This window comes from Jingyaoa shaoxingensis (assembly GCF_014385005.1).
Taxonomy (GTDB): Bacteria; Bacillota; Clostridia; order Lachnospirales; family Lachnospiraceae; genus Marvinbryantia; species Marvinbryantia shaoxingensis.
Map to the genome: position 1 here is coordinate 692060 of NZ_JACRSZ010000001.1, position 115343 is coordinate 807402.

Here is a 115343-nt window from a genome sequence, read left to right on the forward strand (position 1 = left end):
TGGAATACTGGGGATTGGATTGAAACGATTTTTAAAAGAACATTATCAGGAAACCATTATGAAAGCAGCCGGCTTTGCTGTTCTGTTTCTTGGAGCTGCCGGTGCCTTATCGAAAATGCTGGTGGTATCAGATACCGGTACAACGCTTACTACAACTGGTACCATGTTGATGATTCTTTCTCTGGCTGTGGGGGCATTGATTGGTGAAATCATTGATATTGATGGATTATTCGAACGTTTTGGGGAATGGCTGAAGCATCGGACCGGAAGTGATGGAGACAGTCAGTTTACCAACGGATTTGTGTCTGCCTCATTGACCGTCAGCATTGGTGCCATGGCTATTATCGGATCCATACAGGATGGTATTTATGGAGATTATTCCACGCTTCTTGCAAAAGCAGTGCTGGACTTTATTATTGTCATGATTATGGCATCGTCTATGGGAAAAGGATGTGTGTTTTCCTTTATTCCGGTGGCAGTTCTCCAGGGAAGCATGACGGTACTGGCAGTGGCACTGTCTGGGTTCATGACCACCGCTGTGTTAGACAATCTGTCTTTAGTAGGAAATATTCTGATCTTCTGTGTTGGCGTGAATCTGATCTGGACAAAGACTATAAAAGTAGCAAATCTCCTGCCGTCCCTTGTGATTGCCATCCTGTTTACTTATATTGGAATTTAAAAAAGTTAGTGCTATGTACGGCGGTCTTTGAACCGCCGTATTCTTTTATACCTGATAAATACTGTTCAGCAATTCTGTTCCTGTCCTAGTCTTAAAAAATGTCTCTCTGGCATGCCGGATGGCAGCTTCTGACATCTGACTTTCGTCTGCATTGACCAGAAAGTCTGCCTCCAGCAGGATCTGATAATCCAGTCCATTCACATCGGTATAAGTATGGTGATGGCAGACCAGATAGCTGATTCTTTCTTTCATGGCTTCGTCTACTCCGGTTCCTTCCAAAAACGCTTCTACCAGTGGCGCACTTTCCTGCTCTTGATGTTTTCCACTGGCGTTGCCATATTTTTCACGACACAGTGGGCAGGCAATATCATGGATTACCGCTGTGATCTCCAGCGTCTCCTGGGTTCTGGCATCCAGCAGCTCTTTTTCTCCAATCAGTCTGGCATAGGTATATACCTTCAGGAAATGTGCGATATCATGTTTATTTCCATTAGACTGTGCAATCATTTTGCAAATCATGTCATTTACGTTCATCTTTCTATTCCTCTGCTTTTTGCTGTCTTCGATCATTTATAAGCTCCGCTCTCTATTATTTCTTCAAAAGATCATATACTTCATGAAGATCCGCAATTTCATAATCCACATGTACACCTTCTATCGGCACTTCATGTCCCGGATTATACCAGCAGGTACGGATACCTGCATTGTTGCCGCCCCGGATATCACTAGTCAGGGAATCTCCGACGATCAGCATCGCATCTCGGTCTATATCTCCGATTTCTTCAAATATCTTATCAAAAAAGGCTTTGTTAGGCTTCTCTACGCCCAGTTCTTCCGACAGAAATATTCCATCCATCAGTGCTCCCAGACCTGATAGTCGCAGCTTCTTCTCCTGCGCAACGATCGTTCCGTTGGATACCACATACTGCTTCACCTTTCCCCTCAGGGAATCAATGATCTGATAGCTGTCATCACAATATACAATCGTATCCCCCAGTGCCTGCTGATAAGCCTCGTTAAACGCCGGTGCTGCGGATACATCCAGTCCTTCTTTTTCAAAGAACTCCTGAAAACGTCCAACCAGTACCTGATCTCTGGTCAGTTCTCCCTTCTCTAGCCGCTCCCAGTAGCCACGGTTAATTTTTGCATATTCTTGCAGCATCGCATCACTGCATTCACCCAGATGAAACTGCCGGAATAATTTCAAAATAGCGGTTCTTTCTGCGGCATGAAAGTCCAGAAGCGTTGCATCCACATCCCATAAAATTGCCTGTATCATAATTCTTTGTTCCTCATCTCTTTTTCTGATATTATTATATTTTACAAATACTGTATTACCATTGTCATCTTTGCAGATGATGCTTCTTCATTTTTGTAACGGTGGGGCTGTGATGCATCAAAATACAACGCATCATCTTTTTCCAGAATATAATCCTTTTCATTCAGAGAAATCGTTATTTTACCATCTGTCAAGACAAGATATTCAAAACTGTTGGCGCAATGTCCTACTGAAGTATGGTCACAGCCTGCATCCATCTCAATCTGGTATACTTCGAAATTTCGTTCTGCATTTTTCGGATAATAGTTATATATATGGTATTTTCCTTCCGATATCTCTGACCGTTCCTTTTTCTTCACATAAACTGCCCGGGGTTCTTCCATCTCCAGCAGACTGGTATAAGGAAGACTAAGTGCACTGGTTAGTTTCCAGATCGTATTTATCGTTGGATTTGAATCTCCTTTTTCAATTTGGGAAATAATTACCTTGCTGACGCCTGCACGTTCTGCCAGCTGTCCCTGACTCAGATTTTGCTCCTCACGTAATTTTTTCAAATTATATGCAATAATTTCTCCGATTTCCATATATACTCCAAAATTTTATTTTCTATATTGTAAAATATATTTCACGGTGTTATAATATTCCTCAGTTAATTATATTTTACATTATGTTTATTTTGTTTTCAAGGAGATTTTTATGAGAATTAAAGCACTGAAAGTCGCCTTTCCACAGACGATTCCGATCTTTACCGGATTCTGGTTCCTGGGAATGGCGTATGGCATCTACATGAATGCATCGGGTTTTTCTTTTGTCTACCCTTTATGCATGAGTCTCCTGATCTATGGTGGTTCGTTAGAGTTCGTTGCTGTGGAAATGCTGCTGTCCCCCTTTGCACCACTACAAACATTTATCATGGCGTTACTGATCCAGGCACGGCACCTGTTCTACGGTCTGTCTATGCTGGACAAGTTCAAAGGTCTCGGCTGGAAAAAATATTATCTGATCTTCGGCATGTGTGATGAGACATTTTCTATTAATTGTTCTGCTGATATTCCAGAAGATGTAGACCGGGGATGGTTCTATTTCTGGGTTACCCTGCTGAATCAGTTCTACTGGTCCGCAGCTGCCACCACAGGCGGTATCGTAGGCTCTCTTTTAAAGATCGATACCTCTGGCATCAGTTTTGTCATGACCGCCATGTTCGTGGTCATCTTTCTGGAGCAGTGGCTGAAGGAAAAGGAGCACAGTGCTTCCCTGATCGGGCTGACTGTTTCTGTCCTGTGCCTGATAGTCTTCGGACCGGATTCCTTTATGGTTCCGACTATGGCATTGATTGTCGGACTGCTTACACTGCTTCGCAAACCACTGGAGAAAAAGGAGGTTTTACAGAAATGACACTTGCGCAGCAGATTATCACGATTGGTCTGTGTGTCCTTGGCACTATGACTACACGCTTTCTCCCATTTATGATCTTCAATGAACATCGCAAGACACCGGAATTTATACAGTATCTTGGGAAGTATCTGCCATCTGCAGTCTTTGGCATGCTGGTCATCTACTGTCTGAAAAATGTCAGTGTATTCCATGGCAGCCATGGCATTCCGGAACTGATCTCTATTCTTGTCACCGGCGGGCTGCATATCTGGAAACGCCAGATGCTCATCTCCATTGCGGGTGGGACTATTTGTTATATGCTGCTGATGCAGTTTGTGTTTTAACGTATTCAGGGCGGTGAAGAGTTTCTTCACCGCCCTGTTTTCGTCTTCTTAGAAAAAGTCTTCCCAGCCGCCATTCTCGCTGTTATTCTGTCTCAGACTGAGTCTCGCTTTCTGTTTCTTCGGCTGCACTCTCTGTCTCTGATGCTGCTTCGCTATCTGTTTCAGACTCGATATCAGTATCGGCAGCGTCATCCGTTCCTTCTTCTGTTTCAGCTTCTGTTGACTTTAATGTAATGATATCATCAAAAGTAACAGTATCCCATACCTTTTCATCAATATCAAAGGAATCTGTTGCCCAGCCTTCCAGAACACTGTTCAGTAATTCCTGTTTTCTGTCGTTTATAATCTCTTCCTTCTTCTGATCCGTAGCTTCGCGGTCAAATGTACTTACCATCTGTACTACATAGAATCCGTTTTCACCTTCCACCGGTTCTGCTGCAATCTCACCATCTGACAGGGTATCTGCCACATTTTTCAGATTCTCATTCAGTGTCTCTTCATCTGCTCCGTAAGAATAATCGGTAACACTCTTATTCTCATCTACTGCTTTTACAGCATCTTCCAGTGTTTCTCCGCCAAGTACTGCATCGATGACACTCTGGGCAGTCTCTCTTGTCTCTTTCTTTTCCGCGCTTTCTTCTGTCTCAGCTTCTGTTGCTTCCTCGGTATCATTCTCAGAAACTGCTTCGCTGGCGTCCTCTGTACCATTTTCGGAAACTGCTTCACTTGTTTCTTCTGCTGCGGTCTCTGTCTCAGATACGGTTTCACTTTCGGTTTCTGCTACAATTTCACCAGACTCTTCGGCTGCATCTGTGACAGCTTCGGTAGTATCTTCTTCACTTCCGCTCTCTGCTTCTGTGGTATCTTCTGCCTCGCTTTCCGTCTCCGGAATGGTGAAATATACATACTGGATACTTTTCTGTGCCGCTTCATCGTCAGATACTTCGGTATCTACATCCGCTTCAATGGCGGTCTGCATCTTGCTCTGAATAGTATATAATGTAAGTACTCTGGTTACTGTCTCTTCCGTCGCTGCCAGTGCCTTTAACACATCTTTGCTGTTCTCGGCAAGGAATTCTTTGGCAGTTTCTTCGATCGCTGCTTTTTCTTCATCTGTCAGTTCTACGTTATAATCACTCATATGCTGTTCCATGAGTATCATATCCTTCAGATCATTCATGACACTTTCTTTCATGGTAACACCATATGCCTGTCCGCTTCCGGTCAGATCCTGCTGAAAAACATTAGAGCCTTCTCCAAATAATGCTCCCAGATATCCCTGGGTCTTCGCCTGATTATAACGAAGCATAAATTCTGCTTCTCCCAGCGTAATCTCCGCATCTCCCATCTTGGCAACTGTCTTACCTGTTGAAGAAGAACATCCTGTCAGCAGCCCCATCGTCATCGTTGCACACACGCCTGCAGCCAGAATTCTTTTTCCATATCTACTCATTATGATTCTCCTTTATATCTCATATTAATGGGGAAACCCCCCGGGAAATCGCATTTCGTGATTATCTTCTTTAGTATAGCTCTTTTTTCGCTGTACCGCAATGACTTTATTCCTTACTCATTACAGGTATTTCCTAATTTTAGTATACAGAATGAGTGTCTCACGAAAATACAACATGATCATTCGTACGTAAAAATCAGGAAATCCCCCCAATATCTTCGATCATCTCCCTTGTCAGCTCCAGCACATCCCTGTTATCTTTCGCAGACTTCCTTGGCTTGGTATACAGGAAGTACGGATTTGCCTCTATGACAAACTTCATCTTCCCCTGATACTTCTGAATCATCTGCTCGATTCGCTTTGGATCTGCCTGAGTCTTCTCATACATTACAAGCTTGATAAAATCTCCTTTCTGAGTCACTTCTGTGATAAATGCCCGGTGTGCTTCTGCCTTTAATTCTGCGATGGACAACAGATTCTGCACGGCTCTTGGCGGTTCTCCAAAACGATCCAGCAGTTCTTCCAACATATCGTCGTATTCTTCCCTGGATTCAATCATGGCTATCCTCTTGTAAATATCCAGTTTCTGATATTCATTGCGGATATATTTATCCGGAATATACGCATCGATATCCAGATCCATTACTGTCTCATATTTTTCCTGAATCTGCTGTTCGCCTTTCAGTTCCCGTACAGATTCATTGAGCATCTTGCAGTACAGATCATATCCTACTGCTTCCATATGTCCATGCTGAGCCTCTCCCAGCAGATTGCCAGCACCTCGGATCTCCAGATCCCGCATGGCTATCTTGAAACCGCTTCCCAGCTCAGTAAATTCACGGATCGCAGACAACCGTTTTTCCGCCACTTCTTTCAGCATCTTATTCCGCCGGTACATCAGAAATGCATAGGCGGTCCGGTTGGAACGTCCCACGCGTCCCCTGAGCTGATAGAGCTGGGACAGTCCCATATTGTCTGCATCATGAATGATCATGGTATTTACATTGGAAATATCCAGTCCAGTCTCAATAATCGTTGTAGATACCAGAACGTCAATATCTCCATTAATAAAGTCATACATGATCCGCTCCAGTTCCCTTTCCTTCATCTGCCCGTGAGCGAATGCCACATTTGCTTCCGGCACCAACTTCGCAATGGTATTACTCATCTCCACAATGGTATTGACCCGGTTGTATACATAATAAACCTGTCCGCCCCGGTTCAGTTCTCTGCTGATTGCCTCCCGGATCATTTCTTCATTATATTCCATCACATAAGTCTGGATCTCCTGCCGTTCATTCGGTGCCTCCTCCAGCACACTCATATCCCGGATACCGATCAGGCTCATATGCAGAGTACGCGGAATCGGCGTAGCTGTCAGCGTCAGCACGTCGATATTGTTTTTCATCTGCTTGATCTTCTCTTTGTGAGTTACTCCAAAACGCTGTTCCTCATCCACAATCAGCAGTCCCAGATCCTTGAATACCACATCCTTGGATAACACACGATGTGTACCGATCAGTATATCCACAGTTCCTTTTTTCAGATCCCCCAGTGTTTTCTTTTGCTCAGCTGCTGTACGGAAACGACAGAGAAGATCCACCCGCACCGGAAAATCCTTCATCCGCTGCACAAAGGTATTATAATGCTGCTGCGCCAGAATTGTGGTCGGCACCAGATATACCACCTGCTTATCTTCCTGCACTGCCTTAAATGCAGCACGAATGGCAACCTCCGTTTTGCCAAATCCCACGTCTCCACAGATCAGCCGGTCCATAATCTTCGTACTTTCCATATCCTTTTTCGTATCGGCAATTGCCTGAAGCTGATCGTCTGTCTCTTCAAAACGAAACATCTCTTCAAATTCTCTCTGCCATACCGTATCCGGTCCGTACACAAATCCCTGCTTCTCCTGTCTTGCAGCATAGAGCTTCACCAAATCCTGTGCCACAATCTGCACTGCCTTGTGCACTCTTGTCTTAGTCTTATTCCATTCCTGTCCACCAAGCTTATTCAGCTTTGGCGGCTTCGCATCAGCCCCTGCATACTTCTGAATCACATCCGACTGAGTTGCCAGCACATACAGATTGCTTCCTCCGCTGTATTCAATCTTCATGTAATCTTTGGTAACTTTGTCCACTTCAATCTTCTCTATACCACGATAGATCCCGAGCCCATGACTTTCGTGAACGACAAAATCTCCCACTTTCAGATCTGTAAAGCTCTGTATTTTCTGTCCTTCATAAGTATGATGCTTCTTCCGCTTTTTCTTCTCCCTGCCGAACATATCACTCTCTGTCAGCACCGCAAATCGAATCAGCGGATATTCATACCCATGGTGAAGATTTCCTTCTGTCACCAGAATCTCTCCCGGCAGAATCTCACGGTCTCTGTCTGCCGTATAGAAGCTGTTCAGTTCATACTCCTGAAGATCCTGTGCCAGGCGCATGGCTCTCGTTCTGGATGGGGATAACAATGCAACCCGGTACCCGGACTTTTTCCACTTCTGCAGATCCTTTACCAGCTGTTCAAAACTGTTATGATAAGAATTCACCGACCGGACAGTCATGCTGTACGTCCCCGATATGCTCCATTCATCCCTTGGCGCATCCATGATACAAAGCCCCAGACAGTTCCTGCGGTTCAGACTTCCTATCGTCTCCATACAGCCATATAAAAGCCGTGTCTGCCCCGGCAGCACATATCCTTTATTTAACCGATTCTCCATACTCTGGGAAAACTCATTTTCCACTGAAGTCCCTTCCTGACTGATCCGGTTTGGCTCATCCAGACAGATCAGTGCATCCCCGCTCATATAATCGATAAAAGACACTGTATTTTTATAAAAATACGGAACCAGATTGTCCAGTCCTGTGCGTTCCTTTCTGTCAATCAGCTTCTCCCGGATTTCTCCTGTCAGAGTCTTCACCTGAAATGCTTCTTCTGTATGCATCGCATCTCTGAAAAATACTTCCTGTTTTTTTCCTTCTGCCTCTATTATCTTCATGGCCGATGCTGCCTGCGCTTCACTGACCAGAACCTCATTGGCCGGATAAATGCGGATATACTCCAGATTCTCAATAGATCTCTGGCTTAAGATATCAAAACTGCGAATGGAATCAATCTCATCCCCCCATAACTCAATACGCACCGGATTCTCTTCTGTCAGTGGATACAGATCCACGATTCCACCACGGATTGCAAACTGTCCCACACTTTCCACCTGCGGCATTTTTTCATATCCCATTTCCACAAGCTGTGCCGACAGCTCCGCAAAGTCAATACTGCTGTCATTCCGAAACTCCAGTACACGTTCTCTGATATAATCCAGGGGAAGAATCTTTTCCATACACGCCGGAAGTGTCGTCACCACTGTCACATTCTCTTCTTCCATCAGTGCCCGCAGTACTGCCATTCTCTGCATTCCGATCTGATGACTCTGTATATCTGCACTGTAAAACATCAGATCCCTTGCCGGATACAACAGTACTTTTCGGTCAAAAAAACGGTAATTTTCATAGATCTCTCTGGCTCTGAGATCACTGTAAGTAATAATCAGCCTCTGATGATACTTCTCACCAAGACAGTACATAAAATGCGACTTCTGGGATTCAATGCACCCGGACACCTGTAAAACACCTTGATTCTTTTTTAACCGTTCCCGTATCTGTTCATATTCTTCCAGATTCTCCAGCGGGGCTGTGAAAGCTCTCATATCTTATACCTTCCTGTTATATTCATTCATTGCCTTTTCAATTTCTCCGCCAACCATCATGGCAGCCGCCTTCGCCGCCCGGTCTTTGGCATCTTCTATCTCAAGTTTGTCATCCCCGGTAAAATGTCCCAGCACATAGTCTGCCAGATCGTATCCCACCGGCTTTTCGCCTACACCTACCTTGATGCGCAGAAATTCCTGGCCGCCAAGATGCTGTATGATGCTCTTAATACCATTATGACCGCCTGCGCTTCCCTTTAATCGTATGCGCAGCTGTCCGGGATTCAGACTAATGTCGTCATAAATAATAATCAGTTCACTGGTTTCATCGATTTTATAAAAATCCACCAGTTCCCGGATACTTTCCCCGCTGAGATTCATATACGTCTGTGGTTTTGCCAGAATTACCTTCTGTCCTTCTATGATCCCCTTTCCGATTAATGCCTTGTGTTTTTTCGTATCTACATCAATCCGGTACATATCTGCCAGCACATCAATGGTATCAAATCCCACATTGTGTCTGGTATGGGCATATTCCCTGCCCGGATTTCCCAGTCCTGCTATGATAAACATATCTCATTCTCCTCTTCATTAGCCATTTGGAATACAGTATATCATATTTTTCAAAAATATTTCAAAAAAAGAATCCTGCCACTTTCGTGACAGGATCTGCTACTGTTCACCACGTTCGCAAAACATACTTGCGTAACAGCTGCTATGAACAGTATCGTAATTTCTCTCTTTCCCTTTCAGATTTTATTCTTCAGCTTCCTCTGTGGTTGCTTCATACTTTTCCAGAATAATGCGCTGAATCTTCTCTCTTGTTGCAGAATTAATCGGATGGGCTATATCCTTATACTCTCCGTCTGATGCCTTTCTGCTTGGCATTGCGATGAACAGCCCTTTCTCTCCTTCGATCACTTTGATATCATGTACTACAAATTCATCATCTATAGTAATAGATACTACCGCTTTCATCTTTCCTTCCTTTGCTACTCTGCGAACTCTTACATCTGTGATAACCATAAATACTTTTCCTCTCATTTTCCTTGCTTTTGTATCTCAAAAAACGACACTACATGATATAACGTTCGTTTTTTTCAACCACAATCTTTATCTTCTCTTTCCCAATAAAAGAAGAATTCGCCCGTATCGTACCTCTGCTTTCCACAATACAGTTTTCAATATGTGTATGATCTCCGATATACACGTCATTGAGAATAATGGAGTTCTTAATGGTGCAGTCATTTCCCACAAACACTTTCTTGAACAGCACACTGTTCTCCACGACTCCGTTAATAATACAGCCGGATGATATCAGACTGTTTTTCACTTCTGTTCCAGGATTATATTTTGCCGGCGGAAGATCCTCAATTCTGGAATATACATTGGGATACTGCCGGAAAAAATACTCACGGATCTCTGGCTTCAGAAAGTCCATATTCGTCTGATAATAGGCTTCCACTGTAGAAATATTTCTCCAGTAAGACTGTAACGGATAAGCATACATTCGCTTCAGTCCACGGTATTTTACAAGAATATCTTTTACAAAATCATACTGATTCTGTTCCTGAGCCTTTTCCACCAATTCAATCAGAAGTCTCCGGCGTACTACATAAATTCCGGTAGAAATCATGCTTCCATGGGCATTCTCCGGCTTTTCTTCAAATTCTGTGATCTTTCCATCTGAATTCATCTTTACCACGCCAAAACGGGTAATGTCGTCTCCCTGAGGGAGTTCACTGCATACCACGGTAATATCCGCTTTTTTCTCAATATGGTATTCCAGCACCTTTCCGTAATCCAGCTTATATACACCGTCACCGGATGCAATCACTACATACGGCTCATGACAGTTCTTCAGAAAATCCAGATTCTGGGCTATGGCATCTGCCGTCCCTCTGTACCAGGAATTATTCTCTACGGTAATGGTTGGCGTAAATACATACAACCCTCCCTGCTTCCGTCCAAAATCCCACCACTTGGATGAACTGAGATGTTCATTCAGGGATCTGGAATTGTACTGGGTCAGAACTGCCACCTTCTGTACCCCGGAATTGGTCATATTACTCAGTGAAAAATCAATGCTCCGGTAACTTCCTGCCACAGGCATGGCCGCAATTGCTCTTTTATGTGATAACTCATGCATCTTTTCATTGTTGCCGCCGGCTAAAATAATTCCTACTGCCCTCATGCTTCGCCACCATCCTTTATAATTGATCCGCCGCTCTCTAATATGCCGTCAGGATAATCCGCAGCTTCTGTTTTTCCGATAATTGCTGTATTCTTTCCGATCTTCACTCCATCCGGAATGATACTGTCCTCTCCGATCGTTACCAGACCTCCCGTATAGACATCTGGCTTGTAATGGTTGATCTTTTCTTCTCCCACACCGAGCACTGCACCGGCACCTATCACAGTATTCTCCGCAATAATTGCTTTCTCGACTACCGCACCTTCTCCAATCACGGTGCCCTTCATAATGATCGAATTCTTTACTACGGCACCTTTTTTTATCGTAACACCTGCACCGATAATGGAATTCTCCACTTCTCCGCAGATCTCTGTACCATCTCCGATGATACATCTCAGGATCTTCGCATCCTCTGAAATATACTGTGGCGGTATAATATCTCCGCTGGTATAGATCTTCCAGAACTCCTCATACAGGTTAAACTCCGGAATGATGTCAATCAGTTCCATATTCGCTTCCCAGTAAGAACTTAAAGTTCCCACATCCTTCCAGTAGCCGTTATACTCATAAGCTACCAGCTTCTCGCCCTTTTGCTGACAGTATGGAATGATATGTTTTCCAAAATCGCAGCCCGGTACATCTTTGTTGGCAAGCAGGGCTTCCTTTAATATACTCCATGTAAATATGTAGATTCCCATAGATGCCAGGTTACTCTTCGGCTCCTTTGGCTTCTCCTGGAATTCGGTAATCTGGCTGGTCTCATCCGTTACTACCACACCGAACCGGCTGGCTTCCTCCCACGGAACCGGCATCACTGCCAGACTGACTGCCGCCTGACTTGCCTTATGAAAGTTCAACATGACTTCATAATCCATCTTATAAATATGATCTCCCCCAAGAATCAGTACATATTCCGGGTGAAACATTTCTATGTAGTTCAGATTCTGATAAATGGCATTGGCCGTTCCTGTATACCATTCTGTGTCTTCCGGCTTCTCATATGGTGGAAGAATGCTGACACCTCCCACATTCCGGTCAAGATCCCACGGAATTCCAATACCGATGTGTGTATTCAGCCGAAGTGGCTGATACTGTGTCAGCACTCCTACTGTGTCCACTCCTGAATTGATGCAATTGCTCAACGGAAAATCAATAATACGGTACTTTCCGCCAAAAGCAACGGCTGGCTTTGCAACTTTTGATGTCAATACTCCGAGACGGCTTCCCTGACCGCCTGCCAGAAGCATGGCAATCATTTCTTTCTTAATCACCCTATCACCTCTTGCTGTTATTTTACGATGTCCCTCACAGGGATAATTTGTATTGTTATTATAACACAGCATTTTCAATTAGTGAACATTTTTTACAATAAATCTATTTTTTTCTATGTTCATTTATATATTTCGTCTTTCTTTTTTTTCGTAATTTTTCGCATCCTGTCGTTTTATACTCATTTTTTGTACTTTCGCGCTAAAATATATTGATTATTTTTGTTGATTTTATACTATTTCCCTGCCTGCACTTTCTTTTTTTATGGAAGTGCGGTATGATAAGGTTAATATTTTTATTTCTAATAAAAGGAGATTTTCTAATGTATAGAATAGATTTTCAGTCACCGGTTCATGTCCATTTTATCGGAATCGGCGGCATTAGTATGAGCGGTCTTGCTGCCATCCTTCTGGATCGCGGATTCTCTGTATCCGGATCTGACCGCAGCGAATCTGACCTGACCAAATGGCTTACTGCATCCGGCGCAAAGATTTTCTACGGACAGTGCGCTTCTAATATAGAAGACAGTGTCGATCTGGTTGTATACACCGCAGCCATTCACCCGGACAATCCAGAATACGCCGAAGCAGTCAGAAGAGGTATTCCTATGCTGACACGTGCAGAGCTTCTTGGGCAGCTTATGACCAATTATCAGCTTCCGATTGCCATATCCGGCACGCACGGAAAAACGACTACAACCTCCATGGTTTCCCACATTCTGCTGGCTGCTGATACCGATCCTACCATTTCCGTGGGTGGTATTCTTCCTGCAATCCACGGTAATATCCGTGTGGGTGCCGACCGCATTTTTGTCACAGAAGCCTGTGAATATACCAACAGTTTCCTAGACTTTTTTCCTAAAATCAGCATTATCCTGAATATTGATGCTGACCATCTGGATTTCTTCAAAGATCTGGATGATATCCGTCATTCTTTCCGCCTGTTTGCGGAAAAACTGCCATCCGACGGCATCCTGATTATCAACAAAGCTATTACAAATGTAGAAGCCATCACTGAGGGACTTCCATGCAAGATTATATACTATGATATGGACAGTACTTCCGGTGCAGATTACTATGCCGCCAATATTTCCTATGACGCGATGGCATGTGGTTCTTTTGATCTGATGCATGGATCTGAAAATATGGGACATTTTGTACTGCATGTTCCGGGAGAACATAATGTGGATAACGCCATTGCTGCACTGGCGCTGGCACACTTGATTGAGGTTCCGGTTACTGCCATGCAGAAGGGTCTGGATCAGTTTGGCGGAACCGAACGACGTTTTCAGCACAAGGGCGAAATCGGCGGAGTTACCATCGTTGACGATTATGCACACCACCCAACAGAGATCCGTGCCACACTTCATGCTGCACAGAACTGTGCCCACAAGACTTTATGGTGTGTATTCCAGCCACATACATATACCAGAACCAAAGCTCTGATGGATGATTTTGCATCCGCACTGGCTCTGGCTGACAAAGTAGTTCTTGCAGATATCTATGCAGCCAGAGAAACCGATACACTGGGCATCAGTTCCCGTACTTTGCAGCAAAAGCTCCTGGATCTGGGATGTGAGGCTTACTACTTCCCGTCCTTTGACGAGATCGAGACCTTCTTATTAGAAAATTGTTCAAACGGTGATTTGTTGATAACTATGGGCGCCGGAGATATTGTAAAAGTGGGAGAAAAGCTGTTAGGTCAATAATTATCCACATTATCCACATGTTTATACACAGTTTTGTGTATGTGAACATGTGGATTTTTTTTCTTCTTTCTACCTTTCGACAAATTTCAACACACCTCGACTTTTCCTTTTAAATACAATGTTTTTTCGACTTTCAGAATTTTTTATACAATTCAGACAGCTTTTTATATCCACATTATCCACATTATCCACACGCATTGTTCACAACTCCCGGTTGCAAAACTCTTTATTTTCTTTTCAAAAAAGCTGTGCTATACTATGTGAACCGGGAGTCCGGCATCTGCGCTAATGCGTTACGTGTTGCCTGTACCTCCCTGCAATCAACAATTCTCAACGATAATTTTCTGGCAGGTGAAAAAAGTGATTCTACATAAATATGCTGTAAACGACTACACACTGGTTCAAAACCAGTTTATTGACAATTACATGATTTCCGCGAATGGAGAATTCGTCAAAGTATACCTTTATCTGCTTCGCTGTTCTACCAGTGATATGGAGCTGACGATTTCTTCTATTGCAGATGCGCTGAATCATACTGAGAATGATGTGAAGCGTGCCCTTTCCTACTGGGAACGCCTTCATATTCTGCAGCTTACTTACGATCCTGCCGGTACTCTGACCGATATTACTTTTGTGGAAAGTCAGAATATGGAATCCATCCACCAGAGCAGGCTGAATCAGTATGCTTCTTCGCTTGCTGATCTGCAGAATTCCCCTGCCAAGCTGACAGTCTCTGCTGACCGCAAGAAGGAACTGGCATCCCAGGAGGAAGTGAAACAGTTACTGTACATTGCAGAACAGTACCTTGCCAAGCAGCTCAGCAGCACAGAAGTGAACCACATTCTCTATTTTTATGATGAGCTTCACTTCTCTTCTGATTTGATCGAATACCTGATTGAGTACTGTGTTTCCAAAGGCAAACGCAGTATCAACTATATCCGGAAGGTGGCTCTGGAATGGGCCGCCCGTGGAGTTACCACGGTAAAAGAAGCAAAAGAAGACAGCAATTTCTATCACAGAGACTATTATACGATCCTGAATGCTTTCGGCATCCGTGGACGGGGACCCGGAAAGACAGAGGCTGATTTTATGGCATCCTGGTTCCAGGAGTATGGCTTTACCACTGATATTATTCTGGAGGCGGTGAACCGTACCATTAACCGTATCCATACACCGAGTTTTGAATATGCAGACCGTATTCTGCAGGACTGGAAGTCCAGGGGCGTGCGCCATGTTTCTGATATCCAGCAGCTTCCAAAGCCTGCTTCCCAGCCCAAACGCTCTTCCGTTTCTTCCGGCAAGAACGCAGGGAATTTCGGTTTCCCACAGAGAAATTATGATTTTGACAAGCTGGAACAGCAGCTTCTGGACTGTTAAGGAGGACTTATGGCACTGAATAATTCACAATATGATGCTATCATGCGTGATTACCAGAGACTTCAGTCTCAGCACCGTCACGAACAGGATGACCGCATTCAGGAAGCGTATGGGCGTTTCCCACGTTTATCAGAGATCCATGCTCTGATTGCCTCTGAGAGCGTTGCCTGTGGGAAAGCTCTTCTGAACGGGGACAATCAGGCCCTTGACCGCCTGAAGTTACACATTCAGAAGCTGGGAACGGAGCGTGCCTCCATTCTTCAGAAGGGAGGATATCCTGCTGATTATCTGGAGCTTACGTATACCTGTCCATATTGCCATGATACCGGGTATATTGATAACCAGAAGTGTCAGTGCTTTAAGAAGGCAGAAATTGATCTGCTGTATACCCAGTCGAATCTCCAGGGTATTCTGGAAGAAGAGAATTTTTCCACTTTTTCTTATGACTATTATTCTGATGATATCCGGGATGCTTCCGGTAAGTCATCTCTGGAACGTATTCATCGTGTAACAGAGATCTGCCACCGGTTTATCCGTGAGTTTGACCAGACTTTTTCCAATCTGTTCTTCTATGGCGATACCGGTGTGGGCAAGACGTTTCTCTCTCACTGTATTGCCAAAGAACTGTTGGATACTACCCATTCCGTGATATATTTTTCCGCACAGGAACTTTTTCAGAATTTTGCTGACAAACGTTTTAACCGAAATGGAGAGACTACAGATTCCACAGAGCATATCTACGACTGTGATCTCCTGATTATTGACGATCTGGGAACCGAACTGACTAACGCCTTTGTGAACTCGGAACTTTTTTCCTGTATTAACGAACGTCTGATTAATCAGAAATCCACGATCATATCCACGAATCTTCCGCTGGAGTCTTTCGCTTCGGTTTACTCCGAGCGTATCTTTTCCCGCATCTCCAACGGCTATACTATGCTGAAGCTTTTCGGAAAGGATATCCGCGTACAGAAAAAAGTCCAAAGGCTTTCTGCCAAAAGGTCTTGAATTAATAAATGATTCTACTTATACTAAAGGTAAGACTGACCATAAAATGTCTGAACCATTATGATAAAATAATTTTGGAGGATGAAATATGCAGGCAGAATTTTGTAATCTTGATTCTATCCCTGTTGGCCCACTGGGTATTATCCCAATGGCCAGCTGCAGTGAACTTGGAAAGAAGGTAGACAAACATCTTGTTTCCTGGAGACATGAAAGAGAGCATGCACAGAAGCGAACCGTTGCCTTAAAAGAATATGAAAAAGAAAGTTATGTGATCAATGCAAAAGTTCCGAGGTTTGGCTCCGGTGAAGCGAAGGGTATCATCACAGAATCCGTCAGAGGTGATGACTTGTATATTCTGGTAGATGTCTGCAATTACAGCCTGACTTACTCTCTGAGCGGACACACCAATCATATGTCACCGGACGACCACTATCAGGATCTGAAGCGTATCATTGCAGCTGCAGAAGGAAAAGCAAAGAGAATTAATGTTATTATGCCTTTCTTATATGAAGGACGTCAGCATAAGAGAAACGGACGTGAATCTCTGGACTGTGCTCTGGCTCTTCAGGAGCTTACCAAAATGGGTGTGGATAACATCATTACCTTCGATGCCCACGACCCACGTGTACAGAACGCTATCCCTCTTCACGGATTTGAGACAGTTCAGCCTGTATATCAGTTTATCAAAGGATTTTTCAAAGCTGCTCCTGGTCTTCATATTGACAAGGACAGCATGATGATCATCAGCCCGGACGAAGGCGGTATGGGACGTGCGATCTATATGGCCAATGTACTCGGACTGGATATGGGTATGTTCTACAAGCGTCGTGATTATTCCAAGATCATTGATGGTCGTAACCCGATCGTAGCACATGAATTCCTTGGCTCCAACGTAGCCGGTAAGGATATGGTTATTGTAGATGATATGATCTCTTCCGGAGACAGCATCCTGGAAGTTGCCGCAGAATTAAAAGAACTGAAAGCCAACCGCATCTTCCTCTGCTCTACCTTTGGTCTTTTCACCAACGGCATCGAGAAGTTCGATAAAGCATATGAAGAAGGCGTATTCGATTACCTGCTGACCACGAACCTGATATATCAGACACCGGAACTGCTGTCCCGTTCTTACTATACAAGCTGTGATCTGAGTAAATATCTTGCCTACATTATTGATACACTGAATCATGACGAATCCATCAGCCATCTGCTGAATCCACTGGATCGTATCAACAGATTCCTTGCCAAGAATAATAAATAAAAGGCGTGTATGTCTCGGGATTTTGGCATATTCATGCCAAAACACCTTGCGGGATAGTGCGTTCTGAACAATTACTAAAAGGCTTCAAAAAAGTGCCGGAACATAACAGATTCGTTATGTTCCGGCACTTTTTTATCTGCGGTCATACTCATAGATAACATGTAATTGAAAGAGGCAGCAATTCCATGATTACATGAAATTACTGCCTTGTGGATCGGTTATTTATTTGAAATACTGTACTCCGGATTCGAAGATCTTCAGATCCTGTTCTCCGTAGATATTGATGGCTACAGACTCTCCTCTTCTTTCGGAGTGTGCCATCTTACCAAGTACACGTCCATCCGGACTGGTGATACCTTCAATTGCCATATAAGAACCGTTTACATTCCATTCTTCGTTGTTGATATCCAGTTCTCCGTCTGGTGTCACATACTGAGTTGCTACCTGACCACTCACAAACAGCTTCTGGATCCATTCTTTCGGTGCTACGAAACGTCCCTCACCGTGGGAAGCCGGATTACAATAGGTCGCTCCCGGTGTCGCCAGCTGCAGCCATGGGGACTTATTGCTTACCACCTTTGTGTATACCATCTTGGAGATATGGCGGTTGATGGTGTTAAAGGTCAGTGTCGGTGAATCTTCCCTCTGTCCCGTAATCTCGCCATATGGAACCAGGCCCAGCTTGATCAGTGCCTGGAATCCGTTACAGATACCAAGCGCAAGACCATCTCTTTCCTGTAACAGCTTGGTAACCGCTTCTTTCAGCTTCGCATTCTGAAATGCGGTAGCAAAGAACTTGGCTGATCCGTCCGGTTCATCACCTGCAGAGAATCCACCTGGGAACATGATGATCTGTGCCTGATCGATGGCTTTCTCAAAAATCTCCACAGAATCACGGATATCTTCTGCTGTCAGGTTCTTAAATACTTTTACATCTACTTCTGCACCGGCACGTTCAAACGCCTTAGTGCTGTCGTATTCACAGTTTGTTCCAGGGAATACCGGAATGAATACACGAGGTTTTGCTACTTTATGCTTGCAGACATAGATATTCTTTGTCTTATATACACCATCTTCAATAACCGCTTCTTTATCTTCTGGTTTTACGGCCATGAATACTGCTGTAGGACCGTCAGATGCTGCTTCTTCGCCCAGGAACGCAGTTCCGCCCTGTTCACCGGATACAGTCTTAAATACCTTCTCCAGTGTGCCTTTCCATGCTTCCAGAGCCTCATCCAGTGTAATCTTCACATCTTTATAAGCCAACACCGGTTTATCTGCTACTTCGCCGATTACGATTCCGCCTGCGATCAGTTTATCTGCTTCTTCTGCCGGTACTTCCGCAACCAGATCACCAAATCCCGGTGCAAACAGCGTATCTTTTTCCAGTGTGTCATTTAACTGTACGCCCAGTCCGTTACCAAATGCCATCTTGGATACTGCCAAAGCTACGCCCTTGCCATCCAGTGTATATGCAGATACAATCTTTCCTGCCTTCACATCCTCAAAGAACTTGCCATACAGATCCTTCACCTGTTCATAAACCGGCAGGTCATATGCATCTTTTTCAATCTGGAACAGAACCAGCTTATTACCTGCTTTTTTCAGTTCCGGAGAAATCATGGTCTTATCACTTGCAACATCCACTGCGAAGGATACCAGTGTCGGCGGTACGTCAATCTCATTGAAAGTACCGGACATGGAGTCTTTTCCTCCGATAGACGGAAGTCCGAATCCCAGCTGTGCTTCATAAGAACCAAGCAGTGCTGCGAACGGCTGGCTCCATCTCTTTGGATCCTCACTCATTCTGCGGAAGTATTCCTGGAAAGTCAGACGAATCTTCTTATAGTCTCCACCCCCCGCTACGATCTTGGCTACAGATTCCAGTACTGCATAAACAGCTCCATGATATGGGCTCCAGCTGGACAGATATGGATCAAATCCATAAGCCATCATGGTTACTGTATCTGTCTTACCCTTCAATACAGGAAGCTTTGCTACCATAGCCTGAGTCTCTGTCAATTGATATTTTCCACCATATGGCATCAGCACACTGCCTGCTCCGATGGAGCTGTCAAACATCTCCACCAGTCCCTTCTGGGAGCATCCGTTTAAGTCTGCCAGATCACCCAGCCATTTTTCTTTTACATCCGTTACAGACTCTTTTGCAAAATAATTGTCTTTTCCGGATGGAATCTCTACAAATACATCTGTCTCCTGGTGTGCACCATTGGTATCCAGGAATGCTCTGCTGATATTTACGATCTCTTTATCTCTCCAGATCAGTACCAGTCTCGGTGTCTCTGTCACAACCGCAACCTCTACTGCTTCCAGGTTTTCTTCATTGGCATACTTCAGGAATTCTTCCACATCTGCCGGATCTACTACAACAGCCATACGTTCCTGAGATTCAGAAATTGCGATCTCAGTTCCATCCAGGCCTGCATATTTCTTCGGTACTTTGTCCAGGTAGATCTGCAGTCCGTCTGCCAGTTCTCCGATGGCAACAGATACTCCGCCGGCACCGAAGTCGTTACATTTCTTAATCAGACGGCTGACCTCCGGTCTGCGGAACATACGCTGAATCTTTCTCTCTGTCGGTGCATTACCTTTCTGAACCTCTGCTCCGCACACTTCGATGGAACTCTCTGTATGCACTTTGGAAGATCCTGTAGCACCACCGATACCGTCACGTCCGGTACGGCCACCCAGCAGGATAATGATATCTCCAGGATCAGAAGTCAGTCTCTTCACATCTTTTCTCGGAGCTGCGCCCATAACGGCACCGATCTCCATTCTCTTTGCCACATAGTTCGGATGATAGATCTCTTTTACATATCCGGTAGCCAGGCCGATCTGGTTACCATAAGAAGAATAGCCGTGAGCGGCCTGACGAACCAGCTTCTTCTGTGGAAGCTTGCCCTTCAGGGTGTCTTTTACAGATACCGTCGGGTCTGCTGCACCGGTTACACGCATAGCCTGATATACATACGTTCTTCCTGACAATGGATCTCGAATAGCTCCTCCCAGACAGGTAGCAGCTCCACCAAATGGTTCAATCTCCGTCGGATGGTTGTGTGTCTCGTTCTTAAAGTTCACCAGCCATTCTTCTACTTCTCCGTCAATCTCTACCGGAACTACAATACTGCATGCATTGATCTCATCGGATTCTTCCTGGTCATCCAGCATGCCTTCTTTTTTCAGTTTTCGCATTGCCATCAGAGCCAGATCCATCAGGCAGACAAACTTATCATCTCTTCCCTTAAAGATCTCGGCACGGTCTGCCAGATATTTTTCATAGGTACCAACAATTGGCTTCTTATAATCCCCTTCGCCAAATTCCACATTCTTTAATTCAGTGGAGAATGTGGTATGACGGCAGTGATCGGACCAGTAGGTATCCAGCACACGGATCTCTGTCATACTTGGATCTCTCTTCTCTTCCCCTGCGAAATAATGCTGAATATGCTGAAAATCTTTAAATGTCATTGCCAGATTCAGAGAATCATAGAGCTCTTTTAATGCCTCTTCTGTCATCTCTGTGAATCCGTCAAAGATCATAACATCCTTCGGCTCATCAAATACCGTAACAAGAGTGTCCGGCTTCTTCATGTCTGTCTCTCTTGAGTCCACCGGGTTAATGCAGTAGCTCTTAATTGCTGCAAATTCATCATCTGTGATGTTTCCCTCAATCACATAAGTGGTTGCTGAACGAATCACCGGATCTTCCTCTTCATTTAGGAACTTCACACACTGTACAGCAGAGTCCGCTCTCTGGTCAAACTGTCCCGGAAGATATTCGACAGAAAAAGTACGGTTCTTTGATCCCATCTCAAAAGTTTCGCGATACAGCTGGTCTACTGGTGGCTCTGAAAAAACTGTCTTACATGCTGCTTCAAATACCTCATCTGAAATATTTTCCACATCATAGCGAATCAGCACTCTGACCCCCGTCATATTGTTGATTCCAAGATAACTTCGGATTTCATGCTTTAATTCCTTTGCCTGCACTGCATATGCCGGTTTCTTTTCCACATAAACTCTTCTTACGTTACTCATAAGCTCCTCCATGTTGTTTATTTGACTATGAGAAACACGCTTGCGAGCTTCTCATGTTCCCTATATTCAAGAATGCCTCGGCATTCTTGCTGCGAGATGCGCGTCATGCAATGCATCACATACTTCTTCTGCGCATCTCTGCAATCCTGCCGGAGGCTATATCAGATGGGAGATTGGCTCCCACCACTGATACTGATTTGTTGCTCGCCACCTGCAGAGGTGGGAGTCATTTCACATCTGATATCACAGCCGCTGGTTACTCTGCAAGAAATGCCATATAGCACTTCTTAGCTTCATAAACATCTGCTTTGCTGACAATCTCCCATGGTGCATGCATACTCATAACAGCCACACCACAGTCAATTACCTGCATTCCATATAAAGCAAGGATATAGGCGATTGTTCCGCCTCCGCCAATGTCGACTTTTCCAAGTTCTGCAGTCTGGAATGCCACATTATGTTTTTCCAGAATCTTTCTCAGTTCTGCCATGTATTCCGCATTGGCATCATTGGAACCGGATTTTCCTCTGGATCCTGTATATTTGTTAAATACAATTCCTTTTGCAAAATATGCTGCATTTTTCTTTTCAAACACAGATGCATATTCCGGATCGTAAGCAGCACTGACATCAGATGATAACATCTTGGAATTTGCCAGGGTTCTTCTCAGAGTAAGATCGGAATATTCACCCATGCAGTTCAGCAACTCTGCTACGGTATTTTCAAAGAATCTGGACTGCATACCGGTTGCTCCTACGCTTCCGATCTCTTCTTTATCTACCAGAATACAGCATGCGGTACGTTTTACCTTCCTGGTATCCAGAATGGCTTCCAGGGAAGTATAGGCGCATACTCTGTCATCCTGTCCGTATGCAAGAATCATACTGCGGTCCAGTCCGCATTCTCTTGCCTTTCCTGCCGGAACTACTTCCAGTTCTGCGGAGAGGAAATCCTCTTCTTCGATATCATATTTTTCTTTTAACATATTTAAGACATTTTTCTTAACAGCATCTTTTTCTTCATCCTTCAGAGGCATATTGCCAATCAGAAGATTCAGGGCTTCTCCTTCTACTACTTTGGCGCCATTCTTTTCCATCTGTTCTCCGGAAAGGTGAATCAACAGATCAGAAATGCAGAATACCGGATCATCTTCTTCCTCTCCGATATTGATTTCTACCACACTGCCGTCCTTTTTGGCTACTACACCATGAAGCGCCAGCGGAATCGTTACCCACTGATATTTCTTGATACCACCATAGTAATGGGTATCCAGATAAGCAAGCTCTGTATCTTCGTACAGAGGATTCTGCTTCAGATCCAGACGCGGAGAATCAATGTGGGCACCCAGGATATTCATTCCTTTTTCCATGTCTTTGCTTCCAATGACAAACAGGGCAATAGCTTTTTCCATAAATACATCGTAAACACGGTCTCCCGCCTGAAGCTTTTCGCCTGAACGGATCACTTCCTTCAGATCCTTAAAACCTTCTTTTTTCGCCTGCTTCACTGCTGCCTTTACGCATTCTCTTTCTGTCTTTCCGTGATCCAGGAAATGGCGGTAATTCTTATTCAGCTTCTCCAGCTCTGCCAGTTCCTTCTTTCCGTAATTTGTCCATACATTTTTTCTTTCCATAATGTTCACATCTCCAATATCTGTTTATTATTGTAACTGTTCAGTACCTTCACAGATACTTATTATTTGTGAATCAGTCCGAACTTGCTGAACGGATAGATTCTAATAAATGCTTTTCCAAGGATTCTGCTTCGTGGTACCGGTCCGATCACGCGGCTGTCGCTGCTGTGATTCCGGTTATCCCCCATACACCAGTATTCGTCCTCTCCCAGTGTAATCTCCTGTGCAGCCAGTCCCGGATCCTGAATCACTTCTTTTCCATAATGTTCATCCAGGATTTCTCCATTGATGTAAATATTTCCCTCTTCATCGATACGAACTGTTTCTCCAGGCAGACCGATAATACGCTTAATCCAGCGTTTATCCTTCTGTTCATCCGGGTAAATTACCACGATATCAAACCTCTCGGGATCCGAAAAACGATAGGAGAGCTTATCGCAGATCAGATTGTCCCGATCCTGCAATGTATCCTCCATAGAATGTCCGTCTACCTGTACTCTCTGTCCCACAAAGGTGACAATAAACAGCGCTGCCAGTATTGCAATTGCAAAGCAGCCAATCCAGCTTAGTATCTCTTTTTTCATCTGTCTCTCCTTTTTATCATTTCTGGCTGTCACAGACTCCCTGCTGCTGTAAACAGAATGGAACTGATATTTACCGCCATATGCAAAGCAATCGGTGCCATCAGAGTCCCTTCTTTTTCATATACTGCCAGAAGCAACAGTCCCATAGGAAATGCAAATAGTATCTGTAGTGGATTCCCATGATATACCGCAAATATTCCGGCAGCCAGAATCATAGACAACCATTCATTATTATAAGCCTTTAATCGATTATAGACAAGACCTCTGAATAAGACTTCTTCCATTATCGGTACAATGATTCCAATTCCGACCAACTGCACTGCAAAGCTGCTGCCAAACAATGCTTCCTGCGCATCATTGGAAAATCCTGCCCTGCAGTTAATCAGATTCAGCAAAATGGAACACACTGCATTAGCACCAATTCCAAGCAGAACAATTTCAGCTGTTTTTCTGATGGCAAGTGTCTTTCTCTTTTTCTGAAAGCATCCGTCTTTTTTCATCATATAGCAGAAAAACGGCAGAACCATCACGGCGGCCATAGTTGTGAGAAAGGCTGCATCTGCATGCAGCCCCATCATCTGTACTATGTTGATTGCAATGAAATGAATCAGGACCGGTTCTAATATCTTAGCCCAAATCTGCATCATTTCCATCATAATCAGGATCTCCCGAAATAGAGATCGATGCCATCCGCAATGCCTTCTGCCATTTTCTGCTGATTTGTATCTTCTGCCATGTAGGTATCATCCTCTGTGTTGGACATAAATCCCATCTCCAGCACAATCACCGGAATCTTACTCCAGTTGATCTGTGCGCGGCTGTCTATATTATACAATCCTTTATCTGTCAGGCCCGTCTTGTCGCAATAGGCCTGCAGCACAATGTCTCCCAGTGCATTACTCTTTTTTACCAAATCTGTATCTGTGATGTACGGATTCTCATAAGAAGGTGCCTGTGCACACGCTCCTCTTTCACTGCTGTCATCTCCTCCATTGGCATGGAGGCTGATCAGTATCTGTGCATCGGATGCATTTACCAGTTCCGCTCTTTCTACTTCACTGAGTTGTGTATCCGCATCTTCTCTGGTCATAAATACCTCATATCCACGTTCTTCCAGGATATCTTTCAGTTTTGTGGCAACTTCAAGATTCAGTTCATTTTCTTCCAGTCCGGTAGCTGTTCCACTGATTCCTTCACTGAATCCCTTTATCATGGTCTCAGAACCCGGTCCTACCGGTTCCTCTTCTGTCAGGTCTGCATCTGCGCCCTGGTGAGAAGCATCGATTGCTACCATGATCTTCTCTGTCTGACTTTCTGCATTCTCAGTCTGTTCTTCCTCAGATACCGCTTCTGTCTCAGACTGTGTCTCTGTTTCTGTTTCTGTCTCTGTTTCTGCTTCAGATACTTCTTCTGTTGTCTCCTCCATCTGAGACTCTGTCACAGCTTCTGTATCTGCCACAGTTTCATTGTCTGATTCCACGTTTCCTTCTATATCTGTCTCCGTCTCTGCTTCAAGTGCTTCTCTGACTGCCTTTTCAATATAAGCCGCCTTTTGCTCATCCTCTGACAGCATGGCATCTGCTGTCACTGCACCGGACAGTCCCACTGCCAGCGCTGTAAGAAATGCTGCAAATTTTTTCTTTTTCATTCTTTCTTCTGACTCCTGTTTAAATTGCATTCGGTACTTCAACTGTCGTTACTGTGCAATTACCATCTACGTATTTGAAATAGAATTTTGCTTCTTTGACTGCTGAATGTGCAGTATCTTTCGCTGCCTGTTCAGATTCGGTCTCTGTTTCACTTTCTGTTTCCGTCTCAGTCTCTGCTTCTGCATCATCTGCCGGTTCGTAAGCACACTTATAGGAAATAGTCATCTCCATTCCAATATAACTGTCTTCTCCCTTGCCTGGATAATACACATCACCGAACGTAGGCTTAAATTCACTGAATGTGATGCTCTTTACCTTCAGATTGCCATTCTGGAACATATTATCATGAATTGCCTTATACAGATTGTCCTTATTGGCAGCCTGCGCAAATAAAGAACTCAGGGACGATGCACCCTTTTCCTGCATAGCAGCTGTAAAGAGCTCGTTGATCATGGTCTTAGCCAGTTCTGTCATCTGTGTCTGTGCATTCTCACCAACTACAAGCTGGTCTCGTACATCTACCACACCGGCTGATGTATCCAGAGCTGCCTCATAGGAATCAAATGGAAGTCCGTTTACCTGAATCTTACTGTCCTGTGCCTTTACACCTGTCAGTGCATAGCATACTGCACCCGGTGAAAGATTCTCATCTTCCTTAATCTGAGAACTGTCAGGAGCAACACCATTTACCAGAACCTGAGATCCTGCCGGAGCAATGATTTCCAGATCTGCAGTCTTTTCTGCTGCCGCTCCGTCAATTCCCCACTGTTCAAACAATCCATATCTCTTTTCACTCTGCTGAAGCATATTGATGGTCTTGGTTACTTCCTTGCCATCTGCTGTGTAAGTAAACTGATATTCCTGCACAAACTGGTTATCATTGTTCAGAGAACGTGCTCCTGTCTGCACCTGATAATCCTTTACACCGATTACATCTTCCACATAACGTTTTGCAACATTCAGTGGATTACCGTTTTTCGTTCCGTTAATGACAAAGGTAACGGCTGCTGCCACAATGATCACGCCAATAATCCAGGCTGTCAGCAGATGATTCCTTTTCTTTCTCTGTCTCCATTTATATTGCTGATTTTCTTTTTCTGCCATAGTATGTACCCTCCTAATATCTCTGGTCTTCCAGATTCATAATGACTTCCAGGTTTGCCCATTCGTAGTCATTTAATAAAGCATCCACGTTGTCATAGCGTGGTACATACCATGTCTTTGTTGCAAAATAGTCAATCCATTTCTGGGTTGTAAAGATTCTGCCGTGACGGGCAAAAATCTCATTTCTCAGTTTCGCCAGATCCTCCGAAGACCAGTCACTGATCTCATCTTCTGAAATATAACGTGAATCAATATCATACATCATGTAGCTGTCATCGTATGCTGAAGGATTGCTGCCTGATGATCCGCCTGAACTGCTTCCGTCATCGATATTGATACCATCGGAGGATCCGCTGCCGGAAGAACTTCCTCCTGACGAATTACTTCCTGATGTACTTCCACCTGATGTACTGCCGGAAGAACTGCTTCCTGAGCCTGAGCTGTGATAGCCATCGCCATCCCAGTAGCCACCCTGTCCGTCATAATAAGCACCGTCTGCAGAATAATATCCGCCCCAGCGGTCATGATAGAGTCCACGGTCATCATAATAACCGCCTTCGCTCTCATTATAGAACTTACCGTCTGAACTGTAATAATCACTGGATGAAAAATCTGTGGATGCTCCGTCTTCTGAAGCAGAGCCGCTTCCTGATGTGCTGCTATCCTGAGACGAAGCATCCGTTACCGTTCCTTCATCTCCAGCCGTATTCTCACCGGACTGTTCGGATTCTGTTGTACTGTCAGACTTTTTCGTATCTTTTTTTGTTGTATCTGACTTTGGCTTTACCGTAAATGAGTCTTTGGTAGCCGCAAATTTTTCTACTGTAAGTGGCTGTTCTGTTTCTTTTTCATTTACTGCCACTTCACTTCCCTGCTCCGTATTGTTGCTGCGATCTATCAGTGATAATCCGGTCTGTGTCACAAAGGCACTGCCGCCTGCTGCCAGTACTGTCGCACCTGCAACCGCAAGGATTGTAGTTAATTTCCTCTTATTAGACATTTTTCCTCACCTCTTGGTAAGGATCATAACACATCATTTTTGAATTGTCCATCAGTTATGCCGTTTTGACTTTAAGAAAATTGCCCACAATGCCGTAATTACAGCTATTCCGGCAAGAATTTTCCTGTTTTTCCCTTCTGTGCTTTTCCGTCTGCCGTAAGACAGGATTCCTGCTTTTCTTTCGGACTGCGCTGCAACATTTTCTCCCTGCCTGCTCATGGAATTTGTCACTTTCTGACCAGTTTCCTGTTGTATCTTCATACTTCCTGCAAGTGATGGTGCTTCCATCTGATCATTCAGCCAGAAATACTGATCCCCTGTATCTGTCTTATTTCCTGCTCTGTCCTGTGCAGCAACACGGATCCTCTGCCACTTTTCTGCTTTCTTCAACGAAATTGTCTGTTCTTCCCGATTATTCTTATGTATCACTTCTCCATTGAGCCACACCGTCACTTCCTGCAGTGCCAGATTATCTCTGCACTCCAGTTGTACCTCTTTTGCCGATTCCCGGTAAATACCATTTTCTTCCATGCCACACAGAAGAATTTCCGGCCCACTCCGGTCTACCGCAAATTCTATTTTCTGTTTTCGCATTCGATTATCACTGGCATTCTCTGCCTTGTCTTCGCTGGAACAGATCAAATAATACATTCCTTCTTCTTCAAAGCAGCCAGATGATATCGTATAGCAATATTCCTTCCAGCTCTGGTCGTCCCCGGATTTTCTCACAGTATAGTCTCTGTCTTTTACAAGTTTCCTTGTTTCCCCTTCATGTCCCAGCAAGATTTCAGATTCTGTCAGATGATCTACATTCACCTCATACACTTTCATATCTGTGGAATCTGGCAGATAATAATGACTGATCCGTTTCTGTGTCTGCTGATCCAGATAATATACCGATCCAAATCGGTTTACAGAAAAACTGATTTCTCTGTTACTGCGATTTCCTGCCAGATCCTGCGTCTCTGCCCGTAATGTATATACATCATCCCATGATCTTTCTTCCGGCAGGTTCTTCATCTGAAATCTGGCTGTTCCATCTGTGGATTCCAATTTCTCCCACTGTATTTGACGATCTCCTCCCTGAAAACCGGTCAGAATCAGGCTGATCTGTGTGGTATCCAGATTTGCATCCCGTATGATACATACCGGCTCTATCTGGTGACGATTGGCACTTCCGGATATTACATTTTCAAATTGTATATCTGGCACAGTATAATCCACCACAATTTCTCCGGTAGATTGAAATCTCACATTTCCCACGTAGTCTTCCAGTCTGCACCATACTTTGCAGACACCTTCACAATCCAGAACCAGCTCTTTTCCTTCACTCCATTTATCTTCCTGAAGACTGTAGAGTTCTTCTCCTGTCAGTTCCCGTTCCTCATCATAGGCCGCATAAAGTTCTGCTTTTTTCACTCCGCTTCCACTGTCGCTGATATGCGTACAGGAAACAGTTGTTTCACAATTTCGATAATATCTTTCTTCGGAAGAAACTTCCTTTCCGTCCAGTGCCCAGTCAGATTCCGGGGCACTCCCATCCACATGCCATGTGATGCTCCGTACCTGTGATTCTGCCAGAATTTCTCCCTGACTGCTCCTTTGCGTAAGCGTAAATTCTGCTGTTCCATCTCCATAAATCTTTCCAATCTGTGTACCATCCGTAAAACCGTTTCCATCTACAGGTACAACCCTCAGCATTTCATCCTTCCGAATCCACAGCTTTCCGTCTTCCCCCTGCCAGAGCGCTTTTTCATCCTGGCATTGTATTTTATAATCCAGAGTTCCCATTACAGCGGGAGCAGAAAGGATCACATCTCCACCTGAAACAGCATGGCTTTCTTCTATATTAAAAATGTAATTCGCAGTCGGATTGCCGGAGATCGTTCCATCTTTTTTTCTTTTGGGCACAATCGCATTTACGTAGCAAATCTCCTTTCCGTTTTGATACATCGGACTGGTCTTCTGCAATACGTCCTCATCAATCTCCAGTTCCGGAAAAACAAACCCTTCCGGTACGCTTCCATTCTTACAGTCCTCTTCCAGGAAACCACTCACTATCATATGTTCTTCCTGATCAAACACCAGATTCGAAATCTGGTTCTCTGAATAATAAGGTTTTTTTGCATTACTGATTGTAATTTGCAAAGGTCTTGGCAAAATTGTTACCGTTAACGGCTCTTGCACATCTTCTTCTATTACATACTCTTCACTTCCTGTTCCTTCCAGTGTAATTGCGGTCTCCACAGGCCAGATTCCAACATCTTTCTCCTTTGCCGTTCCGATTATGGTCAGTCCCATTCCTTCTGGCAATCCGATAACTTCTGCCTCTACTTCTACATCTGCGGTCCCGTCATAATATCTGCTTTCTTCCACCAAATGTATATTTGACACCCTGATTTTCTTCTCGCCAGCTTCTGATTCTGTTTCTTCCTCCTGTTGTTCTTCTGTCTGCTGCCCGTTTCCATGCATTCCTGTTATTCCGTCTGATTCATCTCCCGCAGCATCTTTCCAGCCTGAATTATCAACCCATCCATTATCCGTTGCTTCATTATCCCACCACTCCAGCTTCCCATATTCTGTATCATCTGTTGATTCAGATCCGTATTCTTCCTTTTCCTCATTCTTCCCTGTTTCACTTTCTGCATCTTTTCCACTGTTCTCTGTTCCCCACCACTCGTCATAATCCCATTCACCTTCAGTCTGTCCATAGTCCTCTGATTCCTGTCCGTCCACTTCCTCCGACCATCCGGGCCAGATCATCTGTGTCGTTTCCATTCCATCAGCCACAATTCCCAGCACTGCCCACATTCCAAGTGCTGCCAATGGTTCTAATTTTCTCATGCTCTTTTCCTTCTTTCCGATCCTTCGATATTCTCACATCTGATACACTCGCCGCATCATCTCCCGCACTTCTTGTTCATCAGCCAGTAATCTGTCTTTTATTTCCTGCATCCGCCTGTGCTGTTCAGGCACCTGTTCCAGTTCACTGTTCATCTTCTCCAGAAGTTCTTCTTCCTCTTTTTGTCCGATTCCGGTCTCTTTCAGTTCCACCATATAGTGCTTCCAGACTGCCAGTGTTTCTTTCCAGAGCATAAGCCTCGTCATGCCTATCTGATCTCCCTGTTTTTCCAACATTTGTTTCTGATCTTCCCAGTATAAGAGGAACAATCCGTCATTTTCTCCTGTTTCGTCGTATTTTTTCCATTTTTCCCGGTTCTGTCCAAGTTTCCCATACAGTATACTTTTTTCATATAATTCAGTGTCACCACAGACTTCCTCCGGTATCTTCGTTACCTTTTGAAACCACTGCGCCGCATCCTTTTTTCCCCGGATACTCTGATCATAATACCAGCAGGTAATACCTGATTCATACGCTACTTTCTGATACTCTTCCGGATTCTTTTGCAAAATCTGTTCCAGATTCTCCCGCCATCCTTCTGGTATTTCTTTCCATATTTTTCGGTACTCCCGTGCTTCCTCCTCATCCAGCAGGGCATCTTCCTGAAATGTATACAGTAATTCCAGATAACCTTCTGCCCGTTCCGGATAAGCCAGGATTAGTTTTTTTAATGTCTCCTGTTTTTTTCTTCCATTTAACAGTCTGGCATCCGCCAGTTCACTCTCATATTGATCTCTTATCCAGTTCTGTCGAATCTGTTCACTGCCAAGTGCCCCAGCTTTTATCAATATTCCTACTGTCACCAGAAAGAGACCGATCTGTATGCGTTTCTGGTTCTGTATCAATCTCAGAGTGTTGCGTATTATTTTCCTTTTTTTCTTTTCGCTTCCTTTTTTGACTTCATCATCTGATCTGCCAATTTTCGCATTTTACGGCTCTGGCAGTATTCTCCCAGAATCTCCATCAGTTTACCAAAACTGTAATCGTCCTCTGTCTCATCCTGAAAAAGCTCTCCCCTTCTGTATTCCGGTGTTCCGATACGTTTTCCTCTGCTGCCGCTTCGGATCAGAGATCCCATATCCACCAAAATAATACGTTCCTTCTGCACAATCAGATTATCCGGCTTCAAATCCCCGTAAAATACCGGTGGATCCTGGCTGTGAAGCCAGGTAAGTACATGTTCAATCTGTATACACCAGGAGGCAGCCTTCTGTACAGACAGTCTCCGTCCCTTTTTCATATATTCTGCAAGCGTCTCTCCTTCGATATATTCCGTCACAATCCACACCATCTCTTCATTTTCCAGAATATCCACAATCTCAGGAAGACCTGAGCACCTCAGTGTTTTCCACACCTCAATACTCTCTCTTGAAAAACAGAGACCTTCTTTATTCAGTTCTTTTACTGCATAAAATCGAAACAATTTTTCATGAAACGCCAGATACACACTGCCTTCACTTCCTTTTCCGAGGAAACGCAGTATCTTGTATCTGCCATCCAGCCAGGTTCCAGGTTCCAGATTGCCCCCTCCTTCCAGTGCATAAAATATGATATCTGTTCAGTACCTTCACAGATACGAAGCCAAAATTCAATAAAATCGCCTTTGGCGATGGAATTTTGGCATGCAGCCTTCTGGATTTTGGCATATGCATGCTAAAACACCTCGCGGGACAGTGGGTTCTGAACAGTTACAAAATATGTTCTTTTGTAGTTCTTCATAGTAGGAATCATTGGCGAACGCCATGATAAAATTCTCAGATTTGAATTGATATTATTGTAGTCCATGTAGATGGATTTGTCCATTAGGAATGTTGCACAAATTTTTAGCATGGCAACATATGATTTAAGCTTTGTATTATTATATATAGTATTAAAATCCGCAAAATCAGTATGACTGTCGACATAATGGCAGCTGTGTTTTCGTGATGACGCAGCGTGCGAACTGTACCTGCGCAGCTGTCTGAGCCGCTTTATGCGGCGAATTTCGCGAAGCAGGTACTAATCGGTGCACACGAGTCATAGAAAACACGCGTATTATGCGACAGTCATACTATTTTGCGGATCTATTAAAAAATTACTCTCTCTTTTTACATTCTCTCCGGTGCATCGAATCCCAGCACTCCGATACAGCTTTCCAGTACGTCTCTGCACAGTACCAGTAATCTGATCCAGGATGCTTTCTGCTGTTCATCTTCTTCGGATAAGATCTTTGTTTCATGGTAGAAACGGTTGAATGCATTTGCCAAGTCGTAGATGTAGGAGCAGATCTTGTGTGGTGCCATTTCTTCGAAAGCATTTTCCATCACACTGTTGAACTTGCCTGCTTCCAGCATCAGTGCTTTTTCGCTGGCATTTGCCGGTACACCGATCTGTCCGCTGCTGATATCATTGCCTGCTGCCTGATATTTGTTCAGGATGGACTTGATACGTACGATGGTGTACAGAATATATGGGCCTGTGTTTCCTTCAAAAGAAGTGAAACGGTCGATATCAAATACATAATCCTTGGAAGCCTGATTGGACAGGTCACCATATTTGATGGCTGCCAGCCCTACGATTCTTGCAGTCTCTTTTGCTTCTTCCGGATCAATCTCATGGTTGTCCATGATCTTGCGGTACATCTCTTCATTGATCTCACTGATCAGATTCTCCAGACGCATGACTCCACCGTCACGTGTCTTAAACGGCTTGCCGTCTTTTCCATTCATCGTACCGAATCCCAGCCAGGATAATCTGGTATCATCCTTTACCAGTCCGGTCTTTCTTGCGCAGCGGAATACCTGAATAAAGTGCATCTCCTGACGCTTATCTGTTACGTACTGGATCTGATCCGGCTGGTACAGCTTCATACGTTCTACAATGGTCGCAAGGTCTGTTGTCGCATACAGAGATGCTCCGTCAGATTTTACAATGATGCATGGCGGTACTTCCTTGGTATCTGTCTCTTCTTTCACGTCTACCACATAAGCGCCCTGATCTTCATGGGCAAAGCCGTCATCTTTCATCTTCTGTACCATGTCAGGGATATATGGCTGTGCATCAGACTCACCCTTCCACAAATCAAAGGATACATCCAGCTTGCCATAGTTCTTCTTCAGGTCGGTCACAGATACCTTCATGATATGATTCCACAATGCACGGTATCCCGGTTTGCCAATCTGAAGCTGCTTCGTTGCTTCCAATGCTTCTTCTTTATAGCTTTCATCTTCTTTGGACTTCTTGCTGGCAGTCGGATAGATCTCTTCCAGATCGCTGATGGTAAATGGTGCTTCTTCCGGATATTCTCCGGTATAATCATCCTGGAAATAAACAAGGTCTGGCTGACGCTTCTGTAATTCGGTAATAATCAGTCCCATCTGCAGACCCCAGTCTCCCAGATGTACATCACCGATGACTTCATGTCCCATGAAACGTCCCATTCTCTTTAAGCTCTCACCAATAATCGCAGAACGTAAATGTCCCACATGAAGCGGCTTTGCCACATTGGCTCCGCCGTAATCAATCACAATCTTCTTCGGCTCTTTTGCCTTTTCTACGGACAGATCCCTGTCTGCCTGCATCTTCCGGAGATAGTCTGCCAGAAATGCTCCGGAAACCTTCATATTAATAAATCCCGGATTTACTGCGGTCACTTCTTCAAACATGGTGCTTTCTGACAGATTCGCTACCACATCATTGGCAATCATAATCGGTGCTTTTTTATATTGTTTTGCAGCAGCCATGGCTCCGTTACACTGGTATTCACATAAATCCGGACGGTTGGACAGTGATACTCTGGCAAGGGAAGCATCGTATCCGGCCTTTTCAAATGCCGGAACCAGCTCCTGTGCAATCAGATCTAACAGTTTTTTCATCTTAAACTTCCTCACTTCTCTTTAACTCTGATATTTCATTATACCGATAAATACCATGGTTTTCAATAGGTGTTTTATAAATGAAAGCGAAGTACATTCCAGGAAGCTTTTTTCAGTACGGTCTCTGCCTTTCCGTTTTCCATCCGGATATCTGTCAGGCTCTGTGGACGTACTCTTTCTTCAGATGCGGTATTCTCTTCTTTTAATCCAAATCCTGCCAGTTCCAGTTTCTCCATCGGCACACATTTTTCAAAGCTGCGCAGATCCAGTTCCAGACGACAGTCTTCTTCCAGATTCCGATTAACCGCAAACACAGTCAGGGTCTCTTCTTCCTGATTCCATACTGCCGTGCTGACCAGATCACTGACTTCACCGTGTGTGGATGTCTCATGCACCGGTGCATCTGCTGCTGTTCCCAGCACCATGCCTCTTCCGTAGCGGGATGCATGATAAAATGGATAAAAAATGGTCTGGCGCCATGCACCGCCGTCTCTTTCTGTCATAATCGGTGCAATCACATTCACCAGCTGTGCCAGGCAGGCAATCTTAATACGGTCTGCATGTTTCAGCAGTGTAATCATCATCAGCCCTGCCATGAGTGCATCCTCAAAATCATACTGATCTTCCAGAAGTGCCGGTGCTTTCTGCCACGGATGATTCTGGGTGATATCTTCTTCTTCGGATTTGGAATGGAACCAGACATTCCATTCATCAAAACTCAGATGCAGCGTCTTTTTGCTACGTTTTTTCGCTTTTACAAAGTCACAGGCCGATACAACTGTATGAATAAACTCTTCCATATCATCCGACTGCGCCAGATAATCAGAAGAATCCTGATTCAGATTGCCATAATACTGATGCAGGGAAATATAATCCACATAATCATAATTATGTTCCAGTGTGGTTGCCTCCCACTGTGGAAATGTCGGCATATCCCTGAAAGAGCTCCCGCAGGAAACCAGCTCGATGGTCGGGTCAATGAGCTTCATGGCTTTTGCAGTCTCTTCTGAAATTCTTCCATACTCATCCATAGTCTTTCTTCCGATCTGCCACGGCCCGTCCATCTCATTTCCCAGACACCACAGTTTAAAATGATATGGCTCCTCATGTCCGTGACTGCGTCTTAAGTCACTGTATTTGGTGCCGGACGGATGATTACAATATTCCAGCAGATTGCAGGCATCTGCGATTCCTCTGGTTCCCAGATTCACTGCCATCATCACATCCGCACCTGCCTTTTTCGTCCAACGTGCAAATTCATCCAGACCGAAGGTATTCGGCTCCAGTGTTCTCCAGGCAAGATCCAGGCGTGGCTGGCGGTTCTCCAGCGGTCCCACACTGTCTTCCCAGAAAAAGTTGGATACAAAATTGCCGCCCGGATAACGGATCAGCGGAATCTTCAGCTCTCTTACCAGTTCCAGCACATCCCTTCGAAATCCATCCTCATCTGCTGACGGATGTCCGGGCTGGTAAATTCCTCCATATACTGCCCTTCCCAGATGTTCAATAAAAGATCCAAACAGACGGTCATCTGTCTGTGCCACCTGATAGGCTTTGTCCACAGTCATTGTTGCAGTTCTCATACGCCCTCCTTTTTTTCTGTTTTAAGCTGGTTTACCGACTGACGGATATATGGTTTACAGTCCACATAATAAATATCGGCTTCCTCTGTATTTTTCTCTTCTTTTTTTAACATATCAAGTATGATCTCACTGGCACGGTACCCGATGTCATGTAACGGCAGTCCCATGGTGGTCAGCGGCGGTTTTTCGTATCCCGCCATCTCACGGTTATCATAACCTGCCACCGCAATATCTCTGCCCACTTTCAGTTTCCGTTCATCCAGCCGGTCATAGGCACCGCCTGCCATAAAGTCATTCATACAGAAAATGGCAGTTACATTTTTCTCAATCAGATAGTCTGTATTACGGTAGCCGCTCTCTCTTTCCCAGTCTCCATAGACTACCAGATCTGGATCATACAGCACATTTCCCTCAAACAGTGCCCTCTGATACCCTTCCAGACGTGATCTGGTATGCATACTGTATTTTTTTCCGGCAATGACACCGATTCTCCTGTGGCCCATGGAAATCAGGTATTTTACCAGTTCTCTGGCCCCCTGTTCATCGGACACCATCACCGATGGGATTCCCCTGTGGCTGGTATAACCATATGCCACCACCATCGGCACCGGAAGCTGTTCCGGAAACACATTAATCAAACGCTCATGCGCAGCAACATAAATGATACCCTCTACCTGTTTCGCCACCAGCTTTTGAATCTCCCGCTGTACAATATCTCCATAGCGGTCACTACGGTAATAAGTATCTTCGAATTTCTTATACAGACGGAGATTCACAAGCAGAATCTGATAATCTTCCTTCTCACAGTACTCTGTGATTCCGTCTATGATATCCGGAAGGGCAAAGACCGTCATATCCTCCGCAATGACACCGATGCAACGGCTGTTCTTAGTTTTCAGGTTTTTTGCCACAGAATTCGGTGTATAATTCATTTCTTCGATAATCTTTTGCACCCGGATTCTGGTCTCTTCACTGACCTTTCCCTTTTCGTTGATAATATTTGAAACGGTGGCCACGGATACTCCGCTGGCCTTCGCAATCTCCTTTATCGTAGGCATCCTCGCATCTCCTTACTTCTGTTTGTAAAGCGGACATTCGCAATCCGCGTTCAAAAGGCTGTACCACTCTTTGCTCAATTCCAGGTTCGATAGCTGCATAAGCAGATAACAGATACAGTGCCATTCCCGGTATCAGCAATATCAGAGAAAACGGTACCGCCAGCAGCATAAATCCTGCAAATACCAGACTCTCCGCCATAAAAATTAGGCTTCTTTTCCACTCTGCCAACGCCAGAATCCATGCATTCTGGAGAAGCTGTCTCACCGAAAGTTCCAGCATGGAAGCCTGTACAAAATACCATCCGGATACCGTCAGTGTCACAAGTATCACACCTGTTCCCACGCCAAGCAGGAGACTTTGTATGGAACTTCCTGTGAAATTGCCCGCCAGACTCATCAGATAGTAACCATAAAATCCTAAAATGCCCAAAAGCAGCCCTGCCGGAAGATGCTTCCAGAGACTGCTCTTAAATTCCTTCCAGTAATCAGAAAGGTCAAATCCATATCCATTCCGGAACATTTTTCCAAGATAGGCATTCTGCGCACACAGCGCAGCCGGAATGGTCACTACCGGGATGCAGCAGAGCAGAAACAGAAATTCAGACAGACAGAGTTTCCCTGTATAATTCCAGCACAGGTACAACACCCGCGCCGGTCCTCCCCTTGGAGTCTCTTTCTCTCTGTCATTGTTGCCGAAATACCAGTCGGCTATCTTTTTTCCATATCCGCTCATGCTTTTCCCTCTTTACTCCGTTCACTCACATTAATTCTTCATTCCGGTCAGTACGATACCTTCTACGAAACTCTTCTGTCCCAAAATATAGATCACAATACCGGGAAGGATCGTCATAAAGGTTGCCGCCAGTGCCACCGGCCAGTTGGTTCCGAACGATCCGGTAAAGTTGGTCAGTGCAATGGCAAAGGTGAACTTACTCATGCTGTTAATGTAAATAATCTGCTGCAACAGATCATTCCAGATCTGTATAAACAGCATCATGGCCACTACTACGACTGCCGGTTTGATCGCCGGCACCAGAATGGTCCACAGGATTCTCATTCTTCCCGCGCCGTCAATGGATGCTGCTTCGTCCAGTTCCATCGGAATGGTCATCAGGAACTGCCGGATCAGGAAAATGTTGAAAAATCCTCCACCGGTTAAGAACGGAAGAATCAGCGGCCAGTATGTGTCTCCCAGCCCCAATCCTTTTGTCCAGAAAATATATAACGGTATTAATGTTACCATACCCGGAAGAAGAATGGTACCTACACAGACCTTAAAAAATACATTTTTTCCACGGAAACGCAGTCTCGCAAATGCATATCCGCAGAAGATCGCTGTAATTGTGCCAAACGTCACAGCCGGAATAATAATGGTAAAGGTGTTTTTAAAATACAGCCAGTAATCAAAGGTCTCCAGTGCTTTGGAGTAGTTGGACCACAGCCATTCATGAGGAATAAGCTCCGGAGGATACTGATTGATGGTACCGGTACTCATCAGGGATGAACGGAAAATCCACCAGATCGGAAGCAGGACTGCCGCCGCAAAAATAAGAACCAGTAAGGTTGCAGCCCATCTGACTGCCATATCTCTTTTTTTGCTGATCATGGTTATTCCCCCTCTCCGAAAATGTTCTCTTTCTGGGTCTTAAACAAAATAATTGTAAAAATACCCACCAGAATGAAAAATACGACTGAATAGGCTGCTGCATACCCCAGCTTATTCTTGCGGAAGCCATACATGTAAATGACATAAGACATAAACATAGAACGTTTTGCCGGACCGCCATCGGTCAGTGCCAGTGCCGGATTGATAACCTGCAGATGGGTAATCAGCGCCGTCAGCACATTGTAGAAAATAATCGGAGAAATGCTTGGAATCGTGATATTCCAGAATCTCTGCCATGCATTTGCCCCGTCAATCTTAGCCGCTTCCTGATACACCCTCGGTACATTCTGCAAACCTGCCAGAAATATGACGATCAGATTGCCACTGGTCCATACTGCTATCATCACCAGACACAGAATAACCTGACTTGGACTGTCCAGGAATCTCTGAGGCGGCAGTCCCAGCATTCGTAATATAAAGTTGAAAAGTCCGAAATTTCCTTCATATAACCACTGCCATCCCTTAAATACTCCAATTGCCGGAAGCAGATACGGGATAAAGAAAATGGAGCGGAAAAGGGTTCGTCCTTTAATATCCATATTTAATAAAAGAGCGATAATCAGTGAATACACAATTGCTCCAACCACTGCCAGAAATGCATATCCGATGGTTGCGCGCAGAGAAGACATCAGATAAATATCTTTTGTAAAAATACGCCGAAAATTTGCCAGACCCACAAATTCCGGTGTGGTCAGACCATTCCATTCAAACAGACTCAGTACAAATACTGCAAGCGTCGGAAGATAACTGATCAGTGTAACTCCCAGGAATGCCGGGATCAGACACAGCCAGGCTGTCCGTTCTTCCTTCTTTCCGGCTCTTGATTTTACCGTCATTTTTGCTTTCTTTTTCATACCAGCACCCCTCTGAAATACGGGAATGACCTGTGCGGTGAGGCACAGGTCATCACCCTTTTTCTTTAAACAATCTTACGCATTGTTTTCTTCAAAAATCTCATTTAATTCATCCAGGTTCTCTTCAATTGCTTCCTGCATGCTCTGGTCACCTGACCATACGCCTGAGAATACAGAATCCAGTGTTGCGTTGAATTCTTCTGTTCCGTTTACGTAATACCATGCGGTAGACTTGGAGTTATCTCTTGCGTAATCTACAACTGCAGATTTGTACATATCATGTTCTGGATAGTTCGGGTTATTAATCCATTTATCTGTCTTTTCTTCATCTGTATACCAGGAATCCAGGATTGGCATCCAGGTACCGGCTTCGATCAGTGACCAGGAGTTTTCTTCCTGATAATACCATTTCAGCCATTCCATAGCTTCTTCCGGATGTTCGGTTGTGGCGAATACTACGTTCGGGCCACCGGTACAGATCGTAACTTTTTCTTTCATATAAGGCAGTACGCCTACACCATATTCAAAGTCTGCGCTAGGACCAAGGAAGGTACCGACATTCCATGCACCGTCTGTTGCCATAACCACTTTCTTGCTTCCCAATGAAGATTCCAGAGCATTTGCTGCACTGGTTACAGGTGGTGCGCAGTGATATACGTTAGACAGATCTGCGATTCTCTGTAATGCTTCTACGGTAGCTTCAGAATCAATGGTGCATTCTGTTCCGTCTTCGCTGTAGTATCCGCCTCCGTTGGACAATGCCCATACTTCCAGCTGCCATGGCAGTGTATTGATGGTGCATCCATAGATATCAATGTTATCTGCATCAAAGTCTGGATCCAGTGCATTCTTGCCGTTTACATCCAGTGTCAGCTTCTGTGCTGTCTCAACGAAGGTATCCCAGTCCCATGCATCATCTGCACTTGCAGGCGGTGTTACTTCTGAAGGATCAATACCCTGTTTTTCGCACACTTCTTTAAGCAGATCGTTGTTATACCAGAGGTTCAGTACTTCATTGGCTGCGGAGTAAGCAACCGGTGTTCCCTGATAACGGAAAGTAAGGGAATCCAGTGGCTTTGCATCACCTTCGCCGTACATACTGCTGATATCAGCCAGAAGTCCGTTCTCTGCAAACTTCAGTACACCCGCTTCGCTCATAATACCGGTATCCGGAAGTTCTCCTGCGGTAGCCATGGCATTTAACTTGGTTACATAAGTATCATGGTCGATCTTCACTACTTCTACTTCGATCTTATCCTGTTCACTGTTGAACTTGTCTGCTACTTCCTGGGTAGCTGCTGTCTCAACTTCATTTCCCCACTGTGCATAAGTGATCTTAACCTTTTCACCGTCTGCGCAGGCCGGAACTGCTACTGCTGCTGCCATAGCAACTGCCATCGTCATTGTTAATACCTGTTTCTTTTTCATTTCCCCGTCTCCTTTACATTTATAATATTTTTGTTAATATGATCCACCTTATATCAGCACCCTGTGCCATACCAGCATCTCGCCTTCCCCGCGGTTGTTCCACAGACAATATGGGATGGCAGTAAGCTGTGTAGCTTCTTTTTCAATCTCCAGCGCTCCGTATAACTGATTCCCCAGTCCTGCATTTTTAATCCTTGTCCCCGGATAAGTCAGTGCCGGAATATTACCAACCAGTCCTTCCGGTGATGGTTCTTCCTTTACCTCTTCATTAGGCTTTACGCATACCTGAGAAAGAAGTTTTCCGTTTTCTACTTCTTCCAGGCAGTACACAACCGGTCCTTTTACCAGAGCAGCTTTTCCTGCATCGGCGCGAACCTGGTCATTTGCTGCCACCCAGTGTGGATGAACATCCAGATCCAGCGTTACCGTATGCTCTCCTGCCGGAAGTACCATGGTGATGTATCCATTCTGAATCTCTGGCTTTTCTTCTTTTTCTCCTGAAAAGATCTTCCAGTTCTCAGCATATGCCGGGATACGGATCTTCAGGCTGCAGCCTTTTTCACTCTCTACATGTATGCCGACTTTTCCATCCTGCATCAGCGTGGAATCCATCTTCACTGCTGTTGTTCCACCCTTTGTCTCTGTCTGTACCTCAGATGAAATAAACTGATGAATCAGAATACTGCTGCCTTCCTGTGCATATACATATTGTCCAAGAGACGCCAGTGTTCTTGCCACATTCGGTGGACAGCAGGCAATGGAGAACCATTTCTGACGGATCGGTTTTACGTGATTCATGTAAGTATGCTGCGTACAAAACTCCGGCACCACCTCCAGTGGATTCACATAAAAGTAACGGTCACCTTCTATATTGATACCAGCCAGAACAGTGTTGTATAAAGCTCGTTCCACGCTGTCATAGTATCCTGCATCTCCTGTCACTGCTGACAGGCGCTGCCCGAACATCATCAGACCGATGGATGCACAAGTCTCGGAATAATTGGTCGCATTCGGCAGATCATAGTCGGTGGTAAACCTCTCTCTGAATCCGCTGGTTCCGATTCCTCCCGTAATGTACATCTGCCGCTGTGTCATATTCTCCCAGATGGCTTTACAAGCGCTTAAGAGTCTCTCATCTTCACATTCACCTGCCAGATCTGCCATGGCAGAACACATATACATATCTCTTACAGAATGTCCCTGTGCCTTCTTCTGTTCTACCGGTGGAATATCTGCCTGGGAATAAGCCAGGTCATAATCCTGCAGATCCGGGAAGAATTCAAAGCCTCCTCTTTCCCGTAGTTCTTCTGCCAGATAATTGGGCTGGGTTCCTCTTTCTTCAATAAAATATTTTGCAGTATCCAGATACTTCTGTTCTCCTGTCACCCGATATAACTTTACCAGTGCCAGTTCGATCTCCTGGTGTCCTGGATATCCTCTGCGCTGTCCCTCACCGCGTCCGAACACTTTTCCAATCAAGTCTGCATTCTTCTTCGCAATCTCAAGAAATGCTGTCTTGCCGGTAGCATGATAATAAGCAACTGCTGCTTCAATCATATGTCCTGCTGTGTAAAGCTCATGTCCTTCAATCAGATTCTTCCACTTTCTTTCCGGCGCATTCACTGTAAAGTAGGTATTCAGATATCCATCCGGCTCCTGTGCCCTTCCCACCAGTTCAATCACTTCATCTGCCAGCGGCTCAAACTTCCCGCCTTTTCCACCTGCAATGGTGTATGCTACAGACTCCAGCCACTTGTACAGATCGGTGTCCTGGAATACCACACCTTTTCGTGCTCCCTCCAGTTCTCCTGCCGCAATACGGAAATTCTCAATGCAATAGGTCTTATCTGCTCCTTCTAACTGGTCGTTCAGAATCTTCCACTGGTATGGAATGATCTTTTCACTGACCTGCTTCACGTAGGAGCCAAACAGACTGTCCGTAATACGGATATTCTTTAAATCGATCTGTTTTCTTTCCTGCTTCATAACTTCCTCCACGGTTTATTTCTTGTTAGTTAATCGTTTTACTTATCTATGCACTGATAGTAGCATTTTTTTCATCTCATGTAAATACCTTTTATATATTTCGTCTTATATCACAGTTTTACTTTCATTTTTTTGTGCATTTTTTATCACTTTTTCAAAACTTAATCGTTTTTCCTTTTTTGCAATTTTTGACTCTATCTGACATTTTTCCGGCACTTGACGGCAATTTGCAGTCACCTTATAATGATGATAAATGCAATACAAATCTTCTAAAAAGCAATTTTAAACCAGGAGCGTATTTTTTATGGAATATACAAAAATTTTTGAAACCCGCTGTCCGGTAGATTCTTCCAAGGTAAAGCATACCGTTACCTTTACTCAGGGAAGCTGCAGCCGTTATCCGGAAGACATCTTGACTTCCTTTGTATGCAACCGCAATTCATCCTGCAGCAAATGCGCAGAAAACTACCGAGACTAAAGGATATTATATGACAGAACCAACGAGAAAAAAGACAGGCAGTACCACAAAGAAAAAAAACGTTAACATGAAAAAAACTAACGCAAATACAGTCAACAAAACTGCCGCCAGAAAAAACACCAGAACTGGTACAAGAAAAAAATCTTCCACCGAATCTGCCACGGAGACGCTGTCTTCCACCGGCAAAACGATTCGCAAAACTTCAGGATCCAGAGCTGTTCCGCGAAAATCTGCCTCCCAAATCGCTCGGGAAGCAGAAGTCCGGCGCTTGAAGACTCTGATCGCAGCAGTTTCCGCCGTGGTACTGATCCTTGGTGGTCTGTTGATTCATCATCTGCTCGCCCCTGTGGACAAAGGCTCGCTGACCGGTGTCAGTGATGAGGTTTTGCAGTATGAGGCTTCGGTAAAAAAGGCATGTAAAGATGCCGGCATCTCTCAGTTTTCCACAGTGATGCTTGCCATGATGCAACAGGAAAGCTCCGGTCTTGGAACGGATGTCATGCAGTGTTCGGAATGTCCTTTTAATACTGAGTATGACAATACCCCCAATGCAATTGACGATCCGGAATATTCCATTCAGGTGGGCGCCGAATATTTTGCCTACTGTCTGAAAGAGGCCGGATGTAAACGTATCAGTAATACAGAACGGTTAAAAATTGCCCTGCAGGATTATAATTTTGGCAACAGTTATGCCATTTGGGTTCTGGAAAACTATGGATCCTATTCAGTGGAAAATGCCACTGAATTCTCCCTGATGATGCAGAATACTCTGGGGTGGAGCAGCTACGGGGATCCGGAATATGTGGATCATGTGCTGCGATATTTTATTATGCCATAGCAGTTCAGATGCCACTGTAAAGCACAAACGTATCTGTGAAAATACGAACAATTTTATGTCATCCATAAAAAAGAGAAACAAACGCGCTCTGAAACGAACCGCTTTTGTTTCTCTTTTTATGCCTGTAAATTACTCCGTAATCTATTTTAATTTTCTCAAAGCCATAACTGCATCATCAATATATGGGTTCACTGCCTGTGCAAAACTTCCGTCTGCCATATGCGCAAATTCTGGATCAATCGGCATTTTTCCAAGTACCGGTGTGCCAAGTTCTTTGGCAATCTCATCAATATGGCTTTCTCCAAATACAGAAATCTTCTTTCCACAGTCTGGACATGCCAGATAACTGTAGTTCTCTACAATTCCCAGTACCGGAATATTCATGGTAACTGCCATATTGTATGCCTTTTTTACAATCATACGTACCAGATCCTGTGGGGAAGATACGATTACAATTCCTTCTACCGGCAGGGACTGGAAGACGGTCAGTGGCACATCCCCTGTTCCAGGAGGCATATCTACCAGAAGATAATCCAGTTCTCCCCAGATCACGTCACTCCAGAACTGTTTTACCATACCTGCAATGACCGGTCCTCTCCAGATTACCGGTGATTCTTCATTCGGCATCAGCAGATTGATAGAAATCACCTTAATATCATTGTCTGTAATTGCCGGGTAGATGCCCTGGTCATCTGCCACTGCCGGCTGATGCAGACCATACATTTTCGGAATGGACGGTCCAGTAATATCTGCATCCAGAATACCTACGCGATATCCTTTGGACGCAAGCTGGTTTGCCAGTGATGCCGTTACCATAGATTTGCCTACACCGCCTTTTCCACTGACAACACCGATCACATGTTTTATATCTGAAAATGCATTCATATCCACCAGGAAACTTTGTGGATTCTGCTTACTTGGACATCCTTCACAACTTGATTTTGAACAGCTTGATGCACTGCTGCATGTAGAATTCTCTGCCATATTCATCCTCTTTTCTTATTCTTATTTGCGAAATATGGGGACGAAACAATTCCGTCCCCAACTTCCTTTATTCTATTCCAAAACGCTAACTATTTCAAGCTATTTTAAAGAACCAAATCCGCTTTTAGTCAGTTTAAAGCTAAGCTAATACTCTTCTTTTTCGGTAATATCTCTGTTCCGGTTGAAGATATCATAGACACACGGAATGACAAACAGGGTCATCAGGGTACCGTAAGTCAGCCCGCCGATAGTTACGATTGCCATCGGCTGCACCATATCTGCTCCCATTCCATTCCCGGCAGCCATGGTACAAAGTCCCAGAATGGTAGTCAGTGCTGTCATGATAACCGGACGGAGTCTGGATCTTCCCGATTCTACAATGGCTTCTTTCTTCTGCATTCCGTCTCTTCGGAGCTGATTGATATAGTCCACCAGCACAATACCGTTATTGACAATAATACCTGCCAGCATGACAAAACCGATCATGGCAATGACACTGACTGGCTTATCTGTCAGATACAGTGCCAGGAAGCCTCCGGTAAATGCCAGCGGAATAGTAAATATAATAATAAACGGAGATAATAGTGACTGGAACTGCGCTACCATAATCAAATACATAAACACAATGGCCAGAATCATCATCTTCATAACCTGTCCCATAGCATCATTAATTGTCTCATCCTCACCCTTCATGGTTACGCTGTATCCCTTTGGTACTTCATAATCTGCCAGCTTCTTTTCCACTTCTGCTGACACCAACCCAATATTGTAACCATCCGCAATCTCAGCAGTTGCACTGACATAACGGTTCTGTGCATCTCGATTAATTGAAGAAAATCCCTCCGTATCTACAAATTCTACCAGTTCAGACAATGGAACATCTTCTTTTTTCTGGTCGGCATTGGTACCTTCAATGGTCAGCTCACGGATCTTGTCACGGGTCAGTGTCTCATCTGCATCACTGATTACCAGTACATCATAGTCATTGGATTCGGTACTCAATGTGGTTGCGCTGCTGGCCTCTGCCAGCTTCTGCTGCAGGAACTGGTAAATCTGTGCTGTGGTCAGTTGATAACTCATAGCTTTGTTCTTATCTACCACCAGACGCATCTCTACGGTCTTCTCTTCGATACCGTCTGACACATTCCTGGTTCCTTCCACAGATGACAGAATGTCTGCCACATCTGTTGCGATCTCCTTTAATTTATCCAGTTCACGACCTTTAATCATCACACTGATACCGGAGCCGCCAAGAGAAGACATATCCATATTGGAAGTCTGCACACTTACTTCGCAGTTCAGGTCTGCCGTCTGATCCAGAATCACTGCTGCCAGTTCATCATTGCTCAGTTTTTTATCTTCCTTCAGCATAACATACATAGACACTTCTCTATCACTTCCGGAACCGGATCCCATCATACTCATCATATTGCTGCCGGATACCATAGCGCCGATGTCTTCCACATCGTCCAGTGTCTCGATTCTTTTGATTGCCTCATCCGCCACTTTGGCAGTATCTGCAAGAGAACTTCCTTCTGGCGTGGTCAGTGTCAGCGACATCTGGGTGCTCTCCATGTCACCCATAAATTCCGTTCCTTTAGATACCGCCAGCTTCGCAGACAGCACCAGAATACCGACTGCCAGCAGGATTACCAGGATTTTTACTTTTAATGCCCCTTTCAGCAATACTGCATAAGCATTCTGAATCTTATCAAAAATACGGTGTTTCTTATCGGTTCCTTTCTTCAGAAGTCCTGCTGCCATAGCCGGAACCAGTGTCAGTGCCACTACCAGGCTGGCGACCAGGGAATAGGCTATGGTCAGTCCCATATCTACAAATAACTGACGGGTAATGCCCTCTGTAAACAGAATCGGTGCAAATACACAGATGGTTGTCAGTGTGGATGCCACAATAGCTCCCGCTACCTGGCTTGCGCCTTCCACCGCTGCCTTTTTCACGGAATATCCTTCACTTCTCAGTCTGTAGATATTCTCGATTACTACGATGGAGTTATCCACCAGCATACCGATTCCCAGTGCAAGACCGGACAGAGAAATAATATTCAGCGTAATATTGCTAAAATACATACACACAATTGCCGTCATGATACTGATCGGTATGGAGCATGCAATGACCAGGGTCGGGCGGAAACTTCCCAGAAATACCAATAACACTAAAATTGCCAGACCTGCACCGGAAAGCATATTCTGTATCACAGAATCTACTACCATGTCAATGTAGACACCCTGATCCATCATTTTGATAAAATGAATGTCTCCTTTGGTTTCTTCCAGTTCTGTAAACTTCTCTTTTATCCGGTTCGAAACAGTTCCGGTGGAATAACCTGACTGTTTCTGCATGGTCAGCATCACGCCCGGATGGCCATTGACTGTAGCATAGATTTCATCACTGTTGTCTGTCATAACCACATCTGCCACATCTGACAGTTTAATCGGATCCAGATCTTCCATATGCAGATCCAGAATCACCAGATCTTCCATATCTTTCATACTGGTCAGTTTATTTCCTACACGTACCAGAAAATCAATGCCGTCTTCTGTCACGTAACCAGCCGGCATCATAAAGTTCTGGGCCGACAGGATATTTTTTACCAGATCTGTCGTCACAAGTTCCGTCACATCCGACTGATCATAAGCAGATTCCTTCTGCTCCTCTATCTGATCCAGCGCAGTCTCAATCTGCTGTTTACCTGATTGTAACTGAGCTTTGCCTACCGCCATCTCAATAGTGGCATCAATCCTGGCTCCATCAATCTGGCTCTGTGCACCGGAAAGCCGGTTCTCACCATCTGCCAGTTGTTTTTCTGCCGCCGTAAGCTGTTCTTTCGCAGCATTTAACTGTGTTCTTCCATCTGCAATCTGCTGTTTTCCCTGTTCTACTGCATCTTTTCCCTTCTGTATGGTTTCCAGCTGCTCCGGAGTCTTGTCGATTTGCTCCTGTAACTTTGCAATGCCATCCTCTAACTGCTTCTGTGTATCCATCAGTGAAAAACGCACTTTTTCAATATTGGTCTTCAGGTCATTTCCAGACAATGTTACATCCACTCCAAGAGCAATGAGTTGATTTCTCTGCTCCACGAGCTGATCATACTGTTCCTTCAGTGCTGTCATTTCCTGTGCCGCTGACGCCGCATCTCCTGCCAGACTTCCATAATCTGGTATCTCCGGTGTCTGATTCGTATCATCCCGGGATTCATCCAAAACCAGTTCTTCTTCCTGTTCCGCTTCTTCCGGAGCACCTGCCTCTTCCAGCACATTCTGATCTGTGCCATTCTGTATCACATCCGCTTCGGCATTCTCATCTGGGACATCTGAAGCTGTACTCTCATCCAAAACAGGCTGCTCTGCAGTATTTTCCAGAACATCCTGATCCACCGTCGCTTCATCCTGCGCATTCTGATCCGTTATTACTTCATCCTGAATGTCCTGATCCGCTGTTATTTCTTCACTCAGTGTCTCTTCCTGTGCTGCCTGAGTCAGATTTGGGCTGTTCTCGATCAAGGCAGCTGTCTCCTGTTCTGTTTCTCCCTCTGTTATCACTTCTGTCTCAGACGCATCGCTTTGAGCAATTCCAAGCACCTGTTCCAGCTGGGCAATGGACTGATTCAGCTGCTCTACCTGATCTGCAGTCAGAGTTCCTACCGCTGCCACTGCCTGGTCAATGGATGTCTTCTGTGTCTCCAGTGCTGTCTTCTGTGCCGGAAGTGCCAGAAGGTTCTTTTCTCCTTCTTCTAACTGTTCTTCCTGGGTTTTCAGTTCTGACTCAGATTTATCCAGTTCACTTAACGCGTCTTCTATTTCCTTTTTCTTTTCGTTTAATTCCAGCTTTCCTCTTAACATCTGGCTGGATCCTGAACTGATCCGCTCCTGGGCTTTTCCTGTCTGTGTCTTCAACTGCTCCTGTCCACTGTTTAAGGACTGTTCGCCGCTTTCCAGTTCACTTTTGTTCTCTTCTAATTCTGCCTGCGCATCATCAAACTTCTTATCCAGTGCACTGCGGACTTTTTCATTGACCTCTCTGATCTTGTCTTCCCGCAGAACTACCTGCACCTGTTCTTCAATCGTACCCGTTGACGACACAGATGCTACACCTTCGATACTCTCCAGTTCCGGCAGGATTTCATTCTCCACCAGATCTGTCAACTCACTCTGGGACAGATCCCCTCCTTCCAGCGCCGCAACCATGACCGGCATCATATCCGGATTCAGCTTCATAATGATTGGATTTCCCACCGAATCACTCCAGGCACCTTCGATCTGATCCAATTTTTCCCGCATATCTACGGTGATCGAATCCATATTGGCTGTCTGGGCGAATTCCAGAATCACCATAGACAGATTCTCCGATGAAGTGGAGCTGATGTTTTCGATGTTACTGATGGTTGCCATTGCCTGTTCAATTGGTCTGGTAACTGTAGTTTCTACTTCTTCCGGACTTGCCCCAATGTATGTTGTATACACAATCGCATATGGCAGATTCATGTCGGGTAAAAGGTCTGTCTGCATACTGGTAAAGGATACATATCCCAAAACCAGAATCAGGACCACACCCACCAGGACAGTATAAGGTCTCTTTACACTAAACTTCGATATCATGTTTGCCTCCCACATGAGCATTTTCTATCTGATCCGGGCATTCCATCTGCGGCATGATCTCATTGATCCGCTTCATAATGTGGAGCATATTCTGTGCATCCTCTTCTCCCAGATGTTCCATCAGACGGGTCACCATATTTTCCGGTACACGTCTGCACTCTTCTGCTTTTTTTCGTCCCTCTTCAGTCAGTTCCACCAATATCTTTCTCCGGTCTTTTTCATTGACTTTCCGTATCACCTGTTTCTTCCGTTCCAGACTGTTCAGTGCCACCGCCACTCTCGCCGTGCTGCTTTTTAACGCTTTTCCCAGCTCTCCCGGCGATGCGCCTTCTCCCTTCTGAAGAAGATACAGAAGCATAAATGCTTCTCCTTTCATAGAATGGCTGATGGTTTTACTCTGTGCCAATCTTCCTAAGCGGTAAAATTCCTCCAGAAATTCCTTTGCCAGTTCTTCTGTTCTGTACTCCATATGAACTCCTCTTTAATAATTCTTTTTCTCTAGTAATATGATGTACTAGTTATCTAATAGTATTAGCATTTTATCTCAGCAGACAGGTAACTGTCAAGATACCCATATTATATGTTTCCTTCTCTTGTAAGCTTTTTCATCCAGTTTCCGTAGTTTACTTTTAAAAACACCGGCACACATTTTATAAACTGGTCAATATTCAGACATATTACTACCACTGCCGATGAAGCACCTGCCACAAATGCCATATAGCAGGATAAAGGTATGACAATCAGGCAGATGCAGACAGTATCCAGTTTTGCACTGAAATACACACTTCCTCCACCTTTTATAATTCCTGCATTGGTTGGCATCTGATACGCCATTGCCACATATACCACACTCAGTATAATTAAAAACTGATTGGCAAGTTCCATGGTTTCCGGACTGAGATCATACAGACTGAGAACCGGAATGCGGATAAAATACAGCAGGATTCCTCCGGCTATTGCCAGAAGCAAAAACAGTATCTGTAATTTTCTGGCGTATCTTTTTACCAGCTCTCCGTCACCCATTCCTATAGTCTTTCCAATCATAACGCTTGCTGCGGAAGCTGCTCCCACGGCCGCTGATTTCACCACCAGATATAGATTGGAAGCTGCACTGTTGGCCGCAATTGCCGCTGAATTCATATGCCCCAGCACCACCGTCTGCATGGCAGTATTAATTCCCCACAGGACAGAAAATACAAGAAGCGGCATCAGAACTTTCAGATAATCCTTCAATAATGTCTGGTCTCTCTGCATAAAATCTGCCAGCTTCAGTCTCAGATACTTTTCTTTTTGTACGATGTACCCGATCAGTACCGCACATTCCAGAATTCTGGCTGTCAGCGTACCAATGGCAGCTCCGGTCACACCAAGTTCCGGTGCCCCGAATCTTCCAAAAATCAGTACATAATTTATACCACAATTCACTACCAACGCCAGAACAGACAAATTCAGCGCAATCTTGGCCACTTCTGTACTGCGAAGTGCCGCAAGCAGCATCTGCGTCACAGCAAAAAACAGATACGTAAAACGAATGGTACGAAGATACGTTACTCCTTCTCTGATAATCCGCTCATCGGTGGTAAATACCTGCATTGCCTGTCCCGGAAAAAGGGTGATAACAAGAAACAACATTACCGCTGTAGCAACTCCAAATCGCATGGCAATTGCAATCACTTTTTTCATTGGCTGAATCTGCTTTTTCCCCCAATACTGACTGCAGAAAATCACCATTCCGTCTCCAAATGCAATCAGTAGCTGCTGATACAGGAACTGGATCTGATTCACCGCCGTCACTCCTGACAAAGAAATCTCTCCATAAGCGCCCAGCATAATATTGTCTGCAAGATTCACACTTAATGTCACAATATTCTGCAACACCAATACAATATACAATTGAAAAAAACTTTTATAGAATTCTCTGTCCTTCATTGTCACTTCCCGCCTGTCTTTTTCTTACCTACTGAAATTATTTCTTCCTGATTATAGCAGAAAATACCCTCCCTGTGACATTTTCATGCCACGAAGAGGGTATTTCTTTTATCTGGTCAAAAAATCTACGTTACACTTCTGTCCATACAGAAGCATTCTTACTGCTGTCTACTACCGCATGAATAAATTTTACACCTGCCACACCGTCAGAAACTGTCGGATAATCTCCGTTCTTTTCCGGGCAGTGTCCATTTACACATTCCAGAACATCTTTCATAAATCCATGATAGATGTTGGCAAATGCAAAAGTCAGTCCTTCCGGATGACCGGACGGGATATGGTTTCTTTCTGCCGCCATTCCTGTTATGTATCCGGTTCCTCTGTGATAGATCTGATCCGGCTGTCCTTTTTTCGTTACTTTCAGATAATCCGGTTCTTCCTGCACCCATTCAATGGATCCTTCGCTTCCGAAAATCCGTACCACCAGACCATTCAGATGGCCTGCGCACACCTGGGAACAGCTGTATACACCATGAACCCCATTGTCATATTCCACCAGGATATTGGCATTCAGATCCAGATCCATTCCGTAATTATCCAACACTGCCGCTACTTTTTTCGGATGCATGCCCGTGATATAGGCAACCGTATCTTCGATATGGGTTCCGATATCTCCCACACAGTTGGAAATGCCGGATTTGGCCGGGTCCGTTCTCCAGACAGACATCTTCGTTGTAGTCTGGTTACCGCCGCCGATTTCATCAATCAGCCAGTCCTGCAGATATTCCGCATTTACATTTACAATGTTACCGATTTCACCTGCTGCTACCAGTTCTTTTGCCAGTTTTACCATTGCATATCCGGTATAGGTATAGGTTACTGCAAACATAAGATGCTTCTCTTTTGCAATCTGTTCCAGTTCTTCTCCCTGCTCAATAGTAAAGCAGAGTGGCTTTTCACATGCCACATGAATGCCCGCCTCCAGGAACGTTTTCGCCACTTCATAATGGGTCGCATTCGGGGTCACGATAGATACAAAATCAATTCCGTCTTCTCTTGCGCTTTCTGCCTTTGCCATTTCCTCATAGGAACTATATAACCTATCCTGCGCAATTCCATAGAACTCTCCGGTTTCTTTGTTTTTTTCTTCTCTGGAACTGAAGCAGGCTGCCACAAGATCTGCTGTTTCCTCCAGTGCAATGGCTCTTCTGTGTACCGCACCGATAAATGCGCCAAGGCCACCGCCAACCATACCATATCTCAGTCTTTTTCTGTCACCCATTGTTCTTCCTTCCCCCTTTAGTTTGCGATTGCATCGTCAAATTTGAAATCAGATGCACGGAAATCAATATGAGAACCAAGAAGATCGCTTCTTCCATCTAATGTAACCGCAGCATCCTTCATATGTACATGATACACCTTATCTGCAAAATCCTAAAGAAAAATATGCGGTGTAATGCCCTGCCAGATCAGGTGGCTTGGATCAAAGTTCAGACCAAATTCCGGTGCAATCTGCATTTCACTTTATTTTTCTTGCTAATTCTATATTTTTTCGTTATGATAATTCGTGAGTGTGCTGTAAACACGTTGTTTTTTGAAATAATCTGTATAAGGAGTTTTTATGATTTTAGAGGTAAAGAATTTAAGCCACGGTTTTGGTGACCGTGCTATTTTTGAGAATGTATCTTTCCGTCTGTTAAAGGGTGAGCACATTGGTCTGATCGGTGCCAATGGAGAAGGAAAGTCTACGTTTATGAATATTATTACCGGACATCTGATGCCGGATGAAGGAACGGTGGAATGGGCAAAGAATGTCCGTGTCGGCTATCTGGATCAGCATGCGGTTCTGGAAAAAGGTATGACCATCCGCGATGTGTTAAAGTCTGCTTTTTCTTATCTGTTTGATATGGAAGCGGATATGAACCGAATGTTCGAACAGATGGGTGAAGCTTCTCCGGAAGAGATGGAAAAGCTGCTGGAAGAGACCGGAACCATTCAGGAGCTGCTGGAGCATCATGATTTCTATATGATTGATGCCAAAGTGGAAGAAATCGGCCGTGCCCTTGGTCTTGTGGATATCGGTCTTGACCGGGATGTTACGGATCTGTCCGGTGGGCAGCGTACCAAAGTACTGATGGGAAAACTGCTTCTGGAAAAACCGGATATCCTGCTTCTGGACGAGCCAACCAACTATCTGGACGAACAGCATATTGAATGGTTGAAGCGTTATCTGAATGATTATGAGAATGCATTTATTCTGATCTCCCATGACATTCCATTCCTGAACAGCGTCATTAATCTGATCTATCATATGGAAAATAAGTCTCTGGATCGTTATCCTGGAGATTATGACAAGTTCCAGGAAGTCTATGCCATGAAAAAAGCTCAGCTAGAAGCTGCCTACAATCGCCAGCAGCAAGAGATCCGGGATCTCAAGGACTTCGTCGCCCGCAACAAGGCCAGCGTTGCCACCCGGAATATGGCCATGTCTCGTCAGAAGAAGCTGGATAAAATGGATGTCATCGAACTGGCAAAAGAAAAACCGAAGCCAGAATTCCATTTTCAGGCTGCCAGAGCTTCTGGAAAAATAATCTTTGAGACAAAAGATCTGGTCATTGGTTACGATGATCCTCTGACCAGACCACTGAATATCTCTATGGAGCGAGGGGAGCGCATTGCCCTGGTGGGGGCCAACGGTATCGGTAAAACTACTCTGTTAAAGAGCATTCTTGGATTGATCAAACCATTCTCCGGATCCGTTACTCTGGGAGATTACCAGTATATCGGATACTTTGAGCAGGAAACTCCGGCAGGCAATACCACTACCTGTATTGAAGAGATCTGGCAGGAATTCCCGGCTTTCAATCAGTTCGAAGTGCGCTCCGCCCTTGCCAAATGCGGACTGACCACCGAACACATCGAAAGCCAGGTACGTGTCCTCTCCGGCGGCGAACAGGCAAAGGTGCGTCTGTGCAAGATTCTGAATCAGCCAACCAATATCCTGCTTCTGGACGAACCGACTAACCATCTGGACGTAGATGCCAAAGATGAACTGAAACGTGCCCTGAAAGAATATAAAGGAAGTATTCTCCTCATCTGCCACGAACCGGAATTCTATCAGGATGTAGTGACAAAAGTCTGGAACTGCCAGGAATGGAGTACAAAACTGTAAGATTCACTCAGATTTTTAACATAATAACTGGCTGACACCCAATCATCTGTTTTTCTTGATTGGCGCCAGCCAGCTTTCTACTTGCAGATCAATTAGCTCATTCCATATTCCTTCAGTAATAACTGACAGTATTCTTTATTCAAAAGCACTTTTTCAATCTCATCATCTCGTCCTTTTTTTCTTAATTCAACAATTAGCATATACACTTTCTTCTTTTCTTCTTCAAATTTAGATTCTGAACGCTTTCTTTCCGCTTCTACTGCGTCATCTATCATTCCCTGAATTCCTTCGCACATCCTTTTTCGTTCTTCCTCTACCGCATCATCTATCATCCCCTGAATTCCTTCACACACGTTAATCTTCTCCTCGTTTTCCTCATTTTTTAATTCTATCTTTGCCGCTGCTTCTATTACACGGGCGGCGCTGCGTTCCATATTTCGGTATGCCGGATCTGTATCTATGATTTCCTGTAATTTTTCCCTGTCCTTCATATACTTACAAAAAAGCATTACTTCCCGAAAATCTGTCTGAAAACGTTCTATTTCTTCATCACTCATCTCCTGCGGCACCAGTAAATTGATTTTATAATCAGGCATGAATGGCAGTAATTTTTCATTCTGCATCATGTACATCTGCTGTAAGGTTCTCGGTCCATCCCATTCATCCGTTCCAAAATAAATCACAAGTGTAATAACAGGAATTAACCGGTCTTCTTTATAAAATCCAGACATGAATTCTCCGGATGTAATCTTTTCTTTTACCTTCCTCCTTTCCCCCCTGTGATCCCTGGCTGTTTTTTCTACCTGTGATGCATATTGAAATGCATCATAAACCATGCATTTTACAGGCATGGCATAATGAATCTCGCTTTGATTTTCCATTCCTAAAATAAGATATACTGCAGACATATCTTTTTTCGCAGATAAAATCTTCATCTTATCTCTGAATTTTTGCGATGGTACATTGTTTCCATCTTCGTTATATGGTATTGTGACCTCAGCAGTATCCACTGACATGAGCATTTCCGGTCTGATTCGCTGTTCTCCTTCATAAAGGAAAAAATTGAATACATCTGCAAATACATTGTTATCCTCCACATAATCTTTCGTACAAATGTCTAATCTTCCCATATTTACTTTTCCCTTCTGGCATTGCACCGGAATGGAACAGCTTCTGGATCATTTTCTTCTGTATCGCATCCCAGTCTTCCTGCATTCTTCATTGTTTGAAAGCATAAGATTTCTGAAATGTGATAAGAATTCTGACAGTGTCATGCACTGTGAAATGAAACAATATGCTTTATTCATATAATATTCTTTGTTTCCATTTTTGTCAATATGATACGTAACTTTTTATTAATAAATTTATATTATTATTTATGTTTCAAAGGTTCTATGCTATTATTTTGACGCTCCATATAAGCACTCTCCTCATTCCATAAAAAATGATCCGCAGAAATATCCCTTCATCTCTCCGCGAATCATTTTCTATATCTTATTTAACATTCAAGAATGCCTCGACTTTTTTCTTTAGCTGACACAATCCTCATCATAACAATAGTCATACAGCAGTCTTTCTCCTGTGCTTCGTACATGGACATGTTCCAGCCCAGGATAATCAATCTGTCTTTCCTCTCCCATCTCCGGATTAGCCAGTATCTTTTCTGTCAGTTCCAGAACTTCCCGGACATATGCATAGATGAGATAATCCTGCTGCCCATACTGCTCCGTGCCAGTTTCCTCGACATCTGACAGAATCTGCTGCGCATGTCCCGGATAGATCCGTACTTCTTTTCCTGTCCGTGCTTTTTCCCTTTCCAGAAATGTCAGAAGCTTTTCCACTTCCGGCCTATACTCTGTCAGGGAACTGCATTCCGGAAGCTGCATCCACAGGACTCCCGCACCAATGGCATCCGAAGTAAGCAGAGTGTTCCACTCCGATACCCAGACCAGAAGTGAACCCGACGTATGTCCCGGCATCTTTATAATCTGTACAGTGATGCCGCCAAGGCATAAGTTGTAATGCTCTTTTCCTGCAACAACCTGACCTGAAGACGACAACCTGTCGCACATTTCTTCGGTAAGAAATATGATCTGTGATTTTTTCTCTTCATACTTTTCAGCAAGCAATGGCCAGTCTTTTTCCGGCACGTAAACGTTGCATCCTGCATTCAGGAACTCTTCCATTCCTTTCCCGGCATGATCTTCGTGTCCGTGGGTTATCAACATTTCCAGCATTTTATCCCTGTTTTCCTGTGTATAGCTCTCCCCATATTCTGCTTTCAGAATCTTCTCCGCTTCTGTAAATAACCCGTCTGCCAGCCACAATCCGTCTACCATCAGAGCCTTTTCTTCCCCGCAGATCAGATAGGCATGTACCTGATTGGGTCCTCCGGCTTCCTCGAAGCGATACAGATGATCACTTAGTTTTTTCGTCAGAATCTCTATCATGTATTCTCCTTTCCGTCAAGGCTTTCAGAATGCCCGGCAGATCATAAATGTCTGCCGGCTGTTATTCAGACTACTCTGTTGCCATATTCCAACTGAAGCACATCCACATATCTGCTGCTCTCTCTTTTATTCGATGAAGCATATACCCCTGCCACACATCCGGTAAACCCTCCTGCGGATTCTGTGGATAAATGTCTGGCATCTATATAACCGCCTGCTTTTCTCCATCCTGCTTTCGTCTTCACTTCAAAGGATATCTGTAGATGTTTCACCTCCATGCGAAGACATACTGAAATCTTGTCTTTTGGTACTGCACTCTCATTCTTGTCTTCTTCTGTTATTGACTCCAAAGGCAGTTCCAGTTCTTTTGCGTACTTTTCCTCTCCTGCCTGAAAAGAAAGGATTTTCAGGCAAAGCTGATCTTTCTTTAAATGTGCCTCCAGCCGGATCTGATTCTCTTCATTCTGCAGATAAGCCAGCCCTGCGCATTCATAAGGTTCCAGATCGATCGGGATCTCCATCACCGTCTCCACATAAAAACGGTCATGCTGTTGGCGCAGTGCCACAAATGCTGTTTCCTTTCGTTCTGATAAGGTTCCCGGAACCAGACACATGCGCATGCATCCATCCAGCATCTGAATTTTTCCAGGACCTCTCAGTCTGAGCAATTCCGGATGAAAATAATCCCGCTGAAAACGATACTGTTTTTTCACAGACATATCTGTCTCCGACAACTCCAGATGACCGACCCCCGGATTCACAACTGGCCATCCGTCTTCCCATTCCACCTTTGCAAGGAATGTTTCCCGGCCTTTTAATGTATATCCATCTTCCGGCCGGCATGCCAGCAGCACCATATACCAGTCTCCACGTTCATCTTCCACCAGATCCCCGTGTCCCACACAGGTAACCGGATACTTTTTACCTAAATGGCGGTGCGTAAAGATCGGATTGTCCGGGCATCCCTCATAAGGTCCTTCGATCATCCTGCTTCTTGCCACTGCAATACAGTGGTGCTGCTCCGTTCCACTCTCTGCATACAGTAGATAATACCATCCATCTTTTTTATAAATGTGCGGACCTTCCGGCCAGACAGAATGTTCCATAAACCCATACCAGATCGGGACAGATTCTCCTTCCAGACATTTTTGTTCCAGATTCAGCTTCTGAATCCAAATCTCATTATCTCCAAAATAAGCTCCGCCTCCGGTTCGCTCTCTGGTTCCGATATAATAACAGGTTCCGTCTTCCTCAAAAAACAGGCTGGGATCAATACCGTCCGCATCCAGCACATAAGGATCTGACCATGGTCCTTCCGGACATTCTGCCGTCACCAGAAAGTTGCCTCCACCGCCCACATTGGTGGTTACAAGATAAAACACACCTTCATGATATCGTATGGTCGGTGCATAAATTCCCTGAGAATGCGCACATTCTCCCAGTTGCAGCTGGGATGGACGCTCCAGCACATTGCCGATCTGTTCCCAGTTCTGCAGATCCCTGCTGCACCAGATGGGAATTCCCGGATAAAAGGCAAAAGTGGAATTCACCATATAATACCGGTCTTCCACTTTGCAGATGGAAGGGTCCGGATAGAACCCTTCCAATATTGGATTTTTATGAATAATCATCTTACATACTCCATTCGAACCGGACGCTTTCCAGTCAGTTCCACACTTTTCTCGTCTGGCTGGCTGCATCCTGCATACAGTGCAAATCCTCCCTTTGCTGCTTTTCGTTCGCCGCTTTCTGTTACAATGGTAAATGCCCGCTTTTTCACCGGAACAGTAACCTCTTTTTCCTCGCCGCCATCCAGATGAACCCGTACAAATCCGCAAAGCTGTGGATGCGGAATCGTATTCTCAGATTCCAGATACTGTGCATAGATCTGCAGTACCTCATCGGTTGCCATTTTTCCACGATTTTCCAGAACCACCCGCACGGTCAGTTCCGTATCATCTGCAGCATCTTCTTCCTGCTGAATCTGTGCATCTGCTACCCGAACATCACCGTATGTCAGTCCGAACCCAAACGGATACTGGGCTTTTTCCTTCATATAGCGGTAGGTTCTGCCCTCCATATGATAATCCGTGAATTCCGGCAGTTCTTCCAATGTCTCATAGAAAGTAACCGGCAGCTTGCCTGACGGAGACACATCACCAAACAGCACTCTGGCGGCTGCCGCTCCGCCCTGAGAACCCGGATACCACAGATCCAGTATGGCATCAAAATGTTCTCTTGCAAAACTTAAGTCGATATCACTGCCTGCCATCAGGCACAAAATCACTGGTTTTCCGCACTCTGCCACAGCTTTCATCAAATCGCGCTGTACCTCCGGAAGCTGAAGTGTCTCCTTATCACCGGAAGCATAGCTGTTACCGGTATCTCCTTCTTCTCCTTCCAGAGTCTCATCCAGACCCAGACAGAGAATCACCACATCACTGTGTTTTGCCACTTCTTTTGCTTCTGCCAGACGATCCAGCGTCAATGCCAGATGCTCTGTGCGGTCACGGAACAGATCACAGCCCACACTGGTCAGGACACGTACATCCTTACCCACATAATCCTGAATACCTTCCTGAATCGTGATATATCTGGAAGCTGTTCCATGATAATTTCCCGCCAGTGCTGCACGGCTGTCTGCATTTGGTCCAATGATACCAATAGTCTTCAGTTTTTCCTTCTGCAATGGCAGGATACCATTATTTTTTAACAAAACAAAACTCTCTTCTGCCGCTTTCTGTGACAGGGCCAGATGCTCCTCTGATTCAATCTCATAATAAGGAATCTGGTCGTATTCCGATCTGTCGAACAGTCCCAGCAAATATCTGGTGGTATACAGGCGAACTGCCGACTCTGTAATGGTCTCTTCTGTCACCATGCCCTCTTTTACAGCTTTCAGAATATGAAGATACGTATTACCACAGTTCAGATCGCATCCTCGGTTAATTGCCAGAGCTGCGGATTCCTGTGGAGTATTTGTCACCATGTGACTTTCATGAAAGTCCTTAATGGCCCAGCAGTCGGATACAAAATGTCCCTGAAATCCCCAGTCACCTCTCAGTTTTTTCTGCAAAGCACGATGTGCACAGCACGGATCTCCATTGGTGCGATTATATGCACCCATGACTGCTTCTACGCCTGCTTCTTTTACCAGTGCTTCAAAAGCCGGAAGGTAAGTCTCCTCCATATCCTTTTCCGTTGCTATCGCATCAAATTCATGCCGAACAGCTTCCGGACCGGAATGTACCGCGAAATGCTTGGCACATGCCGCTGCCTTCATGGTCTCCCCATCTCCCTGCAGAGCTTTTACAAAAGCCACCCCAAGGCGACCGGTAAGGTACGGATCTTCCCCGTAAGTCTCATGTCCACGTCCCCACCTCGGGTCCCGGAAGATATTCACATTCGGAGACCAGAATGTGAGTCCTTTGTAGATATCCCGGTCATTTTCTGCAGAATAAGCATTGTATTTGGCTCTTCCTTCCACCGCAACGGTATCCGCCATCTGTCCTACAAGTTCTGTATCAAAGGTGGCTCCCATTCCGATTGCCTGCGGAAACATAGTTGCCTGACCTGCCCTTGCCACACCATGCAATCCTTCGTTCCACCAGTTATAAGCCGGAATTCCAAGACGCGGAATTGCCGGTGCATCATATCGCAGCTGGCTGGCTTTTTCTTCAAGCGTCATCTGCGCTACCAGTCGTTCTGCTTTTTTTCTCGCTTCTTCTCTGTTCATGTACTTCTCCTTTACCCCTTCACGGCACCTGCTGTCAGACCTTCTACGATCTGGTTACTGAACATACAGTACACTACAACAGTCGGTGCAATTGCAATAATAATTGCTGCAAACATCTGTACATAGTTGGTTGCATACGGTCCCACAAAATATGTCAATGTAACCGGCAGAGTTTTTTTCATTGGATCTGAGATGAATACCATTGCCAGAAGCAGTTCATTCCAGTTTCCCACAAAGGTCATCAGACCAGATACGAAGAAACCAGTCCTCGCCAGCGGGAATGCGATCTTGAAGAAAAATCCGTAGATACCGCAGCCATCGATTGCCGCAGATTCAAACAACTCTCCAGGCATACTCTTGAAGAATCCTGTCATAAGGAAAATTGTCATTGGCAATGAAAACGTAATATACGGAATCATCAGTCCAAACCGGCTGTTAGTCAGTCCCAGATTGGCAAAACGTACAAACAGTGGAATCAGAATACAGTGTACCGGAACCATCATACCAATCAGGAAAAAGGTATGTGCCGCTTCCGACAGCTTCCATTTCATTCTTGCAATGGCAAATGCTGCCATAGATCCAAAAAACAGACTGACTGCCAGACTGACACCGCAGACCAGTGCAGAGTTCAGAAGGGCTGCTCCAAGCTTGCCCATGGTCCATGCCTGTGCATAGTTCTCCGGATGCAGTACCTTCGGCAGACCGAAAGGATCAGACATCACTGCCGCATTGTCTTTCAATGACACACACAGCATCCATAAAAGCGGTGCAACATAGATTACTACCAACAGTGCCAATACAATATATAAAATCACAATGATCGGAGAAACAGGTTTTTTTATTGTTTTATTCTTTCCCATTTATCTTTCCTCCTAACCTTCATAATTTTCTACTTTGATGATACGTTTGATCACCAGTGTAACTACCAGACACATCACCAGAAGTACTACGGATATGGCACTTGCATAACCATACTTAAAATAATTAAAACCTTCTGCATACAGCTCTGTTGCCAGTACCTCTGTCCTATGGTTCGGTCCGCCCTGAGTCATGTTGTAGATCAGGTCGAAGAACTTCAGAGAACCGATACAGTTCAGAGATAATGACGTAATCATCATCGGTTTAATCAGCGGTAATGTGATGTACCGAAATGCTTTCGCTCTGGATGCGCCGTCTATGTAAGATGCTTCATAAATATCTCTGGAAATTCCGGTGATCTGTGCCATATACAGCATCATGTTCTGTCCTGCATACTGCCACAGAGCCACAAATGCAATAACCCACATCGGCAGAATAATAAAGCCTTTGGTGTCCATCAGCCACAGCGGACCCTGGATACCAAATTTGGCAAGGAGCGCATTGATACCGATCTTCGGGTTAAACATAAATGCCCACAAAAGTCCCAAGGCTGCAGATGATAATACACACGGAAGATAATATATATTCTTAAATAAGTTCCTGCCTTTTGGAATATTCGTAAGGAATACTGCCAGTCCCAGACCTACGATCTGCTGGCTGACTGCGGAAAACAGCATGAAAAAGATAGAGTTTTTCAATGCAATACGAAATGTGGAATCTTTCAAAAACAGCTTTTTATAATTTGCCAGTCCGACAAATTTCGGCGGTGTAAGTGCCGCATAATCACACAATGAATAATACAGCATCTGACAGATCGGTACGATGAGTACCAGAACAAACATCAGAAGTGCCGGTGCAATAAAGATGAAAATGGCTTTTTTATCTTTCAGAATCTTATCCATAACATCCTCCTCTTGTTTAATGAAAAAGGCTGCTACGGAACATGCCTTTTTGTTCCGCAGCAGCCATGTGCCTTCAGATTATATTTTATTCCCAAACGTTGTCTTCATAGAATGTCTGTACGGTCTGGAATGCTTCTTCCGGTGTCTGGTTGCCAAGGAAGATGTCAACCATAGCGTTGTCAAAGCAGTCACCAGCTTCTACAGATGCCAGGGATTCATTGTAGAATCCGAATGTACCTGTTGCATTGGCAAGAATATCTGTGACATATTTTAACTGAGCAGGTGCTGCATCGTAATCAATGTCGATATCTTTGATGATTGGAATCTTTCCACCAACTTCAGCGGTATACTTCTGAGCGGTCTCATCTGTGAACATCTTCATCAAAGCTATTACTGCATCCTGATGTTCTGTGGTAGAACTCATCAGAAGGTTATCTGTCTTAACGATCATACGGTTCGGATCATTTGCTCCTTCGATTGCAGGAAACTGGAATACACCACATTTGCTTTCGAAGTCTGGATTGTTACCATTGATCTGAGCAATTGCCCATGAACCCTGAATCAGCATAGCTGCTTCACCATTGTAGAAGCCTGCTGTAGCCTGATCATTGGAATCACCTGCTGCTGTTTCCTGGAAGTACTGGGACAGTTCTTTTAATTTTGTTCCGGCTTCTACACAGTTCTCATCAGTCCAGTTTGCTTCATGGGATGCGATTGCTGCAAGGTCAACGCCCTGGCGGTCACACAGATAACCTGCTACCATGGATAAGCACCATGCAGTTCCTGCAGAACAGCTGATTGGTGTATAGCCTGCATCTTTGATCTTCTGGCATACATCCAGCAATTCGTCGTATGTAGTCGGAACTTCTACACCAACTTCATCAAAGATCTCTGTATTATAGAAGCAGAGAGCTGCTGCAAAGTTGGTAGGTACTGCATAGATCTCACCATCATAAGTCATTCTTTCGAAAATACCATCGGTAAATCCGTCATACCATTCTTTTTCCTGATTTTCCAGGATATCGGTCAGCGGAGCTGCCGCCTGCGCATTTACATATACGTCCATATTCGGACCCGGGTTACAGATGAAGCAGTCCGGTGTCTGACCTGCTGCGATCAGTGCATTTAACTTGCCGTCATACTCTTCCAGATTGGTTGTAATCGGTGTTACATGATACTGTCCGTCATAAGTCTCATTGAAACGATTGATAACGTCTGCATAACCCTTGGAAATTAAGTCCTCCGTTGCTTCCAGGTCATCCCAGAACATCCATGTGATTTCTTCCACATCACCTTCAGCAGATGCGGTCATCGGAACTGCCGCAAACATACCTGCTACCATAGCTGTGGAAAGTAATACGGAAAGTAACTTTTTCTTCATTTTGTAAATCCCCCTTTTTTATTTTTTGTTCACGCTCTTGATACTCAAATCATAGCAAAGCTATATGGTTCTTTCACTTCAATTCTTGCCTTTTAACTCCAAATTCTTGCTATTTCATTTTTTCTTTTATATCTATATGTATAGTTTTTACAATTATTATCTGGCATTTTTATTTATTATCACTGTAATTTTTCGTATTTTTTTAAAATTATATACAATTCATCTTCTTATTATTGTATTTTTTCCGTGATTGTGATATGTTTTAGTAAAATAAATTAAAGCAATTTTTTATTTTAAAATTGTATAAAAGGGGATACATATGATCCACCATCTCAGTGGCATCCACGAAACGGCAGATTACCGTACCGATACACAGATCTGCCTGTATTATAACGATGAAAATGAAAATTACCCGCCTCACTGGCACACGCCTTTTGAAGTAATTATGCCAGTAAAAAACGGTTATACCGTGGTTGTAAGCGAACAACATTATGAACTGCGGGAAGGTGACATTCTGGTTATCTGCCCCGGCATCGTCCATGAGCTTTTTGCGCCTGAAAGTGGAGAACGTATTATTTTTCAGCCGTCCCTGTCACAGATTCAGATCCGGGAACTGGATCTTCTGATTTCCCTGCTTCGCCCTGCTGTACTGATTACCCCGGAAGAATTTCCGGACTTTCATCCGGTTGCCAGAAGACTTATGATGGAAATCAAAGAGGAATATTTCCTGTGTGAACCATATTATGAGACTGCCGTTTACTCCAGATTCATGCGCATTCTGGTGGATATCGGAAGGCTTCACGGAGCTCTGAAACATCCGGTATCCGATGCATCCAACAGCCGTCAGAAGGACTATCTGGACAAGTTTCTCTATATCACCAACTATATCAATGAACACTTTGCCGAGAATCTGTCTCTGGAACAGGTGGCTGATCTTGCCGGCTTCAGCAAGTACCATTTTACCCGGCTGTTCAAGCAGTATACGGACACTTCCTTCTACAAATATCTGAACCAGAAGCGCATCGACTACGCCAAAACACTCCTTCTGGACCCAGATCTTCCTGTCATCGATGTGGCATTACAGTGTGGCTTCTCCAGTCTTTCCGCATTCCTGCGGATGTTCAAACAGTTAAATAAATGCACACCGACAGAATTTCGGAATATGTATGATTACTAAAAAACCCGACAGCACCTTAAATTTTTTCAAAAAAAGTGCTGCCGCACTAATTTTCACTTAGTGCGACAGCACCATCTACATTCCGACGGTAATTTTCCGCTCCATATAAATGTTTTTTCTACATCAGTTCCGGAATTCCTCTGCATACATTTTTACTTCTGTCCATCCTGATCTGTGAATCTCTTCCGGTATCCAGCACCACATTTTTTACAGATTCTTTTTCCACAAGGACCGCAATTACCGGAAGCTCCTGTAACTCACTTACACTTAACAGCGCACCTACCTGCGCATCAAAACAGGAATCTTCCCCGGCGGCTTTCTCCTGCGTGTTCTGCGTCGTTGCTACAATATGATTGCTGGCAATATAATTTCCGGTTCCTGAAACCAGATGAATGATACTCGGCACACAGCCTTCCGGTTTCAGATATTTGGTATCAATCGTCTCTGATATATGGTTGGCAATAATCGAATTGTTCGTTCCCTCTATGCGGAGCAGTCCATAATCATCCTCCAGCCCATTATCATATCCCTGCATTGGCGGCCACGGCTCATGGTCACGAAGAAAATGGTTAGACGAAACCAGATTTTCCGTACAGTTATTTTCAAATACCAGCATTCCCGGATAAAAGGAATGAAAACGGTTACCGGTTATTGAAGAACGCAGCACACCGGAGAAATGCACGCTGCTGGTTCCCCGTGGAAAAATATTGTTCGATGCAACCAGAAGTCCGCCAAAGTTCTGTGCATAAATAGAATATCCACGATAGCCGGCACCCATCAGATTATCGGTAATCTTGGATGCCTGTCCTGCCTCCCGCAGTTCCACACAATTTCCACATTCCGCAATAAAATTATCATGAATCGATAATGCATCTGAATTATACGTGGTGACACCATGTTCCAAGTAGATAATTCCCATGCCGGTAATGCGGAAGGAATCCTGCGCACTTGCAATATAAATACCGGTTTTTCCATTCAGATAAGTATTCTCAGGATCTCCTGATCCATCATCCACAAAATGCAATCCGTCGATACAGAAATTCTCAAATTCCACTGAACTGATCCGCGGATCTCCTTCTCTCTTTACCAGGAACGCTGCGCCTGTATATTCTTCCTCTCCCGGTTTCAGATCTACCAGAATCCGGCTGCCTCCAGGCCATAATTCATGGAGATCCTTCCACTGATCCTGCGGGACATTGAAACGGATACTGGAAGATACAAACCCGTGCCCTGATCCCTGAATCTTCAGATAACTGATATCGATCAGCACCTGTGTGCGAAGATGATAGTCTCCGGATGGAATATAAATTACAGCTCCCGGTTTTCCCTCTTCATTATGATCTGTATCCTTCTGCCTGCTTTTGATATCTGCGATGATACTGTTCAGTACCTCCCCTATATCCGTATATGGATTTCCTACATGCCATTCTGTCACATCATAATAATTCTTAGATGCCATCTTCATTCCTCCTGCCTGTTATCTGAAGCATTCCTGTAAACCATATGCCTCATAATCTGTAATATGCACTGTTCCACCATCTGCCAGAATATAGATCTGATTCTGTGCATTCCCTGCAAAAATATTATTGGAATGGTTATTCCGGTATCGATCCGCAAAGATCTCCAACGAACTCTGATCAGAGAAAATATGCACATCCAGTTCCTTCTTCCCACATAATATCACACTGCTTCTGGAAATGCCACGGCTCCATCCATCTGCCCTGTTACGGTCTGTCCTGATCTCTCCTTCTTTAAAATCCAGAATCCAGCGAGTCTCCCGGTCTTCCCCACAACGAAGCATCAGCGTCAATCTGTCTGCATTACTTTTTTCCAGGTCTATTTTGAATTTCATTTCAAAGCAGATCCCGTCTCCGGCCTTCAGTTCCTGCTTCTGATCCGCCACCTCAAAGTCAGGACGCCCTTCCTTCTCTTTACGGATCGTTTCCATTTCTTTCACCGGCAGGAACTGCAGTGTATGATCCTCACAAAGCTGTACTTCTCTTGCGATATTAAAGAAGCCACACCAGCCTTCTCTGTAGGTTGGACCCCAGTCCTTCCACAATGGCATCCATTCCCATTCATTCGCCCATGCAACCACAATACGGCGTCCGTCCGGTGCCAGAAACGACTGTGGTGCATAATAATCAAATCCCCAGTCAAATTCTCCACTTTCATGTGGTTCAAACTTTCCTGTCTGATAATCAAAATCTCCAACCAAGTAAACCGAAGTATGATCCCCTGATCCCATAGGCGAAAACGTCAGTATATACCGTCCGTCCAGTTCATAAAAATCCGGGCATTCCCACATATATCCCCATTCTCCGCGACTCTCGGCCAGCACATTCAGGTACTCCCAGTCAAGCAGATCCCCGGAACGGTAGATCAATGCAAGTCCTCTGTTATTTCTGCTGGTTCCCACTACCAGATAAAAATAATCCCCGTGTTTCCAGATCTTTGGATCACGAAAAGAATCTTCCGCGAACCCCTCCGGTGCTTCTATCACCGGATTTCCTTCATATTTTTCAAAATGAACCCCATCTTCACTCCATGCCAGACACTGGGTCTGCTTTACTCCATGACCTTCATTAGCTGTTCCTGTATAAATCAGCCAGAGTTTTCCATCATGTTCTATGGCACTTCCCGAAAAACAGCCGCCTTTTAAATGGTCATCATATGTTTCACTTGGTGCCAGTGCCAGAGGCAGATATTCCCAGTGCATCAGATCTTCGCTTACTGCATGTCCCCAATGCATACTGTTCCAGAATCCATCATAGGGATTGCTCTGATAAAAGAAATGATATTTTCCCTTATAAAAAATCAGTCCGTTGGGATCATTCATCCATCCGGTCTGCGGCATAAAATGATAATGCTGGCGCATTGCCCCGTTTTTTACGTCATTCTTTTTTTCATCTATCTCTCTTTGCGCTTTCGCAATTCTTTTCTGCATTAATTCTCTAGACACGAATTTCCTCCACTCTTTCTATCCTTTTACGGCTCCTGCTGTCATTCCCTGTACAATATACCGCTGTGCCAGCATGGACAAAATCATAACAGGGAAGCTGAATAAAAACGCTCCTGCACACATTGGTCCCAGATCAAGATTATATGCAGACAGGAAACCGGCAAGTCCCACGGTAAATGTCTTTGCTTTCATGCTAGTCAGCAATAATGCAACAAGGAAGTCATTCCACGCCAGAAATAAAGTAAAAATAAATGCTGTGGCAAGCCCCGGTGTACAGATCGGCAGGATCACTTTCCGGAATGTCTGCAGACTGGAAGCGCCGTCCACATAGGCAGCCTCATCCAGTGTAGTCGGTATTCCTTCGTAGAAGCTCAGCATTGTCCACATAACAAACGGCATATTAATTGCCGCATATACAATAATCAATGCGATTCTTGTATCATAAAGCCCCATATTACAGATAATTTCATAAATCGGTACTGCAATACTGGAGGTCGGTATCATCTTCAGACATAAGATCAACACTACCAGAAGTACTGATAACTTTGCCCCGGATCTCTGAATGGCATAGGCCGCCAGTGATCCAAGAATCAGCGCAATCACAGTGCTGCATACTGCTGCAATCAGACTGTTTACCAGAAAACTGCCCGCATCCATTCTTGCAAATAACTGTGTAAAATTCTCTACCGAAAATGTCTTCGGGAAAAAGGATGGCGGAACCGCAATCACCTCTGCTCCCGGTTTAAAGGAACAGCAGATTACATAAATATATGGGAATAGCCATAACAATGTTAAAATTATGGAAACAATAATCGCTATTTTTATTTTTATATTACTTGTTTTTGTCACTTTTTTATCTCCTCACGTTACGTCTGTTATCATCCGTTCTTTTTTTTCGGATTCCAGAGACTCTGCATAAATACCAGAGTGAAGATTACCAGTACCGTAATAAAAATCACCGCCATTGCACTGGCAAGTCCCGTGTTGTTATACTTTACAAGTGTCTTATAGATAATAATACTGATTGTCTCGGAAGAACTATTCGGTCCGCCTTCTGTCATTGCCCAGATAATATCAAAGGTTCTCGCCGCATCGATGATTCGTACTGACAACGCAGTAAGAAGTACCGGCTTAATTCCCGGAAGCTTAATAAAAAAGATCTCCTGCAGTTTCCCTGCACCATCAATTCTGGCTGCTTCTGTCGTACTGCTGTCCAGTCCCTGCAGACCTGCCAGAATCATCAGCATCATAAATGGTGTGGTCAGCCAGATATCTGCAATACAGCATGCCAGCAGAGACCATTTTGAATCAGCCAGCCACAGAATATCACTGCTGCCGGATAAAATACCGATTCTGGCAAGCAGTTCATTTACAATACCGAAGCTGGAACTCATCATCAGTTTCCAGGTAAGACCTGCCACCAGCGGAGCAATCATAAGTGGTGTCATCATCAGGGAACGGACGATTTTACTGCCTTTATAGTCCAGTTCAAATAACAGCGCAAACAGGAATCCGAATGCCGTTTCAAAGCCCACTGCAACCAGAATATAAATCAGTGTATTTTTCAACTGCTTTAACATTCCGCTTCCGCTAAACGCCTTTATATAATTGCTCAGTCCGATAAACGTTCTGTCTCCCGTAATCCCGATTTTAAAGAAGCTGTCGAACACCATCTTACAGATCGGATAAATCAGGAATGCCCCCATAAAAACAGCCCCCGGCAGAAAGAACAGCAATAATGTCTTTCTTGATATTAATTTCATATTTATTCCCACTTTCTGAAACGAAGGGTGATCCTTTCAGTTCTGCAACCTTATGAATCACCCTCTTGTTCACTCACCAGTTATTCTGTACTTGCTTTTTGTCTTACTGACCAATTGCCTCGATCTCTGTCTTTGCAGATTCCAGGGTTTCTGTCACATCAGCACCGCCCAGGCAGGATTCTACCACGCCAGTCAGCACTTCTTCTACCTGTGACCATGTAGTTACCATTGGTCTTGCCTGAGACTGTTCTGCTTCCAGAGTTTTCAGAACAGCAGTTGTATGTTCATTGCCTTCTTCTTTTCCGGATTCTTCATATACAGAAGTTCTGCCGGCAATCTTCAGTGTCAGATCCATATAATCTGCATTATGATCATACATGTATTCTACATATTTCAATGCCATATCTTTGTTTTCAGAATTTTTCATTACACATTCATACCATGGACCTGTTGTTGCTCCGATACCTGCGCTTCCACCAATCATAGGTGCGCAGCCTACCTTATCTGCTCCCATAGCCGCTACTGCTGCAGGATACTGATGGCTCCAGTTCAGCTGCATTGCCACTTTGCCGTTTGTAAATAATTCCTGAGATTCTGTTGCAGCTGTTGCCAGAGCATCTGCAGGTGTATAATCTGCGTTGGCATTTTCTACCATAAAATTCAGTGCATCTACATATGCCTGATCTGTAATATTTACATTACCATCTTTGTCATAAACCAGTCCCTGTGCACCTGCCTGGCATGCAAAATCAAGAAATGAGCATACTGCATCGGAACCGCTTCCAAATACAGTCGTTCCATACATATCATCTGTTGCCAGTTCTTTTGCCAGTGCCTGATATTCTTCCCATGTGGTCGGAACTTTATCTTCCGGAATCAGATCTTTTCTGTAAATCAGAATCTTGGAATTTACCCACATTGGATATCCCAGAAGGTTACCGTCCACTGTGCCACTCTCTTCCAGTGTTGGAAGGAAATCACTGGTGTCTGCATCGGTCAGAGGCTCAATGGCATCTGCAAATGCTGCCAGCCATACAAAATCCATACACGCCACATCATGAGCAGCCTGTCCTGCCTTAATCTCTGTTGAAATCTTGTCATACATACCCGTATAAGCTACGGCATCCACTACTACCTTGCATCCTGTCTCTTCTTCAAATGCTGCTGCTGTCTCGTTCGCAAGTGCTTCTGCCGGTGAACCACTCTCTACCAGAACTGTAATGCTGTTATCTTCTGCCATACATAAGCTTGACATCCCTGCGATCATACTGCCGGCTAATGCTGTTGCAACTAATGCTTTCACTACTTTACTTCTCATTTTTTTCCTCCTTAAATCTTTCGGGAAATTTTTCCCATCTCATATTATACATTTTTCCGTTTTCTGCAACTTCCATATCCTGGATGAATAGTATCCGGAATAATCCATCCTTTATGGAAAACATATGGAATTCTCCCCGATATGGAACCCGTTCCATATCCTTTAAAAAATATAGAACCGGTGACTCATTGATAAGATGGAACCCGTTCCATATCTTTTAAAAATAAAAAGAAGATTTCCTTCTGTATGAACATATTATATATATCAATTATCAAATATGTCAATACCATTTTCTATTTTTGCTAATTATTGGTTATTTTTCATATTTCTCGTTTTGTTTTTTCGCTTTTTTCTTTGTTTTTTTGTTTATTTTTCATCTTCCGGCCATCAGTCTGTCTTTTCTGTTGTTCCTCCCAGGCGCAGCTGCGTCCGCAAAATTACCTGCTTATTCTTGTACTTCTTTCCATCAATCAGTTCGCACAGTAATTTTACAGACTGCTCTGCCAGTCCGTCTATAGGCTGTACAATCGTCGTTACCTTCGGTTCTACCAGTTCCGTAATATAGGTTCCGTCATAGGATACAATCTTCACATCCCGCGGAATCTTTTTGTGCCTGCGGATCAGTTCATTCATACACTCGATGGCAAGCCTGTCAACACCAAATACACCATCAAATTCCAGATTTTCTGCAAATATTTCATTCACCACCTGATGATAGTACTCGGTATCCAGCCGCCTCCAGTCCAGTGTGTAACAAACAGTCTCGATCTGATGTGCTTCCATTATCTTCTGAAATTCCATGTGGCGATCATGATACAGTGATTCCCCTTCCACAGCACTGCGAAAATGAAGAACCTTCCGGCAGCCATTGGCAATCAGTACTTCTGCAGCCTTCCTGCCGCCCTCCTTGTGATCTACTGCTACTACCGGGATATTTTCTCCAAGATAACGGTCCAGCGCAACGATCGGTTTACGGATTTTGGAATAAATAGATTCATCCAGAGAAGACATTCCTGATATCACTCCATCTACAATATGACGGTTCAGCATATCCAGATATTCTTCTTCTGCATTGACGTCTTTTAAAGTATTGCAAAGCATAATCTTAAATCCTGCCTTGTACAGTTCTGCTTCTACCCGGTCTATAAATTCTGCAAAAAAGGGATTGGATACATTTGGAACCAGTACCGCTATAATCCCACTCTTTTTATGATATAGGTTTCTGGCAAGTTCGTTAGGCGTATAATCCAGTTCTTTCATTGCCGCTTCTATTTTTACCCTTGCGTCTGCTGAAACATATCCACTGTCATTCAGCATTCTGGATACAGTAGCCACTCCTACACCTGCACGTTTTGCCACATCTTTGATTCCTGCCATATTTTTCCCCATGTATCTGTTCAGTGTCTTTACAGATACAATGCCAAAACACGTTGCAGGATAGCACTTTTCTGAACAGTTACTTCTTTCCCTTCATACTTTCTTCATCAAGTATATAAGCTGTTTTCTTCAAAGTCAATCTTTTCCCTGTTCCTTCCTGGAGAAACCGCATAAACTCAGGCTTTGTAAATGTCAAGTAGAAAAACCCTCCTTTTTTACTCTGGTTTTTTAGTAATTATTGTCCCTTTTCATTTCCTTCATAATGCGGTATCATAGTACACGGACACCAGATATTGTGTTTGCGCAGTATTATTAAAACTATATCTGGTTGACATGGCAGACCTTTTTCGATTTGTATCTGCTGTCTTTTAAGTAACCTGGCGTGCCTGTCTCCGGATTTTGGCATATACATGTCAAAACACCTTGAGGGACAATAGATTTTGAATAGTTACGCCGTTATCACAATATTTTACATCATTTTGAGGGGTAATTATGGATACATCTACTACAACTAACGTAATTAAAAGAAATGGCGAAGAAGTTCACTTTGATCTGGATAAAATTGTGAACGCAATCAAAGCTGCCAACCGTGAGGTAGACCGTCTTCACCAGTTAAATGATTTTCAGATTATGGCGATTGCCGATACGATCTCACAGCAAATCCACCGTATGACACATGCTGTCAATGTGGAAGATATTCAGGATATGGTAGAGACCGGAATTATGGAGATGCGTGGCTATGAAGTTGCACAGAAGTATGTGCGCTACCGTTATAAGCGCGAGCTTTCCCGCAAGAGTAATACCACTGACAACGGTATTCTGGCTCTGATTGACCATATGAACGAAGAAGTGAAGCAGGAGAATTCTAACAAGAACCCTGTGATCAACTCTACCCAGAGAGATTATATGGCTGGAGAAGTCAGCAAAGACCTGACCAGACGTGTACTTCTTCCGGAAGATGTTGTAAAAGCTCATGAAGAGGGAATTATCCACTTTCATGACTCCGATTATTTTGCCCAGCGAGAGCATAACTGCGACCTGCTGAATCTGGAAGATATGCTCCAGAACGGTACTGTTATCAGTGAAACCATGATTGAAAAGCCACACAGCTTCTTCACTGCCTGTAACGTTACCACACAGATTGTGGCACAGGTAGCCAGTAACCAGTACGGCGGTCAGTCTTTTACCCTCTCCCATCTGGCACCATTTGTGGATATCAGCCGCCAAAAGCTGAGAAAGGCTGTGATCGCAGAACGTACGGAATGCGGTGAACCGCTGGATGAAGCTATTATCCAGAAGGTAACAGAGCGCCGCCTTCGTGAAGAAGTCAAGAGCGGTATTCAGACCATCCAGTATCAGTTGATTACACTGATGACCTGTAACGGTCAGGCTCCGTTTGTCACTATCTTTATGTATCTGGACGAAGTTCCGGAAGGCCAGACCCGTGATGACCTTGCCATGATCATTGAAGAAGTGCTGATTCAGCGTATGCAGGGCGTTAAGAATGAAAAAGGTGTATGGATCACCCCGGCTTTTCCGAAGCTGATCTATACACTGGATGAAGATAATATCACGGAAGATTCCAAGTACTGGTATCTGACAGAACTGGCAGCAAAATGTACTGCCAAACGTATGGTTCCGGACTATATCTCAGCCAAGATCATGCGTGAATTAAAGAACGGCAATGTATATACCTGTATGGGATGCCGTTCCTTCCTGACTGTGGAAGACTCCCAGCGCAACCCGGACGGTTCCCACAAGTTCTATGGTCGTTTTAACCAGGGTGTGGTTACCCTGAATCTGGTAGACGTAGCTTGCTCATCCGATGGTGATATGGACCGTTTCTGGAAGATTCTGGACGAACGTCTGGATCTCTGCCATCGTGCCCTGCGCTGCCGCCATGAGCGTCTTCTTGGCACTGTCTCTGATGTTGCCCCGATCCTCTGGCAGCACGGTGCCCTTGCCCGTCTGAAGAAAGGTGAGACCATTGACAAGTTACTGTTTAACGGATATTCCACTATCTCACTGGGTTATGCCGGTCTTCATGAAATGTGTGTACGCATGACCGGTCATTCTCATACTGCTCCGCAGGGAAGAGATTTTGCTCTGGCTGTCATGCAGAAGCTGAATGACAAGTGTAAGGAATGGAAAGAAGCTGAACATATCAGCTATTCCGTATACGGTACCCCACTGGAGTCTACTACTTATAAATTTGCCAAGTGCCTCCAGAAGCGTTTCGGCATTATTCCGGGTGTTACCGATAAGAACTATATCACTAACAGCTATCATGTGCATGTAACAGAGAAGATCGATGCTTTCAGTAAGTTAAAGTTCGAAGCAGATTTCCAGAAGCTTTCTCCTGGCGGTGCTATCAGTTATGTAGAAGTTCCAAATCTGCAGACCAATATCCCGGCGGTTCTTTCTGTTATGAAATTTATCTATGAGAACATCATGTATGCAGAACTGAACACCAAGAGTGATTATTGTGAGAACTGTGGCTATGACGGAGAGATCAAGATTGTAACAGATCCATCCGGAAAGCTGGTATGGGAATGCCCAAACTGCGGCAACCGCGACCAGACAAAGCTGTTTGTTGCACGCCGTACCTGTGGTTATATCGGTACCCAGTTCTGGAATCAGGGACGTACTCAGGAGATCAAGGACCGAGTGCTCCACATGTCCTGCGGAACCTGTGATTCATAAATATCAGAAAAGGACGACGGTTATCACAACTGTCGTCCTTTCATCTGTAATTCATATTTTTCCGGTACTTCTATGATTCCAAACCGATAGAACATGGGGTAAATATAGCTTACGCCTCTGATATCCCCAAGGCCTTTGGGCCTGTTCACATATTTTCGCTGTCCGTCTTCCGGTGGTTCCTGCATCAGGTTAAAAAATGCAGACCGAAAAGAACTCCAGGTAAGACTTTTGCTCCCCTCTCTGCGGTCAATCAGCAATTCCCGGTTCAGTTTCCCGCTTTTGCCACGTTTGATCTCGTAGTGAAAGGGAAGTCCCGATGCAGTTTGAAACAGATACTGCTGAAACTGGATCACACATTCCCACAGCGCATCTTCTGTCATGGTATTCTGTAATTTTTCCACTGTCTGCTGTTGTTCTTCACTTAATTCAGCCCATACAACATCCTCATTTTTCTGCTCATTCTGCATTTCCGGCACTTCCTTTTTTCTCTTGAAAAATATTCTTCTGTTCTATACGCCTTTAGCCTTCCCCATACTCTTTTTCAGGTCATATTGTATATCTACCAGGCATTCCAGCAACAGTGGATTAAACTGCCCGCACTCTCCTGCAAGAATCATCTCCATGGTCTTTTCATGGGAAAATGCTTTTTTGTAAACACGCTCACTGCTGAGCGCATCGTATACATCAGCCAGTGATACCACCTGTGCGGAAATCGGAATCTCTTCTCCCTTCAGACCATCCGGATAGCCTTTACCATCATACCGTTCATGATGCCAGCGGCAGATCTGATAAGCAATCTTAATCAGCTGTTCATTCTGATACATTCCCATGCCTTCCAGCATGTTCGCACCAATCAGAGTATGAGTCTTCATAATCTCAAATTCTTCTTGGGTCAGCTTGCCCGGTTTATTCAGAATCTTATCATCAATTCCAATCTTACCGATATCGTGCAGAGATGACGCTGTCGTAATCAGGCTGCGGTCCGCATGGGTCAGATTATATTTTTCTGTCTTCTGTACAAGACGCGCCAGAAGCTTTTCTGTCAGCATATTGATATGCAGCACATGGGAACCACTTTCTCCGTTACGAAATTCTACGATATGACTGAGAATCGCAACCATCATTTTATTATTCTTCTCTTTTTCATAAATCTGATCACTGATCAGACTGGTCAGACGTCTCTGCTTTGCATATAGCTTTATGGTATTGTATACACGGCGATATACAATTCTTGCATCAAACGGACGACTAATATAATCCGACACTCCAAGTTCGTATGCTTTCCGTATCACAGCTTCTCTGTCTTCACTGGAGATCATAATGACTGGAATATCATCAATCCAGTGCTTTCTACTCATGATTTCCAGGACTTCAAAACCGTTCATACCTGGCATCACAATATCCAGCAGTACCAGAGAGATTCCGGTTCCGTACTGTTCCAGTATTGTCAGACACTGTTCCCCGCTTTCTGCCTCCATAATTTCAAACTCATCTTCCAGCATAGCTGCCAGAAGTTCTCTGTTCATGGCTGAATCATCGACAATCAATATCTGGGCACGGCTTTTTCCTTTACTATATGTCTGGCTGTCCATAACCGCAGCCAGCGGCGTGGTCTCTGTCACCACCATATTTTTACAGTTCTTAGCCTGGTACATCAGATGGTCTGCCCTGTCTATCGCCCGCTCCAGTGATTCATTGGATGAGATCAGTCCTCCGATACTGACAGACAGGTGAAGATTCGGATATCCAGGAACCGTTGATTCACCAATCTTTTTCTGAATCTGGTTCAGTTTCTCATCAAATACTTCTTCTGTCATGTCCTTCATCAGTAAGAGGAACTCATCTCCACCATAACGTATCAGAAGGTCTGTCTTGCGGATATATTTACGAATGATCTTCACCATAGTGCACAGGGCAGCGTCTCCTGCATTATGGCCGTAAGTATCATTACATAGCTTAAAATCGTCCATATCAATCATTGCCACTGCCATTGCTTCTACCTGAAGCTTCAGTTCATCTTCAAAATACCGTCTGTTATAGACGCCTGTCAGCGCATCCTTATATAATGCATCACTGTACCCGGACAATTGGGAAACCAGCTTTTTCCTGCCATCTGCGTCCAGAAGATTCTCTTCATCCATCTTCTTAACCAGTTCCATGACATACGGCGTTCCGTCAATCTCCACATATCTGGATATCACCTGATAAATATCGTCATCCTGAAATTCCAGCTTGGTCCGTTCCGATTTTTCTTCCCATACTTTCAGAGAAATGCAATTCGCACACGGACTATTCTTATTCCAGAATTTATAACACTGACAAATTTTTGAAACACTGCCAGTCAGTTTTCCGGCCTTCAGTTTCTCTATGTCCTGTCCACTCAGAAGCCGTACTACAGAAAAAATCTTCTTATAAGATGCTATTTCTTCCTGTGCTTCCTGTTTTGTCATCTGATATCCTGATTTCATCCTTTTTCTTTACCTGCCATCTCATACTAAAAAGGCTCCCAGATACTCTTTTGCAGCATCTGGAAGCCGTAACTTCATTGTCTTTTGTTTTGCTGTTTCCTTTTTTAAAGGTATTCCAAACACATACTTGCGCTTATTATACGTAAATTTTTCGTTTTTGTCCACCGTAAATGTTCATTTTCATCAGCAGGCCTGCCGGTATTCCATCAGCTTCTGTCTCGCCTCACGGCTCAAATGTCTTGGCACATCAATCTGTACCGTTGCATACTGATCTCCATGCAGCGAAGGATTCTTCATGGATACAATTCCCTTTCCCTTCAGCCGTATCTTCGTACCAGACTGGGTGCCTTCTTTGATCTTACAGATCACATCTCCGTACAGTGTCTGTACCCTTGCTTCTCCACCAAACACAGCTGTTGTATATGGAATATTCACAGTTGTGTATACGTCCTGACCCTTTCGTTCATATCCTGGTTTATCCAGTACGTTCACCTTCAGAAGCAGATCGCCTGCTTCTCCTCCGTTTCCCGGCATGCCTTTGCCACGAAGCCTTATACTCTTGCCGGTATCAATTCCAGCCGGGATGTGTACCTGAAGCGAATGCTGCATACCATCCGGATTCTTCAGAGAAATCACCTTGTCACAGCCAAACGCCGCATCTTCAAAGCTGACTGTCACTTCTGCATTCAGATCTGCCCCCTTCTGTGATCCATAACTACTGCTAAATCCAGACGTATCTCCCCATCCGGACTGTCCACCAAAATTCATATGATCTCCCCAGTCAAATCCTCCGAAATGCATACCACTGCTTCTGCCACTTCGTCCGGCCTTCCTTCCATGAAATGCATCCCGGAACATATCTCCGAACAGATCATCCATATTGCCTTCATAATGATATTCTCTGTATCCTCCATTGCCACCGGTGAAGTCCTTATATCCACCGGCACCGCCGCCGGGTGCTCCGTTCTGGTCAAAAGCTGCATGACCGAACTGATCATACAGTTTCTTCTTCTCAGGGTCACTGAGAACATCATATGCCTCCGCGATCTCCTTGAACTTCTCCTCTGCATCCGGATTACCTGCATTGTTATCCGGGTGATACTTCTTCGCCAGTTTCCTGTATGCTTTCTTTATCGCAGCGGCATCTGCACCGCGGCTGATTCCAAGTACTTCATAATAATCTCTCTTTGCGCTCATGCATCTCACCTCCTGCACGATAAAAACGACTGTCATAGCAGTCCATAAATATTCTTATTATTTCATCTGTTCTATTTGTAATATAACATGCATTGTTTTTATTGTCAACGCTACTGCTGATTTTTTTCATGAAATTTCTGTGAAGGTACTGAAAAGATACGAAAATACCGGGATCTCTCCCGGTACACTTCTCATCTTCATATAGTGAACTGTAATGTGCGGATTACCTTTGCCGGCATCTATATATCCAGACACTGAAGTTTCATCAGCTGTCTGGACGATGCAGCGATTTTCCGGGCCGTCTTCGACCCGTACCCTAGCATCCCTTAATATTTCCCTTTCTTATATGCTCCTGAATCAGTTGGTCGGTAACCTCGTACAGTTTCTCCGAACCTGCTTTTGTCTTTCCCTGTCTGCCATAGACCTGCCGTTCTGTGACACCGTGTTCTCTCCAGTCTCCTCCATCATTACTGTGATTCAAAAGCAACGGCTGCAGATTATCCATAGCCTTGGCAAATTTGGCTTCCGGTGTCTCACACGCTTCGAATTCATCAAACAGCACTGTCAACCGTTCTTTCTGATCCTCCGGGAGCAAAGAATAGATACGTTCTTTGGCTGCTTCTTCTCTTGCCTTCTGCGTCTTCAACCCTTCTTCGTCATATGCATAAGTATCCCCGGCATCAATCTCCACCACATCATGGATCAGACACATAAGCATCACTTTTGCGATATCCACCGGTTCATTGGAATATTCCTGCAACAGATACGCCATAATTGCCATATGCCAGGCATGCTCCGCATCATTTTCTCTCCTGCCATGCCCGGAAAGATGAGTCTGGCGTAAAATATTTTTTTCTTTATCGATTTCCAATATAAACTCTAACTGTTTTTTCAAGCGCTCGTCCATGATGTCTGCCTTCCTTTTATCATTTACACTTTTTCAATATTTATATTAAATATTCCCCCGCATTTCTTTCACACAAGACAGTGGATTCTGAATAGTTACATCCATACTATCATTTATACAGCCGAAAAGCAAATTCCACAGGAACGGTTTTTTCCGGCTTTTTAGTGTCCCTGATTAACCATAAAAAACGCCGGGACTCTTTCAAGCCCCGGCATCTATAAGGAGATTTCGTTAACCTTCAATGGCAATATAACCATCTTTTTCTATTTTCTTCGGTGCTTTCTTCGGTACGGACAGTTTCAGAATACCATCTTCGTATTTTGCATGAATGTCTTCTTCACTGACTGCCTCGCCTACATAAAAGCTTCTGCTCATGGTTCCTGCATAACGTTCCCGTCTGATGTAGTTACCGGCTTTGTTCTGTTCGTCCTTATCAAGACCTTTGGCTGCGGAAAGAATCAGGTAACCGTCCTTCAACTGAACTTTGATCTCATCTTTCTTGAAGCCCGGAAGATCTACATCCAGTTCATAGCTTTTATCCGTCTCACGAATATCTGTCTTCATCATGTTCTGTGCATGTTTACCATACAGTGGATTCTTCTTGCCCCAGAACTGCTCATTGTTAAATGGAAAACCTTCCCACACATCATCAAATAAATTTTCTCCAAAAATACTAGGCATCATCATAAGTCATATCTCCTTTACTATTATATTCTATATCAAATGATTAAGTTATTTTTCATTTCAGGCAGCATCCCTGATGGGGCGCCGCCTTTTATATCCGTTTCAGAAACGTTCCACCGGATCAGCCCTCAATTGCAATGTACTTCGGGTCACTGGCTGCCGGTTTGGCTTCCTTCTTCGGAACGAAAAGCTTCAGGATACCATGTTTGTATTCACCTTTGATGTCTTCCTGAGTCACTTCTTCGCCTACATAAAAGCTTCTCTCGCAGGCACCTGCGTAACGTTCACGTCTGATGTAATGTCCCTTCTTATCTTCCTCGTCTTCATCCAATCCCTTTGCTGCGCTGACGGTCAGATAACCATCTTTCAGTGCAACTTTGACTTCCTCTTTCTTGAAGCCCGGAACATCCACGATCAGTTCGTATCCTTCTGGTTTCTCTTTAATATCTGTCTTCAGGAGATTCTGTGCTCTTCTTCCGTACAGCTTCTTTTCAACTTTCTTCTCATCTTTGTCATCATAATAGAATGGTGTAAAGAAATCATCAAATAAGTTCTCTCCAAAAATACTAGGCATTAACATAAGTCATATCTCCTTTCAAAAGCTCTCTGGATCTTGAAGATCCAATCTGCTGTGTTATTATTTCAAGTTCTTTGAACATCTGGAAGATCGTTCCTTTTATCTCTCTTCCTTTGTTCTATCTGTAATATAACACGCATTATTAGCACTGTCAAGAGGTGAGTGCTAATTATTTTGTGAAGATTTTGTGAACACTACGAGCTATGCAAAATGGCGAAAATAAACGCCCTGCAAGTTTACTTGCAAAGGCGTCTATTTTTGCTATTTTATAGGGCGACAGCCCGACAGCGAGGGAATTTATTCCCGAGCTGTGCATGGCGTATCTCACAGCTTCACAGGGATTTTTCACTTGCTTTCGCACGGTGGTTTCTTGATTTGACCACATTTTTACGACAAATCTTTTGGAAAATTCAAGAATGCCTCGGCATTCGTCTGATTTTCTTACCACATTTTACGACAATGACTTCTGGTTTATACCACAGCAGGTACAGTTTCTGGCAGATTCATTTTAGACATCTCGTTCTCCACATGAGACTTCTCTGCAATATGATTGTAGACATTCATTGTGATCTGTGCATCTGAATGGTCTTCGCTCCGCTACGGTCGGTGCTTAACGGATGTCCACCGGACATCCAGCGGTCTTCGCTTCGCTACGGTCGGCGCTAAACGGATGTCCACTGGACATCCAGCGGTCTTCGCTTCGCTACGGTCGGTGCTTAACGGATGTCCACTGGACATCCAGCGGTCTTCGCTTCGCTACGGTCGGCGCTAAACGGATGTCCACTGGACATCCAGCGCCCCATGACATACTGCATAACTTTGGGATTGACGTTGTTCTCACCCAATCTGGTACATCCCGTATGACGAAGGGTATGCGATGAAATAGGAGGCATCAGCTCCGGCTCTCGCTTCTCTTCTTCTGCCAGTTTGCTTTCTTTCTTATTATAGGCATTGACAATATTTTTCAGAAAGCTGTTCACTCCCGCCGGCATGATCGGACGTCCATGCTTTGTATTGAATATGAATCCACTGCGTCCACCAATCTCTACATTACTCTGTAAACCAGATAATTTGTGGTCAAATCATCTACTGAAAGCAGTTTTTTTACGGAAAACGCATTATTTCCTGTCAGCGCAATCACCTTTGCATTTTCCAAACCATTTCATCCATCTTATCCTCAAATTCCTTATCTTCATCGTACCAGAAAATGATACGACGCTGATAAAACTCAGGAAGAGGTGCAGCAAATCTGCGATTTAAATCTTGTATTATTTTATCTGTATCCATGCTGCATTATCTCCCTTCCGTATTTTTTACATAAATAGTGCTTCGTGCCGCACCCTCTTTTCTCAAATAACCGTCCTTAACCATATTCAGCAAGACAGCTCTGGCTCTACGATGTTTTACATTTAAAATCTCTACTGTTTCAGCAGTAGTAATAGAGCCATTTTCCAATACATATTTATATATTTGTTGTTCCCGTTCACTATCCGGCATTTTCTCAGTCGTATCTGGCACTTCGTTGCCACTATCCGGCATTTTTTTCATATTATCTGGCACTATTTCTGTTTTATCCGGCACTTTATTGCCACTATCCAGCATTTTATCAATAGTATCCGGCACTTTAATGGCGTTATTGAGGTCAACAGTGCCGTCAACCTGTCCTCGATAAATATTGATACGCAAATCAACTTCGCCACCAATAAATTCCGGCTCCCGCAATCCGGAAGCTTTTACTTTATCAATAATTCTTGGAATACCACTTCCCCAATGCTCGATCAGATTCATGTAAGCAAACGCATGCGCAAGAGCTTCATTTCTGATTTTAGAATAGCCTTCTTTCATACGCTCCATCGTTTGTCCCATTGGCAACTTTCCTGGGGAAGTAATCTCCAATCGATTGTCATATACAGCAACCTGTATGGTACCATGATCCAGATAACTACGATGTACCATAGCATTGATAATCAACTCACGAATGGCATCCGGTGGAATCTCATAAACATCCTGGCGATAAATTCCCACAATAGTAGCACCCAAATGAATATTTCTCAAAACAAACTGAAATGCTTCGTCTATCTGCTCCCAAAGCGGACCGGTATATTCTCTACGGTCAACAAATACTGCTTTTGTTGTACCTTTGAACACACCACATTGCGTTGCAACATGAAGTCCTCCGTTGCCAGTCAAAATAGCAAAAGCATTAGACGGATAATCTTTTCCATCACGCTCAATCAAAATGCCCCAGGAGCGCAACTGCTGTCTGCCTACATCTTTAATCGCTGCTTTCTGTTCCTCTGTACGGGCATTTTTAACAGCCTGCTCCTTCATAGCTTTACAAAGGGCATCAATATCTTCATCTGTAACATTTAACCCAGTACATAAAGCCTGATCGTAGTAGCGATTGCTTCCCTCAAACAATAATTCTTTTATCATATACTCATCAGCAAGGCGGGTAGTTCCGGCAACACGGACATATACACCGCCATCTCTGCCAAGAGCTTTGATATAATATGGGCGCTGTCTGCCATCAGAAACTTCTACCACAATGACAGTCTTACCATCAACCGTCTGTAAAGTAATATCTGGAATGATTGCCGGTTCACAACTGTCTGATACAGCATTTGCAATGGCATCCATTTTCTTGAACACATCTTCCTTGTCAAAGCCAACAACTTCTCTGGTTTTATCGGCAATTCCGAAAATGATTTTCCCTCCAGTTCCATTTGCAAAGGCAACCACAGACTTCATATATTTGATGCTTTTCTCTGGCAGATTCTCTTTGAACTCTATATTCTTGGATTCACCTGCAAGAATTTCTTCTATGGTCATTGTAACACCTCGCTCTCAAATCGCTACGCAATGCATAGCCTTTTTGTTATTTTCTCTGATATTCCAGTCTTAATTCCTCTGCAAGATACAGGTCGCTCATACAGTGCATATCAGAAATACCGTCACGCATTAACTGATAGACTTCGGAACGATAAAATAACCCCAATGCCTCATCCAGTGAAAGTCCCTGCTGTTTGGCAAAGCACTCAATGACACGGGTATATTTTTTTTGAAGTAAAATCGGGTTTGCCGTCATAGTCGGATTTTTGATTTTTTCTTCAGTCATCATATGCAAGCCTTTCCTTTCTTTTACCAGAACTATTTTTCCTTTTTACATTGACTTTTCCCCTTACAACGCATATAATAATAGTAACTCATCTAACACGTTTAGAAGGAGAATCCGGTTTTCGCATTGCGATCACCGGTTTTTTATTTTATCTCTTTTTCTATCTCTTTTATGTAGTTCTGATAATCTTTTTCATAATCTTTTTTAGCACTTACAAAAAATATTGGGTAAGCTGTTATCAACTGTACCCTTTTTTCACTTTTCTTTTCAAATACAATCAGATAATCTAATTCTTCTTCTTGATAACGTAAGTACAAACGCTTTTTCTTCTTAGAATTTATTTTTTCCCAATATTTTACCCGTACATCGTTTTCATTATACAGTTCAATAACTTCTTTAATCCACCCCACGCGTAATGCACGATACAAACATTTTGCGCGAACATTTCCATCATTCATTGTAATCACTTCTGTTCCTGATATACAATTTTCCGAACAAAATGCAGATGAAATATCATTTGTACATGGTTTTATATCGAGTTTTACTTTCGGTTCTATACTTGCAGAATGCCAAAATATTTCTGCCTTATTTTCTATCCATTTTAGAGGTACATAAATTTCCATCCCCTGAAATAGTGGTCTGTCTTTCGTTGCAATGGTCTCTTTAAATCTGCTATGGCATTTATCAAAAATTTCAGATAATTCTAATGCTTAAACAATACATTGCCCCAAGAACCATAACTGAAGAATTATCCTTTTGTAAATGGCAACTCTCATCACAAAATACAGTATATAACATTTTTCGCTCTCCCTTACTTTATTTTAGCCAAAACATCCAGGAAAATTGCATAATTCTTCTTCACGCCATCGTCCAGATCAATAGCGATCATCTGATCGGCAAGGTGATGAATCTTTTCCTCGTAGGTTCTGATTTCAGTATCCTGTGCTTGCAATGTAGTTAATTTCTTTTTTAACTTCACGCGTTCGCCGGTGGATGCATTGGCAATCCGTTGTTCCAAGTCGACAATAGCAGTGCGATAACGAGCCTGCTGTTCATGCACATAATCGGTACGAATGCGGGCAATGGTGTCCGGCTGATAACGGTGCATATAAATCAGCGCCTTAAAGCCGTTCTTTTTACCACTGTCAAACAGCCAATAAATCGGGCGTTTTTGATAAATCTTGCAATGATCTTTATAAAAATCATTAAGGAAATAATTCCTAAATTTCTTATTGTTCCTGCTTGAATACTAAATGCAGATTTTGTTGAATCAATGATAAATCTTCCTACACAAGACTGTAAAAAACATAAAACATAGTTATAATATTTTTCTGGTAGAAAAAGAGACGATCCATTTACATCAAATACAAAACCTTCCGGCATAATACGTGCACCAAAAGCAGCCATTGTACTATAAGTCCAAGTCATTCCCTTGTGAAAATAATAGTCCTGACTTGTTTGTTTCTTACTACATAAATCAGATTTTCAACGTCCGGTGGCATGATTTCAACTATTTGTGTTTCCACTGGTTCCATTTCTCTTACTTTCTGATCCGCCATTCCATCTCCTCTATAACTTGAAATGCCAAACTGGCATTTCAAGTTACTTTACCGCACAATCATTTCTTATGAGTTCCCAAAATCCATGTTCCCATTTTACCCTATTTTTCTCATTCTGCCTACTGCTATTTTTCATACAATAATGAGGTCGCAATCCACGACCTCATCACCTTCATTTAAACATAAATCAATTCCTTGAGAATAATCTCTTCTGCAATTGCTTTGTGCTGATTGGCAGCTCTTACCCATGCCATCTGATCTTTCTCTTTATCCGGCAATGGTTCTTTTTCTTCTAACTGTTTCAGTATTACCTCTTCCCGTTCTCTGGCTGCCTTGTCTCAGTTTATCTGAGTAAGTTTCGGTAGATCTGTTCGTCAAGTTCCTTAAAAACATTAAATATCACCTCAATTCTACTTCCTGTTTCAGCCTTATAATCTTTTACCGTTTGTACTGCGATTTCTGCCGCCTCCTCATTAGGGAACATAAATACCCCCGTAGAAATACAGCAGAATTCCATCCCTGCTCAAAGATGCGAGCCCTTGCATATTATAATTCCAGTCATCCGGCAGGCTCAGCATCAGAGACAACAATCCCTTTGCCTTTAATGACAGGCTCTTGTTTTTAAAATGCTGGTTACTCATTACTGTATAATTTTTTGTTCGCTCCACACGAAAAATCTGTGACATTATCTCTCACTTCCTTTCTGCAAAAAGAAAAAGACGCAAGTCATATTTTTTATGACTCACGCCTGTCTTTATATCTACTCCATTAACCAATAAAGTTTCTATTCTTTGTCTGGTTGTGCAGCTTCCATTGCCTGATATTCCCTTTTTAACTCTTTCAGTAATTCTTCTTCTGAAGGAAGATATAATTTATATTTTGAAGCAAAAACCTGTGTTTCACCTTCTGGCAATGTATATCGTACAACTGCATCACTCTTATCTGCACATAACACAATTCCAATCGGCGGATTATCTCCTTCGTTCATCAATTCTCGTTCATAATAATGCACATACATTTGCATCTGTCCTAAATCCTGATGTGTCAAATCACCAATCTTCAAGTCAATAAGCACAAAACATTTTAAAATATAATTGTAAAAAACAAGATCTATTCTAAAATGGCGTCCATCAAACGTAATTCTTTTTTGCCTGGCAACAAAAGAAAATCCTCGTCCTAATTCCAATAAAAACTTTTGTAAATGTGTAATAAGAGCCTGTTCCAAGTCACTTTCATAAAACTCATCATTCGGAGACAATCCAAGGAATTCCAGCACATATGGATCACGAATAATATCCTCCGGTGTTTTTCCCTGTTCTAATCTTTGAATCTCCTGTGCAACATTTTCTTTATTTTTACTGGAAAGCAGTCTTTCATAAAAGAACGTGTTGATCTGCCTTTCCAGTTGCCGCGTACTCCATTGAGACTTTACTGCTTCTTCCATGTAAAACTGTCGTGCATTTTCATTTTCCACACGCATTAAAAGTCGATAATGCGTCCAGCTCAATTCGCTACGCAGTGCGTAGCTATTTGGGAACGTCAGATAAAACTGCCTCATATTTTTCAGATTTGCCACCGTAAAACCTTTTCCAAAATCCCGTGTCATCTGATTCGACAGTTCCTTGAGCAATCCTGTTCCATATTCTGCACGTTCTTCTCCGTTTTGTTCTTCAACAATAGACTTTCCAATCTGCCAGTAAGCTTCCACCATGGCAAAGTTGGCAGTCTGATAAACTTTATTTCTTGCATCTGAAAGTATTTTCTTAATTTCTCCATAAAACGCTTTATTCATCAGAAAGCCCTCCTTCCTGTTAACAGTGATAATATTGCAATTTTTCAATCCAAAATTACAAACTGATATTTCTATTTTACCCTTTTTAGACCGTTCTGCCTACTGCAATTTTATATTCCATACAACAATGAGGTCGCATTCCACGACCTCATCACATTCATTTAAACATAGATCAATTCTTTCAAGATAATCTCTGCGTAAAAATCCATATTTACCAAGTTGTTCCATCTGCTCATGAACCTCTGCTAATCAATTATATACATACCTTAAAATCGTTTTTATAACTTCATCAATCACAATCGGCTTCGACAAATGTGCGTTCATTCCTGCATCCAGTGATGCCTGAACATCTTCTGCAAATGAATTAGCTGTCATTGCTATAATAGGAATGTTTTTTCCATCCGGTCTGTCATTCATTGCCCTGATTGCTTTTGCCGCTTCATAACCATTCATTTCAGGCATCATGATATCCATCAGGATTACATCAAATGTGCCTTCTGGATGATTTCTGAAAATCTCAACAGCATTCTTTCCATCCACAGCTCTTTCTACATTCATCCCGAACTCTTCCAACTGCACGGCAGCAATCTCTGCATTCAGTTCATTATCCTCCGCAAGAAGGACATTCACACCTGTAAGATTTACCTTTTCAGAAATACCTGTGTCTGCCTTATTACATTCCTTATCTGTAATTTCCAAAGGAATATCCACAGTAAATGTGGTTCCCTCATGCTTTTTACTCTGCACAGAAATGGTTCCACCCATCATATCTACATACTTCTTTACGATAGCCATCCCCAGTCCAACTCCATGGTACTGCGTTCTCACATCGGAATCTTCCTGTGCAAATTCCTCAAAAACTTCTTTTGTAAATTCCTCACTCATGCCAATACCAGTATCCGAAATGCGGTAACGCATATTTATATATCCATCCCCGCCCTTTTCCAGACACCGGGCTTCAAAGGTAATCGTCCCTCCATCCGGAGTGAATTTCGCGGCATTGCTCAGAATATTGACCAGCACATCACGCAGGCGTGCAGGATCCGCAAGTACATTTGGAATCTTTGCTTCTTCACGCTGAATCTTAAAGTTGATATCCCTGTTCGTAAGAAAGCCTTTTGTAATATCCAATGCAGAATCTGTAATGTTTTTCACATCCGCCGGTACCGGATTGTATTTCACTTTTCCACTTTCGATGCGGGTCAGATCTAATACATCATTGAGCAGCGACAGTAAATGCTCTGAGCTTTCGTCAATCTTTTCCAGACAATTTTTCACTTCGTCTGACGGATTGTTTTTCATTGCAATACCGGTAAATCCTATGATTGCATTCATCGGTGTCCTCATATCATGGGACATATGCGACAGAAATGCTGTTTTTGCCTTGTCTGCAGCCTGTGCATGCTCTGCCAGTTCCGCCATTTCCTCAGCTTTCTCCTGGGCCGCCTTCTGAGCTTTTTTTCTTGCACTGAGACGCACCATTGTCCCAGCCATAGCAGTCAGCAGCCATCCAAAAATAAGAAGAACCCAAACAGTAACAACAGGATGCAGACGTATCCAGTCAACAAATGTAAGCTCTGTTGCTTTGTGTGTAGTATACTGTGCTGCAAGATCTTCAACAAGATTTTGGGGCATGGCATACATTGCTTTCGTCAGAATACCAGCCAGCGCATGGTTCTCAGTTGATGAAATTACCATGCGGTAGGTGAATGTAGGCTGTTCCAGCAGAGTATATGTCATGGTGCCCGTAGTGTCACTGTTCACAAACGCCTGTGCCATGTAATAGTAGACGAAGGCAGCATCTGCTTTACCCTCACGGACAGCTTCCATCATTTCCTGTCGGGTACTGCACATCAGTTTTTCTGCACCGGGTGCCATTGCATCTTCAATTGAATTTGATGCTGTCTGGTCAACAGTAGCAACAACATTAATTTTTCCATCAAAGTCACGCCGTGTCACCCTTGCCAGCTGCATCGTAATGAAAGGTGCAGTAATCCCCCATTTTTTCGTCTCAGCATAGTTATCTGTTTCCAGGCGTGCATCGATGCTCATATCTGTGGTTTCCGTATTTTTCTGATAAGCAATATACTCATCTCTGGTAGCAGGTGTAAGAAACTCATAGGAAATCCCGGCATAGTCTGCAATTTTCCGGAAGTAATCCGGGATAATACCCTTCATCTCACCATTTTCATTATAAGAATATGGATAACGGGTCGGATCACACAGAACATGAAGCGGGTTGTCCTTGGAATACTGTGAAATAATACTTTTTTCTTTCTCCGTATATTCCAGATTCTTAGTTTCTATGCTTTCATAATTTTTATTGTAAAGCGTCGTTTTCCAGTCACCCTCAACCGCATTCATCTGATCGATCGCATAATTGATCTCATTCAGCAATTCTGTATTGCCCTTTTTAACAATGATATAGAAATCGCTGCTGCCAAATTTCTCCACGATTCGCTCATTGTTTGTTTTTCTCAGAGAACTGGTAACAATCGCATCAACTTTTTCGCTCTGAAGGGCTTCATCCATTTCTGTGGTCGTATCAAAATAAGATGGAACATATGTAAATCCTTTGTTGTCTGCAAAATCCGCAAACTCTTCATTCCGGGTGTTTCCGTTCAAAAGCGCCACACGCATACCGTTGTAAGTGCTGTAATTGCCGTCCACAATCGTGCTGTTGTCACTGCGGACGGTCAGAATCCCATTATTGGTTCCGATCGGACGTGAAAAATCAAACTTTTCTTCTCTGTCCGGTGTTTTGCGGGGAGATGTTACCATATCAATCTCGCCATCTTCAAGCATCTGCTGCATATCATCCCAGCTCTTATCATATCCAACATATTCGTAATCTACATCCCAATAACGGGCCATCAGCCGAAGAAAATCATAACCATACCCACTGCGGTTGCCTTCTTCATCCATCACATGATAACCATCCATGGCAAAAAAACCGACTTTGACAGTTTCATGCTGCGAACTGTCCTCGGCTGCATATGCAGTCTGGGGAGAAAATATCATACACACGCATACAAAAGCCAGTAACACTGCCGCATCAATATCCATTTGTCACTGTTCCGTGACCTGCGGTTCGGTACCCCCCCCCGCCGGATTTTATGCTTCTGATCGTCTTTTCCAGTACCCTCATCTCAACCGGTTTGGAAACATGTGCATTCATACCGGCTGCCAGGGAATGTTGAATATCCTCCGAAAATGCATTGGCGGTCATGGCAATGATCGGAATCTTCTTTGCCAGCTCATGGGAACTTCTGCGGATTGCCCGCGTCGCCTCATAGCCATTCATAACAGGCATCTGCACATCCATCAGAATCATGTCATAATCACCTGGAGCAGACTGTTCAAATGCTTCCAAAATCTCTTCGCCATTTTCACAAATGGTACATTCCGCACCTTCAATCTTTAATAGTTCTATCAGGATCTCCGCGTTCAGCTCATTATCCTCTGCACACAGGAATTTCATTCCCTGAAGGATATTACCATCCTGCTCATCTGTTTCTTCTTGTGCTGCCAGAGCAGCCGTTCTATCCTCTGCAATTTTCAGATCCAGGAGAACCTCAAAACAGCTTCCCTGTCCCAGTTCACTCTCCACATCAATGCTGCCTCCCATTGCCTCAACCAGGTTCTTAGTAATAGCCATTCCAAGTCCGGTTCCCTGTATTTTGTTTGTAAGGGAACTTTCCGCACGGGTAAACGCATCAAAAATTGTATCCTTGAAATCTGCCGACATTCCCAATCCATTATCGCTAACTAAGAAACGGTACTTTGCATAGACAGATGACTTTGTCTCACATTCTTCTACAAAGAACTGAATTTCCCCACCTTCCTGGGTATACTTCATCGCATTGGAAAGCAGGTTGCTGAAAATCTGCATCAGGTGAACCTGATCCCCATTCACCCACTCATGACGGATGTTTTCTTTTATAATTGTAAGTGCCTGCTTCTTTTCATATATTTGAGAATGAAATATAGTGTCAAGTTCCTGTACAAGATCCAGAATAGAAAAGTCAGAATACTTGAAGACTGTTTTTCCTGCCTCAATCTTGCTCATATCCAGAACGTCATTGATAATTCCCAACAGATGCTGTGATGAAATATCTATTTTATCTGCATACTCTATAACTTTTGCTTTATTACCTGCATCATGTCTGATCAAAGATGTGATACCAATGATTGCATTCATAGGAGTACGAATATCATGTGACATATTAGACAGGAAATCCGTTTTCGCCTTATTTGCATTTTCAGCTGTCTGTAAAGCCTCTGTTGCAACGTTCTTTGCCTTTTTCAGTTTTTGATTGACTACTTCCATTTCCTTCATTGTTTGTAAATGAAGTTCATTATTTCTTTTTTCATATTCTGCTTTTTGATCTGCAAGACTAAGTCTGGAAATACTGTAGAATAATTCGGCAAAAAGTAAAAATACAAAACCTGCCATGAGTATTGTTGTAAACAACACCGTTTTCTGGTAATCCCTCAGCACATTGTCAACAACTCCCCTTGCCACAATGCATACCAAAATAGTGTTGTTGCTTTCTATCGGGCAATACCCCAGATAATAGGGGTTCTGTTTTCCCAAAAGTGCAACTCCGGATTCTCTGTTATCAAACTTCTTTTTGAACAAATCAGCCTCTTCTTCTGTAATAGCCTGTTCCCCTTTTAAATGTTTTAACAAAGAATAATTACGCAGGTATTTATCTCCACTCTGGTTCGTATACGTAATATTTCCGTCATTATCCAGCATGAACAAATATGCTTTCCCATGATAACCTTTCAATTTTAACATGGAATCCAGTTTCGAATGATCATACACAGTTCCAATTGCCGTATAAATTTCTCCATTGATAGTGTATTCCTGACATGGAATCGCAACCAGATAACCGTCTTTTTTCTTCTGATCATAATCAAGACGCACCAATTTTCCAATATTGTACCCGTTCTTTAAGTCCAGCAGAAGTTTACTTGGCATATCAATCCGCATTTTTGTTCCACCTGCTGATATTGCCTGACCATTTTCCTGAAGGAATATAAGTGTACTTTCCGATTCTTTTTCCCATGCTTCAAAGAAACTTTTGTTCGTATCCGTTTCAAGAGACAGTTCTCTCTCTTGAAGTAAAAATTCCTCAGCCAACTGCAGCTGGCTGTAGTACCCACTCACCTGAAGATCATAGGTCTGCTGTATCTGTTCAACAACAGCTCCCATACTGCTTTTTCCATTTTCGCTAATATACTTGCCAGACTTACTTATCAGATACTTGATGCAAGCTAAGCTTAAAAGAATAATAAGTAGTATAAGCAATAGCCTTGTTATTTTTTTTCTTTTAGTTACCGTTTGTTCTATCTCCACTTTTACTGTTCAACCTCTATATAGTCTTCCGGTGCTGACGGCTGCTGTCCTTTTGACATTGCTTCGATCCATGCACTTGATAATGTTGTATCTTTAAGCTGCTCAATCTCACATTTCGGATTTATTTTTTTCAAAACAGACATTGTGGTGTCTGTAAGAAGAATAGAGTATTCCTTTTCTTTGTCTATTTTCTTATCATTAACTGTTAAGTCCTTTAACGAAAATCCACTTTCCTCTTGACTGACGATAATTTTCATACCGGATGCAATTGGTAATTCGTATTTATTGGTTACGTAAAAATTCTCATCCGCATCGGCGAGATAATTTTCCACGAGTTCATAAACCTGTTTACCATTGATTTTTGCAACATATAATGCTGTATCTGAACTCTTCGCTGTCATCATGCCAACCCGGCTGCTGGTGCATTCTCCTTTGTACATAGAAGAAGTGAAATAATAATATGGTGCCAGAGCCAGCTGTGCATCATTTTCTTCTCTGATCGTAGTTAAAATGGAAGCTGCTGCATCACGGCCATTTCTATCGTTCAGTGAAATGGAATATTCATTTTCAAAATTCACCATTGCTTTTTCTTCTGGATCTTTACGATTCATTACACTGCGCAAAGTATCATAAGCCTGTGTTTCATCCATTTCCCCTGACAGTAATCCGTGAACAGCCTCAAGACTTGCATCAAATGATTTTTGAGCGGAATATCGGATATAAACAGCATTATTTTTAATTTCATCTTCCAGTCCAGGCACATCCTGCATCATGGTTGGAACATCTGTATTCAACGAAATAACGCCGCTTCCATCCGCAATCAGCTTTTGCCCCTCTTCTGAAATCATACAATCCAGCACATCCAGTGCAGTATCCAGTTTCTCCCGGTCTTTTTCCAGGTTTTTGTTAAATGCAATGTTTAATGACGGAGTCATGTACACATAGGATTCATCCGATATCTGTGAAAAGTAAGGAATACGGATCAGCTCCGCATCCATCTGTTTCTGCACCTGCTGCATAACCGTCGGATGTCCATGAAACATTGCTGATTTTCCCTCGACAAACATCTGGATTCCTGTATTGATGTCAATATTGATATCTTCTTTGCCAAAATGCGAATCCTTAAGAAACTGACTGGTTTCTGAAAAAATACGTTTCCATAAGGTATCATCAAACTTTACTTCATCCGCTGCAGTCTCTGCACCATTTCGCCATTCAATACCATCCAGGCTTGTAAACTCACCGATTGCCGCCGCCTGAATGATTTCATTATTAGACCAGTCTTCACCAAGATCCATGGAATACGGTTTTATGCCATTATCATAAAACTGCTGACAGGCCTGTACATATTCCTCATAATTTTCCGGAATCTTAATTCCATACTGATCAAACAGTGTTTTGTTGGCAATGATCGTCTGCGGAATACCACAGATTGGCAGCCACTGGATTTCATCCTCCGCATTCTTATAATATTGCACCGCATAGGAATAATACTTAGAAACAACATCATAAGAAGCAAAATCCATAAGATAAGGCTGTAAGTCCTGTGCATCTGTTCCGGAAAATCGACGTACTGTTATGATATCCGGTAATTCATCATGTTCTTTAAAATAACTGTATAAATCGGTATCATTGTTACCAATAATAAATTCAATATCCTGATCAGGAAACTGTTCATGGATATAGGGTGCAATATTTTTCATCAAACGATTTTCCCACAGATAAACGGTAAGATGATCATCGTTTTTAGATACTTCTTTCTTTGACTGTCCACATCCAGACAAAACAGCAGTTGCTACAAGTACACCTGACACCACTGTTATCAGACAACGTTTTGCCTTTTTCATACTTTTGTTTTCCTCATTCTTTCCTGATAAAGTCATTATTGTTACGTCTGTGAAATAACACCGTAAAAAAACACTGTCAGACAGACAGTGCACCTCATTTTATGCAACTGGCTGCCATTTTACAGGCCCTGTAGCTTTGCGTCCCAGACTTTCATCTGGTTTGCCGATTTCCTTATTATAGATATAGCTTTTAAACTTATGCAAAAAAACTGGTTTTATTATACTATAGCGCTCTACTGTACACAAGAAAAACATTACTGTTTTAACGCCTGAAAACAAAAAAAGAACAGCCGCTATATATACTCGAACTGTTCTTCTACTTCCGAAGTCCACGAAGCATTGGCATCACTGTTTCCTGCTCATTTGTACTCAGATTGTTCCATATCCCTAGAACTTCTTTCTGTTTTTCTGTCAGATTCTCTGAATTACCTTCCTGAAAAAACTGCGATAATCTATATACGCAATGCTTTGTGCACTTTCTACGATTTCACATGTATCAGCAAATAAATCGCCTGTTTCATGATAGGCAACCATATTTCTATTTAATTTTGGACTCAGTGAATCCAAAGTTGTCTTTTCTTTTTCAGAATGTTTCATCAGCGCAACCTCCCTTTTCGATGATTATTGCGACAGTGTCGCAACTTTTCCATTTTGAAATTCCAGATTGACATCTCAAAAAATTTCTTTAAGTCTATAAAGTCTATATTCTAATTTTACCCCAACTCTCTCATTCTGCCTACCGGATTTATAGGTGAGATTTGGAATCAGATATCCATTCACATTTGTATAAGTCATAGCAGTGGACATTCGCAATCCGCTTCGCTACTTGCTCATGAACGCAGTCACTTCGTAGCCTGCGTTCATATTATTAGCACTCTCCATTTCTTATCATTTTTTGACCACAAATTTACGACATTTACGACAAATCTGACACTGCTTTACAATACCAGACAAAATGATCGATACCCCGGAAATCCTGTAAAACAGGCACTTCCGGGATACACAAGACAGGACAAAAATCGACTTCCATTATCAAGAAGTGAGTGCATACGGTCTGATTCTTCCCTGTGTTCCATCAGGTTACCAGATCAGCATTCCGATGTGGTAAAACACACAGGAAAGAATCAGTGAAAACACAAGATAATATAATACCGGCAAAGCAATCCATTTTTTTGAATGATTCTCCCGGAAGGTTACTGCAACCGTCATTGTACATGGCACATTAAATACAATTGCCATAATAAATCCCAGTGCCTGTGGTTTGTTGATTACCTGTGGAAGAAGCTGTGCCATGCCCTCTGTCATGCCTATGGATTTGGCATTGAATGCCGCTGATACCACATCAGAATTATTATAGAGTGCATTAATCACTCCCAACAAGGATTCCTTTGTTACCATGGAAGAAAGATATGCCATAAACATCTGCCATGTCATTCCAAAGAACTCTGTTACCGGAGAGATCAGTTGTCCAAACGCCGCAAAAATACTTATATTTCCAAACCAGCTGTAGGAAAGCAGGTAAAAAACAACTGACACGAGAAAGATCACACGAAAAGCACGAACAAAAATATCCTTCGCTTTTGTAAGCGTCATCCGCACAATATGTCCCCATTTGGGTTTATGATAAGGTGGAAGTTCCATAATAATACCATGCTCATCCTCTTCCCTGATCAACTGTCTGCCAAAAATCTTTGAGGCAAGGAACATGGAACCAAGCGTAATCCCCAACATAAACAGCAGCACCAGAAAGCTGCCCAGCGGTCCGAAGAAAATGGACGCCAGCATCGGTGCCAGGGACAGGGTGGACCCACATGGGATGCTCCATACCAGAATCATGGTCAGGAACCTCTGACCGGTACTGTCAATTACACGGCTTCCTGCAACTCCTGCCATATTGCAGCCAAGACTCATCAGGAACGAGCACACGCTTTTTCCCTGGAGTCCCAGTCTTTCCATGGCTTTATTAAACACTACCGAGATACGTGCCATGTACCCGACATCTTCAATCAATGCGAATATAAACGTAACGCCAAGCACAAACCCGGCCATGGCAATGGTAAACGCCAGCACATTTGGCAGAACCACGCATACAAGCTCTGCAAGAGGTTTCCACACGCCAAATAGATTCATCAGCTTTTCCAAAAGCGGTGTCAGTCCGCCAGGAATCGCAAAACCAAGTACCATGATCGGTGAAGCGATCAGCATTGCTCCTGTCATGCCAGCAAGGATTATACCAAAAGCAATCCATTTACCGGAATGCCTGCCAAGTGCTTTCCGGTCAAACCGCTCAAGTCCTGATTTTACCTTCGTCTTTTTGACAGCCCCATCCAACAGCATATCAATGAAGTCATATTTATGCCTGCCTGACCGCATCAGATTTTTGTCTTCCTTCTCAAAAGCCAGAATTGCCTGCTTCTCTCTTGTATATATGCCCGTTCCCTTTTCCCTTGCGATCATTTCCGTGAAAGGAATAGATGAATCTCCGGCATAACGTTCCATCAGCAGGGATTGTTCCATCATCCGAGGATTTTTCAGTGCTTCCGCAATCTGCTCTTTGAGATTTCCATATCCCCTGTTCTCAGCAGCCACGAACCCGATCACAGGAATCCCGAGCTTTTCCTGAAGTATCCCGGTATGAATCTCTATTCCTTTCTGCTCTGCAACATCCATCATATTCAGGATTAGCAGAACCGGTAGTTTAATACCGATAAAATCTGCTACCATGTAAAGAGAACGCTCCAACTGGGAACTGTCTACAAGAATCGTCACAAGATCTGCTTCACCGGATTTTATGTAATCTGTCGTGATGACTTCCTCATCCGAACCGGCTGATAAACTGTAGCTTCCCGGCAGGTCTACTACCCGGTATGTTTCTCCCTCAAACCGGAAGGTTCCTTCCTTATGTTCTACTGTCTTTCCCGGCCAGTTTCCTACATGCTGATGGGAGCCTGTCAGTCCATTGAACACGGAGGATTTACCGGAATTTGGCTGTCCCAGCAACGCAATCGTTTTTTCTTTCATTCTCCTGCCTCCTCCACTTCAATTTTTTTACAGTCTTTCTCGCTTAATGCAATGACAGAATCCCGGCAATAAAATAATACCGGCTGCCCTTTTTCATTTTGCACTATCTGAAGCAGGGCTCCTTCTGCGAGTCCCACTCCGATCAGTCTGGAGAGCAGATGACGGTTTCCCGAAATAGCATTTACTTTTACCTTATTCCCCACTGTTACTTCTGATAATCTCATTTTCCTCCTCCTTTTCATCATCACTGTAGCGTTTATGAATCAGATGATACCCTATACTTTTACGCCTGTAAGTTCGTTATTTCTAACTCTTGTATAAAGTTTACGGTATATAAGAAAATAAATCTATACCAGTTCCGGCAAAAAAGGTCTGTTTAGCATTTTCTTGTTTTTGTTTCTGTGAATTACTTTCATTCTTTGCTATAATACTTTTAAAAGATAAATGACTGCAATAATTTGGAATAGCAGGACATGATTCTGCCTGCGGGCATAAAGATAAGGAGATGACCTGATCTATGAAAAAAGATAATTTAGCTTTTAACGAAGATATCCAGATGTTCTTACAGGGCAAAAAAGAGCAGATAGAGATTTATCAGGAGATGCTGGACGGATATATGGCACTTACCTATTATTCCGTTCTTCCGGGAATCCACATTGCCTTCAATGATATCCACACTACTACAGTCCCCGTATCAGGAGGCTTATCCTTCGAGCATTCACTGATTGTGAATTTTTGTCTTGAAGGGCGCTGCGAATTTCATTTATCCGAAGACAATTACAGCTACATAGATAAAAATCATATGAGCGTCAGCACCCGAATGGTTCAGGATTCCTTTTATTATCCATCCGGTTTCTATCAGGGCTGGGAGATTTATGCCCTGCCGGATACCTTCACCGATGAAACCAGGCAGACACTGAAACTGTTCGCCATCAATTTTGAACAGCTTTACAATCTGTATGGAAAAGATGTTTCCTGTATCACATCCGAACCATTTCTTACCCTATGGAAAATGCTGGATCAGAACCGTCAGGTTTATTCTGTTGGAAATATCCGGTTGCTGTGTCTGCAGATTCTTTTACATCTGACAGATCAAAGGCTTCTGATGCAAAGCCCACAGCCATTTCTTACCCGTACACAGGCTGCACTTGCTAAAAAAGCACAGGAAATTCTTCTCAAAGATCTCAGCCGTCATATTTCGGCAGCCAGCATAGCTGCTTCCCTGGGTGTCAGTGAAACAAGTCTCAAAAATTATTTCCGTTCTGTCTATGGTATGAATCTTTCCACATATTTGAACCATAAGCGTATGGAACTGGCTGCAAAATTACTTTCAGAATCTGACCAGAATATTTCAGACATAGCAAAAGTCTGTGGATATGCAAATCAGGGACGGTTTGCGAAGGTTTTTAAAGATTTCTATCACATGAAGCCATTGGATTATCGAAGAAATGAACATCTCCCGTAAGACTGTTCCATTATTTCTCCCTAGACTTTCCCAATCCCATCCGCTAAATCTTTTTCACTATAAGTATCACGTAAACCAAGAAAATCAAGCATATATCTGTTCTGGCTCTCTGTTTTCATTTTCCGCCAATATTGTTTCTCTCTTATTATAGGCATTAACAATATTCTTCAGAAAACTATTCATATCTGCTGGCATAATCGGACGCCCATGTTTTGTGTTAAAAATAAAACCACTGTGTCTACCAATCTCTACATTACTCTGCAATCCCAACATCAAATTTAATTCCTTCTGCTTACGAAACGCATCATATACGGTCTGAGTCATAGGAATTGTTCTGATTCCAGCATCCGTTTTTGTCTCCGAATCATGAAAACAATAACCTTCTTCTCCCTCATAATAAACAAGTTGTCCATTCACATGAATTTCCCGGTTTTTCATATCCACATCTGACCAGGTCAATCCGATTGTTTCACTTATTCTCAGGCAGGCTCCAAACATAATCTGCATCATTGGAAGATGAGGCTTATACACATTACTCTGTTCAACAAACTTCAGAAGTTTTTCCTGCTGTTCCAGTGTCAGTGCTTCTTTCTCCTTTGCCGGAGTTCCACAATCTCCAAGTGTTCCTGTTACCGGATTCTTTCGGATAATCCCATCTTCCACTGCCAGTTCAAAACTGGGATTCAATAAGCCATAAAGACCTTTGATCGTACTGTGTGCCAGTCCTTCATCTGACAATGCAGAAAAGAATGTCCTTACGTGAGATGTCTTAAAATCCACAACACGAATATTTCCCAAAGTATTTCGTATCCGGTAGTCCCACATACGGATATAATTCTTCTTCGTTCTTTCCTTGATATTCTTTGTTGCCATGTATCGCTCAAACAACGTATTCACAGTCAGCTTCTTGACTGATGCATCTGTAATAAGCAGATCATCCATATCCTTATTGTTCTTCTTTTCCATTTCTCGTAAACTCGCCAGATCAGCTGCATAAACCGAATTACGCTTTCCGGTAATTTCATCCTTGTAGCGATACTCATAACGTCCATCTGGACGCTGGTATTCACCTGTTTTTAAATTTCTGCCTATCAGAAATTTTCTGAATACTGGCAGCTTCTTTTCAAGCATACCAGCCGTTGCCGGAGTATCTTCGGTTTCCACATACTACTCTCTGATACAGCGGTGGAATCCTGTGTTACCTTTAAGCCCGAAAGGCACCCATACAGCTCATTCAATTTTCAACGAATCATGAAAGCTTATCTCAGCCTATAATGAAAATGGGGGTATTGGCTCCACTACTTTTTTTGCTTTCCATCTTGCCTTACAATAGTCTTACCGGTCTATACATTCATCTGATGAATGAATCTCTATTTTTACTTGTCAAAAAAATATGGGAAACAAAGTCTTCCTGTGACTATGGTATTTTAAGATATTATACCTTAAGACTCTTACATGAAATTATGGATCTGCCTGCGGAAAGTGAATCCGACGGTTTCTTTACCCGTTCTCAGATTACAATTGTAAAAGAAGCCGAATCTATGATCATGAGCGATTTATCCAAACGATTTACCGCAAAAGAGATGGCCTACCGATTTGGTATCAGCGAAAGCAGCTTTAAACTACATGTGAAGGGAATTCTCGGAGAAAGTTATCTGACCTATTTCCGCAAAAAAAGAATGGAGAAAGCTGCTGAGCTTCTTACAACAACCCATCTAAAGATTATCGAGGTTGCAAACGCTGTCGGCTATGAAAACCAGGGAAAATTTGCAAACGTATTTGCGAAAGAATATGGAAATACACCATTGGAATTTCGTCGCTTGTCCGAAAGTGGACAGTGTGAATTTTTTCTGTAAATTCAGATTTTCTATGATATTTGATCGGCTTAACAGCAGGATTCACAAGCGTGAAATTGAACGAGCAAAGACCGAACGTGATGATTACCTTGCCCGAAAGGAGGCTGAATGTGCAATTCTACGTGAAAAAAGCGGCAATGAAACTATCTTCATTACCGATAAAAATGAGCGTCTACTATAGGAATCGAACCTACAATAGAGTCTTAGGAGCTCAAGATACCACTGAAAACATATATAATTCTTAGTAAAGTTACGTCAAGGAAATCCTTGATTTTCCTAACGATTCTGTTACTCCCTGTCAAAATAAGAAAACCTGTTTTCATCTCTGTAAAACACCTCTCGGTGCTCGGAGCATCCGGAGGATGTAACCATTCCGTTCCATCGAGTTCACTCGGTTGGCCACTATTACAATTCAGTTTTGCAACAATGATGACTTGGTTTTCTTATTAGATTACATATGTTATAACGTGTATGATGTCGGATGTCGATGGGTTTTTGACCATTACTCCGATTTGCACCCATCGAAGATGCAACTACACCTTCTATCTTTTTATCTGTCTCTCTGCGCTCTTCCATTCCAGAATGGCATTTTTCACCCGCTGGTCAATATCCAGTCGTGCTCTGCGACATTCTTCCGGATATTTTCTTGCTGCCTGAAATGCCAGTTTCATAAAGAGTCCGGAGCCAACCGGGAGCATTGTCTTTAGCATGCTATCTGGAAAAACGAAATGGGTTCCATGCTCATAAATTACAAACTCTAATCTGCATGTATGAGGGTGTTCTTTCATTCGCTGTTTCATTCGGCGGATATATTTTGCAGTATCCCACAACACATCATCTTCCGCACCAATCAGCAATAATATTCCATTGATTTTTTCAATCTTGATCATCTTGTCTTCTGTGATTGGATGAGCCTTTTCCGAGTCATCAAACAGTTTTCTTGAATTAATCATATCACCGGTCCGTTTTGTTTCTTTCTTAATCACATGCCAGTAATCCGGATGTTTGTAGCAAAATGGCATATACGGAAGGGGTTCTCCTTTGTAAGAAAAAAGAGATTCTCCTTCAATCGGCCATTCCTTACAGCCATCTTTTTTGCCCTGCATAAACCCCTGCCAGATAAAGTCACTCGGTGTCAGACCAATCGTCAATGTAATATCTTCAAAATAAGAAGCTGCAGTTAAGGCAAGTGTTCCTGTAGTAGATGCCCCGACAATTCCTATCTTCTGATTACCATGTGCTTTTAACCAATCAATTGCTTTTTCTATACGCTCCAGCGGATAATTATGATGTCCATAATCCTTTTTTCCAGGTGACATTGTCATCACATTCACACCGAGTTTATGTAACCATTTCACAGATGTACGCGCCAGATAATCCTCTGAATCATCTCCGATCATGGCAATCATTGCACAGTCTGAATCTGATTTACATTTCCAGTATGCACCATAAAATCCATCTGTTCCCACATCAAAATGTCTTTTCTTCATCTGTATCATCTCCTGCTCGTATAATATCATCCATGTTTTTCCATAACTATTATTTTGTTCGAGATTTTTCGAACAGTTGGAATTTTACCTATCACATGATAAATCGGCATAAGTTCTTTCATCCCTTCGACCAGACTGACTTCCTGCTGAACAGAAAATTCCGATATGATTCTTTGCAGCTCTTTTCCATTCTTAACTCCCCATGTGAATTTGGCATTGCTTCCCTCTATGGATTTTTCTTTCACATGTTTTACAACAAACGGTGACATGGTTTCGACCATTACGGTTACTTCCTGAAATGATTTTTCAATAATAGAAAACATTTTTTTGATGTCCTTCTCACACAAATACATTGTAAGCCCTTCGATTATTACCAGAACATTCTCACAGTGATAATCTATATCATCTATATAGGAATCATCCATTGCAGACTTTGCAATCTGATATATCGGACCTGTTTCTGCAAGAAACCGTTTCCTTATCTTCATCGTTTCCGACAGATCCACATTGTACCAGCGCAGATATTTTCCCTTCATCCGATAACATCTGGTATCCAGTCCGCATGCAATATTTACAACAACTGTATTTTCATGATTCTCCAAATATTGCCTGACTATCCGGTCTAATACAATTGTCCTTGCAATCACACCATAAGTCATGGCATTATCCTTATCTGCTTTAGAAAAGTCATAATCCAGCTTTTCCACAAGTTCTACGGCAATTTCGTCCTTGATCTTTGCATTTTGTTTTTTTGTTTCTTTTGCTCTTGCATACAGGGTCTGTACCATCGTCTCTGGGACACCTGTCACATTCACTTTTTCTTTCATTATCTATCGCCTTCCGCTATTGTTTTCTTACAACGCAATGTAGCCTCATCCCTTTACGGATTTCAAATTTTTCCACTTTTAGTCCTGCTTTTCTGCAACATTTCATAACCACATCTCTTGTTGGAACCCGGACATCTCCGTGTCCACATATATTTGCCAAAGGCATTTCCAGTGTATTCATCAGCCATACCAATACTTTATTGTCACTGGTCACATCCTGCATCCAGTAATTCTCTAAACGGCTCTTTCTCCAGCTCCGCAAGAATATCCGGATAATCCTTCTTACACATTTCGTAAATACCAGCATGGTTACTTTCATATCTTCCTGCTGCTTTTGTAAATTCAGCAATCGACAACTTTTTGTATTCTTCATTTTTCATGCTTTACCCTCCAATCACTGCACTGTTCTCGCTTTACATCCACATATCTTCAGTTTTTTCACATAATCATAAAATTGCTTATGCAGTTCCCTCATTTCGTCTGGTGCCTTCACAGCATGTTGATACATGAATTTATCTCCAAAGCTACTTTCGAATGTAATAGCAAGCATAATCGTAAGAATTGGTAATGGTAAAAAGCGAAAAATATTCATTTTTCCAGGCGACAACCTACCTGACTGTTTCTGCAAAAAGGTAAAATTTTTTTTTAATCTTCTTGCTGTTTTCTTCATGGTCTTCCAATCTCTTCCTGCTCTTTCTGGACAGTCAGCTTCATAATATGCATCTGCAATCGGCACCACCATGGCAAGATGACACAGCTGCCACATATGCATATCCTTTACTTCCTGATATGGAATATGAGCATGTCTCAATATCTCTGAAAACTGTTTTGTTCTTTCGGATTTATTTCCTGATATTTCTGCAAATGTTGTCGGCTGAATAAGCCTCGGCGTGAGTGCTGCATCAAGTATGCCATCATCATTTATACTTCCGCCTGCTCCCGGAAAAGCCGGTAATATTCTTCCTGTTCCTACAATGTCTTCCCATTTTTTATAACTGTCCAGTGAATTTACCATTGTAACAATGGTATTGCTTTTATAATTTTTCAATTCCGAAAGTGCTTCATACAGCTGATTCTCCCGGACAGTCAGTAAAACAAAATCATAAATATCATCGTTTGAAGCTTCTCCGAGAATCTTAATTTTCGCCTTTATTATGTTCTGATCTTTCTTATAAAGTAATCCATTATTTTTTAGGACTTCAAGTCTTTTTCCTCTGGCATAAATACTTGTATCATAACCTGCTTCTGCCAATAAAGCCGCATACAAAGAACCAATCACGCCTGCACCATAAATTAATATTCTCATAGAAATCCGTCCTCTTTTCATTTTCAAGAAAACTGCAAATTCTTATGTTAGTAAAGTCTAACTCTCATTTTCTAAAAAACCGTGTGAAAACAAAACTGTAATTCCACACGGTTTCTTTTCTTATGCATTCAGTATATCACTTTTACCTGGTTTATCAACCAGATTTTAGTCAAAACTAACTGATGCAATCTTGTATTTTTGATGTACTAAATTGACTGCTCAAAAATTCTGCTTTTTCCAAAGCTCGTGATAAGCAGAACTTGAATGAAGCAGTTGAGAATGGGTTCCTCTCGCGGTTATCTGACCATCCTCAATCATAAGTATCTGGTCAGCTTCCATTATTGCCGAAAGCTTGTGTGCAATCACAACAAGCGTTTTTCCCTTTACCATTTCGTTTATCGCCTGTTGAATATAGGCCTCATTATCGGGGTCAATGCTGGCAGTTGCTTCATCGAGTAAAACTATGGGAGCGTCCTTAAGTATCGCTCTCGCAATAGATATTCGCTGCTTTTCTCCTCCAGAGAGTGTCGAGCCACCTTCCCCTATCACCGTGTCATAGCTATTTTCAAGAGCGGATATAAACTCATGGCAGCGAGCCTTTTTGCAGGCTTCAATAACCTCTTCCTTCGTTGCACCTTTTTTTCCAAAAGCAATGTTATTGAAAATGGTATCGTTAAAAAGATACACATTTTGAAAAACCACGCTTATATTTTCAAGGAGGCTTTCCGTTGTCATTGCTTTAATATCTGTTCCTCCAATACTTACCGTACCCGAATCAGTGTCCCAGAAACGGGCAATAAGATTTACGATGGTGCTTTTTCCGCAACCACTTTTTCCAACAAGTGCTGTCATACTGTGCTGTGGTATATGAAAACTCATATCCTTGATAACAGCCGATTCATTGTATCCGAATGTGACATTTTTAAAGTCAATATCAAAATTATTGAGCTTGACTGTTTTTCCACTATTGTCCATCAATTCAGTCTGCCTTATTCTGTCATAACGGTCAAGAGAAGCATCTGCAACTCTGAATGCAGTTATATTGATAAGCGCAAGCATTGGAGCTGCAAGTTCAAAAGCAAAAACTGACATTGCAATAACAAAGGGGATCTCCATTCCGCCGTTAAGGCCAACATATCCGCAGATAAAAATAACTGCTGAAATGCAAAGTCCTGTCATACACTGTGCTACGATAACTGGCATTGAAAAACGTTTTTCAAATTTTATCTGAGCTTCGGTGAGCTTCAGAAAATCCTCCGAGGTCGCTTTGTGGCTTTTTCCTGCAAGATTAAATGCCTTTACAACAGGCATTCCCTTTATATATTCAATGACCGTTCCAACCAACTTGTTCTGTGCCTCCTGCTGATTTGCAGCCTCTTCCGAAGCAACCCGGTGAGCCGCAGCGAATGCAGCAAAAAACAATGCCGTTGTAACTGCCATAGCCAAAGCCACCCATATATTGAGCACAAGAAGAAAAACGAAAGATATGCCGATACCGATAACAGAAGTTGTTATTTTTCCCAGGGTATCCATTCCATGTTCTTCCACAAAGGAAATATCATTTGTAATGACAGAGGTAACGTTGCCAATATTATCCTCGGAAAAAAATCCCATTGGAAAGCGCTTTATCCTGTCGCCAAAGTTCATACGCTCACGGGCAAATATTTCATATCCCACACCAGACTGGTTTATATCTGTCAGGTAGCGGCATATCATTCTGAGAATAACACCTGCAAAAATACCAGTAAAAGTGATAATAATACTATTTTTACCGAAGTTACCGTCCATTATAGTCATAAGCACATACAGCAGCATACATATCGGAACATTCGAGGCAAGACTTTCAAAAAATGAAAGTACATAAGCACGGTCAAGTTTTTTGCGGTATTCACCTGAAAGTCCCATTATTCTCTTTATGAACTTAAACATTTTCAGAATCCTCCTTTACAGCGATGTTCCAATTACCGGCTTCAAGGCTCATCTGCCACAGCCTGCGGTAAATACTGCTGCTTTCCATAAGCTCATCATGAGTTCCATTTGCAGAGGCTCTGCCACTTTCAAGCACGACTATATTATCAGCATCTGCGATAGTCCAGAGTCTGTGCGCTATCATAATGACAGTTCTGCCCTTTGTAAGTTCATTAAGAGCATTTGTTATAAGTTCCTCGTTTTCCGCATCGGTATATGCAGTGGCTTCATCAAGAATTATTATAGGCGCATTTTTCAGTATTGCTCTTGCAATGGTTATGCGCTGACGCTCGCCTCCGGAAAGCTTTCCTCCAAGCACGCCAACTTCAGTATCATAGCCATGAGGAAGTTTTGAAATAAAGTCGTGGCAGGCAGCAGCTTTTGCCGCAGCTATCATTTCATCCATTGTTGCGTCTTTTTTTCCCATGCGAAGATTATCAGCAATCGTCCCCCTGAAAAGGAAATTATCCTGCGCAACATAGGCTGTCATACTCATAAGCGTATCAAAAGTATATTCACGAATGTCACGTCCGTCGATGGTTATGCTTCCATCCGAAACGTCCCAATAATGAACGGTAAGTCTTGCTGCAGTAGATTTTCCACTGCCCGATTCACCAACAAGAGCCGTTTTTTTCCCCTGCTCTGCTTTAAAGCTCACATTTTTAAGAACATCCCTGTCCTTATATGCAAATGTAACATTTTTAAATTCTACATCATAGCTTTCTGGAAGCTCGGAAATATTTCCAGAATGAACGTCTTCCGCGCTGTAAAGAGCTTCAAGCTGCTTTACAGTGTAATCCACCTGTGGAAACATTGGGAAGAAATTTATGACTCTCGTAAGCGGTCCGCTCATACTGAGATCAAGCATAAGAACAAAAATCCATGTGTTAAGATCAAGCGTGCCATTGTAATACATTATCGCACCGACAGGCAATGTGAGCAGAACCGTGCATGGCATTCCAGCGTAAACCAGCGACATTGAACGCCAGCTTTCCCTGAACCAGTCAAGGGTAAATACTTTATAATTCTCCACCGTATCAGAATATTTTTTAAATGAGCTTGTGGTCTGTCCAAAGATCTTTATTACTTCCATTCCCGAAACATACTCAACAACGGCATTGTTGAGTTTTGCTCCAGATTCATAATAAAGCGGCATTTTTTTCATTCCTGATTTCATCATTATTCCCATTCCGATGATTCCGAACGGCAACGATGCAAGTGAGAGCAGCCCCATTCTCCAATCTGTCACAAAAATCACTGCCAGCACAATAAACGGCATAACAAGATTGGGTATCCCCTCCGGAAGCATATGTGCAAGCATAAGCTCAATCCGTCCTATTTCTTCCACAAAGCTTTTCTTGTATTTTCCTGTTCCACCATCTGCAACCTCGCCCAGTGGCTGATGCATAAGCTCATCAGCAAGCTTTACGCGCATATTGTAAAGCGTTCCGAACGCTCCCTCGTGGGAAAGATTGAGTCCCTCTCCGTAAAGGATATACTTTGCCGTAAAGCAAATCAATATAAGCGCAGATGTTCTCACAACATCTGCCATTGCCGCAGCTTCACTAATGTATTTCCCGATAAGACCGCTTATCAGAAAATACGGCACAACCCCTATGGGAACGCTTATCGAGATAAGTGCAAGTGCTGTAAAAATGTGTCGTCTGTACTTTCCCGCATACTTTAATATAGATGCCATTTCGCTCCTCCTCTTGTTAGCATTAGCTAACCAACATAAAATAAAAAAGGCACACTTTTTCATGTACCTCTTAATATTACAGATTTAAGACTTCTTTTTTCTACTCCGAAAAGCGTTTTTTTTGCTCCGAAGCATTATTTTTCATTCTCCGGCGATATTCAAGCGGAGAATAACCGTAAACCGCACGGAATGCCGAAGCAAACTTGCTTTGATTGCCGTATCCGACAAGATGCGCAACGTCTCCGACACTCATTTCCGTGCGTCCTGAAAGAAGTTCCGCCGCATATCGAAGCTTTTTTGCTCTGATATAAGCACCTGTCGGCTGACCGTAAAGACGTTTAAAGCAACTGCTGAGATTTGTTTCAGAAATGCAGAATTTTGATGCAAGTTCGCCTACCGTGATCTCATCAATAAAGTGAAGATTTATGTAAGCGTATACTTCCTTTACTGCCTCTGCGACCGCATGGGAAAAGCTTGGCAGACGCTCCTGACATTCATAACCGCTCGCATTTATAAAGCACAAAAGCTCCAGAGTTTTCAGCACCATATAAGGCTTTCTTATCTCTTCATTAATATGATACAGTTCAGAGAAAATATGCTCAAGAGCAGGTTTGGCTCTTATAAAAAAGGTCGGTGAATTGCTGAATAAACGCTCCGAAATGCGTTTAAGATCAATTCTTGCTTCGGGTATGCGCTTGTCTATGACAGGCTGTGCCTTTTCAATGTCAATCATAATAGAAATGCCTCTGTATTTTCCGTAAGGAATATGTGAAGATACAAACTGTGAGCCATTTGTATCACTGATTGCAAGATCTCCGCTGCTTAAGAAGCCAATTTCACCTGTTTCAAGCTCAAATTCAAAGCATCCTTCGTTACAGTAATTTATCTGAATAAACCCTGGAACGGGCGGAGTGTCCTGCCAGCATGATTTCATATCAAGGACATCATAGGACATAAGTATTCCATTCATGACTTCATAAACGTGCATGATTCCTTTTCCGCTTCCATCAGAATCAGAAAGATAATAGATCGTGCAGTTCTTTCCGTCTTCTTCTCCTGCAAATTTGTAGTTTCTCCATGTTTCGGGATTTATCTTTTTCATAAATTCTCCTTGCATACAAATACGCTGCACATCTGTTATTTCTGACAGATATGCAGCTGATAGTCTTATTTAAGGTCTAGTCCACTCACTTCAACATACTGGCTGTCTGAGCAGAATTCATAGCCGTTTATCTTATCACTGTTCCATGCGGCAAGTTCAACCGTGTTTGCAAACGGAACGCAGAGAGCTTCATCTGGAATCGTTGTGAGAATCGTATTGTATATCTCACTTATACGGCTTTCATCAGCGGAGCAGTCAAGCTCGGAAACAATCCCCTCAGGCAGGAATTCAGCAAACTGTACCGCAACGGGATCTGCGCTGACTGTTGGATCCATATTGGTAACGACCGTGAACGGATCAAACGAACCACCGTAAGTACGATAGTGGATAATATCATATTCACCATTCATCGAAGCTTCATAATAGGTCATCATATCCATATCAGAAACATTTACCTTGAAGCCAACCTTGCCAAGCTGAGAAGCAATCGCAAGCATACCATCACCGATGCTTCCGTAATCGCTTGTGTAAAGCATAGTCAATTCAAGTGGAGTTCCATCCTTGTCCCTTATGCCGTCACCATCGGAATCCGTCCATCCAGCTTCATCCAGAAGTTGTGCAGCCTTATCCGGATCATAGCTGTAAACAGTTGCCTCCACATCACAGTAAGGCTTTGATTCGCTGAAAAGAGTATCGGCAGGTGTCATTGTTCCCCGGAAAACATCGTTTGATATGGAATCCTTGTCAATTGCGTATTCAACGGCAAGACGCACATTTTTATCATCAAATGGCTCTTTTGCCATATTGAAGCCTATATAATTTGTAAGAGTAGGCTCATCATTGATTGCTGTGCCGAAAGAGCTGTCTGCGGAAAGTTCGGTGTAAGCATCCGCGCTGAGTCTTGCTGCACCTGTTATAGCATCTATTTCACCACTTCTGAGTGCGAGCACCTTTGCATCATTATCCGGAATGACCTTTATCTTGAAAGTATCAGCCTCAGGAGTCTCACCCCAGTAATATGGATTGCGGACAAAGGTATAAACACTTCCGTCGAAGTCTCCCTGATACATATATGGTCCTGTTCCCATGGTCATTGTCTGAAAATCATCGGCTTTATATGTAAGGTCATCGTTAAAACCATTTGGATTTACAATACCGAGAGGATTGCAGGTGGAAAGGTCGTTGAGTGTGCCATAGTAAGGCTGGGTGAGCTTTATAACAACAGTGGATTCATCAGGAGCTTCAATCGTGTCAATGACCGTCATGAGTTTTCCATATGAACCGATATACGCTCCAAGGTTCACCGCTGCAGCTTCAAGGCTCTTTTTTACTGCAGTCGCATCGCAAGGAGTTCCATCGGAGAATTTAATGCCATCTCTAAGGGTAAAGGTATATTCCTTTCCATCCTCACTCACGTCCCATTTTTCCGCAAGACTGCCCTTATATTCGCCATCTTCATAAACAACGAGAGTATCGTAAAAATTATGTCCCCAGTAAGATATTCCATAATTCGAAGACATTCCGCCATGAACGACAGCATAAAATCCTGCATCAAACGTCCAACTCTCGCAAAGAGTTACGCTTTTATTTTCCTCTGACTGGCTGGCATCACTGTTAGCTGCTGAAGTTTTTGAATCACTCGTTTCGGATGCAATGTCCGCACTGGCGCAGACAGCCATCGCCGTATTTGTACAAATCGAAAGTGCCGCAGCCACAGCAAAAAACATTTTCATTTTCATAATTTTTTCCTTTCTATTGAGAATTTGATATATATTAACCGTTTTTAACGGAAATATCATATTTTTTTATTCCTGATGACGAGGAACTTATAAGTGTTTTTGCATATTCACTTTTAAATACCTTTATATCCCCTGAATAGTTTACAGATTCAAGTATCCTGCCACTTTTCATAACGGCTATCCTCTGTGATATGTAGAGAGCTGCATCTATATCGTGAGTGATAAGCAGGCAGCCTTTTCCCGAGTTTTTCTGTATCTTTATGAGCAGATCCAGAACATTTTTTCTGACAACTGCATCAAGTCCGCTGACGGCCTCATCAAAAATTATATAATCAGGATCTGCGGCAAGCGCACGGGCAATACATACTCTCTTCTGCTGTCCTCCCGAAAGCTCTCCCGAGCGCTGTGAAAGAATACTTTTGGGAAGTTCCATTTGTTCAATAAACTTTTCAACTGTTTTCCTTTCTTCATCTCTCGGGCATTTTTTTAAATTTTTTATTGGTTCTGCAATACTTTCATATACAGAAAAACGTGGGTCAAGAGCAGCTCTGCTGTTTTGAAGAACAAGCTGGAGTTTTGCACAGATAACCTTATTTTTTCTTCGCAGCCTGGGAGTCAGACTCTCGCCGTCACATACAACCGTTCCGCTGTCGGGAGAAATAAGTCCTGAAATTATCCTTACAAGAGTGGTCTTTCCCGAGCCACTTTCTCCTACAAGAGAGCAAAACTCGTTTTTATCCAGAAAAAAACTCACATTATCGACTGCGTTGAATTTTTTTCCGTCTTTGAAAAAGCATTTGGTAATATTATTTGCCGTTAAAATATATCTCACCTCATATCAGCAGAGCAGCATTAAGCAGCTCCTTTGTATATTCATTTTCAGGAGCGGCAATTATCTTCTCTATGTTGCCCTGCTCCACAAAAACACCGTTTTTCATTATATAAGCATATCCACCGAAACGATCTGCCACAGCAAAATCATGAGTTATCATTATAACAGCTGCGCTGCCGCACAGGCCTTTGAGCAGATTCGTGACTGCTATTCTATGCTCTGCATCAAGGGCAGTGGTAGGCTCGTCTGCAATGATCAGCTTAGGGTGGTTTATGATTGCTGCAGCCACAGCTGCTCTTTGCAGCATTCCACCTGAAAGCATATAAGGATAACTTGACCATATCGCTTTGCATTGTTCCAAGCCAGCCCTATGCATAGCTTCAAAAACAGCATTTTGAGCGGCTTTGACACTGCTTTTGTTATGAATTCTATATGTTTCCGCGAGCTGATTTCCAAGTTTGCAGGAAGGATCAAAGGATGTCATTGGATTTTGGGGGATAAGTGCAATATCACTTCCGTAAAGTTTTCTTCGTTTCTTTGCATCCGCCGACATAATATCTTTTCCCTCAAAAAATATCTGTCCTGATACATCAAAATTATATCTGTTCGTAAGACCGAACAGTGTACGGCATATCATTGTTTTTCCGCTGCCCGACTGACCAAGAATCAGAAGCGGTTCGCCTTCATCAACGGAAAGATTAATCCCATTAACAACCTTTACTCCACTGCTTTTTACTTTTACAGAAAGCTCTTTTATTTCAAGCAGCATTTATATTCCTCCCTCTGAGGTCAATGCGTCACGCAGCGCTTCACCAAAAAGATTAAAACCTGCTGTGGTAACAAAAATACAAATTCCGGGATAAACAAGCATCTCGGGATGACCGTAAAGTCCTGTTCTTGCTTCATTCATCATTGCCCCCCATTCGGCAGTTCCCTGTGGAAGTCCAAGACCAAGAAATGAAAAGCTCGATATCATTATGATTGCAGAAGCAACTCCCGTACTCATATAAACGATGCACTGTGGAAGAATGTTCGGTATAAGGTGTCTGAATATCAGACTCACCGTGCTGCAGCCACTTATTCTTGCTGCTGTAATATACTCTTTGCCCATTTCTGTTGCGGCATATGAACGAACCGTTCTTGCAAACCAGGCCCACATAGAAATCACGACAGCAACAGCAATATTCTGTATACCGTTTCCGAGAACGCTTATCACAGCAATAGCTGTTATGAGTGATGGAAAGGAAATAAAAACATCACAGATAAACGTAATTATCCTGTCCATCTTTTCACCTGCGCAGACACTAAACGTTCCTATAATAAGTCCCAGGATTCCGAGTATCAGCAACATAGGAATACTCATTCCTATGGCATATCTTGCACCATATATAAGACGTGAAAGCTCGCATCTTCCAAGCTGATCCGTTCCAAGAGGGTAATCCCCATCTGCCTTGAGGTATTTAAGTGATGGATCTATTTGATCTGGTGAATTTGGCGCTATTACAGGCGCAAATATTGCACATATAATTACAATCATAATAAGTATAAGTCCTATAACCGCCTGTGGTTTCGAAAAAATTTTCTTAGTCATTTATCTCCCTTACCATCCACGGGCATATCAGCCTGTTTATCACGTCTGCTGCAAGATTGGTAATCACAAACACTGTTGCAATTATCACAATACAAGCAGCAGCCGCAGAAGAATCTCCGCTCACAACACAGGAAACAAGATATGTTCCTACTCCGTTCAGTGAAAAAACTTTTTCTGCAACAGCACTTCCTGCAAGCATATATCCAAGATACTGACCGAAAAGAGTTATCACAGGAGGCAATGAATTTTTAAATCCGTGCCTCACGATTATCTGCCACTCGGACAGTCCTCTTGTCCTTGCATATGCCGCATAATCCGAGCTTATTTCTGAAAGCAATGACGAACGCATTACCCTGATTGCTCCGCAGGCTGACGGAAATGCCAGTGCAAAAGACGGAAGTATATATCCGCTTATTCCCGCCTTCGGAACAACACTGAATATCGACAGCCTGACCGCAAACAGCAACAGAAGCATAAATCCAAGCCAGAAAACGGGCAGGCATATCCCACCTATGGTCAATACCCTCACAATATGGTCAAACATTTTGCCATGAAACCTTGCACACAAAATTGCTATGGAAAAAACAATAATGATCATCCATCCCATTGCCATGATAACAAGTTGGAAAGTTACAGGAAAAAAAGTTTTTATATCGTCAGTTATACTGTGATACGTAACCACCGATTTTCCCATATCACCCTTAAGCAGTCCTTTCAGCCACAGAAAATAGCGTGTAGGCAGCGGCTTATCAAGTCCCATTTCTTCCCTCAGGGAATCTACAAGTATTGTGTCACCTGCTGAGTTGCTTCGTATCGCAGCAGCTAACGCCGGATCTTTTCCTGACATTGTCATGAGAATAAAACACAGTACCGTCACCCCTATAAGAACAGGGATTGTACTTGCAAACCTTTTTATAAAATACTTTTTCAAGTAGGTCCCCTCCGCATGAGTAAGTTGCAACTAATTTTCGTTTCATTCTACATAATAGCATGTTTTGAAATAATTTCCACTCCAAAATCTCATACTTTGGCTCCAAAAAAACAGCTCTGCCATTTTAAAACAGAAAAAGACGCAAGCCACATTTCTATGACTCACGCCTTTTTCTACTCATATTTTAAAAATCTTTATTTTCTTTTTCTTTCATACAATTCATACAATTTCCCGCATTCCATGCATATCCATCCTGCTTCGCCTGTATATAGCGGATATTTTCGTTCCTTATAATATTCTGTTTCATAATTTTCTATTAATTCCACAAGGTTATTGATA

The 115343-nt window shown here is 43.2% G+C and carries 94 protein-coding genes, 5 pseudogenes and 1 riboswitch (2 of these 100 running past the window's edge); of the genes and pseudogenes, 14 read left to right on the top strand and 85 right to left on the bottom strand.

Annotation, left to right across the window (positions count from 1 at the left end):
- Positions 1-679 carry the 3' portion of a DUF554 domain-containing protein gene (locus H8716_RS03320; RefSeq protein ID WP_249307082.1) on the top strand. Its footprint begins 47 nt before the window's first position, so 679 of the gene's 726 nt are visible here — the last part of the coding sequence; its start codon lies off the left edge, out of view; its stop codon occupies positions 677-679.
- A gap of 45 nt (positions 680-724) precedes the next feature.
- Here the strand turns inward: H8716_RS03320 and H8716_RS03325 are convergent, their stop codons facing one another.
- From H8716_RS03325 to H8716_RS03335, 3 genes are read right to left on the bottom strand one after another with little or no spacing between them, the layout of a single operon-like run.
- Complete coding sequence (locus tag H8716_RS03325) at positions 725-1213, bottom strand: HD domain-containing protein (protein WP_249307083.1); 489 nt, start codon at positions 1211-1213, stop codon at positions 725-727.
- A 55-nt stretch (positions 1214-1268) separates the two neighbouring features.
- Positions 1269-1958: a YjjG family noncanonical pyrimidine nucleotidase gene (locus tag H8716_RS03330; RefSeq protein WP_249307084.1), complete on the bottom strand. Its 690-nt coding sequence runs from the start codon at positions 1956-1958 to the stop codon at positions 1269-1271.
- 41 nt (positions 1959-1999) lie between these two features.
- Positions 2000-2542: a helix-turn-helix domain-containing protein gene (locus H8716_RS03335; protein ID WP_249307085.1), complete on the bottom strand. Its 543-nt coding sequence runs from the start codon at positions 2540-2542 to the stop codon at positions 2000-2002.
- A gap of 112 nt (positions 2543-2654) precedes the next feature.
- On the opposite strand from H8716_RS03335, the gene H8716_RS03340 reads away from it, so the two are divergent.
- Entirely contained in the window at positions 2655-3353 is a 699-nt protein-coding gene (locus tag H8716_RS03340) for an AzlC family ABC transporter permease (RefSeq protein ID WP_249307086.1), read from the top strand.
- Positions 3350-3676 carry a branched-chain amino acid transporter permease gene (locus H8716_RS03345; RefSeq protein ID WP_249307087.1) on the top strand — a complete coding sequence of 109 codons (327 nt, stop codon included), beginning with the start codon at positions 3350-3352 and terminating at the stop codon, positions 3674-3676. Before H8716_RS03340 ends, H8716_RS03345 begins: the two co-directional genes overlap by 4 nt.
- An 82-nt stretch (positions 3677-3758) precedes the next feature.
- Here the strand turns inward: H8716_RS03345 and H8716_RS03350 are convergent, their stop codons facing one another.
- From H8716_RS03350 to H8716_RS03375, 6 genes are all read right to left on the bottom strand, one after another.
- Positions 3759-5129 carry a peptidylprolyl isomerase gene (locus tag H8716_RS03350; RefSeq protein ID WP_249307088.1) on the bottom strand — a complete coding sequence of 457 codons (1371 nt, stop codon included), beginning with the start codon at positions 5127-5129 and terminating at the stop codon, positions 3759-3761.
- 196 nt (positions 5130-5325) lie between these two features.
- Complete coding sequence (gene mfd / locus H8716_RS03355; RefSeq protein ID WP_249307089.1) at positions 5326-8844, bottom strand: transcription-repair coupling factor; 3519 nt, start codon at positions 8842-8844, stop codon at positions 5326-5328.
- Between the two features lie 3 nt (positions 8845-8847).
- Positions 8848-9417, bottom strand: coding sequence for an aminoacyl-tRNA hydrolase (gene pth / locus H8716_RS03360; RefSeq protein WP_249307090.1), 570 nt, complete (start codon positions 9415-9417; stop codon positions 8848-8850).
- Between the two features lie 183 nt (positions 9418-9600).
- A complete protein-coding gene (gene spoVG, locus H8716_RS03365) occupies positions 9601-9870 on the bottom strand; it encodes a septation regulator SpoVG (RefSeq protein WP_249307091.1) in 270 nt (89 codons plus the stop codon).
- 49 nt (positions 9871-9919) lie between these two features.
- A complete protein-coding gene (gene glgD / locus H8716_RS03370) occupies positions 9920-11038 on the bottom strand; it encodes a glucose-1-phosphate adenylyltransferase subunit GlgD (protein WP_249307092.1) in 1119 nt (372 codons plus the stop codon).
- Positions 11035-12309: a glucose-1-phosphate adenylyltransferase gene (locus H8716_RS03375; RefSeq protein ID WP_249307093.1), complete on the bottom strand. Its 1275-nt coding sequence runs from the start codon at positions 12307-12309 to the stop codon at positions 11035-11037. The genes glgD and H8716_RS03375 overlap by 4 nt, the downstream gene beginning before the upstream one ends.
- 320 nt (positions 12310-12629) lie before the next feature.
- Between H8716_RS03375 and murC the strand changes: the two genes are divergently transcribed.
- The 4 genes from murC (at position 12630) to H8716_RS03395 (ending at position 17658) form a co-directional block, all read left to right on the top strand.
- On the top strand, positions 12630-14015 hold the full coding sequence (murC, locus tag H8716_RS03380; protein ID WP_249307094.1) for a UDP-N-acetylmuramate--L-alanine ligase: 1386 nt from the start codon (positions 12630-12632) through the stop codon (positions 14013-14015).
- A gap of 360 nt (positions 14016-14375) precedes the next feature.
- Positions 14376-15392 carry a DnaD domain protein gene (locus H8716_RS03385; RefSeq protein WP_249307095.1) on the top strand — a complete coding sequence of 339 codons (1017 nt, stop codon included), beginning with the start codon at positions 14376-14378 and terminating at the stop codon, positions 15390-15392.
- Between the two features lie 9 nt (positions 15393-15401).
- Positions 15402-16400, top strand: a complete 999-nt coding sequence (locus tag H8716_RS03390; RefSeq protein ID WP_249307096.1) for an ATP-binding protein — start codon at positions 15402-15404, stop codon at positions 16398-16400.
- Between the two features lie 88 nt (positions 16401-16488).
- Complete coding sequence (locus H8716_RS03395; RefSeq protein WP_249307097.1) at positions 16489-17658, top strand: ribose-phosphate pyrophosphokinase; 1170 nt, start codon at positions 16489-16491, stop codon at positions 17656-17658.
- A 222-nt stretch (positions 17659-17880) separates the two neighbouring features.
- On the opposite strand, the gene H8716_RS03400 is transcribed toward H8716_RS03395, so the two are convergent.
- From H8716_RS03400 to H8716_RS03485, 18 genes are all read right to left on the bottom strand, one after another.
- Entirely contained in the window at positions 17881-21717 is a 3837-nt protein-coding gene (locus tag H8716_RS03400) for a phosphoribosylformylglycinamidine synthase (protein WP_249307098.1), read from the bottom strand.
- A gap of 256 nt (positions 21718-21973) precedes the next feature.
- Positions 21974-23350, bottom strand: a complete 1377-nt coding sequence (locus tag H8716_RS03405; RefSeq protein WP_249307099.1) for an aminopeptidase — start codon at positions 23348-23350, stop codon at positions 21974-21976.
- A 62-nt stretch (positions 23351-23412) separates the two neighbouring features.
- Entirely contained in the window at positions 23413-23934 is a 522-nt protein-coding gene (lepB, locus tag H8716_RS03410; RefSeq protein WP_249307100.1) for a signal peptidase I, read from the bottom strand.
- A 29-nt stretch (positions 23935-23963) separates the two neighbouring features.
- Positions 23964-24590 (bottom strand): CPBP family intramembrane glutamic endopeptidase, encoded by a 627-nt coding sequence (locus H8716_RS03415; RefSeq protein ID WP_249307101.1) that lies wholly within the window; start codon positions 24588-24590, stop codon positions 23964-23966.
- A 2-nt stretch (positions 24591-24592) separates the two neighbouring features.
- Positions 24593-25582, bottom strand: a complete 990-nt coding sequence (locus H8716_RS03420; RefSeq protein WP_249307102.1) for an N-acetylmuramoyl-L-alanine amidase family protein — start codon at positions 25580-25582, stop codon at positions 24593-24595.
- Between the two features lie 19 nt (positions 25583-25601).
- Positions 25602-26687, bottom strand: a complete 1086-nt coding sequence (locus H8716_RS03425) for a hypothetical protein (protein ID WP_249307103.1) — start codon at positions 26685-26687, stop codon at positions 25602-25604.
- Positions 26688-26700: 13 nt separating this feature from the next.
- A complete protein-coding gene (locus H8716_RS03430; protein WP_249307104.1) occupies positions 26701-27687 on the bottom strand; it encodes a YARHG domain-containing protein in 987 nt (328 codons plus the stop codon).
- A 51-nt stretch (positions 27688-27738) separates the two neighbouring features.
- Complete coding sequence (locus H8716_RS03435) at positions 27739-30531, bottom strand: hypothetical protein (protein ID WP_249307105.1); 2793 nt, start codon at positions 30529-30531, stop codon at positions 27739-27741.
- 33 nt (positions 30532-30564) lie between these two features.
- Positions 30565-31434 (bottom strand): hypothetical protein, encoded by an 870-nt coding sequence (locus tag H8716_RS03440; RefSeq protein ID WP_249307106.1) that lies wholly within the window; start codon positions 31432-31434, stop codon positions 30565-30567.
- Between the two features lie 17 nt (positions 31435-31451).
- Positions 31452-32141, bottom strand: coding sequence for a serine/threonine protein kinase (locus tag H8716_RS03445; protein WP_330606447.1), 690 nt, complete (start codon positions 32139-32141; stop codon positions 31452-31454).
- A 535-nt stretch (positions 32142-32676) separates the two neighbouring features.
- Positions 32677-34443 (bottom strand): arginine--tRNA ligase, encoded by a 1767-nt coding sequence (gene argS, locus H8716_RS03450; protein WP_249307108.1) that lies wholly within the window; start codon positions 34441-34443, stop codon positions 32677-32679.
- 74 nt (positions 34444-34517) lie between these two features.
- Positions 34518-36026, bottom strand: a complete 1509-nt coding sequence (gene arfA, locus H8716_RS03455) for an arabinosylfuranosidase ArfA (protein ID WP_249307109.1) — start codon at positions 36024-36026, stop codon at positions 34518-34520.
- The gene (locus H8716_RS03460) at positions 36023-37084 is read right to left on the bottom strand and encodes a LacI family DNA-binding transcriptional regulator (protein WP_249307110.1); all 1062 of its coding nucleotides are present in this window, start codon (positions 37082-37084) and stop codon (positions 36023-36025) included. The genes arfA and H8716_RS03460 overlap by 4 nt, the downstream gene beginning before the upstream one ends.
- Positions 36996-37817: a DUF624 domain-containing protein gene (locus tag H8716_RS03465; RefSeq protein WP_249307111.1), complete on the bottom strand. Its 822-nt coding sequence runs from the start codon at positions 37815-37817 to the stop codon at positions 36996-36998. The genes H8716_RS03460 and H8716_RS03465 overlap by 89 nt, the downstream gene beginning before the upstream one ends.
- Positions 37818-37847: 30 nt before the next feature.
- A complete protein-coding gene (locus H8716_RS03470; RefSeq protein WP_249307112.1) occupies positions 37848-38690 on the bottom strand; it encodes a carbohydrate ABC transporter permease in 843 nt (280 codons plus the stop codon).
- 2 nt (positions 38691-38692) lie between these two features.
- Complete coding sequence (locus H8716_RS03475; RefSeq protein WP_249307113.1) at positions 38693-39604, bottom strand: carbohydrate ABC transporter permease; 912 nt, start codon at positions 39602-39604, stop codon at positions 38693-38695.
- Positions 39605-39679: 75 nt separating this feature from the next.
- On the bottom strand, positions 39680-41032 hold the full coding sequence (locus tag H8716_RS03480; RefSeq protein ID WP_249307114.1) for an ABC transporter substrate-binding protein: 1353 nt from the start codon (positions 41030-41032) through the stop codon (positions 39680-39682).
- A gap of 48 nt (positions 41033-41080) precedes the next feature.
- Entirely contained in the window at positions 41081-43018 is a 1938-nt protein-coding gene (locus tag H8716_RS03485; protein ID WP_249307115.1) for a glycoside hydrolase family 127 protein, read from the bottom strand.
- A 304-nt stretch (positions 43019-43322) separates the two neighbouring features.
- On the opposite strand from H8716_RS03485, the gene H8716_RS03490 reads away from it, so the two are divergent.
- Complete coding sequence (locus H8716_RS03490) at positions 43323-43496, top strand: hypothetical protein (RefSeq protein ID WP_249307116.1); 174 nt, start codon at positions 43323-43325, stop codon at positions 43494-43496.
- A gap of 10 nt (positions 43497-43506) precedes the next feature.
- Positions 43507-44334, top strand: coding sequence for a lysozyme family protein (locus H8716_RS03495; protein WP_249307117.1), 828 nt, complete (start codon positions 43507-43509; stop codon positions 44332-44334).
- A 141-nt stretch (positions 44335-44475) separates the two neighbouring features.
- Here H8716_RS03495 and H8716_RS03500 read toward each other — a convergent pair whose 3' ends face one another.
- The 5 genes from H8716_RS03500 to H8716_RS03520 form a co-directional block, all read right to left on the bottom strand.
- Complete coding sequence (locus tag H8716_RS03500) at positions 44476-45318, bottom strand: Mrp/NBP35 family ATP-binding protein (protein WP_249307118.1); 843 nt, start codon at positions 45316-45318, stop codon at positions 44476-44478.
- Between the two features lie 144 nt (positions 45319-45462).
- A complete protein-coding gene (locus H8716_RS03505) occupies positions 45463-49935 on the bottom strand; it encodes an efflux RND transporter permease subunit (RefSeq protein ID WP_249307119.1) in 4473 nt (1490 codons plus the stop codon).
- Positions 49919-50404 carry a MarR family winged helix-turn-helix transcriptional regulator gene (locus tag H8716_RS03510; protein WP_249307120.1) on the bottom strand — a complete coding sequence of 162 codons (486 nt, stop codon included), beginning with the start codon at positions 50402-50404 and terminating at the stop codon, positions 49919-49921. The genes H8716_RS03505 and H8716_RS03510 overlap by 17 nt, the downstream gene beginning before the upstream one ends.
- A gap of 107 nt (positions 50405-50511) precedes the next feature.
- On the bottom strand, positions 50512-51864 hold the full coding sequence (locus H8716_RS03515; protein ID WP_249307121.1) for an MATE family efflux transporter: 1353 nt from the start codon (positions 51862-51864) through the stop codon (positions 50512-50514).
- A gap of 130 nt (positions 51865-51994) precedes the next feature.
- Positions 51995-53146, bottom strand: coding sequence for a Gfo/Idh/MocA family protein (locus H8716_RS03520; RefSeq protein WP_249307122.1), 1152 nt, complete (start codon positions 53144-53146; stop codon positions 51995-51997).
- 339 nt (positions 53147-53485) lie between these two features.
- On the opposite strand from H8716_RS03520, the gene H8716_RS03530 reads away from it, so the two are divergent.
- Positions 53486-55036 (top strand): ABC-F family ATP-binding cassette domain-containing protein, encoded by a 1551-nt coding sequence (locus H8716_RS03530; RefSeq protein WP_249307123.1) that lies wholly within the window; start codon positions 53486-53488, stop codon positions 55034-55036.
- Between the two features lie 92 nt (positions 55037-55128).
- On the opposite strand, the gene H8716_RS03535 is transcribed toward H8716_RS03530, so the two are convergent.
- From H8716_RS03535 to H8716_RS03565, 7 genes are all read right to left on the bottom strand, one after another.
- Positions 55129-56166, bottom strand: coding sequence for an Rpn family recombination-promoting nuclease/putative transposase (locus tag H8716_RS03535; RefSeq protein ID WP_249307124.1), 1038 nt, complete (start codon positions 56164-56166; stop codon positions 55129-55131).
- 399 nt (positions 56167-56565) lie between these two features.
- A complete protein-coding gene (locus H8716_RS03540; RefSeq protein WP_249307125.1) occupies positions 56566-57486 on the bottom strand; it encodes an MBL fold metallo-hydrolase in 921 nt (306 codons plus the stop codon).
- A gap of 65 nt (positions 57487-57551) precedes the next feature.
- A complete protein-coding gene (locus H8716_RS03545) occupies positions 57552-59117 on the bottom strand; it encodes a glycoside hydrolase family 43 protein (protein WP_249307126.1) in 1566 nt (521 codons plus the stop codon).
- The gene (locus H8716_RS03550) at positions 59114-61222 is read right to left on the bottom strand and encodes a glycoside hydrolase family 3 C-terminal domain-containing protein (protein WP_249307127.1); all 2109 of its coding nucleotides are present in this window, start codon (positions 61220-61222) and stop codon (positions 59114-59116) included. Before H8716_RS03550 ends, H8716_RS03545 begins: the two co-directional genes overlap by 4 nt.
- A gap of 11 nt (positions 61223-61233) precedes the next feature.
- Entirely contained in the window at positions 61234-62082 is an 849-nt protein-coding gene (locus H8716_RS03555; protein ID WP_249307128.1) for a carbohydrate ABC transporter permease, read from the bottom strand.
- Between the two features lie 12 nt (positions 62083-62094).
- Positions 62095-62982, bottom strand: a complete 888-nt coding sequence (locus H8716_RS03560; RefSeq protein WP_249307129.1) for a carbohydrate ABC transporter permease — start codon at positions 62980-62982, stop codon at positions 62095-62097.
- A gap of 85 nt (positions 62983-63067) precedes the next feature.
- Entirely contained in the window at positions 63068-64363 is a 1296-nt protein-coding gene (locus tag H8716_RS03565) for an ABC transporter substrate-binding protein (RefSeq protein WP_249307130.1), read from the bottom strand.
- A 319-nt stretch (positions 64364-64682) separates the two neighbouring features.
- On the opposite strand from H8716_RS03565, the gene H8716_RS03570 reads away from it, so the two are divergent.
- On the top strand, positions 64683-65540 hold the full coding sequence (locus tag H8716_RS03570; RefSeq protein WP_249307131.1) for an AraC family transcriptional regulator: 858 nt from the start codon (positions 64683-64685) through the stop codon (positions 65538-65540).
- Positions 65541-65658: 118 nt separating this feature from the next.
- Here the strand turns inward: H8716_RS03570 and H8716_RS03575 are convergent, their stop codons facing one another.
- The 7 genes from H8716_RS03575 to H8716_RS03600 form a co-directional block, all read right to left on the bottom strand.
- Positions 65659-66999: a NosD domain-containing protein gene (locus H8716_RS03575; protein ID WP_249307132.1), complete on the bottom strand. Its 1341-nt coding sequence runs from the start codon at positions 66997-66999 to the stop codon at positions 65659-65661.
- An 18-nt stretch (positions 67000-67017) separates the two neighbouring features.
- A complete protein-coding gene (locus tag H8716_RS03580; RefSeq protein ID WP_249307133.1) occupies positions 67018-68502 on the bottom strand; it encodes a glycoside hydrolase family 32 protein in 1485 nt (494 codons plus the stop codon).
- Between the two features lie 18 nt (positions 68503-68520).
- Entirely contained in the window at positions 68521-69351 is an 831-nt protein-coding gene (locus H8716_RS03585; protein WP_249307134.1) for a carbohydrate ABC transporter permease, read from the bottom strand.
- A 29-nt stretch (positions 69352-69380) separates the two neighbouring features.
- Complete coding sequence (locus tag H8716_RS03590; RefSeq protein ID WP_249307135.1) at positions 69381-70265, bottom strand: carbohydrate ABC transporter permease; 885 nt, start codon at positions 70263-70265, stop codon at positions 69381-69383.
- A gap of 103 nt (positions 70266-70368) precedes the next feature.
- A complete protein-coding gene (locus tag H8716_RS03595; RefSeq protein WP_249307136.1) occupies positions 70369-71583 on the bottom strand; it encodes an ABC transporter substrate-binding protein in 1215 nt (404 codons plus the stop codon).
- Positions 71573-71707, bottom strand: a complete 135-nt coding sequence (locus H8716_RS17560; RefSeq protein ID WP_283242924.1) for a hypothetical protein — start codon at positions 71705-71707, stop codon at positions 71573-71575. Before H8716_RS17560 ends, H8716_RS03595 begins: the two co-directional genes overlap by 11 nt.
- A gap of 263 nt (positions 71708-71970) precedes the next feature.
- Positions 71971-72960 (bottom strand): LacI family DNA-binding transcriptional regulator, encoded by a 990-nt coding sequence (locus tag H8716_RS03600; RefSeq protein ID WP_249307137.1) that lies wholly within the window; start codon positions 72958-72960, stop codon positions 71971-71973.
- 492 nt (positions 72961-73452) lie between these two features.
- Here H8716_RS03600 and nrdD point away from each other — a divergent pair, with 492 nt between their 5' ends.
- Positions 73453-75663 (top strand): anaerobic ribonucleoside-triphosphate reductase, encoded by a 2211-nt coding sequence (gene nrdD, locus H8716_RS03605; RefSeq protein WP_249307138.1) that lies wholly within the window; start codon positions 73453-73455, stop codon positions 75661-75663.
- Positions 75664-75686: 23 nt separating this feature from the next.
- On the opposite strand, the gene H8716_RS03610 is transcribed toward nrdD, so the two are convergent.
- The 25 genes and pseudogenes from H8716_RS03610 to H8716_RS03720 form a co-directional block, all read right to left on the bottom strand.
- Positions 75687-76130: a hypothetical protein gene (locus H8716_RS03610; protein ID WP_249307139.1), complete on the bottom strand. Its 444-nt coding sequence runs from the start codon at positions 76128-76130 to the stop codon at positions 75687-75689.
- Positions 76131-76172: 42 nt separating this feature from the next.
- A complete protein-coding gene (locus tag H8716_RS03615; protein WP_249307140.1) occupies positions 76173-78113 on the bottom strand; it encodes a diguanylate cyclase domain-containing protein in 1941 nt (646 codons plus the stop codon).
- Between the two features lie 201 nt (positions 78114-78314).
- A complete protein-coding gene (locus tag H8716_RS03620; protein ID WP_249307141.1) occupies positions 78315-79328 on the bottom strand; it encodes a DnaJ C-terminal domain-containing protein in 1014 nt (337 codons plus the stop codon).
- Between the two features lie 316 nt (positions 79329-79644).
- Positions 79645-80235 carry an HD domain-containing protein gene (locus H8716_RS03625; protein WP_249307142.1) on the bottom strand — a complete coding sequence of 197 codons (591 nt, stop codon included), beginning with the start codon at positions 80233-80235 and terminating at the stop codon, positions 79645-79647.
- Between the two features lie 231 nt (positions 80236-80466).
- A complete protein-coding gene (locus H8716_RS03630; RefSeq protein ID WP_249307143.1) occupies positions 80467-80922 on the bottom strand; it encodes an Hsp20/alpha crystallin family protein in 456 nt (151 codons plus the stop codon).
- A gap of 118 nt (positions 80923-81040) precedes the next feature.
- Positions 81041-81499: an Hsp20/alpha crystallin family protein gene (locus tag H8716_RS03635; protein ID WP_249307144.1), complete on the bottom strand. Its 459-nt coding sequence runs from the start codon at positions 81497-81499 to the stop codon at positions 81041-81043.
- A 713-nt stretch (positions 81500-82212) separates the two neighbouring features.
- Positions 82213-82539 carry a tyrosine-type recombinase/integrase gene (locus tag H8716_RS03640; RefSeq protein WP_334299701.1) on the bottom strand — a complete coding sequence of 109 codons (327 nt, stop codon included), beginning with the start codon at positions 82537-82539 and terminating at the stop codon, positions 82213-82215.
- 94 nt (positions 82540-82633) lie between these two features.
- Entirely contained in the window at positions 82634-82783 is a 150-nt protein-coding gene (locus H8716_RS03645; RefSeq protein ID WP_330606435.1) for a hypothetical protein, read from the bottom strand.
- Positions 82784-82789: 6 nt separating this feature from the next.
- Positions 82790-84328, bottom strand: a complete 1539-nt coding sequence (locus H8716_RS03650; protein ID WP_249307146.1) for an RNA-binding domain-containing protein — start codon at positions 84326-84328, stop codon at positions 82790-82792.
- 46 nt (positions 84329-84374) lie between these two features.
- Positions 84375-84584, bottom strand: a complete 210-nt coding sequence (locus H8716_RS03655) for a DUF3791 domain-containing protein (protein ID WP_249307216.1) — start codon at positions 84582-84584, stop codon at positions 84375-84377.
- Between the two features lie 173 nt (positions 84585-84757).
- Complete coding sequence (locus H8716_RS03660; RefSeq protein ID WP_249307147.1) at positions 84758-85237, bottom strand: hypothetical protein; 480 nt, start codon at positions 85235-85237, stop codon at positions 84758-84760.
- Positions 85238-85425: 188 nt separating this feature from the next.
- Positions 85426-85836: pseudogene (locus H8716_RS03665) on the bottom strand (BREX-1 system adenine-specific DNA-methyltransferase PglX); the annotation flags it as partial.
- The gene (locus H8716_RS03670) at positions 85728-86021 is read right to left on the bottom strand and encodes a BREX-1 system adenine-specific DNA-methyltransferase PglX (RefSeq protein ID WP_249307148.1); all 294 of its coding nucleotides are present in this window, start codon (positions 86019-86021) and stop codon (positions 85728-85730) included. The gene H8716_RS03670 and the pseudogene H8716_RS03665, both read right to left, overlap by 109 nt.
- Positions 86022-86038: 17 nt before the next feature.
- Entirely contained in the window at positions 86039-86173 is a 135-nt protein-coding gene (locus H8716_RS17565; RefSeq protein ID WP_283242925.1) for a hypothetical protein, read from the bottom strand.
- A gap of 176 nt (positions 86174-86349) precedes the next feature.
- Positions 86350-86511 (bottom strand): annotated as a pseudogene (locus H8716_RS03675) (TnpV protein); the annotation flags it as partial.
- A 5-nt stretch (positions 86512-86516) separates the two neighbouring features.
- Positions 86517-86684: pseudogene (locus H8716_RS18025) on the bottom strand (protein-ADP-ribose hydrolase); the annotation flags it as partial.
- A pseudogene (locus H8716_RS03685) lies at positions 86683-86859 on the bottom strand (helix-turn-helix domain-containing protein); the annotation flags it as partial. The pseudogenes H8716_RS18025 and H8716_RS03685, both read right to left, overlap by 2 nt.
- A gap of 98 nt (positions 86860-86957) precedes the next feature.
- A complete protein-coding gene (locus H8716_RS03690) occupies positions 86958-87965 on the bottom strand; it encodes a PDDEXK nuclease domain-containing protein (RefSeq protein WP_249307150.1) in 1008 nt (335 codons plus the stop codon).
- 249 nt (positions 87966-88214) lie between these two features.
- The gene (locus H8716_RS03695; protein ID WP_249307151.1) at positions 88215-91031 is read right to left on the bottom strand and encodes a transporter substrate-binding domain-containing protein; all 2817 of its coding nucleotides are present in this window, start codon (positions 91029-91031) and stop codon (positions 88215-88217) included.
- Positions 91021-93186 carry an ATP-binding protein gene (locus tag H8716_RS03700; protein ID WP_249307152.1) on the bottom strand — a complete coding sequence of 722 codons (2166 nt, stop codon included), beginning with the start codon at positions 93184-93186 and terminating at the stop codon, positions 91021-91023. The genes H8716_RS03695 and H8716_RS03700 overlap by 11 nt, the downstream gene beginning before the upstream one ends.
- A 146-nt stretch (positions 93187-93332) precedes the next feature.
- A complete protein-coding gene (locus H8716_RS03705; protein WP_249307153.1) occupies positions 93333-95177 on the bottom strand; it encodes an ABC transporter substrate-binding protein in 1845 nt (614 codons plus the stop codon).
- A 99-nt stretch (positions 95178-95276) separates the two neighbouring features.
- Positions 95277-95352: riboswitch (cyclic di-GMP riboswitch) on the bottom strand.
- Between the two features lie 236 nt (positions 95353-95588).
- On the bottom strand, positions 95589-95774 hold the full coding sequence (locus H8716_RS03710; protein WP_249307154.1) for a hypothetical protein: 186 nt from the start codon (positions 95772-95774) through the stop codon (positions 95589-95591).
- Positions 95775-95894: 120 nt separating this feature from the next.
- Positions 95895-95972: pseudogene (locus H8716_RS17815) on the bottom strand (TnpV protein); the annotation flags it as partial.
- Positions 95973-96257: 285 nt separating this feature from the next.
- The gene (feoB, locus tag H8716_RS03715; protein WP_249307155.1) at positions 96258-98198 is read right to left on the bottom strand and encodes a ferrous iron transport protein B; all 1941 of its coding nucleotides are present in this window, start codon (positions 98196-98198) and stop codon (positions 96258-96260) included.
- Complete coding sequence (locus H8716_RS03720) at positions 98195-98422, bottom strand: FeoA family protein (RefSeq protein ID WP_249307156.1); 228 nt, start codon at positions 98420-98422, stop codon at positions 98195-98197. The genes feoB and H8716_RS03720 overlap by 4 nt, the downstream gene beginning before the upstream one ends.
- Positions 98423-98715: 293 nt before the next feature.
- Between H8716_RS03720 and H8716_RS03725 the strand changes: the two genes are divergently transcribed.
- Positions 98716-99663: a helix-turn-helix domain-containing protein gene (locus H8716_RS03725; protein WP_249307157.1), complete on the top strand. Its 948-nt coding sequence runs from the start codon at positions 98716-98718 to the stop codon at positions 99661-99663.
- Between the two features lie 84 nt (positions 99664-99747).
- On the opposite strand, the gene H8716_RS03730 is transcribed toward H8716_RS03725, so the two are convergent.
- Positions 99748-100827, bottom strand: a complete 1080-nt coding sequence (locus H8716_RS03730) for a tyrosine-type recombinase/integrase (RefSeq protein WP_249307158.1) — start codon at positions 100825-100827, stop codon at positions 99748-99750.
- Between the two features lie 299 nt (positions 100828-101126).
- Here H8716_RS03730 and H8716_RS03735 point away from each other — a divergent pair, with 299 nt between their 5' ends.
- Entirely contained in the window at positions 101127-101519 is a 393-nt protein-coding gene (locus H8716_RS03735) for a helix-turn-helix domain-containing protein (protein ID WP_249307159.1), read from the top strand.
- A 542-nt stretch (positions 101520-102061) separates the two neighbouring features.
- Here H8716_RS03735 and H8716_RS03740 read toward each other — a convergent pair.
- The 13 genes from H8716_RS03740 to H8716_RS03800 form a co-directional block, all read right to left on the bottom strand.
- Positions 102062-103009: an acyl-CoA thioester hydrolase/BAAT C-terminal domain-containing protein gene (locus H8716_RS03740; RefSeq protein ID WP_249307160.1), complete on the bottom strand. Its 948-nt coding sequence runs from the start codon at positions 103007-103009 to the stop codon at positions 102062-102064.
- A 26-nt stretch (positions 103010-103035) separates the two neighbouring features.
- Positions 103036-103836: a class I SAM-dependent methyltransferase gene (locus H8716_RS03745; RefSeq protein WP_249307161.1), complete on the bottom strand. Its 801-nt coding sequence runs from the start codon at positions 103834-103836 to the stop codon at positions 103036-103038.
- Positions 103837-104039: 203 nt separating this feature from the next.
- Entirely contained in the window at positions 104040-104216 is a 177-nt protein-coding gene (locus tag H8716_RS17690; protein ID WP_330606439.1) for a hypothetical protein, read from the bottom strand.
- 14 nt (positions 104217-104230) lie between these two features.
- On the bottom strand, positions 104231-105142 hold the full coding sequence (locus tag H8716_RS03755) for a ketopantoate reductase family protein (protein WP_249307162.1): 912 nt from the start codon (positions 105140-105142) through the stop codon (positions 104231-104233).
- Between the two features lie 219 nt (positions 105143-105361).
- Positions 105362-107071, bottom strand: a complete 1710-nt coding sequence (locus tag H8716_RS03760) for an ABC transporter ATP-binding protein (RefSeq protein WP_249307163.1) — start codon at positions 107069-107071, stop codon at positions 105362-105364.
- Positions 107064-108809, bottom strand: coding sequence for an ABC transporter ATP-binding protein (locus tag H8716_RS03765; protein WP_249307164.1), 1746 nt, complete (start codon positions 108807-108809; stop codon positions 107064-107066). The genes H8716_RS03760 and H8716_RS03765 overlap by 8 nt, the downstream gene beginning before the upstream one ends.
- A 100-nt stretch (positions 108810-108909) precedes the next feature.
- The gene (locus tag H8716_RS03770; protein ID WP_249307165.1) at positions 108910-109797 is read right to left on the bottom strand and encodes a helix-turn-helix domain-containing protein; all 888 of its coding nucleotides are present in this window, start codon (positions 109795-109797) and stop codon (positions 108910-108912) included.
- A gap of 179 nt (positions 109798-109976) precedes the next feature.
- A complete protein-coding gene (locus H8716_RS03775; RefSeq protein WP_249307166.1) occupies positions 109977-111650 on the bottom strand; it encodes an ABC transporter substrate-binding protein in 1674 nt (557 codons plus the stop codon).
- 34 nt (positions 111651-111684) lie between these two features.
- Entirely contained in the window at positions 111685-112482 is a 798-nt protein-coding gene (locus tag H8716_RS03780; RefSeq protein ID WP_249307167.1) for an ABC transporter ATP-binding protein, read from the bottom strand.
- Position 112483: 1 nt separating this feature from the next.
- Positions 112484-113251 carry an ATP-binding cassette domain-containing protein gene (locus H8716_RS03785; protein ID WP_249307168.1) on the bottom strand — a complete coding sequence of 256 codons (768 nt, stop codon included), beginning with the start codon at positions 113249-113251 and terminating at the stop codon, positions 112484-112486.
- Positions 113252-114073 carry an ABC transporter permease gene (locus H8716_RS03790; RefSeq protein ID WP_249307169.1) on the bottom strand — a complete coding sequence of 274 codons (822 nt, stop codon included), beginning with the start codon at positions 114071-114073 and terminating at the stop codon, positions 113252-113254.
- Positions 114066-115004, bottom strand: coding sequence for an ABC transporter permease (locus tag H8716_RS03795; protein WP_249307170.1), 939 nt, complete (start codon positions 115002-115004; stop codon positions 114066-114068). The genes H8716_RS03790 and H8716_RS03795 overlap by 8 nt, the downstream gene beginning before the upstream one ends.
- 194 nt (positions 115005-115198) lie before the next feature.
- Positions 115199-115343, bottom strand: partial view of a hypothetical protein gene (locus H8716_RS03800; protein WP_249307171.1) — the end only. It continues 674 nt past the right edge of the window; 145 of the gene's 819 nt are visible here — the last part of the coding sequence; its start codon lies beyond the right edge, outside the window; its stop codon occupies positions 115199-115201.

Coding starts and splice junctions, on each gene's coding strand:
- H8716_RS03325 (WP_249307083.1), bottom strand. CDS start 1,213: ATGAACGTAAATGACATGATTTGCAAAATGATTGCACAGTCTAATGGA.
- H8716_RS03330 (WP_249307084.1), bottom strand. CDS start 1,958: ATGATACAGGCAATTTTATGGGATGTGGATGCAACGCTTCTGGACTTT.
- H8716_RS03335 (WP_249307085.1), bottom strand. CDS start 2,542: ATGGAAATCGGAGAAATTATTGCATATAATTTGAAAAAATTACGTGAG.
- H8716_RS03340 (WP_249307086.1), top strand. CDS start 2,655: ATGAGAATTAAAGCACTGAAAGTCGCCTTTCCACAGACGATTCCGATC.
- H8716_RS03345 (WP_249307087.1), top strand. CDS start 3,350: ATGACACTTGCGCAGCAGATTATCACGATTGGTCTGTGTGTCCTTGGC.
- H8716_RS03350 (WP_249307088.1), bottom strand. CDS start 5,129: ATGAGTAGATATGGAAAAAGAATTCTGGCTGCAGGCGTGTGTGCAACG.
- mfd (WP_249307089.1), bottom strand. CDS start 8,844: ATGAGAGCTTTCACAGCCCCGCTGGAGAATCTGGAAGAATATGAACAG.
- pth (WP_249307090.1), bottom strand. CDS start 9,417: ATGTTTATCATAGCAGGACTGGGAAATCCGGGCAGGGAATATGCCCAT.
- spoVG (WP_249307091.1), bottom strand. CDS start 9,870: ATGGTTATCACAGATGTAAGAGTTCGCAGAGTAGCAAAGGAAGGAAAG.
- glgD (WP_249307092.1), bottom strand. CDS start 11,038: ATGAGGGCAGTAGGAATTATTTTAGCCGGCGGCAACAATGAAAAGATG.
- murC (WP_249307094.1), top strand. CDS start 12,630: ATGTATAGAATAGATTTTCAGTCACCGGTTCATGTCCATTTTATCGGA.
- H8716_RS03390 (WP_249307096.1), top strand. CDS start 15,402: ATGGCACTGAATAATTCACAATATGATGCTATCATGCGTGATTACCAG.
- H8716_RS03395 (WP_249307097.1), top strand. CDS start 16,489: ATGCAGGCAGAATTTTGTAATCTTGATTCTATCCCTGTTGGCCCACTG.
- H8716_RS03400 (WP_249307098.1), bottom strand. CDS start 21,717: ATGAGTAACGTAAGAAGAGTTTATGTGGAAAAGAAACCGGCATATGCA.
- H8716_RS03405 (WP_249307099.1), bottom strand. CDS start 23,350: ATGGAAAGAAAAAATGTATGGACAAATTACGGAAAGAAGGAACTGGCA.
- lepB (WP_249307100.1), bottom strand. CDS start 23,934: ATGAAAAAAGAGATACTAAGCTGGATTGGCTGCTTTGCAATTGCAATA.
- H8716_RS03415 (WP_249307101.1), bottom strand. CDS start 24,590: ATGATGGAAATGATGCAGATTTGGGCTAAGATATTAGAACCGGTCCTG.
- H8716_RS03420 (WP_249307102.1), bottom strand. CDS start 25,582: ATGAAAAAGAAAAAATTTGCAGCATTTCTTACAGCGCTGGCAGTGGGA.
- H8716_RS03425 (WP_249307103.1), bottom strand. CDS start 26,687: ATGGCAGAAAAAGAAAATCAGCAATATAAATGGAGACAGAGAAAGAAA.
- H8716_RS03430 (WP_249307104.1), bottom strand. CDS start 27,687: ATGTCTAATAAGAGGAAATTAACTACAATCCTTGCGGTTGCAGGTGCG.
- H8716_RS03435 (WP_249307105.1), bottom strand. CDS start 30,531: ATGAGAAAATTAGAACCATTGGCAGCACTTGGAATGTGGGCAGTGCTG.
- argS (WP_249307108.1), bottom strand. CDS start 34,443: ATGAAAAAACTGTTAGATCTGATTGCACAGGAGCTGGTTCCGGCATTT.
- arfA (WP_249307109.1), bottom strand. CDS start 36,026: ATGAGAACTGCAACAATGACTGTGGACAAAGCCTATCAGGTGGCACAG.
- H8716_RS03460 (WP_249307110.1), bottom strand. CDS start 37,084: ATGCCTACGATAAAGGAGATTGCGAAGGCCAGCGGAGTATCCGTGGCC.
- H8716_RS03465 (WP_249307111.1), bottom strand. CDS start 37,817: ATGAGCGGATATGGAAAAAAGATAGCCGACTGGTATTTCGGCAACAAT.
- H8716_RS03470 (WP_249307112.1), bottom strand. CDS start 38,690: ATGATCAGCAAAAAAAGAGATATGGCAGTCAGATGGGCTGCAACCTTA.
- H8716_RS03475 (WP_249307113.1), bottom strand. CDS start 39,604: ATGAAAAAGAAAGCAAAAATGACGGTAAAATCAAGAGCCGGAAAGAAG.
- H8716_RS03480 (WP_249307114.1), bottom strand. CDS start 41,032: ATGAAAAAGAAACAGGTATTAACAATGACGATGGCAGTTGCTATGGCA.
- H8716_RS03485 (WP_249307115.1), bottom strand. CDS start 43,018: ATGAAGCAGGAAAGAAAACAGATCGATTTAAAGAATATCCGTATTACG.
- H8716_RS03490 (WP_249307116.1), top strand. CDS start 43,323: ATGGAATATACAAAAATTTTTGAAACCCGCTGTCCGGTAGATTCTTCC.
- H8716_RS03495 (WP_249307117.1), top strand. CDS start 43,507: ATGACAGAACCAACGAGAAAAAAGACAGGCAGTACCACAAAGAAAAAA.
- H8716_RS03500 (WP_249307118.1), bottom strand. CDS start 45,318: ATGGCAGAGAATTCTACATGCAGCAGTGCATCAAGCTGTTCAAAATCA.
- H8716_RS03505 (WP_249307119.1), bottom strand. CDS start 49,935: ATGATATCGAAGTTTAGTGTAAAGAGACCTTATACTGTCCTGGTGGGT.
- H8716_RS03510 (WP_249307120.1), bottom strand. CDS start 50,404: ATGGAGTACAGAACAGAAGAACTGGCAAAGGAATTTCTGGAGGAATTT.
- H8716_RS03515 (WP_249307121.1), bottom strand. CDS start 51,864: ATGAAGGACAGAGAATTCTATAAAAGTTTTTTTCAATTGTATATTGTA.
- H8716_RS03520 (WP_249307122.1), bottom strand. CDS start 53,146: ATGGGTGACAGAAAAAGACTGAGATATGGTATGGTTGGCGGTGGCCTT.
- H8716_RS03530 (WP_249307123.1), top strand. CDS start 53,486: ATGATTTTAGAGGTAAAGAATTTAAGCCACGGTTTTGGTGACCGTGCT.
- H8716_RS03535 (WP_249307124.1), bottom strand. CDS start 56,166: ATGGGAAGATTAGACATTTGTACGAAAGATTATGTGGAGGATAACAAT.
- H8716_RS03540 (WP_249307125.1), bottom strand. CDS start 57,486: ATGATAGAGATTCTGACGAAAAAACTAAGTGATCATCTGTATCGCTTC.
- H8716_RS03545 (WP_249307126.1), bottom strand. CDS start 59,117: ATGATTATTCATAAAAATCCAATATTGGAAGGGTTCTATCCGGACCCT.
- H8716_RS03550 (WP_249307127.1), bottom strand. CDS start 61,222: ATGAACAGAGAAGAAGCGAGAAAAAAAGCAGAACGACTGGTAGCGCAG.
- H8716_RS03555 (WP_249307128.1), bottom strand. CDS start 62,082: ATGGGAAAGAATAAAACAATAAAAAAACCTGTTTCTCCGATCATTGTG.
- H8716_RS03560 (WP_249307129.1), bottom strand. CDS start 62,982: ATGGATAAGATTCTGAAAGATAAAAAAGCCATTTTCATCTTTATTGCA.
- H8716_RS03565 (WP_249307130.1), bottom strand. CDS start 64,363: ATGAAGAAAAAGTTACTTTCCGTATTACTTTCCACAGCTATGGTAGCA.
- H8716_RS03570 (WP_249307131.1), top strand. CDS start 64,683: ATGATCCACCATCTCAGTGGCATCCACGAAACGGCAGATTACCGTACC.
- H8716_RS03575 (WP_249307132.1), bottom strand. CDS start 66,999: ATGGCATCTAAGAATTATTATGATGTGACAGAATGGCATGTAGGAAAT.
- H8716_RS03590 (WP_249307135.1), bottom strand. CDS start 70,265: ATGAAATTAATATCAAGAAAGACATTATTGCTGTTCTTTCTGCCGGGG.
- H8716_RS03595 (WP_249307136.1), bottom strand. CDS start 71,583: ATGAGAAGTAAAGTAGTGAAAGCATTAGTTGCAACAGCATTAGCCGGC.
- H8716_RS17560 (WP_283242924.1), bottom strand. CDS start 71,707: ATGTTTTCCATAAAGGATGGATTATTCCGGATACTATTCATCCAGGAT.
- H8716_RS03600 (WP_249307137.1), bottom strand. CDS start 72,960: ATGGCAGGAATCAAAGATGTGGCAAAACGTGCAGGTGTAGGAGTGGCT.
- nrdD (WP_249307138.1), top strand. CDS start 73,453: ATGGATACATCTACTACAACTAACGTAATTAAAAGAAATGGCGAAGAA.
- H8716_RS03610 (WP_249307139.1), bottom strand. CDS start 76,130: ATGCAGAATGAGCAGAAAAATGAGGATGTTGTATGGGCTGAATTAAGT.
- H8716_RS03615 (WP_249307140.1), bottom strand. CDS start 78,113: ATGACAAAACAGGAAGCACAGGAAGAAATAGCATCTTATAAGAAGATT.
- H8716_RS03620 (WP_249307141.1), bottom strand. CDS start 79,328: ATGAGCGCAAAGAGAGATTATTATGAAGTACTTGGAATCAGCCGCGGT.
- H8716_RS03625 (WP_249307142.1), bottom strand. CDS start 80,235: ATGGACGAGCGCTTGAAAAAACAGTTAGAGTTTATATTGGAAATCGAT.
- H8716_RS03630 (WP_249307143.1), bottom strand. CDS start 80,922: ATGATGATGCCTAGTATTTTTGGAGAAAATTTATTTGATGATGTGTGG.
- H8716_RS03635 (WP_249307144.1), bottom strand. CDS start 81,499: ATGTTAATGCCTAGTATTTTTGGAGAGAACTTATTTGATGATTTCTTT.
- H8716_RS03645 (WP_330606435.1), bottom strand. CDS start 82,783: ATGGATACAGATAAAATAATACAAGATTTAAATCGCAGATTTGCTGCA.
- H8716_RS03650 (WP_249307146.1), bottom strand. CDS start 84,328: ATGACCATAGAAGAAATTCTTGCAGGTGAATCCAAGAATATAGAGTTC.
- H8716_RS03655 (WP_249307216.1), bottom strand. CDS start 84,584: ATGACGGCAAACCCGATTTTACTTCAAAAAAAATATACCCGTGTCATT.
- H8716_RS03660 (WP_249307147.1), bottom strand. CDS start 85,237: ATGGAAATTTATGTACCTCTAAAATGGATAGAAAATAAGGCAGAAATA.
- H8716_RS03670 (WP_249307148.1), bottom strand. CDS start 86,021: ATGGCTGCTTTTGGTGCACGTATTATGCCGGAAGGTTTTGTATTTGAT.
- H8716_RS17565 (WP_283242925.1), bottom strand. CDS start 86,173: ATGGCGGATCAGAAAGTAAGAGAAATGGAACCAGTGGAAACACAAATA.
- H8716_RS03690 (WP_249307150.1), bottom strand. CDS start 87,965: ATGAATAAAGCGTTTTATGGAGAAATTAAGAAAATACTTTCAGATGCA.
- H8716_RS03695 (WP_249307151.1), bottom strand. CDS start 91,031: ATGGATATTGATGCGGCAGTGTTACTGGCTTTTGTATGCGTGTGTATG.
- H8716_RS03700 (WP_249307152.1), bottom strand. CDS start 93,186: ATGGGAGCTGTTGTTGAACAGATACAGCAGACCTATGATCTTCAGGTG.
- H8716_RS03705 (WP_249307153.1), bottom strand. CDS start 95,177: ATGAAAAAGGCAAAACGTTGTCTGATAACAGTGGTGTCAGGTGTACTT.
- H8716_RS03710 (WP_249307154.1), bottom strand. CDS start 95,774: ATGAAACATTCTGAAAAAGAAAAGACAACTTTGGATTCACTGAGTCCA.
- feoB (WP_249307155.1), bottom strand. CDS start 98,198: ATGAAAGAAAAAACGATTGCGTTGCTGGGACAGCCAAATTCCGGTAAA.
- H8716_RS03720 (WP_249307156.1), bottom strand. CDS start 98,422: ATGAGATTATCAGAAGTAACAGTGGGGAATAAGGTAAAAGTAAATGCT.
- H8716_RS03725 (WP_249307157.1), top strand. CDS start 98,716: ATGAAAAAAGATAATTTAGCTTTTAACGAAGATATCCAGATGTTCTTA.
- H8716_RS03735 (WP_249307159.1), top strand. CDS start 101,127: ATGGATCTGCCTGCGGAAAGTGAATCCGACGGTTTCTTTACCCGTTCT.
- H8716_RS03740 (WP_249307160.1), bottom strand. CDS start 103,009: ATGAAGAAAAGACATTTTGATGTGGGAACAGATGGATTTTATGGTGCA.
- H8716_RS03745 (WP_249307161.1), bottom strand. CDS start 103,836: ATGAAAGAAAAAGTGAATGTGACAGGTGTCCCAGAGACGATGGTACAG.
- H8716_RS17690 (WP_330606439.1), bottom strand. CDS start 104,216: ATGAAAAATGAAGAATACAAAAAGTTGTCGATTGCTGAATTTACAAAA.
- H8716_RS03755 (WP_249307162.1), bottom strand. CDS start 105,142: ATGAGAATATTAATTTATGGTGCAGGCGTGATTGGTTCTTTGTATGCG.
- H8716_RS03760 (WP_249307163.1), bottom strand. CDS start 107,071: ATGTTTAAGTTCATAAAGAGAATAATGGGACTTTCAGGTGAATACCGC.
- H8716_RS03765 (WP_249307164.1), bottom strand. CDS start 108,809: ATGGCATCTATATTAAAGTATGCGGGAAAGTACAGACGACACATTTTT.
- H8716_RS03770 (WP_249307165.1), bottom strand. CDS start 109,797: ATGCACGTTTATGAAGTCATGAATGGAATACTTATGTCCTATGATGTC.
- H8716_RS03775 (WP_249307166.1), bottom strand. CDS start 111,650: ATGAAAATGAAAATGTTTTTTGCTGTGGCTGCGGCACTTTCGATTTGT.
- H8716_RS03785 (WP_249307168.1), bottom strand. CDS start 113,251: ATGCTGCTTGAAATAAAAGAGCTTTCTGTAAAAGTAAAAAGCAGTGGA.
- H8716_RS03790 (WP_249307169.1), bottom strand. CDS start 114,073: ATGACTAAGAAAATTTTTTCGAAACCACAGGCGGTTATAGGACTTATA.